Below are 115,343 nucleotides of genomic sequence, written 5' to 3'. Positions count from 1 at the left end.
TCCCTCGAGGCGCTGAGCACCTGGGTGCCGCCGCTGCTCAGCCGTCTGCAGGCCCAGCCGCAGCTGGCCGACGTCAGCAGCGACTGGCAGGACAAAGGCCTGGCCGCCTATATCAAGGTGGATCGCGACAGCGCCAGCCGCCTCGGCATCTCAATGGCCGATGTCGATAACGCGCTGTACAACGCCTTCGGCCAGCGGCTGATCTCCACTATTTACACTCAGGCGAATCAGTATCGCGTGGTGCTCGAGCAGGATACCGAGGCGACGCCGGGCCTGGCGGCGCTGGAGAATATCCGCCTCACCAGCAGCGACGGCGGCATCGTGCCGTTGACCGCCATCGCCACGGTGGAGCAGCGCTTTACCCCGCTGTCGGTGAACCACCTCGATCAGTTCCCGGTGACCACCATCTCGTTTAACGTCCCGGACAACTACTCGCTGGGCGAAGCGGTGGAGGCGATCCTCGCCGCCGAACAGTCGCTGGATTTCCCGACCGATATTCGCACCCAGTTCCAGGGCAGCTCGCTGGCCTTCCAGTCGGCGCTCGGCAGCACCGTCTGGCTGGTGGTCGCCGCGGTGGTGGCGATGTATATCGTGCTGGGGGTGCTGTACGAGAGCTTTATCCACCCGATCACGATTCTCTCCACCCTGCCCACCGCCGGGGTCGGGGCGCTGCTGGCGCTGTGGCTGGCGGGCAGCGAGCTGGACGTGATCGCCATCATCGGCATCATTCTGCTGATCGGCATCGTGAAGAAGAACGCCATCATGATGATCGACTTCGCGCTGGCCGCTGAGCGCGAGCAGGGCATGCCGCCGCGGGAAGCGATCTACCAGGCCTGTCTGCTGCGTTTTCGGCCGATCCTGATGACTACCCTCGCCGCCCTGCTCGGCGCACTGCCGCTGATGCTGAGCACCGGCGTTGGCGCCGAGCTGCGGCGTCCGCTGGGGATCGGCATGGTCGGCGGTCTGATGCTCAGCCAGGTGCTGACCCTGTTCACCACCCCGGTGATCTATCTGCTGTTCGACCGCCTGTCGCTGCACCTGAAGCGCCGCTTCCCGCGTCAGGAAGAGGAGGCGTAAGTGAAGTTTTTCGCCCTCTTCATTTACCGCCCGGTGGCGACGATCCTCATCTCGCTGGCCATCACCCTGTGCGGCATTCTCGGCTTCCGGCTGCTGCCGGTAGCCCCGCTGCCGCAGGTGGACTTCCCGGTGATCATGGTTAGCGCCTCGCTGCCGGGAGCCTCGCCGGAGACCATGGCCTCGTCGGTGGCCACCCCGCTGGAGCGCTCCCTGGGGCGGATTGCCGGGGTCAATGAGATGACCTCCTCCAGCTCGCTGGGCAGTACGCGCATCATTCTTGAGTTTAACTTCGACCGCGATATCAACGGCGCGGCGCGCGACGTTCAGGCGGCGATCAACGCCGCGCAAAGCCTGCTGCCGAGCGGAATGCCCAGCCGGCCGACCTATCGCAAAGCCAATCCGTCAGATGCGCCGATCATGATCCTGACGCTGACCTCGGACACCTACTCCCAGGGTGAGCTGTATGATTTCGCCTCCACCCAGCTGGCGCAGACCATCGCGCAGATCGACGGCGTGGGCGATGTCGACGTCGGCGGCAGCTCCCTGCCGGCGGTGCGCGTCGACCTCAACCCGCAGGCGCTGTTCAACCAGGGCGTGTCGCTGGACGCGGTGCGCACCGCCATCAGCGACGCCAACGTGCGCAAACCGCAGGGGGCGCTGGAGGACAGCGCGCACCGCTGGCAGGTGCAGACCAACGATGAGCTGAAGACCGCCGCCGACTATCAGCCGCTGATCGTCCACTACCAGAATGGCGCCGCGGTGCGGCTGGGAGATGTCGCCACCGTCTCGGATTCGGTGCAGGACGTACGCAACGCCGGGATGACCAACGCCAAACCGGCGATCCTGCTGATGATCCGCAAACTGCCGGAAGCCAATATTATCCAGACGGTGGACAGCATCCGCGCCCGCCTGCCGGAGCTGCAGCAGACCATTCCGGCGGCTATCGACCTGCAGATCGCCCAGGACCGCTCGCCGACCATCCGCGCCTCGCTGGAGGAGGTGGAGCAGACGCTGGTGATTTCGGTGGCGCTGGTGATCCTCGTGGTGTTCCTGTTCCTGCGCTCGGGACGCGCCACGCTGATCCCGGCCGTCGCCGTCCCGGTTTCCTTAATCGGCACCTTCGCCGCGATGTATTTGTGCGGCTTCAGCCTCAATAACCTGTCGCTGATGGCCCTGACCATCGCCACCGGCTTCGTGGTGGATGACGCTATCGTGGTGCTGGAGAATATCTCCCGCCATCTTGAGGCGGGGATGAAACCGCTGCAGGCGGCGCTGCAGGGGAGCCGCGAGGTGGGCTTTACCGTGCTGTCGATGAGCCTGTCGCTGGTGGCGGTGTTCCTGCCGCTGCTGCTGATGGGCGGCCTGCCCGGCCGCCTGCTGCGCGAGTTCGCCGTCACCCTGTCGGTGGCGATCGGCATCTCGCTGGCGGTCTCCCTCACCCTGACGCCGATGATGTGCGGCTGGCTGCTGAAAAGCGGCAAGCCCCACCAGCCGACGCGCAACCGCGGCTTTGGCCGCCTGCTGGTGGCCGTGCAGGGCGGCTATGGTAAATCGTTAAAATGGGTGCTGAAGCACAGCCGGCTGACCGGCCTGGTGGTGCTGGGCACCATCGCCCTCAGCGTTTGGCTCTACATTTCGATCCCGAAAACCTTCTTCCCGGAACAGGACACCGGGGTGCTGATGGGCGGCATTCAGGCCGACCAGAGCATCTCCTTCCAGGCGATGCGCGGCAAGCTGCAGGACTTTATGAAGATCATTCGCGAAGATCCGGCGGTGGATAACGTCACCGGCTTTACCGGCGGCTCGCGGGTCAACAGCGGGATGATGTTTATCACCCTCAAGCCGCGCGACCAGCGCCACGAGACGGCGCAGCAGGTGATCGACCGGCTGCGCAAAAAGCTGGCCAACGAGCCCGGGGCCAACCTGTTTCTGATGGCGGTGCAGGATATCCGCGTCGGCGGCCGGCAGTCGAACGCCAGCTATCAGTACACCCTGCTGTCCGACGACCTGTCGGCGCTGCGCGAGTGGGAGCCGAAGATCCGCAAAGCGCTGGCGGCGCTGCCGGAGCTGGCGGACGTCAACTCGGATCAGCAGGACAATGGCGCCGAAATGGACCTGGTCTATGACCGGGATACCATGTCGCGCCTCGGCATCAGCGTCCAGGACGCCAACAACCTGCTGAACAACGCCTTTGGCCAGCGGCAGATCTCTACCATCTACCAGCCTCTCAACCAGTATAAGGTGGTGATGGAGGTGGATCCGGCCTACACCCAGGACGTCAGCGCCCTGGATAAGATGTTCGTCATTAACAGCGACGGCAAGCCGATCCCGCTGGCCTACTTCGCCAAATGGCAGCCGGCCAATGCCCCGCTGTCGGTGAACCACCAGGGGCTGTCGGCGGCATCCACTATCTCCTTTAACCTGCCCACCGGCCGCTCGCTGTCGGAAGCCAGCGAGGCCATTGACCGCGCGATGACCCAGCTCGGGGTGCCGTCGAGCGTGCGCGGCTCCTTTGCCGGTACCGCTCAGGTGTTCCAGCAGACCATGAACGCTCAGGTGATCCTGATCCTCGCGGCTATCGCCACGGTCTATATCGTGCTGGGGGTGCTATATGAGAGCTATGTGCATCCGTTGACCATCCTCTCGACGCTGCCCTCCGCCGGGGTGGGCGCTCTGCTGGCGCTGGAGATCTTCGATGCCCCGTTCAGCCTAATCGCCCTGATTGGGATTATGTTATTAATTGGCATCGTTAAGAAAAACGCCATCATGATGGTTGATTTTGCCCTGGAGGCGCAGCGCAACGGCAACCTGACGCCGGAAGAGGCGATTTTCCAGGCCTGCCTGCTGCGTTTCCGGCCGATTATGATGACCACCCTCGCCGCGCTGTTCGGCGCCCTGCCGCTGGTGCTCTCCGGGGGCGATGGCTCTGAGCTGCGCCAGCCGCTGGGGATCACCATCGTCGGCGGTCTGGTGATGAGCCAGCTGTTAACGCTCTACACCACGCCGGTGGTCTATCTTTTCTTTGACCGTCTGCGGCTGCGTTTTTCGCGTCACTCCTCTCAACCGGTAAGCGAATAACATGACAGACCTCCCGGCCAGCGTGCGCTGGCAGCTATGGATAGTGGCGTTCGGCTTCTTTATGCAGTCGCTGGACACCACCATCGTTAACACCGCCCTCCCCTCGATGGCCAAAAGCCTCGGGGAGAGTCCGCTGCATATGCATATGATTATCGTCTCCTATGTGTTAACGGTGGCGGTGATGCTGCCGGCCAGCGGCTGGCTGGCCGACCGGGTCGGGGTGCGCAATATCTTCTTCACCGCCATCGTGCTGTTTACCGCCGGATCGCTGTTTTGCGCCCAGGCCAGCACCCTCGACCAGCTGGTGATGGCGCGGGTGCTGCAGGGGGTCGGCGGCGCGATGATGGTGCCGGTCGGCCGCCTGACGGTGATGAAGATCGTCCCGCGCGATCAGTATATGGCGGCGATGACCTTCGTCACCCTGCCGGGCCAGGTCGGTCCGCTGCTCGGCCCGGCGCTGGGCGGGGTGCTGGTGGAGTACGCCTCCTGGCACTGGATCTTCCTCATCAACATCCCGGTGGGGATCGTCGGCGCGATCGCCACCCTCTGTCTGATGCCCAACTACACCATGCAGACCCGGCGCTTCGATCTCTCCGGCTTTCTGCTGCTGGCCGCCGGAATGGCGACCCTGACCCTGGCGCTCGACGGCCAGAAAGGGCTCGGCATTTCCCCTGCCTGGCTGGCGGGGCTGGTGGCCGTCGGCCTCTGCGCCCTGCTGCTCTACCTGTGGCACGCCCGCGGCAACGCCCGGGCGCTGTTTAGCCTTAACCTGTTTCGCAACCGCACCTTCTCTCTCGGCCTCGGCGGCAGCTTCGCGGGACGCATCGGCAGCGGCATGCTGCCGTTTATGACCCCGGTGTTTCTGCAGATCGGCCTCGGCTTCTCCCCCTTTCACGCCGGGCTGATGATGATCCCGATGGTGCTCGGCAGCATGGGCATGAAGCGGATCGTGGTCCAGGTGGTCAACCGCTTTGGCTACCGTCGGGTGCTGGTCGCCAGCACCCTGGGCCTGGCGGCGGTCAGCCTGCTGTTTATGTTTAGCGCCCTGGCCGGCTGGTATTACGCGCTGCCGCTGGTCCTGTTTCTGCAGGGGATGATCAACGCCAGCCGCTTCTCCTCAATGAATACCCTGACGCTGAAAGATCTCCCGGACGATCTGGCCAGCAGCGGCAACAGCCTGCTGTCGATGGTGATGCAGCTGTCGATGAGTATCGGCGTGACCATCGCCGGGCTGCTGCTGGGGCTGTATGGCCAGCAGCATATGAGTCTCGACGCCGCCAGCACCCATCAGGTCTTTCTCTACACCTATCTGAGCATGGCGGCGATCATCGCCCTCCCGGCGCTCATCTTTTCCCGGGTACCGGATGACGTCGGCAGCAATACCGTCCTCCGTCGACGCAACAGGAGTGGATCGTGAAATTATGGCGCCCGGGTATTACCGGCAAGCTGTTCCTCGCTATATTCGCCACCTGCATCGTGCTGCTGATCAGCATGCACTGGGCGGTGCGCATTAGTTTTGAACGCGGGTTTATCGACTATATCAAGCGCGGCAATGAGCAGCGCTTAACCATGCTCAGCGACGCGCTGAGCGAGCAGTATGCCCAGCATGGCAGCTGGGCGTTTCTGCGCAACAATGACCGCTTTATCTTCCAGCTGCTGCGCACCTTCGAACGGGATAACGACGACCGCTCGCCACCGGGGCACGCCATGAAGCCGGACACCGCCCCGAACGGGCCGCCGCCGGATGGCCCCCCTGACGGCCCGCGTCCGAGGCCGGAAATGCCGCCCCACGGCTGGCGCACCATGTTCTGGGTGGTGGATCAGTCGGGGCGCGTGCTGGTGGGGCCGCGTGAGCGCGTCCCGGAGGACGGCACCCAGCGCAGCATCGTGGTCAACGGCGCGGAGGTGGGCAAAGTGATCGCCTCGCCGGTAGAGCGGCTGACGCGCAATACCGACATTAACTTCGACCGGCAGCAAAAGCGCACCAGCTGGCTGATTGTCGCCCTTGCCACCCTGCTTGCCGCGCTGGCCACTTTCCCGTTGGCCCGCGGTCTGCTGGCGCCGGTGAAGCGGCTGGTGGAAGGCACCCATAAGCTGGCGGCAGGCGACTTTTCCACCCGCGTGACGGTGACCGGCGGCGATGAGCTCGGCCGCCTGGCGCAGGATTTTAACCAGCTCGCCAGCACCCTGGAGCGCAACCAGCAGATGCGTCGCGATCTGATGGCCGATATCTCCCATGAGCTGCGTACCCCGCTGGCGGTGCTGCGCGGCGAGCTGGAGGCGATTCAGGACGGGGTCCGGCGCTTTACCCCCGAGTCGATTCCTTCTCTGCAGGCCGAGGTGGCTACCCTCACCAAGCTGGTGGACGACCTCCATCAGCTGTCGATGTCCGACGAGGGGGCGCTGGCCTACCAGAAAACCTCACTGGATATCATCACCCTGCTGGAAGTGGCGGCGGGCGCTTTTCGCGAGCGCTTCGCCAGCCGGCAGCTAAGCATTCAGGTGTCGCTCCCGGAGCAGGCGATGATCTTCGGCGACCGCGACCGCCTGATGCAGCTCTTCAACAATCTGCTGGAGAACAGCCTGCGCTATACCGACAGCGGCGGCAGCCTGCACATTACCGCCCGCCGCAGCGGCCGCATGCTGGTGATTGACTTCGCCGACAGCGCCCCCGGCGTCAGCGATGAGCAGCTGGCCCGCCTGTGCGAACGCTTTTACCGGGCGGAAGGATCGCGCAACCGCGCCAGCGGCGGCTCCGGCCTCGGACTGGCGATTTGCCTCAATATCGTAGCGGCCCACGGCGGCACCCTGCGTGCCGACCATTCGCCTTTTGGCGGGGTTAGCATTAAAGTTGAGTTACCTCTGGAACATGATTTACCGAGAGACGTATGACTGAATTGCCTGTAGATGAAAACACCCCACGCATCCTTATCGTGGAAGATGAACCGAAGCTCGGCCAACTGCTGATTGATTATCTGCAGGCCGCCGGCTATGCGCCTGCGTTGATTAACCACGGCGACAAGGTCCTGCCCTACGTCCGCCAGACGCCGCCGCACCTGATCCTGCTGGATCTGATGCTGCCCGGTACCGACGGTCTGACGCTGTGCCGGGAAATTCGCCGCTTCTCCGATGTTCCGGTGGTGATGGTGACGGCGAAAATCGAAGAGATCGACCGTTTGCTGGGGCTGGAAATAGGCGCCGACGACTATATCTGCAAGCCCTACAGCCCGCGGGAAGTGGTCGCCCGGGTAAAAACCATCCTCCGCCGCTGCAAGCCGCAGCGCGATCTGCAGGCGCTGGACGCCCAGAGCCCGCTGATTGTCGACGAAGGTCGTTTTCAGGCCTCCTGGCGCGACAAGCTGCTGGACCTCACTCCCGCCGAGTTCCGGCTGCTGAAAACCCTCTCCCAGGAGCCGGGCAAAGTGTTCTCCCGCGAACAGCTACTCAACCATCTGTATGACGATTATCGGGTAGTCACCGATCGCACCATCGACAGCCACATCAAGAACCTGCGGCGCAAGCTGGAGGCGCTGGACGCCGAGCAGTCGTTTATCCGCGCGGTGTATGGCGTTGGCTACCGCTGGGAAGCGGACGCCTGCCGGCTGGCGTAGTTAGCCTTTTCCCGGCTCGCGCTGCGCTTCGCCGGGCTACACGTTCACCGCCATCTGCAATCCGTAGCCCGGGTAAGGCGTTTACGCCGCAACCCGGGGAACTCCCTAGAGCCTATCCCACCAGGCGTTATTAACGCTGTCAGTGTGAGTACTGCCCAGGTTCAAAATGGCAAACAAATTAGCCATACTGAAAGATACCTATCTGATATTTACTCCCCTTCGCCGCGGCGCTACAATGCCCGCCCTTAATGTGGGGACACTCCCCAACTCGCCGCACCAGGTGCGGCGAATCTGACCTGTCATCAGAACGAGAACACCATGTTTAAACCAGAACTCCTCTCCCCGGCGGGAACGCTGAAGAATATGCGTTACGCTTTCGCCTATGGCGCCGATGCCGTTTATGCCGGCCAGCCGCGCTACTCGCTGCGCGTGCGTAACAACGAATTCAATCACGAAAATCTGCAGCTCGGCATCAATGAAGCCCACGCGCTGGGTAAAAAATTCTATGTGGTGGTCAACATCGCCCCGCATAACGCCAAGCTGAAAACGTTTATTCACGATCTGAAGCCGGTGGTGGAGATGGGTCCGGACGCGCTGATCATGTCCGATCCGGGTTTAATCATGCTGGTGCGGGAACACTTCCCGGAGATGCCGATCCATCTTTCAGTGCAGGCCAACGCCGTCAACTGGGCGACGGTCAAATTCTGGCAGCAGATGGGGCTGACCCGCGTGATCCTGTCGCGTGAACTGTCGCTGGATGAAATCGAAGAGATTCGCCGCCAGGTGCCGGAGATGGAGATCGAGATTTTCGTCCACGGCGCGCTATGCATGGCCTACTCCGGCCGCTGCCTGCTCTCCGGGTATATTAACAAGCGCGACCCGAACCAGGGGACCTGCACCAACGCCTGCCGCTGGGAATACAACGTGGCGGAAGGCAAAGAGGACGACGTCGGCAACATCGTCCACAAATATGAGCCGATCCCGGTGCAGACCGTGGAGCCTACCCTCGGCATCGGCGCGCCGACCGATAAAGTCTTTATGATTGAGGAAGCCAAACGTCCGGGCGAATACATGACCGCCTTTGAGGACGAACACGGCACCTACATCATGAACTCGAAAGATCTGCGGGCTATAGCCCACGTTGAGCGTCTGACCCAGATGGGCGTTCACTCGCTGAAGATCGAAGGCCGCACCAAATCCTTCTACTACTGCGCGCGCACCGCTCAGGTTTACCGCAAGGCGATCGACGATGCCGCCGCCGGCAAACCGTTCGATACCAGCCTGCTGGAGACCCTGGAGGGGCTGGCCCACCGCGGGTACACCGAAGGCTTCCTGCGCCGCCATACCCATGACGATTATCAGAACTACGAGTACGGCTACTCCGTCTCCGAGCGCCAGCAGTTTGTCGGCGAATTCACCGGAGAGCGTAACGGCCCGCTGGCGGCCGTGGCGGTCAAAAATAAGTTCAGCGTCGGCGACAGCCTTGAGCTGATGACCCCGCAGGGTAACGTCAACTTCACCCTTGAGCATATGGAGAATGGCAAAGGCGAAACCATGCCGGTGGCCCCGGGCGATGGCTATACCGTCTGGTTGCCTGTGCCGGACGACCTGCCCCTGCAGTATGCCCTGCTGATGCGCAACTTTACTGGTCAAACAACCAGAAATCCGCACGGTAACTAGTTAATTTGCGTTATTTTTTCACGATGTAAGGATATTAGAATCGGATCACATACCGTTTCGATCGAAACAGGTATCATCCATTTCGCTGAAAAACATAACCCATAAATGCTAGTTGTACCAGGAACCACCTCCTTAGCCTGCGTAATCTCCCTTACGCGGGCTTATTTTTTTGCCTCTCCTCCGGTCTTCGCTTTCGTCATGCGGTACACTTTATGCAACATTGAGCAATAAAGGTTCCCTTGATGATGTCTACGTTTCCTGCCAGCTTACTGATCCTTAACGGCAAAGGTGCCAATGAACCGCAGCTACGCGAAGCGGTTAACCTGTTACGCGATGAAGGGATTGATATTCACGTCCGCGTGACCTGGGAAAAGGGCGATGCCGCTCGGTTTATCGATGAAGCCCTGCAGCTGAACGTTGAAACGGTGATCGCCGGCGGTGGCGATGGCACCATTAATGAAGTGGCGACCGCGCTGGTGGAGCGCTGCGGCAAGATGGCGCTAGGGATTTTACCGCTGGGCACGGCTAACGACTTTGCCACCAGCGTCGGTATTCCGCAGGACCTGGCCAGCGCCCTCAAGCTGGCGATCGTCGGCCGCGATGTGCCGATAGATATCGCCCGGGTGAATGATAAAACCGGCTTTATTAATATGGCGACCGGCGGGTTCGGCACCCGGATCACCACCGAAACGCCGGAAAAACTCAAGGCCGCGCTCGGCGGTGTCTCTTATTTAATCCACGGTCTGATGCGTATGGATACCCTGAAGCCGGACCGCTGCGAGATCCGCGGGGAGAACTTTCACTGGCAGGGCGATGCGCTGGTCATCGGCATCGGCAACGGTCGCCAGGCCGGCGGCGGCCAGCAGCTATGTCCGGAGGCGTTGATTAACGATGGTCTGCTGCATCTGCGCATTTTCACCGGCGAAGAGCTGATCCCTGCCCTGTTCAGCACCCTGGCGAATCCGGAAAACTCGCCGAATATTGTTGACGGTGTCTCCTCGTGGTTTGAAATAACCGCGCCCCATGAGATGACCTTTAACCTCGACGGCGAGCCGCTCAGCGGCAAAACCTTCCGTATGGAGCTGTTACCGGCGGCCCTGCGCTGCCGGCTGCCGCCCGACTGCCCGCTGCTACGCTGATCAGGCTTCGCAAAGCAAAGACGGCGCCCGGCTGGTATACAGCAGCCGGGTTCGTTGATTGAGCCTCTGAATGTTAAGGTAAAACGGCACCTGCGGCTGCAGGAAAAACCTGGGCAGGATATCGATCCAAACAACGCGCTTACATTAATAGACGATACCCACAACCACAAAAAACCTATAACATCAAATAGTTACCTATTAAAATGGGCGCATCTGCCGTGAGGCAATGCGCCATAAAGCTTAGTATTCCGCCACCTCGCGCGCCATTTCGCGCGTATATTGCCGACTGGCGTTAACCAGCATCTGCGTATAGGCCGTCTGCGCCTGGCCGCTGACCAGCGCATCGACCGTCAGGGTTTCGAGGATCTTCCCGTACTGCATCACCGCCACTTTCTGGCATAAGTGGGCAATAACCCCAAGATCGTGGGTGACCATCAGGTAAGTGAGCTTAGCCTCCCGCTGCAGTTCCGCCAGCAGGTTAAGGATCTCAGCCTGCACCGACACATCCAGCGCCGACGTCGGCTCATCCAGCAGCAGCACCTGAGGCTCAAGAATCAGCGCTCTGGCTATCGCCACGCGCTGCCGCTGCCCGCCGGAGAGCTGATGCGGATAACGCTCGCGAAAGGCGCGGTTGAGGCCAACTTTATCCAGCAGCACATTGATCCGCCGGTCGCGGTCGTTGATACGATGGATCTGCAGCGGCTCTTCGAGGATATCGCCAATGGTGTGACGGGGATGCAGCGATCCGTAGGGGTCCTGAAATACCATCTGCACCTGACGGCAGCGCTCGCGGCTAATTTCATGCCCTAAGGGCTGAGCATCGATGGTCAGTTCCCCCTGCCAGTGGGTAAACAGCCCCGCCAGGCACTTGAGCACCGTCGTTTTACCGGAACCGGACTCTCCTACCAGACCGTAGATCTCGCCGGGCTTAACGTGGAAACTGACGTCATACAGCACCTGGTTACGCTTCTCCCCCTCGCCAAACGCGAGGTTGAGATGTTGAACTTCAATCATTATCCGCTCCTTAATCCGTTAACCAGCTGGCCTGACGCTGCAGCACCGGCAGTATCGGGCGACGATGCTGCATATCCGGCAGCGAGTTAATCAATCCCTGAGTGTAGGGGTGACGGGCGTTATCGAGATCTTTAGCGGCGATGGACTCCACTACCCGTCCGGCGTACATCACCAGCACCCGGTCGCAGAAGCTGCGCACGAGGTTGATATCGTGGCTGATAAAAATCAGCCCCAGCCCGCGCGACTGAACCAGGTCATCCAGCAGGCCCAGCACCTGCAGGCGCACCGACACGTCCAGCGCGGAGGTGGGCTCATCGGCAATGATCAGCTCCGGGTCGGTAATCAGCATCATGGCGATCATGATGCGCTGCCCCTGTCCGCCGGATATTTCATGCGGATAAAGCTGATAAACGCGCTCCGGTTGGCGAATACGCACCACCTCCAGCATCTCCAGCGCCCTGGCTTTCGCCTCATCTTTACGCCCGGGATGATGAGTAAGCCAGGCCTCGGCGATTTGCTTACCCACGCAGACCACCGGATTCAGCGAATATTTCGGATCCTGCATAATCATCGAGATACGTTTGCCGCGTACGCCGCGCATCTGCGCTTCGCTAAGATGCTGCAGATCGAGGTCGGCAAACTGCATCCGGCTGGCGCTGACGCGGGCCTTTTTCGGATGCAGCTGCAGCAGCGCGCGCCCAACGGTGGACTTACCCGAACCGGACTCGCCGACAATAGCCAGCTTCTCATGCCCCAGCTGGAAGGAGACGCCGCGCACGGCGTGGGTCACCGCGCTACCGTTAACAAAGTCGACGCACAAATCGCGCACGTCGAGCAGCGGTGCATTATTCACTACGGGGATCGAGGATGTCACGTAGGCCATCTCCTAAGAAGTTGAACGCTAAGCTATTGATCAAAATCGCCAGCCCCGGAATGGTTACGACCCACCAGCACTCCATCATATAAGTGCGCCCGCTGGAGATCATCGCTCCCCACTCCGGCTCTGGCGGCTGCGCGCCGAGGCCGAGAAAGCCGAGGCCGGCCGCGGTCAGAATGATCCCGGCCATATTCATGGTGATACGGATAATGACCGAGGGCAGACACAGCGGCACGATATGGCGCCAGAGGACGCGGGCCGATGAAGCGCCCTGCAGACGCACGGCGGAGATAAAATCAGCCTGGCGCAGAGAGAGCGTTTCGGCGCGCGCCAGACGGGCAATCGGCGGCCAGGCGGTCAGCGTGATGGCGATAACCACGTGCTCCAGCCCCGGTCCTAAAGCGGCGACAAACGCCAGCGCCAGGACCAGACTCGGGAAGGAGATGAAAATATCGGTGACGCGCATCAGCACCATATCGACTTTACCGCCGAAATAGCCGGCACTGACGCCCAGCAGCAGTCCGAGCGGACCGACAGTCACCGAGACCAGCAGCACGATATAGAGCGTGATGCGGGAGCCGTACACCAGGCGACTAAAGATATCCCGGCCAAACTCATCGGTGCCGAACCAGTGCTGCGCATTCGGCGCGACCAGCGCACTATTCAGGTCCTGTACCAGCGGGTTATAAGGCGCAATCAGCGGCGCGAAAATCGCCACCACCAGCAGCATAAAGATAATTCCTCCGCCGATGGCCGTGAGCGGATTGCGCGCCATTTTGCCGACAAACCCGACGGCCCGCGCCGCCGCGCGTTGCAGCCGCTGACGGCCTTCGCCCGCACCACCCGAAAGCGGCGAATCCAGAGAAACGGTCATGATTTTGTCCTCGGGTCAAAGAATTGATACAGCATGTCGGAGAGCAGGTTGAGCATCACGAAGATCACCCCCACCAGCAGCACGCAGCCCATCACCGCATTCATATCGCCCAGCAGCAAGCTTCCGGTAAGGTAGGAGCCAAACCCCGGCCATGAGAAGACGGTTTCAATCAGCACCGCGCCTTCCAGCAGCGCGCCGTAGGCCAGCGCCACCACCGTCAGCAGTTGCACGAGGATGTTACGAAACGCATGGTTCCAGATAACCTGGCGCTCGGTCAGCCCTTTCACCCGGGCGGTAATAATGAACTCCTGCGACAGCTGGGCCAGCATAAAGCTGCGGGTCATACGGCTGATATAAGCCAGCGAGTGAAAACCCAGCAGCGAGGCGGGAAGAATCAGATGATTAATGGCGTTCCAGAACACCTGGCCGTTGCCGGCCAGCAGCGCATCAACGGTCATCAGCCCGGTGCGGCGCGGCACCACACCATCCAGCCCGAGATCTACCCTCCCGGCGCCGCCTACCCAGCCAAGCCAGGCATAGAACACCAGCAGCCCCATCATCCCGACCCAAAAGATCGGCGTCGAGTAGCCCGCCAGGCTGATAATGCGTACCACATAATCGGAGACGCTATTGCGCTGCGCCGCCGCCAACACGCCCAGCGGAATACCAAGACCCGCGCCGACAATAATCGCCATCGTTGCCAGCTCCATGGTGGCCGGGAAGACGCGGATAATATCGTCCACCACCGGTTTCCCGGTCAGCAGCGCGTTGCCCAGATCGCCGTGCAAAAGGTTGACGAAATAGATGCCAAACTGGGTGGTCAGCGATTTATCAAACCCCAGCTGCTGGTAAACCTGCTGATAGGTACTCTGGTCAGCATCCGGGCCGACAATCGCCAGCACCGGGTCGATGGGCATGACGCGGCCAATGGTAAAGGTCAGCAGCAGCAGGCCGAACAGTGTAATCACCACCTGCAGTAGCCGTTTTGATAAGCGCCGGCCGCGTGAGCCGGGCGCAAGGATTGCGGTACTCATCCTTTCTCTCCTTCGCGGACTTTATAGACGTCACGCAGAAAAGTGGTGGCGGAGGGGTGCGGCTGATACTCCCGTACCTCGTTGCGCACGACGACCGAATCAACCATCTGCGAAAGCGGAATTAAAGCCGGAACCAGCTGGTCGTAGCGTGTCTGGATGGCCTGGTAGTCAGCCACCTGTTTTTGCGGATCGCGTTCCAGCAGGGCCTGGTCAATCATCGTATTCAGTTGCGGGTCGTAAAAACCGGTACGCCAGCCCTGGAAGTTGGTCAGGCGCGCCTTATCGCTGTTATCCGGGTTATAGACCAGCGCGCGCAGGCTGGAATGCGGATGCGGCTCCATCCCGCTGCCGCCGCGACCTACCAGCAGGTCAAATTTACGCTCGCGCATTGCGCCGTAGATCTGGTTACCAGTGCCGGTGATGATTTTGGCGTTAATCCCCGCCTGCATCAGCGTCGACTGCACGGCGATAGCGATGTTAAGAAATGGCTGATCGGAGAGTACCCGCAGCGTGGTATCAAAGCCGTTGGGATATCCCGCTTCCGCCAGCAGCTTTTTCGCCCGCGCCACGTCCAGCCTGTAGCCGGGATCGGGTAGCGTGGACGGCATTCCCGCTTTGATAGGCCGCTGGTGCAGCACGCCGTAGCCCGGCATCAGCGCTTTATTGATACCTTGGTAATCAATCAGATAGCGCACCGCCTCGCGCACTTTCGGATTGGCGAAGTGCGCCTCTTTCATGCTCATCGCCACGTAGTACATGGTGCCGCGCTGCACCGCATCGACGGTCAGCTGCGGGTCGCTGCGCAGGGCGTTGATATCGGAAACCGCCATATTGTTGGCAATATCAAGGTCGCCTTTTTCGATCATCAGGCGCAGAGTTTGCGACTCCTGGAAATGACGCAGTACCACGCGGCTCATTTTCGCCTCGCCGCGCCAGTAGTCAGAGTTGCGCTTCATGCGCAGCACATCTTTCGCCTGCCAGGTTTCGAGGATAAACGGCCCGGAACCGGCTTCATGGGCGGTTAGCCAGCGGTTACCCCAGTCGTTATCCTGCTGGTGGCTTTGCACCGTTTTACTGTCCAGCACTCCGAGGTTGCCCAGCGCCGCCAGCGAGTAAATCACCAGCTGCGGATCGTTATCTTTGGGTAATACGATTTGCACCGTGAAGCGGTCCGGCGCGCTGACCTGGCTGTCGATATTTTTCTTACTGAAGCCATAGGATTTCCATACTGAGGCCTGGGCCAGGTTGAGGTGCAGGATGCGCCGCATTGACCACACGACGTCGGCGGCGGTCAGCGGGTTGCCGGAGTGAAACTTAACGTCATCCCGCAGATGAAAGGTCAGGGTTTTGCCGTCGGGGCTGATATCCCAGGATTTCGCCAGCGCGGGCCTGACGGTGGTGAGCTGCTCAGGGTCAAGCTCCACCAGCGAGTCGTAGAGGTTGACCACGATCCCCACCACTTCGTTACCGGTCATCGCCGCCGGGTCAAGGGTGAGCAGGTTATTCATATTCATGCCGATGATCAGCTGGTCGGGCGGCGTTTTCGCCACCGCCTCCCCGCTCCCCATCGATATGGCGAGCGCGAGAATACACGCTCCCAGTAAGGAGGTTTTTTTCATATCTCTGTTTGCCTGTACTGTAGGGTACATGTTGCCGGATGGCGGCATTTTCGGCTTATCCGGTCTACCGGGCCGCAGGCTCGATAAGCGCAGCGCCATCGGGTATTTATTTTTTTAAATCAGTCGTGGCTAACGGTATTGGCTTCGATATACGCAAAATTAATGTCTTCACCGAGACCCGGACGTTGTGACAAATGCACAAATCCCTGGTCATCCATCGGGTCGACAATGCTGTTGAGATAGGCCGCCGGTTCATCGTAGTCGAGGAACGGATGCAGCAGGCCGCGCTCGTACCAGCGGCAGTTGCGGATCGCGCCCACCACCGCCAGGCTTGCCGCTCCGTTGCCGTGGACTTCGCAATCCATGCCGAAAGATTCCGCCAGCGCCGCCACCTTCATGGTCGGTGTAATCCCCCCCACGCCGTTAGCGCCGGCGCGCAGAATGTCGCAGGCCCCGGCTTTCACCCATTCGGCGCGCATGTGGTGCTTGCCGCCGAAGCTCTCCGGCCCGACGATGGGAATCGACAGGTTTTCCGCCAGCCACGCATAGGAGGACATCGAATCCTCCTCCATCGGCTCTTCAAACCAGGCGAAATTGAGTTTTTCCAGCTCTTTGCCGATCCACAGCGCCTCGGCGCGGCTGTACCAGTGATAGCCATCAATCATCAGGTCAATATCCGGCCCTACGGCTTCGCGCACCGCCGCGCAGGCTTTAATGTCCATTTTGGGATTGGGCGCAAAAGAGATTGGCGGCATCCAGGTGTGCAGTTTGATGGCCTTGTAGCCGCGGGCGACCAGCTTCTCAGCAAAAGCGGCATACTCTTCCGGGGTCGACAGGCCGCCCGGCAGATCGTCGCCGCACATGGTGCTACCGTAAGCCGGGACAGTGTCGCGATAGCCGCCGAGCAGCTTATAAACCGGCATCTTAAGGCTGCGGCCGATCAGGTCCCACAGCGCCTGTTCAACAAACGACAGCGCGCGCTCCGTTAGCTGATGTGCGCTGCCGCGCTGCCAGTGGTTAAGATCCTGCCAGATACGCTCACGCTTAAACGGGTCCTGTCCCACCAGCACTTTGCGAAAAAAAGTATTCACCACGAACGGGCGCACGACTTCCGGAGGCGCAAACGAAAAGCCCTGCGCCCCATCATCAGCGGTGATGGTCAGCATCGCCATTTTGGCCATGCTTTCAACCCCCGGATGGGAGTGCCCGGCGCTGTCGGAAACCCGACGAGTGGGATATTGGAAAACGGTGACATTCACAGATTCAATTTTCATGCTCGGTCCTTATCACGGCCAAATCCGATCGACATAAGCAGATCGGCAAAGCGGTTTTACATTATTGAAAATACGTTTCAATATGTAATCTAAGCACAACTTCGTAGTAGTGCCTCGGACAAACACCGCTAAGCAAGGCCATAAATTTGGGCATTGGCACAACAAGACGTGACTGTTTTCACAAAAGATGAGCGAAATGTGAGGCAGATCGACCAGGACAAAAAAGGGCGTGAGCGCAGAGAAGAGATTAACCGACCAGCTACATCCCGGGAATGTCTGCGCCCACAAATGGCTGACTTATACCACCGCCGCTGGCTCCGCGCTAATCGCTTCCAGCAGTTCAGGTAAGGTTTGATAGCGGCCAGCGGCGGCCTGAAAACGCGCGTGCTGGCTATCTTCTGCAATCACTATCGTGGCAATCCCCGCCGACTGGGCCGCGCAAAAGCCGGTAAAGCTATCCTCAATCACCAGACACTGGCTGGCGTTGAGATTGAGCTTCCGCAGCGTCGTGAGGTACACCGCCGGGTGCGGTTTGCCGCGTGGTTCATCATCCGCGCTGGAGATCGCGTCAAAAAAGTGCCAGAGCGAAAGCTTGTTCAGCACAGCGGCAATAACCTGACGAGATGATGACGTGGCGAGCGCAATCTTATAACCCGCTTCGCGAAAATAGCGTAACGCCTCCTGCACCCCGCGCATCGGTTCGCCTTTCGCGGCAATCAGGCGGGTGATGCGCTGCAGGATGGCGTCTTCAAGCCGCTGCGGAGCGAGATCAAGCTGAAAATAGCGGCACCAGGTGCCGGCAATGTCGTCGAGGCGCTTGCCCTTGGTCAGGGTTTCACATTCAGCAACGCTCGCCGTTGCCCCCCACTGCGCGAGGGCGTCAATCTGCGCCTGACGCCACAGCGCCTCGGAATCAATAATCACGCCATCCATGTCAAAAATAACCGCCTGCATACTCATTCGTTCACCTCATTAAGGCTGGCATGAAGCGCATGCCAGCCGCAGTACCTATGAGAATTCAACCTGCTCGCGGGCGGTTGCTTCCTTGTGGGAGAACCCCGGCTGCTCCACGCGGATAAAGGCGCAGAGGAAAAAGGCCACCACGTACAATCCGGTATAGGCGATCACCACCCCGATGGTGCTGAAGAACGGCAGCAGCACCACGGCAATCGCCGGTGCGAGAAAGTTCGACATCCCCGCCGACAGGTTATAGACCGAAATGGCCGCGCCTTTATGCTTCGGCTCCAGCGCCGGGAACACGGCCGCCAGCGGCACGAAGGCGGCGACAAAGATCCCGAGGGCGATGGCGGGGATCAGCGCCATCGCAAAGCTATGGCCAAAGTGCTGAGGAATGTAGTAAAACGCCAGGCTGGAGAGCGCCATCCCGATGCAGCCGAACCAGCGCACCACCTTCATCCAGCCAAGTTTTTCCCCGAGGATCCCCCACAGCACGTTAGAGAAAATGGTGGTGAAGAAGAAGACTGCCCATACCTGGAGCCATTCTGAAGTGCTGAAGCCCAGCTCATCGACAAACATCATCGGCATAATCACCGCAAAACCGAACAGCGAGAGGGTATTGATAATCCTCACCATGCTCGACAGCAGAATATTGCGGTTGGTATAGAGCAGCGTCGCGGCGCGTCCCAGCTCGGAAAACTTCTCACGGGTGGTGAGATTCTGCATATGCTGCGGCGTTTGAATATGGCGCAGGGAAACCAGGGCAATCACGCCCCCGGTAAGGCAGAAGGCCAGCGCCAGCCACAGGGTGCCCATTTCGCCAATGTGCGGAATGGTAAAGCTCGGAATATAGCTGCCGAAGACCCCGATGCCGATGGAATACACCGCCCAGAACCAGCCGATGGCCGAGCTGGCGTTGTCGCTTTTGACGTTATGGACAATCGCCACGATAAACGAGTAGAGGAACAGCGGATAGGCGAAGCCGCGGATGCCGTAGAAAAGCAGGATCAGCGCATAGTTGGCGTGACCGAGGCCGAAAACGAGGAACAGCACGTGGAATACGCACCACAGCACGAAGCCAATCATCATCGTTTTCAGCGGGGTGATAATTTCCGCCACCACCCCGGAAATCCACGCCGACAGCGCGGCGGCCAGGCCGTAGAGGGTAAAGGCAAAGGAGGCCTCCGCCGGAGAGAAGCCGAGCGCTTTGATATAGTGCGACAGAAAGGCTAATTCAAAACCGTCGCCGGTCATAAATACGGCAATGGCGATGTATCCCCAGAGCAGGTTCAGGGGTAAACCGAGCCACTGTTTATTATTGATAGACATAATGACCTCGTTTTCAGGGTACAGGGTGGCCGCTCCGCGACGTGCAACGAAGCGGCGGTTATGATGAAAATCAGTGCTGTCGATAGTGCAGATCGTTTAAATACAGGGTCTTAAACTGCGCGTAGCGTTGCATCAGGATGTGGTGGCGAATGGGATCCGCACGCCAGGTCTGCCAGACTTCCGGTTTTTCACACACCGCGGCAACCGGTTTGCCCGCAGCCAGGCAGGCCAGCCGCGCCGCGCCCAGCGCGCCGCCGGTCTCTCCGCCTTTGTGGGTCACCACCGGCATAGCGAGAATATCGGCCAGCAGCTGGGCCCAGAACGGACTGCGGGCGCCCCCGCCCACCAGCGAGCACTGCGCGATCGGCGTCCCACTCTCTTTCAATGCCTGCAGGCCGTCGTTGATCCCAAAGCTCACCCCCTCCAGCACCGCGTAGCCGAGCTGCGCGCGCAGGCTGGCATGGGTCATGCCCCAGAAGATGCCGCGCGCGTCAGGATCGTTATGCGGGGTTCGTTCCCCGGAGAGATAGGGCAGGAAGAACGGCGCGTTGGCTTTATCCTCCTCGCTTAGCTCGGCAATCTCCGCCAGCAGCGCCACCTCCGTGGTGCCGGTCAGACGGCAGAACCACTGCAAACAGCTGGCGGCGCTCAGCATGACGCTCATCTGGTGCCACAGGTTCGGCAGCACGTGACAAAACGCATGTACCGCCGACTGCGGCGCCGGACGATAGGCGTCAGTCACCACAAACAGCACCCCGGAGGTGCCGAGCGAAATAAACGCATCCCCCGGCGAGACCGCGCCGACGCCAATGGCGCTGACCGCGTTATCCCCCCCGCCCCCGGCCACCACCACCGAGGCGTTCAGCCCCCAGCGGGCAGCCACCTGCGGGTCAAGGGTGGCGGAAACCTCGCAGCCTTCGACCAGCGTCGGCATTTGGCTGCGTGACAAGCCGCACTTGTCCAGCAGAGCGTCGGACCAGTCGCGCTTCGCCACGTCCAGCCACAGCGTCCCGGCGGCGTCCGACATATCGGAGACTTTCTTCCCGGTCATCCGGTAGCGCAGATAATCCTTGGGCAACAGCACCGTGGCGGTACGCTGAAAGTGCTGCGGCTCATGACGGCGCACCCACAACAGCTTCGGCGCGGTAAAGCCCGGCATCGCCAGGTTGCCCGCCACCTGATGCAGCTCCGGCGCCATCGCCTCCAGCTCGGCGCACTCTGCGGCGCAGCGGGTGTCGTTCCACAGAATGGCTGGACGGATCGCCTGCCCCTCTGCATCCAGCAACACCGCGCCGTGCATCTGCCCGGAGAGGCCAATCGCCTTAATGGCCGGCCAATGCTGGGCGCATTTTTCCCGTAGCGTGGCCATCAGGTACTCCGTCGCCTCCCACCATAGCTCCGGCGCTTGTTCTGACCAGTGCGGATGAGGCCGCTGAATACTCAGCGGCGCGCTATGGCTGGCGATAACCTCATGGTTCTCATCAATGACCAGCGCTTTGACTTCCGATGTGCCGAGATCGATACCCAGATACATAGCCACCTCTTAGTTAATCAGCGTGTAAACGGCGGCGACTTTCTCGCGCATCAGCGCCAGGAAATCCGCGTTGTTGGCGAGATCACCAAACAGGGCTTTATCACGGGCGAAGACAGCCACCGGATCCTGAGCCTCGAACATCTCATGCACCGCCTGCGCATCCAGGATGCCGTCCTGGTACTGATACGGCAGAGTTCCCTTGTGCCACTGCTCCATAAAGACGAAGAACAGCGCCGGCAGCATGGCGGTCGCCTCAGGGCGGACGCCGCGTTGGTAGCACTCATGCAAGGTTGGCGCGATCATCGCCGGAATTTTCGAGAAGCCGTCGGCGGCGACGCGCTGGTTGGTGTCCTGGATATAGGGGTTGGTAAAGCGCTTAAGCACCACATCCCGGTAGGTCGGCAGATCAATGCCGTTATCGCCGAGACACGGAATAACGTCCTCCGTAACGTAGCGGTCGGCAATGGCGTAGATAACATCGGTCAGCGTGCTTTCATGAATATACTGCTGGCCGATTAAGGTTCCCGCCCAGGCAATGCAGCTGTGCGACGCGTTCAGAATACGGATTTTCGCCTCTTCATACGGGATGACCGACTCCACCATCTCCACGCCGACCGCCTCCAGATTCGGGCGGGCATCGCGGAAGTTGTTCTCCACTACCCACTGGATAAAGGTCTCCCCCATCACCGGCGCTTTGTCATCAATTCCGGTTTGCGCTTTGATGCGGGCCGGCAGATCGGCCGCCGGACGCGGGGTGATGCGGTCCACCATGGTGTTCGGACAGGTGGTATTGGCCGCCATCCAGTCAATCACCGCCTGTTTGCCGGTGAGCTGCAGGAACTCGACCATGCCGTCGTGGAAACGCTCGCCGTTATGACGCACGTTATCGCAGTTGAGCAGGGTCAGCGGCCCGGCGTTGTCGGCCATGCGCTTTTCCAGGATCCGCGCGAGGGTGCCGTAAATGGTTTTGCACTCGCCTTGCAGGTCGGCCTGCAGATCGGGGTTGCTGGTTTCCAGCCGATGGCGAGTGTTCAGGTAGTACCCCCCTTCCGTCACGGTAAAGGCGATAACTTTGGTCTGCGGGTTTGCCCCTTCGTTAATCAGCGGCTGTAGCCCGGCCTGCCACGGCAGCAGTTTCTGGATTGAGGTGATCTCTTCATATTCGCGCTCCCCTTCCGGGCTGACGGTCTCGAGGACGTAACGTCCTCCCTGCGCCGCCAGCGCCTGGACCACCTGCTCGGCGTCGTTGCGAATATTCCCCGCCGCGATGCGCCAGCGATTATCCCCGGAAGCAATCAGACGATGCAGATACCACGCCTGATGCGCGCGATGAAAAGAACCCAGACCGATATGAAGCCATGTGAATTGATTGTTCATGTTCTGCTCTCCTTGAGTTGATGGCGCCACTGTAATTGATCATTTGACCAAAATAAGAGCCATAGATCACAAAAGAGCAATTACCCAATTAAATTACAAATGACCAACAAAGAGCAAAAGCTTGCCAGTTATGCCAACCACGGCGAGAATGCGGGTATTCGCCGGGCCAATTGCGTGCCCTGGCCAGCAACTTAGGGCGGGAAACCATGAGTAAAGAAGACGATATCCGGTTGGATCAGAAGGTGCGTGCCGCATGGATGTACTACATCGCCGGCCAGAATCAGAGCGAGATTGCCAGCCAGCTGGGCACCTCCAGACCGGTGGTGCAACGGCTGATCGCCGCCGCGAAAGAAGAAGGGATTGTGTCGATTAATCTGCACCATCCGGTAGCGAACTGCCTCGATTATGCGCAGTTGCTGCAGGAAAAATACCGCTTGATCGAGTGCAATGTGGTCCCCGCCTTTAGCGAAGAAAGCACCCTCGACAGTGTGTCATTTGGCTGCTATCAGCTGATGGCTCGCTATCTGCAGGATGATAAAGAGAAAATCATCGGTCTGGGCTCGGGCCTGACCCTGAAAAAAGCGCTGCAGCGCATCGATTTTGACAGCCTGAATACCCGCTGCGTGGCGCTGATCAGCGCCATGAACGCCGACGGGCAGTGCAATTATTACGATGACGTGCCCCTGCTGCTGACCCGCAAAATTAAGGCCAAGTACTATCAGTGGCCGGCGCCGCGCTACGCCCAAAGCGCGGATGAGTATGAAATGTGGTGCACCAATCGCTTATTCCGCAGCGTCTCCGGCGTCGCCCGCGAGGCGGACGTGATTTTTGTCGGTATTGGTCCGCTGGGCACGCAAAGTCCGATCTTTAAAGACGGCTTTATCAATCAGGCGCAGATGGATGAGCTGACCGCCCGCGGCGGCATCGGGGAGATCCTCGGGCGGTTTATTGATGCGCAAGGCGACGTGGTAGACAGCGAGATCAACCGCATGATCACCAGCTATGATATCCGCCAGAGCCACTGCCCGCGGATTGCCGCTGCCTGTGGAGAACATAAACGACCGGCGATCCTGGCCGCCCTTAAAGGCGGCTGGATCAATGGCCTGGTGACCGATGAGCATACCGCCCGCTGGCTGCTGACGCGGTAACGTTTAACAGCCAGACAGCGACTCAGCTGCTGCTCATCAGTCGCGGGGGAATTTCAATCCGCTGCTGGCTGGCTTCGCCGGCGTCAATAATCGAAAAAACAGCGTCCAGCATCGCCGGCACGTCCTGCTGCACCATGTCGATATCGTGCCCCAGCAGGTAGACAAAAGGATCCCAGTCGAAGCAGCCCATCGGCGGCTGCTCGCTGCCGGTCAGACCCACCTGCGACAGCCAGCGCACAACCCCTTCCAGGGATATCGTCGAGTTAACAAATATCCCCTGCAACAACGTCTTCGCGCTGCCAAACCGCTCCTGCAGGCAGTCCTCAACGTGTCCTTTCGAATAGCCGGGAGCCAGAATATTCGCCTGCGGCACGCTAAGCCCCAGCTCGCGATGCGCATCGTGGAAGCCGCGTAAACGCTCGCTGGTGTTATGGTCGCTGCTGCGCCCGCCGATAAAGGTCAGCGGCGCCAGCTCTCCGCGGCGGCGGGCGCTATTAGCCAGGATCTTATGAGTCAGCGCTTTCGCGCCGCCGTAGTTATCCGAAATCACCGACGGCGAGAGAGAGCCCGGCAGGTCGAGATTGACCGTTGGCACGCCCGCCTGCTGGCATAGCGCGGAAATTTTATCCGGATTGGTCGCCCCGGTCGCGACCACCCAGTCAACCTGCCAGGAGAGCATCGCCTTTACCGCTTCGATCTCCAGTTCCGGACGCCGGCGCGTACAGGTGATAATCGGCAGCAGGCCGCGCTCGCGGGCCATCTCCTCAAAGCGTTCGGCGATGGAACCGAAGTAGCGGTTATCATATTTGGGGATAATCATACCGATGACGTGTGATTTTTTACTGCGCAGCATGCTGGCCTGACGGTTAATCGCATAGCCCTGCTCCTCGGCAATCCGCGTCACCTTTTCCGCAAGCTTGGCGCTGATGCGGCGCTTTTTCCAGTTACCGTTGAGGATAGCGCTCACCGCGCTCGCCGAAACGCCGGAAAGTTCCGCCAGGTCGTAAATCGTTATCTTCTTCATTTTTCCAACTTGCGTCACAAAATCATGTCGCTGTTAATTTCCCCACTTGCTCAATCGATGAAGCGAGAGCAACATAGCTTCATCGATTGAGCATCCTTTTCACGCCAGGAAGTACGCGCGCATACCGCCTCAACATGCCAGCAAGCCTGAATTAAGATGCTGATATTCAATATGTTACCAGGTTTAGTCTATCACCTCGAACGTGATGCCCTCGCGTTCGATAGTTTTAACCAGACACGGCAAAGGATTATAAAATGAAGCACTCTGTCTCCTCTATGAATACTTCCCTCAGCGGTAAAGTCGCCGCGATCACCGGCGCGGCGTCCGGTATCGGCCTCGAGTGCGCGAGGACCCTGCTGGGAGCTGGCGCAAAAGTGGTACTGATCGACCGCGAAGGCGAAAAGCTCAACAAACTGGTCGCCGAACTTGGCGAAAACGCCTTCGCCCTGCAGGTCGACCTGATGCAGGCGGACCAGGTCGATAACCTACTGCAGGGCATTTTGCAGCTTACCGGGCGTCTCGATATCTTCCACGCCAACGCCGGCGCCTATATCGGCGGGCCGGTGGCCGAGGGCGACCCGGACGTCTGGGACCGCGTGCTGCACCTCAATATCAACGCCGCCTTCCGCTGCGTGCGCAGCGTCCTGCCGCATCTGATCGCGCAAAAATCCGGGGATATTATCTTCACCAGCTCGATCGCGGGCGTGGTGCCGGTGATCTGGGAGCCTGTCTATACCGCGTCGAAATTCGCGGTGCAGGCATTTGTGCACACCACTCGTCGCCAGGTGGCGCAGTATGGCGTGCGCGTCGGCGCCGTACTGCCGGGCCCGGTGGTTACCGCTCTGCTGGACGACTGGCCAAAAGCAAAAATGGACGAAGCGCTGGCCAACGGCAGCCTGATGCAGCCGATTGAAGTGGCGGAGTCGGTGCTGTTTATGGTGACGCGTTCGAAAAACGTCACCGTACGCGACATTGTGATCCTGCCGAACAGCGTGGATCTCTGACCCTGGCCAGCCTGTGAGAGGATGTGATGCAAAACGATACGCAAAACATTATTGGCGTGGATGTCGGCTCGGGCAGCGTGCGCGCCGGGGTATTCAATCTGCGGGGCGAGCTCCTCGCCCACGCGACCCGGGAAATAACCCTGTTTCGCAGCGCCGGAAACAAGGTCGAGCAGTCGAGCCGTGAGATCTGGCAGGCGGTGTGCTACTGCATTAAAACGGCGGTGGCCAGCGCCGGCGTTTCGCCGTCGTCGATAGCCGGGATCGGCTTCGATGCCACCTGCTCGCTGGTGGTGATTGGCGATAACGATGCGCCGCTGGCGGTCGGGCCTTCGGACGATGCGGACCGCAACATTATTGTCTGGATGGATCATCGCGCCACCGGGCAGGCGGAAAAGATCAATGCCACGGGCCACCCGGTACTGCGGTACGTTGGCGGCAAAATCTCGCCGGAGATGCAAACGCCGAAAATTTTGTGGCTGAAGGAGAATCGCCCGCACATCTATCAGCAGGCGCGCCACTTCTTCGACCTCGCCGATTACCTCACCTGGCGCTCAACCGGCGATGAAGCCCGCTCGGTCTGCACGGTGACCTGTAAATGGACCTACCTGGCGCATGAACAACGCTGGGATGCCGGTTACTTCCGCCAGATTGGCCTCGAAGAGCTGGCGGATGAAGATTTTTTCCGCATCGGCCAGCGGATTGTCGATCCAGGCACCCCCTGCGGCGAGGGCCTTTGCGCCACGGCGGCAGAGGAGATGGGCCTGCCGATCGGTACGCCGGTGGCGGTGGGGATGATTGACGCCCACGCGGGCGGCATCGGTACCGTCGGCGTGCTTAACGGCGCGGTCAACAATATGGCCTATGTCTTCGGCACTTCTTCCTGCACCATGACCACCACTCAGGAAGCGGTATTCGTCCCGGGCGTCTGGGGCCCTTACTATTCGGCGATGGTGCCGGGCTACTGGCTAAGTGAAGGCGGGCAAAGCGCCGCCGGCGCGGCTATCGACCAGCTGCTGAGCTTCCATCCGGCGGCGGCGGAAGCGCGCGAGCAAGCGAAAGCCGCAGGCGTCCCTCTGCCGGTCTGGCTGGCGGATCGCGTTCTGACGCAGGTTGCTTCCCCTTCTGAAGCGGTAACGCTGGCCGCCGGTCTGCACGTCGTTCCGGAGTTTCTCGGTAATCGCGCGCCGCTTGCCGATCCCCACGCGAAAGCGCTGATTGCCGGGCTGGGGATGGAGCGGGACCTGGATAACCTGACCGCGCTGTACGTTGCCGGGCTATGCGGGATTGGCTATGGTCTGCGACAGATCATTGACGCCCAGCGCGCCTGCGGAATTGAGAGTGAAAATATCGTCATCAGCGGCGGAGCCGGGCAGCATCCGCTGGTGCGTCAGCTGTTGGCCGACGCTTGCGGCGTTAGCATCGTGAGCACCGCCAGCCGCGAGCCGGTGCTGTTAGGTTCCGCCATCCTCGGCGCGGTGGCGGGCAGAGTCGCGGCTTCGCTGCCGGAGGCCATGAAGCAGTTTACTCAGGTGGATGCCACCTATCACAGCGAGACGGCGTTTAGCCCGCTTCATCAGCGCAGGTATGCGGCCTATAAGGCGCTACAACAGGCCGGCAGGCTGATTCGCGAATAACATACCTCCTTATTTTATAACAATAATGCTCCGCTGCTATGCAGCGGAGACACTCATCTGCACTCTGAAATCGAGGTCAACATGTCCGTTAATAACAAACAGTGGTACGGTCTACCGCTCAACCTCATCTGGGGATATGTCGCAATCGCCGTGTTTATGACCGGCGACGGCTTTGAGCTGGCTTTTCTGTCGCACTACATCAAAGCACTCGGATTCACCCCGGCGCAGGCTTCCTTTGCCTTTACTCTCTACGGTCTGGCTGCCGCCCTGTCGGCGTGGGTCTCCGGCGTGGTGGCGGAAATCATTACCCCACGTAAAGCCATGCTGATTGGCTTCGTGCTGTGGTGTGTATTCCACGTACTGTTCCTCGTCTTCGGCCTCGGTCGCGCCAACTATGCGCTGATCCTGCTGTTTTATGGCATCCGCGGCCTGGCCTACCCGCTGTTCCTCTACTCCTTTATCGTCGCCATTATCCACAACGTCCGCAGCGACAGTTCCAGCTCCGCGCTGGGCTGGTTCTGGGCGGTCTACTCGGTGGGTATCGGCGTGTTCGGCAGCTATATTCCGAGCTTTACCATTCCCCACATTGGCGAAATGGGCACCCTGTGGCTGGCGCTGCTCTTTTGCGCCACCGGTGGCATTATTGCGCTGGTGTCGATGCGTCATACCGAAACGCCGCGCCATATGCAGAACCTGACCACTCGTGAAAAATTCGCCGAACTGGGGCGCGCCGCGACACTGCTCTATACCAACCGCAGCATTCTGTTCTCGAGCATTGTGCGCATTATCAACACCCTGTCGCTGTTTGGTTTTGCGGTGATCATGCCGATGATGTTTGTTGATGAGCTGGGATTTACCACCTCGGAATGGCTGCAGGTATGGGCGGCATTCTTCTTCACTACTATCTTTTCGAACGTTTTCTGGGGGATTGTGGCGGAGAAAATGGGCTGGATGAAGGTTATCCGCTGGTTCGGCTGCATCGGGATGGCGCTTTCCAGCCTGGCGTTCTATTACCTGCCCCAGCACTTCGGCCATAATTTTGCCATGGCGCTGGTACCGGCTATTGCCCTGGGGATTTTTGTCGCCGCGTTTGTGCCGATGGCGGCGGTGTTCCCGGCGCTGGAGCCGAACCATAAAGGCGCGGCGATTTCGGTCTATAACCTGTCAGCCGGGCTGTCGAACTTTCTGGCGCCGGCGATTGCCGTGGTACTGCTGCCCTACTTCAGCACTATCGGCGTGGTAATAGCCTATACCGCCTTATATATTCTGGCCTTCTTCCTGTGCCCGTTAATCCGCGTTGAACAGCCTGGCTTTACCAGCGATCAGCATGCGAAACCGTTTACCGCCAACGCGGCAGAGTCTTAATAAACCGCATCTGGTACAAACAATGCGCAATCCGGGCGGTGCCGCCCGGATTTTTGCCTTATGCGATAGTCACTTTGCCATCCAGATAAACATCCTGCACGGCATTGATCAGCTTCACGCCGTCGGCCATCGATTTCTTAAACGCTTTGCGGCCCAGGATCAGCCCCATGCCGCCGGCGCGTTTATTGATCACCGCCGTGCGCACCGCGTCGGCAAGGTCGGTCTCCCCGCCCGCCGCGCCGCCGGAGTTGATCAGCCCGGCGCGGCCCATATAGCAGTTGGCCAGCTGGTAGCGCACCAGATCGATGGGGTTATCGCTGGTCAGTTTGCTGTACACCCGATCGTCGGTATAGCCGAAGTTAACCGCTTTGTAGCCGCCGTTATTCTCCGCCATCTTTTGCTTAACGATATCGGCGCCGATGGTAGCCGCCAGGTGGTTGGCCTGACCGGTCAGGTCAGCGGAAACATGATAGTCGACGCCGTCTTTCTTGAACGCCGAATTGCGCAGATAGGCCCACAGCACGGTGACCAGGCCCAGCTCATGGGCCCGCTCAAAGGCGGCGGAAATCTCTTCTATCTGACGACGCGATTGTTCTGAGCCGAAATAGATCGTCGCTCCCACGGCCACCGCCCCCATATTGAACGCCTGCTCAACGCTGGCGTAGAGGGTCTGGTCGTATTCGGTGGGGTAGCTCAGCGTTTCGTTATGGTTGAGCTTCACCAGGAAAGGGATGCGATGCGCGTAGCGGCGCGACACCGAGGCCAGCACGCCGTAGGTCGACGCCACGCAGTTACAGCCGGCTTCGATCGCCAGCTCGACGATATTTTTCGGATCAAAGTACAGCGGGTTGGCGGCAAAGGAGGCGCCCGCCGAGTGCTCCACGCCCTGGTCAACCGGCAGAATGGAAAGGTAGCCGGTTCCCCCCAGGCGTCCGGTATTGTACAGGGTCTGCATATTGCGTAGCACCGCCGGTGGTCGGTTGTTATCCACCATCACCCGATCAACATAATCTGCGCCAGGCAGATACAGCTGGTCGGACGGAATGGTTATACAACGGTGCTGCAACAGGCTCTCGGCATCTTTGCCCAGCAACTGCGTAATATCAGTCATAGCAATCTCCCGTAAGGCCGGCCGAAGCCGGCGTGCATTATCCCAACCCAATTTTTTTGGGCAGGTTAAGCCTGGTACCGACTTAGGCTATTTTCCAGCCGGGGGGCCATTTTTTCAGGAGATTCTGCTGTCCCGTTGCGCTGCCATTTACCACCAGGCGTGGAAATGGTGCACCGGCCCGATACCGTGGCCCACCTCCAGAGAGTCGGCCTGCGCCAGAGCCGCCGACAGCCAGGCCTTCGCCTCGATAACGGTGGCCGCCCAGTCCGCGTGACGCGGGCGCAGCGCCGCCAGCGCGGCGGAGAGCGTACAGCCGGTGCCGTGGGTATTTTTGGTCTGCACTCGCGGCGCGGTGAACCGCTGTTCCCCTTCGCGGGTGAAGAGCCAGTCCGGGCTTTCGGCATCGTCGAGATGGCCGCCCTTCATCAATACCGCGCCGCAGCCCAGCGCCAGCAGCGCCCGCCCCTGCTCCAGCATTTCCCGTTCGTTACGCGCATGGGGGGCATCGAGTAGCGCGGCCGCTTCCGGCAGGTTCGGGGTGATCAATGACACCTGCGGCAACAATCGTTGACGCAGGGTCTCCACCGCCGAAGCCGACAGCAGCGGATCGCCGCTTTTCGCCAGCATGACCGTATCCAGCACCACGTTGGCCACCCGGTAGCGCGCCAGCCGCTCGGCCACGGCTTCCACAATATCGGTCTCCGCCAGCATGCCGATTTTGGTGGTATCGATACGCACATCGCTGAACACCGAGTCGAGCTGCGCGGCCACAAAATCCGGTTCGATGCGATAGACCGACTGTACGCCGCGGGTATTCTGCGCCACCAGGGCGGTGATCGCCGAGCAGCCATAGGCCCCCAGCGCGGAGAAGGTTTTCAGATCGGCCTGGATACCGGCCCCGCCGCTGGGATCGGTGCCGGCGATGGTCAGGGCGTTGATGCGTTTCATCCCTGCACCTCCTGATACAGCGCGTCGAGAAACGCCGGAATAAAGCTGCCTGGGCCTCCCTGACGGGCGGCGATCTCCCCGGCCTGCTTCATCAGCCCGCAGGCGGCGGCCACGTTTTCCAGCCGGTCTCCCGGCAGCGCCGCGCTCGCCGCCACCACCGCCGACAGCGCGCAGCCGGTGCCCACCACCCGGGTCATCAGCGGATTGCCCCCCGCCACGCTGAGCACCCGCTCGCCGTCGGTGACGTAATCCACCTCGCCAGTGACCGCCACCACGGTAGCCAGCCGACGAGCCAGCGCCTGGGCCGCCGGCAGCGCCGCGGCGGCCGTATCGGTGGTATCCACCCCGCGCCCGCCGGCGCTCATCCCGGCCAGCGCCAGAATTTCAGAGGCATTGCCGCGAATGGCCGCCGGCTGGAAGGCCAGCAGCTCGTGACAAAAGGCCGTGCGCACGGTCAGGGCGCCGACCGCCACCGGATCCAGCGTCCAGGGCTTGCCGGCCTGACGGGCGTGCTCCACCGCGGCGCGCATCGCCACGGCGCGATCTTCGGTCAGGGTACCGACGTTAATTAACAGCGCATCGGCGATAGCGGCAAACTGCGCCGCTTCGCGGGGATCGATCACCATCGCCGGCGAGGCGCCGACGGCCAGCAGAACGTTGGCGGTAAAGGTCTGCACCACGTCATTAGTCATGCAGTGCACAAGGGGGGAATGGGCGCGCAGCAGATGGCGCAGGTGCGCGACAGGCGCGGGATTCAACAGCTCAGGCATAGTTTGCTCCCGCCAGACGAGGTAGAAGCAATGACCCTGCGGTCTCTGACTTCCCTACGCTGGCATTATCCAGATCAGGTGGTACGGGTATTTCTCAGCCTTCAACGAAGAAGGGCACCCCGAGTCAAAATAGTGAAATTGTTAAGCGTTGTGGAATTTACCGCAACTCACCGGTTCATACAACAAGCCTTTAGCCCTGGATACGACACCTTCGCGGCCATCATGCTCATCAGGCAACCGGACGGGATTGCATTCCGCTGCTGGCGGGCAGAAAATAATGACATCATGCGCTATTTAGCCTACCGAGGATATACGCCATGGCCGTTTATCACCATGCGCTGGTACTGATTAACAGCAGTCAGGACGGCGTCCCGCTGCTCCAGCATGCCGCCAGAATGGCAGAAGAGAACGGCATGCGCATCACCATCGCCCACATCAGCACCGATTACCGGGCGCTGAACTATGTTTCCGACAGCCTGCGCGACGATCGGGTCTCGCAGGAGGTGATCCAGGCCAAAGCCCTGCTCAACGAGCTGGCCTGCACCGTCTCCCTGCCGGTGGATACCCTCTCGCTGGTGACCACCCGCCGGTTTGAAGACGTGGAAACCTGCGTTCGGCAGCGGCAGATCGATTTAATTATTGCCGGGCACCATAACCGGCTGCTGGGCGTCCTCTCCTCACACTCGCTGGAGTACATCAACCACTTAAACCTGGACGTACTGATCAAGCACCTGCCCTAGCGCAAGGCGGCCTGCAGCAGGGAAAAACAGTCTTCAATAAGCGGGGGCAGCGCCTGCGGGCCGCGCATCAGGGCCACTGTGCGGGCGAGCGCCGGCTGCTGCAGGTGGGCGACCCTGAGCGCCGGGTCCTGCAGATGGGTGGTGTACAGCGCCGGCAGAATCGCCACCGCTAAGCGCGAGCGCACCAGACCATACAGGGTTTCGATATAGTCCACCTGGTAGCGGGTGGTCAGCGTCAGGCGATGGCTCTCCACTAATGCCGCCACCAGCCGCTGGATATTGCCCTTCGAGAACACAGCAATATCCCGCCCCACCAGCTGTTTCCACGGCAGATGCGCCTGCGCGGCCAGCGGATCGTCGCGGTGCAGCACCGCCACGAAGGGATCTTCGCGCAGCGGATAGACCAGCAGTTCTGCGGGCAGTGAGCTGTCGATCGCCCCGATGCCGAAATCAATCTCGCCGCGCTGCAGCGCCTGGATAAGCGCATCGTTGGTCTGATCGTGAAATTCAATGCGCAGACGCGGAAAGGCCTCAGCCAGGGTCTGCGGCAGTAGCGGAAACAGCAGCGAACTGACCGACGGCACCAGACCGATACGCACCGTCCCGTCGCCGCCCGCCTCGACAATCTGCTGCATATCGGAAAAGGCCGCCTGCGCCACGCTGAGGATCCGCTGGGCGTGGGGTAAAATCGCCGCCCCCAGTTCAGTCAGAGTGACCGTCGCAGCGGTACGGTTGACCAGCTTACCGCCGAGTACCGTTTCAATCTGCCGCAGGGCGCTGCTCAGCGCCGGCTGGCTAATCGCCAGCCGACTGGCGGTATCGGTAAAATGGCGCAGCTGGGCCAGGGTGACGAAATACTGAAGCTGTTTAAGAGAGAGCGCGGGCAGCCGCTGCCAGGGTTCGTTCATCATCGGGTTCGCTACGGTGGTCCTGCACAATAACCCGAGCTTATCGGGTGATAAATTTATTCATCTGGGCAAACGTTTGCTGTGCCCCTAGAGTATCCGCATTATCCTTGTGCCGGAGTGGTTATGTCCAGCAATGCTCAAGTCCGCCGTCGCGCCGTGCAGGCCGCGCGCGGTGAATCCCCGTTTGATCTGCTGCTGATCGATGCGCAGATCGTCGATATGGCCACGGGCGAAATTCGCCCCGCTGACGTCGGTATCGTCGGCGAGATGATCGCCAGCGTCCATCCGCGCGGCAGTCGCGAAGACGCCCATGAAGTGCGTTCCCTGGCCGGTGGCTACCTGTCCCCCGGCCTGATGGACACCCACGTGCACCTCGAAAGCTCGCACCTGCCACCGGAGCGCTATGCGGAAATCGTCCTCACCCAGGGCACCACCGCGGTGTTCTGGGATCCGCATGAGCTGGCCAACGTCCTCGGCGTCGCTGGCGTGCGCTATGCGGTGGACGCCAGCCGCCATCTGCCGCTGCAGGTGATGGTCGCCGCGCCGTCCAGCGTTCCCTCCACGCCGGGTCTCGAAATGTCCGGCGCCGATTTTGCCGGCGCGGAGATGGAGACCATGCTCGGCTGGCCGGAAGTGCGCGGCGTGGCGGAGGTGATGGATATGCACGGCGTGCTGCACGGTAGCGAGCGGATGCAGGAGATTGTCCAGGCCGGTCTCAACAGCGGCAAACTGATTGAAGGCCACGCCCGCGGCCTGAGCGGCGCTGACCTGCAGGCCTACCTCGCCGCCGGCGTCACCTCCGATCACGAACTTACCTCGGCGGACGACGCGCTGGAAAAACTGCGCGCCGGGCTGACGATCGAGATCCGCGGCTCGCACCCCTATCTGCTGCCAGATATCGTCGCGGCGTTAAAAACGCTGCCGCACCTCTCCTCGCAGATCACCGTCTGCACCGATGACGTGCAGCCGGATATGCTGCTGGAGAAAGGCGGCATCATCGCCCTGCTTAACCTGCTGATCGAGCACGGTTTACCGGCGGTCGATGCGCTGCGATTCGCCACCCTCAACGCCGCTATTCGCCTGCAGCGCCACGATCTCGGGCTGATTGCCGCCGGGCGGCGCGCCGATCTGGTGGTGTTTGATTCCCTGGAGAAACTGGTGGCCCGCGAAGTCTACATAGGCGGTAAGCTGCTGGCCCGCGCGGGCAACCTGCTGACACCGATCGCGCCCGCCGCGGGCGTCACGCCGCCGCGCGATACTTTGCAGATCGCCCCCCTCCGCGCCGATGACTTTATTCTGCGCGTCCAGGGCATTCGTCACGGCATCGCCCGCCTGCGCCATATCCGCGGCGCGCGCTTCACCCAGTGGGGCGAAGTGGAAGTGCAGGTTCGTGACGGGATAGTCCAGCTGCCCGCCGGCTTCAGTCTGATCTGGGTCAAGCACCGCCACGGCCGCCATCAGGCGACGCCGCAAATCGCCCTGCTTGAAGGCTGGGGTGAGCTGCGCGGCGCCATCGCCACCAGCTACTCCCACGACTCGCATAATCTGGTGGTGCTCGGGCGCGACGCTAATGATATGGCGCTGGCGGCCAACCAGCTTATCGCCTCTGGCGGCGGGATGGCGCTGGCGCAACAGGGCGAGATCCTCGCCCATGTGGCGATGCCGATTGCCGGCATGCTGTCGGATCTCCCGGCCGCGGAACTGGCGCGTCAGTTCCGCGAGCTGCGCGATCTGAGCAGCCAAGTCGCCGACTGGGAGCCGCCGTACCGGGTGTTCAAGGCCATTGAAGGCACCTGCCTTGCCTGTAACGCCGGGCCGCATTTAACCGATTTGGGTCTGACCGACGGCGGCAGCCGCCAGATAGTCGACCCGTTGATAGCCTGCCGGGAGATCCCGGAGCCAACCGATCACAACAATAATCCTCAGGGAGCCTGAGCATGGCCGATAACACACTTCACTCTTCCGCCCGCGCTAACTGGCTGGAGCGCCGCTTTGCGCTGCGCTCGCGCGGCGGCACGCTACGCACCGAATGCCTGGCCGGGATCACCGGTTTCCTCGCCGCCGCCTATTTACTGGTGGTCATCCCGGGGCTGCTGGCGATCGGCGGGATGGATAAAGGCGCCGCCACCACCGGCACCATTCTGGTCTTCGTCGTCGGCTCGCTGCTGATGGCGTTTTATGCCAACCTGCCGTTTATCGTCGGCCCGGGCATTGGCGGCTCGGTGCTGGTGGGGGTGACGCTGGCCGGTAGCGAAGGGATTGGCTGGCAGACTGGCCTCGGAATTGCCTGCTGGTCGGGGATCCTCTTCTTCCTGCTGACCCGCTTTGGCCTGCGCGAAGTGGTCACCCGCTCGGTGCCGCAGTCGATCAAGCTGGGATTGACGGCCTCCATCGGCCTGTTTGTCGCCGTCCTCGGTTTTCGCAATGCCGGGCTGGTGCTGGCCAATGCGAAAACCAACGCCCTGATGCTCGGCGACTTTCTCGCCCCCGGCGCGCTGGTGGCGCTGTGCGGCCTGTTCCTGGCGATAGCCCTGCAGGCGCGTAAGGTTCCGGGCGCCATTTTGTGGGCCATTCTGTGCGCTACCCTGGTGGGTATCCCGTTCGGCGTGACTAAACTGCCGACGCATTTTATCGATGCCCCCCACTCGCTGGCGCCGGTGCTGGGACAGGTTGACCTGCTGGGGGCGCTAAACATCGCCTTCCTGCCGTTCCTGTTCGTCTTTTTCGCATCTGAGTTTTTCTCCACCATGGGGACAACGCTGGCGGTGGGCGGCGAGGCGGGTCTGCTGGATGAAGAAGGCAACATGCCGCAGATTAATCGCCCGTTCATGGTCGATTCGATTGCCGCCGCGCTCGGCCCGTGGGTGGGCATTCCGGCGGCTACGGCGCTGATTGAATCTTCGGCGGCAGCGGAAGCGGGCGGCAAAACCGGCCTCACCGCCCTGTCGGCGGCGGTAATGTTCCTGCTGATGCTGCTGTTCACGCCGGTGGCGTTGATGATCCCGAAAGAAGCCACCGCCCCGGCGCTGATCCTGATTGGCCTGAACATGTTCAGCGGCCTGCGCAAAGTGGATCTTGCCAACTTCACCGACGGGCTGCCGGTGCTGATGATGGTGATGATCACCCTTATCGCCAACAGCTTTGGCACCGGGATTGCCGGCGGGCTGCTGTTTTACATTGTGATCAAGGCTATCGCCGGTAAGTGGCGGGAGATCCCGATTGGCCTGTGGGTATTGGCCGTCCCGCTGGTGTATTACTTCGCGACCTTAGTCAGGCATTAAGCCCTTCACAATGTGATTTCACCTCTTCATATAACAAACGCACCGCGGCAGAGAGTTGTTTGCGGTGCGGACAAATCAGATTCAACGGCACTACATCCCCCTGATAACGCGGCAGCAGGCGCCGCAGGCGCCCCGCCCGCAGATCGTCGCTGACGTCGAGCATCGATTTATAGGCAATGCCCTCCCCGGCGATCGCCAGCCGACGGATCACCTCGGCGTCGTCGCTCATCACCGTGCCGGAAACCTTCTGCTGCTGAACCACGCCGTCGAGGCTCAGCGACCAGCGGTCGAACGGACGGCCGCGCAAAATGTAGATCAACGCATTGTGCTGGCTGAGTTCCTCGAGGGTCTGCGGTTCGCCATGGCGGGCGATCCACTCAGGCGAGGCCACCAGCACCCGACGATTTTCCGGCGCCACCGGCAGCGAGATAAACGAGGCATCGTCGTTATTGCCATAGCGAAACGCAACGTCCACCGGATCTTTAAACACGTCGGTCAGCTGATCGGAAAAGAGCAGCCGCAGGCGCAGCGCCGGGTGGCGTTGGCGGAAATCGCGGAACAGGGTCAGGAGCAGATTACGCCCGAGGTCCGACGGCACGGCAATTTGCAACATGCCGCGAACTTCATCGTCCGGGGTTTGGATCTTCTGCAGACCGGCCTCGAGAGTATCGAGCATCTGGGTGGCGTAGGGCAGCCAGGTCTCCCCCTCCGGCGTCAGGCGCAGGCTGCGGGTCGAACGGGCAAACAGGCGAATATTGAGGATCGTCTCCAGACGCTTAATCGCCGCGCTGACCTGCGCCGGCTGCTGCCCGGCCTCGCGCGCCGCGTCGCTAAAACTGCCCAGCGCCGCGGCGCGGACAAATAAGGTCAGATCTTCCAGCCTGAACATGCCGATTCTCCCCTGCTTCAGATTGCTCCCAAAATACGCATCACCGTCGCTGCAACGCAAGCGGCACAAGACTTGCGCCGCGTTTTGCTTACACTTTTTAAAAATCCAGTGCTTGCCATTTCAGCAACGCATCAGGAATGATACGAGGCTGCTATTTTGAGTCCAGGTAATATTGAGGAAACTATGCGTAAAACAAAAATGATGCTTCTGGGCGTACTTCTTGCCACCGCTGGCGCCAGCTGGACGGCTACTGCCGCGGGGATCGATCAGTATGCGCTGAAAGAGTTCACCGCCGATTTCACCCAGTTTCACATCGGCGACACCGTTCCGGCGATGTATCTCACCCCGGAATACAACATTAAACAGTGGCAGCAGCGTAACCTGCCTGCGCCGGACGCCGGCAGCCACTGGACCTATATGGGCGGTAACTACGTGCTGATCACCGATACCGAAGGCAAAATCCTCAAAGTGTACGATGGCGAGATCTTCTATCATCGCTGATCCGCGCAATCTCCACGTCCGCCCCGGCGAGCCAGCGGACTCTCCGGCGCTGCGCCAGATCTTCCTGCGGGCGCGCAGTTTATCGTGGACCTGGCTTCCCGCCGCGGCGTGGCGGCTGGAGGATTTCGATGCCGCCACCGCGGATGAACAGCTGTGGGTCGCGGAATGTGACGGCCAGCCGGTGGGCTTTGCCGCCGTATGGACCGCCTATAATTTCCTTCACCATCTGTTTGTCGACCCCGACTGGCAGGGCAAACATATCGGCAGCGCGCTGCTGGCGCAGGTCGAACGGACCTTTACCGCCAGCGGAACGCTGAAGTGCCTGATGGAAAATAAAAACGCCCTGCGCTTCTACCAGCGTCATGGCTGGACCATCGAAGCACAGGGCGCGTCGCCCGAGGGCAGATACTGGCTAATGCGCTCGCCGCGGCCTTAAACGGCGCGGAAGGCAATCTCACCCGGGATCACTTCTCCCTGCCAGTACATCTGGGCCGCCACCCGGCCCGCCAGCTGGCGGTAGATGTCGGTAAATTCGCTGTCCGAACGCGCCACCACCGTCGGCGTGCCGTTATCCAGATCTTCCCGCAGCGTAATATGCAGCGGCAGCTGGCCCAGCAGCTGGGTGTGGTATTTCTCGGCCAGTTTTTGCGCGCCGCCGGTGCCGAAGATAGGCTCGTGGTGCCCGCAGTTGCTGCAGATATGCATGCTCATGTTTTCCACGATCCCCAGCACCGGCACTTCCACTTTCTCGAACATCACGATGCCTTTTTTGGCGTCGATCAGCGCGATGTCCTGCGGCGTGGTGACCACCACCGCGCCGGTCACCGGGATGTTCTGCGCCAGGGTCAGCTGGATGTCGCCGGTGCCCGGCGGCATATCCAGCACCAGGTAGTCGAGGTCCGGCCACAGCGTCTCCTGCAGCATCTGCATCAGCGCCTTGCTGGCCATCGGCCCACGCCAGACCATGGCGTTGTCGTCGGTCACCAGGTAACCGATGGAGTTGGTTGCCAGACCATATTTCATGATCGGCGCCATATGAGTGCCGTCCGGCGAGGTCGGGCGGCTGTCTTCCGCACCCAGCATGGTCGGAATCGACGGACCATAGATATCGGCATCCAGAATGCCCACCTTCGCCCCTTCCGCCGCCAGGGCCAGCGCCAGGTTTACGGCAGTAGAAGATTTACCGACGCCGCCTTTGCCGGAGCTGATGGCGATAATGTTTTTCACGCCGTTGACCCCGGGCTGGTTTTTCACCCGCTTGAGGGTTGCGATGCTGTGGGTCAGCTTCCAGTCGATGGCCTTCGCGCCGGTGATGCGCAGCAGTTCGGCGCTGCACTGCTCTTTCAGCGCTTCGAAGGCGCTGCTCCAGACGAACGGCATTTGCAGTTCAATATGGACGGTATCGTCCAGCCAGGCGACATGGTGCAGCGCCTTAAGGGCGGTGAGATTATGCTTCAGGGTTGGGTGCTGGAAATTGGCCAGCGTCCCGGCGACCATCGCACGTAGGCGCTCAGGGGATTTGGCCTGGGATTGCGAATTCATCCCGACTCCTTTGTTGTTTTGAGATGCTTTCAGTAATCACAGAGTTTATCACAGGTAACGATTATCCATATATGGGCAGCCATTTATGGCGCACCCACAGCCCTTTTGGTAATATCAGAAGCCCTTTTTACAACAGAAGATGTAATGCTCACTATGACTCAAGTCGCGAAGAAAATTCTGGTAACGTGCGCCCTACCGTACGCCAACGGCTCCATCCACCTCGGCCACATGCTGGAGCACATCCAGGCTGATGTCTGGGTCCGTTACCAGCGAATGCGCGGCCACGAGGTCAACTTCATCTGCGCCGACGACGCCCACGGCACGCCGATCATGCTCAAAGCGCAGCAGCTCGGTATCACACCGGAGCAGATGATTGGCGAAATGAGTCAGGAGCATCAGACCGATTTCGCCGGCTTCGACATCAGCTATGATAACTATCACTCGACGCACAGCGACGAGAACCGCGAGCTGTCGGAGCTTATCTACACCCGCCTGAAAGAGAACGGTTTTATTAAAAACCGCACCATCTCTCAGCTCTACGATCCGGAAAAAGGCATGTTCCTGCCGGACCGTTTTGTGAAAGGCACCTGTCCGAAGTGCAAATCTCCGGACCAGTATGGCGATAACTGCGAAGTGTGCGGCGCGACCTACAGCCCCACCGAACTTATCGACCCGAAATCGGTGGTTTCCGGCGCCACGCCGGTGATGCGTGACTCCGAGCACTTTTTCTTCGACCTGCCGTCGTTCAGCGAAATGCTGCAGGCGTGGACCCGCAGCGGCGCCCTGCAGGAGCAGGTCGCGAACAAGATGCAGGAGTGGTTCGAATCCGGCCTGCAGCAGTGGGACATCTCCCGCGATGCGCCGTACTTCGGCTTCGAAATTCCCAACGCGCCGGGCAAATATTTCTACGTCTGGCTGGACGCGCCGATCGGCTACATGGGCTCCTTCAAGAACCTGTGCGACAAGCGCGGCGACACCACCAGCTTCGACGAATACTGGAAGAAAGACTCCACGGCCGAGCTGTATCACTTTATCGGCAAAGACATTGTCTACTTCCACAGCCTGTTCTGGCCGGCGATGCTGGAAGGCAGCAACTTCCGTAAGCCGACTAACCTGTTCGTACACGGCTACGTGACGGTTAACGGCGCCAAGATGTCCAAGTCGCGCGGCACCTTTATCAAGGCCAGCACCTGGTTAAATCATTTCGATGCCGACAGCCTGCGCTACTACTACACCGCCAAGCTCTCTTCACGCATCGATGACATCGACCTGAACCTGGAAGATTTCGTGCAGCGCGTGAACGCCGACATCGTCAACAAGGTGGTTAACCTCGCCTCGCGCAACGCCGGCTTTATCAGCAAGCGTTTCGACGGCGTGCTGGCCGCGGAGCTGGCCGACCCGGCGCTGTATAAAACCTTCACCGACGCGGCGGAAAGCATCGGCGAAGCATGGGACAGCCGCGAGTTCGGTAAAGCCATCCGCGAAATCATGGCCCTCGCCGACGTGGCTAACCGCTATGTCGACGAGCAGGCGCCGTGGGTGGTGGCGAAACAGGAAGGCCGCGACGCCGACCTGCAGGCCATCTGCACCATGGGCCTGAATATGTTCCGCGTGCTGATGACCTGGCTGAAGCCGGTCCTGCCGCAGCTGGCCGCGCGTGCGGAAGCGTTCCTCAACAGCGAACTGAGCTGGGACGCCATTCAGCAGCCGCTGCTGGCGCATAAGGTGAATCCGTTCAAGGCGCTGTACAACCGCATCGAGATGAAACAGGTGGAAGCCCTGGTGGAAGCCTCTAAAGAAGAGGTGAAAGCCACCGCGGCGCCGGTCACCGGTCCGCTGGCGGACGATCCGATTCAGGAGACCATCACCTTTGACGATTTCGCCAAAGTCGATCTGCGCGTGGCGCTGATTGAAAACGCGGAATTCGTCGAGGGCTCCGACAAGCTGCTGCGCCTGACGCTGGATCTCGGCGGCGAAAAACGCAATGTCTTCTCCGGCATCCGCTCCGCTTACCCGGATCCGCAGCCGCTGATTGGCCGCCTGACGGTGATGGTCGCCAACCTGGCGCCGCGCAAAATGCGCTTCGGCATCTCCGAGGGCATGGTGATGGCCGCCGGCCCTGGCGGGAAGGATATCTTCCTGTTAAGCCCTGACGACGGCGCCAAGCCGGGTCAGCAGGTGAAATAACAAAAAAGCCGGAGAGTATCTCCGGCTTTTTTTTGCCCGGCGGCGCTATGCTAGCACGCGCCCGGGGGCAGTCGTTGTAGGCCGGGTCAGGCGAAGCCGCCACCCGGCAAAAAATCATGCCTTCGGGTTATGCACCCGCTGGGTCAGTCCGCGCAGGAAATTGCGCAGAAACTGGTCGCCGCACTCGCGGTAGTTTTTGTGGTCAGGCGAGCGCATCATGGCGGTGATCTCCGGCACCGACACCCGGTATTTCTGCTCGCTCATAATCGCCTGGATATCGTCCGTTTTCAGCGAGAAGGCGATCCGCAGCTTTTTCAGCACCGTGTTGTTATTCACCCGACGCTCCAGCGCCAGCTCCGGGGCCGAATCATCTTTGCCGCGCTTGTCATAGATAAGGCCGTTCAGGAAACCCGACAGGATAATGTCCGGGCAGCGAACAAAGCCCTCTTCATCCTCTTTCGTCGTCCAGGTGTCGAAGCTGGCGGCGGTGGATTCCATAGCGGAGAGCGCGAGAATGCGCACCATATCGTTATTATTGACTTTCAGGGTGTAGCGCAGGCTACGAAGAATATCATTACTGAGCATGAGGGCCTTTTACTGTCGATGATGCAATGGGGCGCAGTGTACCAGCTTTACAGGCCAATCGCCTCTTTCAGGCTTTTTAAATAGCGTCGGCTCACCGGCACCGTTTGCCCGGCGCGCATCAGCAGCTCCGCCTGACCATTCTCCTCCAGGCGAATCTCCTTCAGGTGCGCCATATTCACCAGATACTGGCGATGGCAGCGCAGCAACGGCGTGCGGCTCTCAAGGGTGCGCAGGGTCAGTTCGGTAAAGCCCTCTTTTCCCTCGCGGTCGGTCACGTAGATGCCGCTCATCCGGCTGCTGACGAAGGCCACATCCTCCATCTGCAGCAGCCAGATACGACTGTGGCCGGTACAGGGAATGTATTTCAGCGTCTGCTGAGCATCATCCAGCAGCGACACATCCTGCAGATTACGCTCCTGGCGCAGGCGGGCGAGGGTTTTCTCCAGCCGGGCAGCTTCAATCGGCTTCAGCAGATAGTCAAAGGCATGCTCCTCAAAGGCTTTCACCGCGTATTCATCAAAGGCGGTGAGAAACACGATATAGGGGCGGTGCTCCGGGTCGAGCATCCCGACCATCTCCAGACCGCTGATGCGCGGCATCTGGATGTCGAGAAACAGCACGTCGGGACGCAGCTTATGCACCGCGCCAATGGCCTCCACCGCGTTGCCGCACTCGCCGACGATCTCGATATCGCGCTGTGTCTCCAGCAAAATGCGCAGGTTTTCCCGCGCCAGCGGCTCATCATCGACGATCAATACTCTCAGCATGCATTCTCCTCCAGGGGCAGACGTAGGGTGACACGGGTAAAGCGCTCCGGCTCGCAGGTGACGCTGATGCCGCAGTCGGCGCCAAAACGCGCCCGCAGCCGCCTGTCCACCAGATTCATCCCCAGCCCGCTGGCCTGGGGGTTGGCCCGGTACAGCCCGGCGTTATCTTCGATATCCAGCTGCAGCCAGCGATCGTCCTGGCTGGCGCGGATGGTAATTTCGCCGACGCCAAGATGTTGCGATGTACCATGCTTAATGGCGTTCTCCACGATCGGCTGCAGGGTAAAGGCCGGCAGCTGGTGATGCGCCAGCCCTTCCGGCACCGCCATCTGGATCTGCAGGTTAGCCTGAAAGCGAGCCTTCTCAATCTGCAGATAGGCGTTAACATGCTCGATCTCATCGGCAAGAGTGACAATTTCCGTCGGCCGTTTCAGGTTCTTGCGAAAGAAGGTCGATAGATACTGCACCAGCTGGCCGGCCTGATCGCTGTCGCGGCGGATCACCGCCTTCAGCGTGTTAAGCGCGTTAAACAGGAAGTGCGGGTTGACCTGGGCGTGCAGGAGCTTGATTTCGGATTGCGTCAGCAGCGCCTTCTGCCGCTCGTACTGTCCGGCGAGGATCTGCGCCGACAGCAGCTGGGCAATCCCCTCCCCGAGGGTGCGGTTGATCGAACTGAACAGGCGATTTTTCGCCTCATACAGTTTAATGGTGCCTATCACCCGTTGGTTCTCGCCGCGCAGGGGGATCACCAGCGTCGACCCCAGCTTACAGTGCGGATGAATCGAGCAGCGGTAAGGCACCTCGTTGCCGTCGGCGTAGACCACCTCCCCGGTCTCAATCGCCCGTTGCGTATACGAGGAGGAAATAGGCTTGCCCGGCAGATGGTGGTCGTCGCCGATGCCGGTAAACGCCAGCAGCTTGTCGCGATCGGTGATCGCCACCGCGCCGATGTCCAGCTCCTGGATCAGCACCTGGGCCACCTTCATGCTATTCTCTTCGTTGAATCCCTGACGCAGGATCCCCTCGGTGGACGCCGCCACCTTCAGCGCCGTGGCGGAAAAGGCGGAGGTGTACTTCTCAAACATCGCCCGTTTATCCAGCAGAATGCGCATAAACAGCGCCGCTCCGACGGTATTGGTGACCATCATCGGCGCGGCAATGCTCTGCACCAGATGCAGGGCGTCCTGGAACGGGCGGGCAATCAGCAGAATGATCATCATCTGCACCAGCTCGGCCACGAAGGTGATCGCCCCGGCGGTCAGCGGGCTAAAGACTTTGTCCGGCCGGCCGCGTTTGACCAGCACGCTGTGCACCAGACCGCCCAGCAGCCCCTCAACGATGGTGGAGACCATGCAGCTTAAGGCGGTCATTCCCCCCAGCGAGTAGCGGTGCAGGCCGCCGGTGAGCCCTACCAGCCCGCCGACCACCGGCCCGCCGAGCAGGCCGCCCATCACGGCGCCGATGGCGCGGGTGTTGGCGATGGAGTCTTCGATATGCAGACCGAAATAGGTCCCCATAATGCAGAAAATGGAGAAGGTGACGTAGCACAGCAGCTTGTGCGGCAGGCGAACGGTGACTTGCATCAGGGGGATAAACAGTCGGGTTTTGCTCATCAACCACGCGATGACCAAAAATACGCACATCTGCTGAAGCAGCAGCAACACCAGATCAAACTCGTACATACCCGCAAACCACACATGCCTGAAAGCGCGTACCATACCCTGCCTGGCGAAAACTTTCTTTGAAGCCCTGCATAAAAATGAAAAATTACGGCCAGGATCACTCTTTTTTGCGGCGCGTTGCGCAGCAAACGCGGCAAAAAGCCCGGCGCGGCGCGCTAAACCGCAATTAATGTTTCATTAACACCTGCGCTTCACCGTATAATCCCCCTGTTAACATCAGGAGCCTATTATGAAGCCAGCGAAAATCGCGGTCGTCACTCTCTTCTTACTTATGGCCATCGGCGGGATCAGCGGCGTAATGCTGGCCGGCTATTCCTTTATTGTGCGTGGCGGTGTCGGCTGATCCAGCGGGTCAGACGCTCAAACGCGCGGTCGACGATAATCGCCGCCAGGGCCACCAGCAGCGCCCCCTGAACAATATAGGCGGTATTAAAGCCGCTCAGGCCGATGATGATCGGCGTCCCGAGCGTACTGGCCCCAACCGTCGAGGCAATGGTCGCGGTACCAATATTGACGATGACCGAGGTGCGGATCCCCGCCAGGATCACCGGGGCCGCCAGCGGTAGCTCCACCTTATACAGACGCTGCCAGCCGGTCATTCCCATCCCTTCAGCCACACCTGACACCCCCGGCGGTATCGAACCCAGCCCGGCCAGCGTCCCCTGCAGCACCGGCAGTATGCCATACAACGCGAGGGCTATCAGCGCCGGCAGCCAGCCAAAGCCCAGCACCGGCACCGCCATCGCCAGCACCGCCACCGGCGGAAAGGTCTGCCCGATAGCGGCGATGGTCTCCACCAGCGGACGAAACGCGCCGCCGGCGGGCCGGGTGACCGCCACCCCAGCCCCCAGCCCGATTGCCGTTGCCGCGAGGCTGGACGCCACCACCAGCCAGCCGTGATCGAGAGTGAGCGCCCAGAAGCTCTCCTGCTGGTAGACCGGCCGCGGCAGCTCCGGGAACAGCCGACTGAACAGCGGCGCGCTGTAGGGCAGCCCTGCCAGCAGGCCGATAAACAGCGCGATAAGCCACCACAGCGGCTCACGAAGCGCCTTCATGGCTCATCTCCTGACGCAGCAGATCGGCAAAATGCAGCGTACCGCAGGGCCTGCCTTCGGCATCGACCACCGGCAGCGTCTCGCAGCGCCGGGCGACAAACTGCGACAGCGCTTCCCGCAGGGTCATGGTGACGGTCAGCCCCTCGCCCGCCAGCCGTTCGTCGGGACGCAAATAGTCCCCCACCTCGCGCAGCGACAGCAGGCGCACGCCCAGCTCGCTACGACCAAAAAAGGTCTGTACAAAGCTATTTTTCGGTCGCAGGAGCATCTCCAGCGGCGCCCCCTGCTGGACCACCTCGCCCCCGTCCATCAGCACCAGGTGGTCCGCCAGACGCAGCGCTTCGTCAATATCATGGGTCACCAGCACAATCGTCCGTCCCAGCAGACGGTGGATGCGCAGCATCTCCTGCTGCAGCGCCTCGCGGGTCACCGGGTCGAGGGCGCCGAAGGGCTCATCCATCAACAGCACCTCCGGATCTGCCGCCAGCGCCCGCGCCACCCCCACCCGCTGCTGCTGGCCGCCGGAGAGCTGATGCGGGTAACGGTCGCGCAGCGTCGCCTCCAGCCCCAGCAGCGCCATCAGCTCGTCGATCCGGTCGGCGATCCTTGCCTGCGGCCATCTTTGCAGCTGCGGCACGGTGGCGATATTCTGCGCCACCGTCCAGTGGGGAAACAGGCCGATGGACTGGATGGCATAGCCCATCCGCCGCCGCAGGGTCAGGACCGGCTGCTGGCGAATGTCCTCGCCGGCAAAGCGAATAGTGCCCCGGTCCGGCTCCAGCAGACGGTTGATCATCTTCAGCGTCGTCGACTTGCCCGAGCCGGAAGTCCCCACCAGCACCGAGAAAGCGCCTTCGCGCAGCTCCAGGGTCAGGTCCTTCACCGCCGGGTGGCCGGCAAACACTTTGCTGACCCCTTGAAATTCAATCATTGGCCTCTCCTTTTAGCCAGGCGCCCCACAGGGCGAACAGGGCATCCACCACCACCGCCAGGGCAATGGTCGGCACCACGCCCAGCAGCACCAGATCCAGCGCACTGCTCAGCAGCCCCTGAAAAACCAGCGCGCCAAAGCCGCCGGCGCCGATCAGCGCGGCCACTACCGCCATGCCGACGGTTTGCACGCTGACCACCCGCAGGCTGCGCAGCAGTACCGGCATCGCCAGCGGAAGCTGCACCTGACGAAAGCGCTGCCCGGCGCTCATGCCCATTGCCGTCGCGCTTTCCAGGGCATCCTGCGGTACCTGCTGCAGGCCGGTCACCACCCCGCGCACCAGCGGCAGTAGCGCATAGAGAGTGAGAGCGATCAGGGCTGGCGCCACGCCGGTCCCGGAGACGCCCAGCTCGCCCAGCGTCGGGAAATAACGCGCCAGACCGGCAAGCGGCGCAATCAGCAGGCCAAAAAGCGCTACCGACGGAATAGTCTGGATCACATTGAGCGCGGTGAAAGCTGGCGCCTGCCAGCGCGGACGCCGCCACAGCCATACCCCCAGCGGCAGGCCAATCAGCAGGCCCGGCAGCAGGGTGCCGAACAGCAGAAGCAGATGCTGGCGCAGGGCGTCATCAAATACCTCCTGACGGTTGGCATACTCCTTCAGCAAGGAGAGCTGATCGAGCGCCCCGATAGCGAGCAGGATGATGGGCAACAGCCAGACTTGCGCATTGAGCAGCCAGCGCCAGAGCGGCCGGACGGTAAGATGACGGATGGCCTCGCTGGCCAGCAGCAGACAAAGCGCCAGCGACAACCACAGGCCGCTGCCGGGCGAGGTGCGCGCCAGCGGCGAGCCGTGGCGGGAGAGCTCAAGCGCCGCCTGGCCGCTGCCCCAGATAAGCAGCGGGAAGAGCAGTTCGGCCAGCAGCAGGTGAAGAAGCGGCGCGGCCCTGCCCGGCAGCCAGCAAAGCAGCATCCCGGCAAGGGCCGCCGCCAGCTGAACGCCGGCGAGCCAGGGCATTACCTGCCACAGCCCGCGCCCTTCGCCGGAGAGTAAGCGATTCGGCGCGTAAGTAATAAACGGCAGCGCCAGCGTAACCAGCAGCAGACCTGTCAGCAGCAGGCCGACGCGATGAGTACAGCGAATGGTCACCGGTGGCTTACTTCAGCAGGCCTTTCTGCTGCAGATAATCTGCCGCCACGCGCTTCGCATCCTGGCCCTCCACCGCAATGCGGGCGTTCAGCTGCTGCAGCGTTTTTTCATCGAGGCTGGCGAAGACCGGCTGCAGCCAGTCGGCGATCTGCGGGTAGGCCTTGAGCACCGCCTCGCGCACCACCGGCGTCGGGGCATATATCGGCTGCACGCCCTGCGGGTCGCTCAGCGTCTGTAACCCCAGGGCCGCCACCGGGCCATCGGTGCCGTAGGCCATCGCCGCGTTAACGCCGGAGGTCTGTTGCGCCGCCGCTTTGATGGTCACCGCCGTATCGCCCCCGGCCAGCGACAGCAGCTGGTTCTGGTTGAGGTTGAAGCCATACGCTTTTTCAAACGCCGGCAGCGCGTCCGGGCGCTCAATAAATTCCGCCGAAGCCGCCAGCTTAAATTCGCCGCCCTGCTTCAGGTAGCGACTGAGGTCGGCCAGCGAGGTCAGCTTATTTTTCTCCGCCAGGTCCTGGCGCACGGCGATAGTCCAGGTGTTGTTGGCCGGCGCCGGGGTGAGCCATACCAGCTGATGTTTCTCCTGATCGAGGCGCTTCACCTTCTCATAGCCCTGTTGGGCATTCTTCCACGCCGGGTCGTTTTCATCTTTGAAGAAGAAGGCGCCATTGCCGGTATATTCCGGGTAGATATCCAGCTCGCCGGCGACAATCGCCCCGCGCACCACCGGCGTGGTGCCGAGCTGGATTTTATTAATCGTTTTTACGCCGTGGCTTTCCAGCACCTGCTGGATCATATTGCCCAGCAGCGCGCCTTCGGTATCAATTTTCGAGCCGACCTTCACCGGCTCCGCCGCCTGCAGCGGTAAACTTATCAGGGCGGCCAGCGCCAGCGCGCCGGACCATTTCATTGCCATCTTCATCCCGCTTCCCTCAGTTCTTTTGCGCTTCGCTTACAGAAGCTTAAGAGAAAAGCGTAGCCCATTTGCCAGCGATGCGAAAAAGAAAAGGCCGATTAATCGGCCTTTAAAGCGTGACGTTGGACTTAAGAGCGATGCCTTACAGCAGCTCAAATTCGCTCTGCTTCACGCGGGCGGAGTCCACGCCGATAAAGACATTGAATTTGCCCGGCTCAGCAACGTATTTCATTTGCTGATTCCAGAACTTCAGCGCGTCGACGTCGATTGGGAAGCTAACGGTTTGCGTTTCGCCCGGTTTGAGGGTGACCTTTTTAAAGCCGCGCAGCATTTTCACCGGCCGGCTCATGGAGGCGGTGACGTCCTGCAGGTAGAGCTGGATCACCGTCGCCCCTTCGCGATTGCCGGTGTTGGTCACCTGCACGCTGGCGGTCACGCTGCCATCGCGCGGCATGGTGGCCGACGACATGTTGACATCGGAGACGCTAAAGGTGGTGTAGCTCAGGCCGTAACCAAACGGATACAGCGGGCCATTGGCTTCATCGAAGTAACGCGAGGTGTACTTGTTCGGCTTCTCCGGATTATACGGCCGGCCGGTATTCAGGTGGCTGTAGTAGGTTGGGATCTGCCCCACCGAGCGCGGGAAAGACATCGGCAGCTTGCCCGACGGGTTGTAGTCGCCAAACAGCACGTCGGCGATGGCGTGGCCGCCTTCGGTGCCAGCAAACCAGGTCTCCAGCAGCGCATCGGCTTGCTGATCCTCTTTCACCAGCGCCAGCGGACGCCCGTTCATCAGCACCAGCACCAGCGGTTTGCCGGTGGCTTTAAGAGCGGCAATCAGATTGCGCTGGCTCTGCGGCAGGGTGATATCGGTCCGGCTGGAGGCCTCATGCGCCATGCCCTGCGCCTCGCCCACCACGGCGACCACCACATCGGATTGCTTCGCCGCCGCGACCGCTTCGTCGATCATTTCCTGCGGCGAGCGTGGGTCAACCTGCACCGCGTTCTCATACAAATTGAGGAAATCGACAATGCCTTTGTCATCGGTAACGTTCGCCCCTTTGGCGTAAATCACTTTGCCGTTATCGCCCAGCGCTTCTTTGATGCCGGTCAGGACGGTCACCGACTGCTCGGCCACTCCGGCCGCGGACCAGCTGCCCATCATGTCGCGCTTGCTGTCCGCCAGCGCGCCCACCACCGCGATAGTGCCGGATTTTTTCAGCGGCAGCGTATCAAGACGGTTCTTCAGCAGCACCAGGCTCTCGCGAGCCACTTCGCGCGCCTCTTTACGATGCAGACGACTTTCCGCATTGGTGTCCTGCGGGTCAGAATCTTTCGGTCCCAGGTGGCTGTAGGGATCGTTGAACAGTCCCATATCATATTTCACGTTGAGCACGTGTCGGGTGGCATCATCCAGCTCGGCCATGGTCACCTTGCCGGACTTCACCAGCCCCGGCAGGTACTTACTGTAATACTCGTCGCTCATGCTCATGTTGATGCCGGACTTCAGCGCTACGCGCACCGCGTCTTCCGGGTCGGAGGCCACGCCGTGCTTAATCAACTCTTTGATGGCGCCGTGGTCGGAAACGGTGATGCCTTTAAAGCCCCACTGGTCGCGCAGGACGTCTTTCAGCAGCCAAGAATCAGAGGTCGCCGGGGTGCCGTTCAGCGAGTTCAGGGCTACCATCACCGCGCCGCTGCCGGCATCAAGCCCGGCTTTATACGGCGGCATATAGTCGTTGAACAGGCGCTGCGGGCTCATGTCGACCGTATTGTACTCTTTCCCGCCCTCTACCGCGCCGTAGGCGGCGAAATGCTTGACGCTGGTCATCACCGAATAGCGGTCCGCCGGGCTCTTGCCCTGCATCGACTCCACCATCGCCTGGCCCATCATCGTGGTCAGATAGGTGTCTTCCCCGAACCCTTCGGAAGCGCGTCCCCAGCGCGGGTCGCGGGAGACGTCGACCATCGGCGCCCAGGTCATGTTCAAGCCGTCATCGGCGGCTTCATAAGCTGACACGCGGCCCACGGTCTTCACCGCATCAAGGTTAAACGACGAGGCCAGGCCGAGGCTTATCGGAAACACGGTGCGCTGACCGTGCAGCACATCGTAGGCAAAGAACAGCGGGATCTTCAGGCGACTAAGCTGCATCACCTGATCCTGCATTACACGGATATCCGGGCGGGTAACGGTGTTAAAAATCGCCCCCACCTGACCGTTCTTGATCATTTCACGGATCGCCTCTTTCGGGTTATCCGGGCCAACGCTTATCAGACGCAGCTGGCCGATTTTCTCGTCCACCGTCATTTTTTTCAGCAGGTCGGTGACAAAGGCATCCCGCGCCTGCGGGGTCAGGGGGTGGTTACCAAACAGTTCATCCGCCAGCGCGGGTTGCAGCGCCAGACTCACGGCGACGCCTACAGTGCAGAGCCATTTCATTGTTATCTCGCTTTATCTCAGACGGGGACTCGGTAAAACATAATAAAAACCGCAGTTTGCCATATATATAAACAACGCGCCCGCAGAATGCTAAGGTTCTTCTCTGATTTTTGCGAAACATTCATGCATCAAATTGTCATACAAAGCGCTATGCTTATCCTCGATATTTCGCGCACCACCACAAGGAGTGGAACATGTCATCTGCACCCACTGACACCCATAAAACGTTTCTGGCTGACCTGGCGCGCCTGGTTGGCCCTTCGCATCTGCTGACCGACCCGGCAAAAACCCAGCGCTACCGCAAAGGCTTCCGCTCCGGTCAGGGCGAGGCCCTGGCGGTTGTCTTTCCCGGTACCCTGCTGGAGCTCTGGCGCGTGCTCAACGCCTGCGTAGACGCCGATAAAATAATTCTGATGCAGGCGGCCAACACCGGCCTGACCGAAGGTTCGACCCCCAACGGCAATGATTACGATCGCGAGATCGTGATTATCAGCACCCTGCGCCTGGACAAACTGCATCTGCTGGACAAAGGCGAGCAGGTGCTGGCCTGGCCCGGCACCACCCTCTATTCGCTGGAAAAAGCGCTCAAACCGCTGGGACGCGAACCGCACTCGGTGATCGGTTCGTCATGCATCGGCGCATCGGTCATCGGTGGGATCTGCAACAACTCCGGCGGCTCGCTGGTGCAGCGCGGGCCGGCCTACACTGAGATGTCGCTGTTCGCGCAGATTGACGCCGACGGCAAGCTGAAGCTGGTCAATCATCTGGGCATCGATCTCGGCAGCACGCCGGAGCAGATCCTCAGCCGCCTCGATGACGAACGGATTAGCGATAGCGATGTGCTGCACGACGGCCGCCACGCCCACGATCACGACTATGTCACCCGCGTGCGCGATGTCGATGCCGACACCCCGGCGCGCTATAACGCCGACCCGGACCGCCTGTTCGAATCCTCCGGCTGCGCCGGCAAGCTGGCGGTTTTCGCCGTGCGTCTCGATACTTTCCCGGCGGAAAAGCGCCAGCAGGTGTTTTACATTGGCACCAACCAGCCACAGGTATTGACCGAGATCCGCCGTCATATCCTCGCTGAGTTCCAGCATCTGCCGGTGGCGGGGGAATATATGCACCGCGATATTTACGATATCGCCGAGAAGTATGGCAAAGACACCTTCCTGATGATCGACAAGCTCGGCACCGACAAAATGCCGTTCTTCTTCACCATGAAGGGGCGCACCGACGCGATGCTGGAGAAAGTCTCGCTGTTTAAGCCGCACTTTACCGACCGCTTTATGCAGAAGCTCGGCCACGTCTTTCCGGCGCATTTACCGGAGCGGATGAAAACCTGGCGTGATAAATATGAACATCATCTGCTGCTGAAGATGGCTGGCGACGGCATCGAAGAAGCGCAGCGTTGGCTGACGGAGTACTTCCAGCAGGCCGAGGGGGATTTCTTCGCCTGTACGCCGGAGGAAGGCAGCAAGGCGTTCCTCCATCGCTTTGCCGCCGCCGGCGCGGCGATCCGCTATCAGGCGGTGCATGCCGACGAAGTCGAAGATATTCTGGCGCTGGATATCGCCCTGCGCCGTAACGATACCGAGTGGTTCGAACATCTGCCGCCCGAAATCGACAGCCAGCTGGTGCATAAGCTCTACTATGGCCACTTTATGTGCCATGTGTTCCATCAGGATTACATCGTCAGGAAAGGGGTCGACGCCCACGCGCTGAAGGAAAAAATGCTGGAGTTACTGAAAGCGCGCGGCGCCCAGTACCCGGCGGAGCATAACGTGGGTCATCTATATGAGGCCCCGGAGAGCCTGCAGCAGTTCTATCGCCAGAACGATCCCACCAACAGCATGAACCCGGGGATTGGTAAAACCAGCAAGCAGAAATACTGGGGTGAAGCGGCCCCAACGCCAGCCTCTCCGGCGGATCCGCAATAATCGACGGCAGGACTATTCAGCCTGGCGCTTCTGTATTACGCTGCACGCCGGAGAATGTTTCTCCGGCAGATTCAGGAGCGCCGCCATGCCCGCAGAGGCCCCGTTACTCGACAGTGATTTAGAAATTCGCGAAGCGCTGCCCGACGATGCGCACGCCATCGCCGCGCTGTATGTCTGGCACGTGCTTAATGGCCGCGCCTCCTTCGAAGAGATCCCCCCCACCGTTGACGAAATGCGTAAACGGATCCAGACCGTGCGCGACAACGGGCTGCCGTGGCTGGTAGCGCTGTGGCGCGGGGCTATCGTCGGCTACTGCTATGCCACCTTCTATCGCCCGCGTCCGGCCTATCGCTACACCCTCGAGGAATCGATATACGTGGAATCCGGAATGGGCGGACGCGGCATCGGCAGCGCGCTGCTGTCCAGGCTAATCGCTGAGTGCGAGAAAGGCCCGTGGCGGCAGATGCTGGCGATCATCGGCGATGGCCATAACAATGCCGGCTCGCTGGCGATCCATAAAAAGTTCGGCTTTACCGTGGCGGGTCAGCTGCGCAGCGTCGGCTACAAGATGGGCGACTGGCGGGATACGTTGATTATGCAGCGCGCGCTGGGTGACGGCGACTGGACGCTGCCGGAGTGATATCCGGCGTCAAATCCCCGGCTCGCGGCGTAAACGCCTTAGCCGGGCTACCGTTCAGCGCGGTTCCGGAGAGGCGTCAGCCGCCATCCGCCACAAACACCGGCACTCGACCTGATTGCCCGGCGGCGCTGCGCTTGCCGGGCCTGCGAAGGGGGCAAACCCGGTGCCAAATCACGTAGCCCGGATAAGGCGCAATGCGCCGCCATCCGGGAGACATGCAGATTAATCGTTCTGCGCGGTCTGCGCGCCGCCTTTCAGCATCGCCTCCGCCATCTGCGCTTCGCGCTGCTTTTTATAGCTCAGCGCCGAGGCGGGTACCGGCATTACCTTCCCGGTTTCAATCCAGGTCCGCAAGCGGCTGGCGTCAGCGAAGTGGGTATATTTGCCGAAGGCATCCATCACCACCAGCGCCACCGGACGTTGGTTAATCACCGTGCGCATAATCAGGCAGTGGCCGGCAGCGTTGGTGAAGCCGGTTTTGGTCAGCTGAATGTTCCAGTTATCGCGATACACCAGATGGTTGGTGTTGCGGAACGGCAGGCTGTAGGCCGGATGGGCGAAGGTGGCGGTCTCTTCTTTGGTGGTGCTCAGCTGGCCGATCAGCGGATACTGCTCGCTGGCGATCAGCAGTTTGGTCAGATCGCGGGCGGTGGAGACGTTATGCACCGACAGGCCGGTGGGCTCCACGTAGCGGGTATGGGTCATGCCCAGCGCCTGGGCTTTGGCGTTCATCGCGCGAATAAAAGCGTCGTAGCCGCCCGGATAGTGATGCGCCAGGCTGGCGGCCGCGCGGTTCTCGGAAGACATCAGCGCCAGCAGCAGCATATCGCGGCGACTAATCTGGCTGTTGAGGCGCACGCGGGAGTAGATCCCCTTCATTTCCGGCGTATGGCTGATATCCACCGTCAGCATCTCATCCAGCGGCAGATGGGCATCGAGCACCACCATGGCGGTCATCACTTTGGTGATCGACGCCATCGGGCGCACCAGATCAGGCTGGCTGGCATAAATGATTTTTTTCGTGGCCAGATCGACGATCATGGCGCTGCCGGAGGCAATTTCCGGCTGCGAGGCGGTCACCGCCGTCGGGGTTTTTGCTAACGCCTGGGGCGCAAAAGGCACAGCCAGCAGCAAGGTCAGGCTGAGCAAAGAGACTCGAAATTTCGGCATCATGGGCATTCTGAAAAGTATTTTTGCACGTTATGGAACGTACGCCGCGAGGTAAAGTGGGCAACTTCGCTGGCAAACGCCATCATACCGCGCCGTAAGGCCCTGTGCCTAATAAGAATCGTGAAGAAATGCTGCATTGCCGACATAAAATACATATTTGCCGGCAATGCATATTTACCCGTGCCGCCCGATCAGAAGAGTCGGTAGCCATACCCCCAGAGCACCACGGTGATGGCCAGCAGCACTTCCAGCACCAGTACCCCAATAGCTAGCGTCGAGCTGGCAAAGCTTAACCCCTCTTCCCGATTAATGCTCAGGAAGGTCGGAATGCCGAGATACAGCAGATACCCGGTATAGAACAGCGCAATAGTACCGACCAGCGCGCACAGCCAGACCAGCGGATAGAGCGCCACAATCCCGCTCAGAAACAGCGGGGTGGCGACGTAGCCGGCAAACACCATGCAGCGTTTCAGGGAAGGCTGCTGCGGATACTGCCTCGCCATCCACCAGATGACCCGCCCCATGATCGCCACCCCGGCAAGCATCACGGCGTAAAACAGCACCGCCAGCGCCAGTCCGGTCAGCATCGACAGTTTAATCACGGTGCCATCGCCGAAGTTCCAGCCCAGCTGCGTGGTGCCGATAAAGGCGCAGACTACCGGAACCGCCGCCATCAGCAGCACATGATGCGTATAGTGATGAGAAATGGTTTCATTCTCGCTCTTAATCACGCTCATTTCCCGGTTGGGATGAGCGAAGAGCCCCCAGACATGGTTCATAGCGTCCCCCTTGTCACGGCTTCGTACTGCACTGATCCAAGTATAATTCACCCTGTAGATTATTTTATGTACAGCACAGAAAATTCTGCGTCGCCGCGTTTTGGTCAGCAGGGTGTATGATTAAGAGGTGATGAGGTAAGGAGAAAAGCTTTTTATGGATATCAATCACCTGATTTCCCAGTATGGCTACGCGGCGCTGATCGTCGGCAGCATGGCGGAAGGTGAGACCATTACCCTGCTGGGCGGCGTCGCGGCGCATCAGGGGCTACTGAAATTTCCCCTGGTGGTGATCGCCGTCGCCCTCGGCGGGATGATTGGCGATCAGCTGCTCTATCTGGTCGGTCGCCGCTTCGGGGGACGCATCCTGCGCCGTTTCGCCAGTCAGAAAGCGCGGATCCGTAAAGCGCAGCGTATGATCCAGCACCGGCCGTGGCTGTTTGTCATCGGCACCCGCTTTATGTATGGCTTCCGGGTAATCGGCCCCCTGCTGATCGGCGCCAGCCGCCTGCCGCCGCGCATTTTCCTGCCGCTGAATATTGTCGGAGCGCTGGTGTGGGCCCTGCTGTTTACCACCATTGGCTATCTCGGCGGCGAGGTGGTTGGCCCGTGGCTGCATCATCTGGACGCCCATCTGAAGCACTGGATCTGGCTGATCCTCGCGGTGGTGGTGGTGGTGGCCGCCCACTGGTGGCTCAGGCGGCGCGAGAGTAAGAAGAAAGACTAAGCGGCGCGCCCGCGGGCGCACCGTGGTTGGCGGTTACTTCACCGTCTGGTGGTAGCCGCCGCCGAGGGCCGAGGTCAGCTGAATGCTAGCGTCAATCCACTGGCCGTGCAGGCGCAATGCGGTGATCCGTTCCTGCAGCGCCGGGAGCTTCGCCATACTGACTCTGGAGCCAGGTAAGATCCCCGCCGCCATTCGGGCCTGCGCCAGATCTACTACCCGCTGAGCGTCTTTTTCAACCTGCTGCTGCTGCTGGCTTTTGGCCATTAATGTTTCGACCTGGCTGGCGGTTTTCGCCACCTGGTTAACGGCATCCACCACCGCTTTGTTGTACTGGGCGATCGACAGGCTATTCTGCGCGCTGGCGATATCCAGGTTGGCGTTAAGGCGGCCGCTGTCAAAGATCGGCAGCGTCAACCCGGCAGTAACGCCCATCTGCTGCGCCGAATGGCGGAAAAGATCGCTTAAGTGCAGGGCATCCTGCTGCAGGAACGCCATCAGATTGATGTCCGGATAAAATGCCGCTTTCGCCGCGTCCACTTCGCTCAGGGACGCCTCAATATACCAGTGGGCGACCTGCAGATCCGGGCGGCGCGCCAGCAGCTCATAGCCGAGGGTATCTGGCAGCTGCGCGCTGACCGTTGGCAGGCTGGCGGGTTTGAGGTTTAGCGACTGGCTCTGGCTGTTGGTCAGGGCCATCAGCCGCGCTTCAATCTCTTTCATCGTGCCCGTCACGTCCGCCAGCTGCTGGTCGGTTTTGCTGACGTTAATATCGTTCTCCGCCCCTTCGGCGGAGTTAGTGATCCCGCGCTGATACAGGGCCTTGTCGACCGTCACGATATTATTTTGCTCGTTTTTCACCTGCTGCAGCACCGCTTTGATCGCCGCTTCCGTCTGCCACTGCCAGTACAGACGCGCCACGCTGCCGGAGAGCAGCTCACGGGTCTGGGCCTGTTCAGCAACCTGGGCTTTCAGCTCGCCGATATGCGCTTTCACCAGCGCACGGTTTTTTCCCCACAGATCGAGATCCCAACCGGCGGTCAGGCCAAAGGTACCGTTGGTGTACCACGGGCCGGTATTGCCGTCGGTGTCGGTAGCAAACGGTCCCATCAGGCCTTCGGCCGACATGCGCTGGCGTTCAATATCGGCGGAGAAATCCATCTCCGGGCCAAGATTCGCCTGCGACATTCGCGCCTGCGCTTCGGCAAGCCTGATGCGCTGTTCGGCAATCTGCATATCCGGCGCGTTGGCCAACGCTCGCTGAATCAGATTATTAAGCTGTGGGTCATGGTAATCTTTCCACCAGTCAGTCTGCGGCCAGCCATTTTTCACGGCGGCAGGGAGATCCATGGAAACATGGGAGGCTGGAATTTGCTGCTGCGGCGGATTAGCAACCTTATGAGATGGCGCGCAGCCAGCCAGCGCGATGGCCAGGGGCAATGCCGCCAGCACGCTTTTATTTAATATCAATTTCATTGGACAGGTCAGATAACTTAATCAGGTTGGTTATCATAAGTTAATTGAATTAAACGCGTTTAGTAAAGCGTGTGACTAAATTATTAGCTTGCTAAAAATAAACAACCTTATCAATTCAGGGGGGTGAATATGAGCCAGCATCTTTTAACGAGCCGCACTTCTTTACCACCCTGCCCGCTCTGGATGAAGAGAAAGAACGTCCGATGATCTTTTTACTGCGCGCGCGTAAACCGGCTAATCTCCCGCCCGGCGATGGCCGGGCGGGCATTCTTTAGGCTTTCAGGCTGGCGCCGCGGCTGGCAATCACCTCTTTATACCAGCTAAAGCTCTTCTTCTTACTGCGCGCCAGGGTGCCGGTACCGTCATCATGGCGGTCGACATAGATAAAGCCGTAGCGCTTCGACAGCTCCGCTTTTGAGGCGCTCACCAGGTCAATCGGTCCCCAGCTGGTAAAGCCCATCAGCTCAACGCCATCGTCAATGGCTTCCCGCGCCTGCACCAGGTGGTCGTTCAGGTAACTGATGCGGTAGTCATCGTTAATGCTGCCGTCGGCTTCCACCTTATCTTTGGCGCCCAGACCGTTTTCCACGATAAACAGCGGCTTCTGGTAGCGATCCCACAGCACGTTCAGCAGTGTGCGCAGGCCCAGCGGATCTATCTGCCAGCCCCACTCCGAGCTCGCCAGGTGCGGGTTCGGCACCATGCTGAGAATATTGCCGCGCGCCTGCTGGTTCAGCGCCTCGTCGGCGGTGACGCAGCCGGTCATGTAGTAGCTGAAGGAGATAAAGTCGACGGTGGTTTTTAGCGCTTCACGATCGGCGTCGGTGATGGTGAGCGTGATGCCGTTGTCACGGAAATAGCGCTGCATATAGCCCGGGTACGCGCCGCGCGCCTGTACGTCGCCGAAGAACTGCCAGCTGCGGTTCTCCTGCAGCGTCTCGAACACATCCTCCGGTTTGCAGCTCAGGGGATACATCAGCCCGCCGAGCAGCATATTGCCGATTTTGCCCTCAGGCACCAGCTCATGACAGGCTTTGACCGCCAGCGCGCTGGCCACCAGCTGGTGGTGAATCGCCTGATACACCTCGCCTTTGCTGCTGCCGGCCGGCAGGCCGACCCCGGTCATCGGGGCATGTAGCGACATATTGATTTCGTTAAAGGTCAGCCACAGTTTGACCTTATTTTTATAGCGGCTGAACACCGTCCGGGCGTAGCGCTCAAAGAAGCCAATCACCTCCCGGCTGCCCCAGCCGCCGTAGTTTTTTACCAGCGCCCATGGCATTTCATAATGCGACAGCGTCACCAGCGGGGTGATGTTGTGCTTCGCCATCTCGTCGAACAGCTTGTCGTAGAACGCGAGGCCGGCTTCGTTCGGCTCGGCGTCGTCGCCGTTGGGGTAGATGCGGGTCCAGGCGATGGAGACTCGCAGGCAGTTAAAACCCATCTCGGCAAACAGGGCGATATCTTCCGGATAGCGATGGTAAAAATCGATCGCCACATCTTTTATGCCGCTGTCGCCGGGTACGCGCTCGACCACTTCGCCGAACACGCCATGCGGCTGCACATCGGAGGTGGATAAGCCTTTGCCATCTTCCAGATAAGCACCTTCCACCTGATTGGCCGCGGTCGCGCCGCCCCACAAAAAATCCGCCGGGAATGTTTTCATCTCTTTCTCCTGTGATTAATGGCTGACTGACAACAGCGGCTGACCGGCTTCGACGGCGCTGGACGCCACCGTGTCAATCTCCCGGTAGTCGTCGCTGTTGCTGATAATGATCGGGGTCGCCAGGTCGTAGCCGGCGTCCAGAATCGCCTGGCGATCAAACTCAATCAGCAGATCGCCGGCCTGTACCCTGTCGCCCTCTTTCACATGCGCGGTAAAGGGCACGCCGTCGAGTTTGACCGTGTCGATGCCGACGTGGATCAGCAGCTCAATGCCGCTGTCGCTTTGCAGGCCGATGGCGTGTTTAGTCTGAAACAGGGAGGCCACTTCGCCCGGGAACGGGGCAATCACTTGGCCCACCGCCGGGATAATGGCGACACCTTTACCCAGCAGGCCGCTGGCGAAGGTGCTGTCCGGCACCTGCTCGAGGGCGATAACGCTGCCGCTCATCGGCGCCAGAATATCGTTTGCCGAGGCCGGGGCTACCGTCACGGCGCCTGGTGCAGCGCTGGCGCGCGGCAGGCCGGCGAAGAAGGTCAGCACGCAGGCGAGCACGAAAGCCACGCCGGTGCCGATAAGCCCGCCCCAGACGCTGGCGTCAATCCCGCCGGGCGGGATCATTTGCGCCGGGAAAAAGATGTTTGGCAGGCCAAACGAGTAGGCATAACTGTTGCTAAAGGCAGTGATCGCCCCGCCAATCGCTCCGGCGATACAGCCGAAGATAAACGGACGGCGCAGCGGCAGAGTCACGCCATAAATAGCCGGCTCGGTGATGCCGAACAGCCCGGCGGAGAAGGCGGAACCGGCCAGCACCCGCTGACGCGCATCGCGGGTGGCGAGGAAAATACCGAGCACGGCGCCCACCTGGGCAATCACCGCCGGGAGGATAATAGGCAGCATGGAGTCGTGACCAAGCACCGTCATGTTATTGATCATCAATGGCACCAGCCCCCAGTGCAGGCCGAAAATAACGCACACCTGCCACATGGCGCCCAGTACCGCGCCCGCCAGCCATGGCGCAAACGCATAAATGAACTGGTAGCCGTTGGCCAGCAGATGGCTCAGCCAGGTGGCGACCGGACCAATCACCAGGAAGGTAAGCGGGACCACCACCGCCAGGCAGATGGCCGGGCTGAAGAAGTTTTTCATCGATGACGGCAACAGCGCGTTGCTCTTGCGCTCCAGCCAGCAGCAGACCCATGAGGCGAGAATAATCGGGATCACTGACGAGCTGTAGTTGATAAAGGTCACCGGAATGCCGAGAAAGTGCTCCACCGCCGCGCCCGGCGCCTGGCTGGCCTCAAAGGCCTGAATCATCAGCGGGTGGGTTAACGCCCCGCCAATCACCATCGAGATAAACGGGTTGCCGCCAAACTTCTTCCCGGCGGTATAGCCAAGAAACAGCGGGAAGAAAAAGAACAGCGCGTCGCTGGCAGCAAACCAGATTTTATAAGTCCCCTGCTCCGGCGTAAGCCAGCCGCAGGTCACCGCCAGCGCCAGCAGGCCTTTCAGCAGACCGGTTGCCGCCATCACGCCGATAAACGGTGTAAAAATGCCGGAGATGATGTCGATAAGCTGGCTTAACACCGATCCTTTGGCCGCTTTTTCCTCGGCAACCGGTTCGCTGTCATCGCTTAACCCCGCCTCCTGGCGCACCGCCAGCCAGACGTCGTGAACGTGGTTGCCAATCACCACCTGAAACTGGCCGCCGCTCTCCACCACCATAATCACGCCCGGATTGGCCTTCAGCCCTTCGGCATCGGCTTTGCCGTTATCCTTCAGTTTAAAACGCAGACGTGTCGCACAGTGAACCAGACTCACAATGTTCTCTTTGCCGCCGACGCGGTTGAGAATATCCTGCGCGAGTGCTTTATATTCCATGCTCTTTTCCTTACTGCCGCTGCCCGCAGACAACCGGCGACTGAGTAGTAAAAAATAAAAAAACCTGAGAACCACGCCGGTGGGCGTCGCGCTCAGGTTTTGCCTGCATCATGCAGTAACAATCCAGTTTTGTTGGGGAGAATTAACGCCCCTCTTTTCTTACCCGTTCGATATGAATGGCAAGAAACATAATTTCTTCGGTGGTCAGCGACCGCTGATACTGCTTTTGCAGATGCGTCGCCACCGTTTCCGCACACTTCCACGCTTTGGCGTAGTTATCTTTCACCGCGCTGTGCAGCGAGACGTCGTCATCTTCCACCACCGTGCGCGTCAGCATCCGCTGGGCGAAAAACTTCAGGTGGGTGACGAAACGCTGATAACTCAGCGACTCTTCATCGTAGTTAAGCTGCAGCTGATACTTCACCAGCTGCAGGATCTCCTGCATCACCCGGGTCACGTGCATGACCTCCGGCATTTCGCTGTTGAGCTGCGCCGTCACTAGATGCAGGGCGATAAATCCGGCTTCGTCCTCCGCCAACTCCACGCCGAGCCTTTTGGCAATGATGGCCCTTGCCTCCTGGCCCAGCGCGAACTCCTTCGGATACAGCCGCTTAATCTCCCACAGCAGCACGTTACGCAGTGCGATGCCCTTTTTCTGCCGCTCGATAGCAAAATGACAGTGATCCGTTAACGTGATGTACAAACTTTCCTGTAACTTGCCCAGCCGTCCGCGTGCCAGGTCGATAATGCGATCGCAGGTGGTCATCACTTCTAACGGTATCTGACTGAGAAGCTCGCCTAAGCGGCCGACCAGCTCATCGCTTTGTAAAGCGAAAACTTTTTCAATTTTACTGTCGTCCAGCACGTCGCCCGGGCGTTTCTGAAAGGCCAGCCCTCGCCCCATCACCACCTGTTCGCGCCGGTGCTCGTCGAGAACCACCACCACATTGTTATTGAGTACTTTGGCGATTTGCATATAGACCCCAGAAACAAAAAAACCTGACCCCCGACGAAACGCCAGGTGATCAGGTTTTGCCTGCCGCAGCAGTTGCAATCCAACACCCGCACTTTAACAACTTCTGCTGCGCGCTCAACCTGACAAGTGAAAAAACGTGATTAAGATCGCGACTATCAGAAGGTCACGACGGTTTTCCACTCCACTACCCACGCATCCTGGGTCTGCGCGACGCCGCCCGGACGGTGCCAGTACTGCAGGCCCGGCTGCAGCTCCAGCCAGGAGACCGGGCGGAAGCGATAATAGAGCTCACCGTTCAGCGAATGACCGGCCACCGGCTGGTAAGCCGGATCGTTATAGTCGGTGGCGCCGCTTATCTGATTCATATAGCGCTGATTACGTGCGTAGTGGCTGCTCATGTCGATCCACGTCAGGCCGAAGCCAATCCAGTCCTCCGGGCGGGCGTCAAACAGACCGCGGTAGCGCATGGAGGCGGCGACGGCGGAGTGGATATAGTTGCTGCGCTGGTCGCTGAGGCTGCCGCTCAGTGAGACGCTCATCCCCCGCAGCGGGTCGTCGGCGTGGCGGGTGATCTGCTGGTTCAGGCCGGCGTACATAAACCAGGTGCTATCGTGCTCGGCGTAACCTTGCGGATCGGTCGCCCCGGCGCCGCCGGATTTACCGCTGTAGAGGTCGCTCTGCGGCGCGTTAGTCCAGACCACGCCAAGGTTATAGGCTCCCGGCAGGCCATTAATCAGCGGACGGGTTTCGATCTCCATCGGCAGTAAGATGCCTTTGCTACCCTTCGTCGACCAGCTCCACGCGTGGCTGCGCGCGGTAGCCTGCGGGTTTTGCTCCATCACCCCGCCTTTCAGGGTGACCGTCGGCGTCAGCTTGTACTCCAGGGTGGTGCCCCAGGTGTGAATGTTCCAGTTATTCCAGGTCAGCGAGTTGGCCGATTTCCCACCGCACTGGGTCAGCAGCTGAAAATCGCAGGGAATGATCTGGTCGAAGGTTTGCACCTTGTTCATCATGCCGATGCGCCAGGTCAGGCGGCGGTCGTCAAAGCTGCGGGCAAAGGTGAGCCAGCCAAGGCGGGTAATCGACCCGCCGCCCCAGCTCTCCTGCGATAGATCGTTGAAACTCACCCGCGGATCCTGCAGCCGTTTCGTGGTGAGGTTATCATCATGGTTGCGGTTGACGATATTGCCCTCAAGCCGCGCGTCCGGTATGCCGGTCCAGCGCTCCAGATCCTGGGTAAAGGTCAATGACACCTGGTCAATATAGGCCAGATGTTTATCATGGTTATAGCCGCCGCCGGCGTTGTAGGCCATCTCGTTAAGATAGCCGAGATTATAATGAAAGCCGTTTTCTTCAAGGATCGGACGAATGCCTAGCATATCGCCCAGCAGCCCTTGCTGCCCGGCTTCAAACCCCAGCGCGCTGCCGTTCCACGCCGGGATGTCCGCGGCGCTCACGGCAGGCGCCATGGCCGCCAGCATAGCGCCGATCAAAAGCTGATTTATTTTTTTGTTATGCATTGTGATATCCACCGTGACTGAATAAAAACAAAGGGGATCCCCAGGCTATTTATTTACCCGTTTTCTTTTTTTAAAAATGAATGGCAAAAAGCGTCCGTCGGTAATAAAACCGCGACAATGCCAGAGAAATCGTTATTCACATCTCATTGTTTTACATCATCATTTTATCCACCCTGAATTTTTACCAAAAAAAAACCTAAGCACTTTGCGCCACGAATGACGAAAGTGCTTAGGTTTTGCCTGAGTTCAGTAGCAATCCTGAATTGATTGACCGCACATTATCACTTTATTCAACCCATGCCTATCATCAATAGGCATGCAAGTAATAATATGTGAAGCGAATAACAGTATGGCGGTTAATAGCGGCCGATCGCCGCCGCTATTTCAGCAGACGTTTGCAGGGCGCGGATTTCATTAAACAGGGTCAGCGCCTCGGTATATTCCTTGCGTAAATAGCCTAACCACTGCTTAATTCTTGCCACATGATACAGGCCGGTATCACCCTGCTTTTCCAGGCGGGTATATTTTTGCAACAGCTGGACCACCTGCGGCCACGGCATGCGCGGTTCGTTGTATTTGATCACCCGGCTGAGGTTCGGCACATTGAGCGCCCCGCGGCCAATCATCACCGAATCGCAGCCGGTGACAGCCATACAATCCTGGGCGCTTTGCCAGTCCCAGATTTCACCGTTGGCGACCACCGGGATAGTCAGGCGCTGGCGGATCTCGCCGATCGCCTGCCAGTTGATGCGTTCGGCTTTGTAGCCATCTTCTTTGGTACGGCCGTGAACCACCAGTTCGCTGGCCCCCGCCTGCTGCACCGCGTCGGCGATTTCAAAGCGCCGTTCACCGCTGTCCCAGCCAAGACGAACTTTCACCGTCACCGGCAGATGCTCGGGAACCGCCTCTCGCATGGCTTTCGCGCCGCGATAGATCAACTCTGGATCTTTCAGCAGCGTTGCCCCGCCGCCGCTGCCGTTTACCAGCTTCGACGGACAGCCGCAGTTTAAATCCACCCCCCATGAACCCAGCGCCACCGCGCGGGCGGCATTTTCCGCCAGCCACTCGGGATATTGTCCCAGCAGCTGGACCCGTACGCGGGTTCCGGACGGCGTGCGGCTCTGGTGATGCAGTTCCGGGCATAGCCTGTAGAACGATTTTACCGGCAGCAGTTGATCCACCACGCGCAGAAATTCGGTGATACAGAGATCGTAATCGTTAACCTCGGTCAGCAGCTCGCGCACCAGCGAATCGAGCACGCCTTCCATCGGCGCCAGTAGAACACGCATATCGTTACCCGAAAAAAAAGAGGCGCTATGGTAGCGCCTCCGGGCGCTGGTTGAAAGCGCTCAATGCGTCGGACCAGACGCACGCCGTACCCCGCACGCTCGATGCGGCAAAGCGGCGAGATAATCTCTATGCTTTACAGGGGACTGCGGCGTCCCATTCGCCTTTATTTGCCGCGCCTCATCCAGCAAGGTAGCGTGGGGAGCGATCCCGCCTGAGCCGCAAGGTGTCGGGCCCTGACGGGTGAGACTAGGTTCCCGTAAGCTATCAGCGCTATGCATAGAATTCATGATGTGATCGGTAGCACATTTTAGGGATTAATTGTATGATGAATGCACTTCATCAAGGGTTATTACCATGAGTAAATCGCTGACTATTATCTGGCAGTACCTGCGGGCTTTCGTCCTGATTTACGCCTGCCTGTACGCCGGAATTTTTATCGCCGGGCTGCTGCCTATCACTATCCCCGGCAGCATCATCGGCATGCTGATCCTCTTCGTGCTGCTGGCGCTGCAAATTATGCCGCCGCAATGGGTCAACCCCGGCTGCAATATCCTGATCCGCTATATGGCGCTGCTGTTCGTGCCGATCGGCGTTGGGGTGATGCAGTACTGGGATCTGCTGCGCGCCCAGCTGGGGCCTGTCGTTATCTCCTGCGCCATCAGTACGCTGGTGGTGTTTGTAGTGGTGAGCTGGAGCTCCCATTTGGTGCATGGCGAACGTAAAGTGATTGGCCAAAAAGGAAAAGAAGAATGATGCATGAAATCTGGTGGTCGCTACCGCTAACCCTGATCGTCTTTTTTCTCGCCCGCAAACTGGCGGCCCGCTTTAAGTTCCCGCTGCTCAACCCGCTGCTGGTGGCGATGGTGGTGATTATTCCATTTCTTCTGCTGACCGGGATCTCCTATGAGCGTTATTTTGCCGGCAGCAAAGTCCTGAACGATCTGCTGCAGCCGGCGGTAGTGGCCCTTGCGTTCCCGCTGTATGAACAGCTGCACCAGATCCGCGCCCGCTGGAAATCTATCATTACCATCTGCTTTATCGGCAGCTGCGTGGCGATGATCACCGGCACCACCGTCGCTCTGCTGATGGGCGCCACGCCGCAAATCGCCGCCTCTATTCTGCCTAAGTCAGTCACTACGCCGATTGCTATGGCGGTTAGCGGCAGCATCGGCGGCATTCCGGCCATCAGCGCCGTGTGCGTAATTTTTGTCGGCATCCTCGGCGCGGTATTTGGGCATACGTTGCTTAACCTGATGCGCATTCGCACCAAAGCGTCGCGCGGCCTGTCAATGGGCACCGCCTCGCACGCCCTCGGCACCGCCCGCTGCGCCGAGCTGGACTATCAGGAAGGCGCGTTTAGCTCACTGGCGCTGGTGCTATGCGGGATCATCACCTCGTTGATGGCGCCGTTCTTATTTCCGCTGATCCTCGCAGTGGTAGGTTAATAGTGATTTAAATCACATTTTTTAATGCAACGAATCAGAGTTGCATAAAGAATGAGATATTCATCACATATGGAACCGCTGGCCGCCCGTACACTGGCTTCCCATTACACTGTTATGAGGCAACGCTATGCACTCACGTTTTCAAGCTGCTTTGACGACTCTGGCAGCAGATCTGCAGGCGGCCATCGCCCCGATGCTCGCCGACCCGCATTTCCCGGCGCTGCTCGAAGCCGATCAGGTGGCGACGCTGCAGCATGCGACAGGTCTGGACGAAGACGCGCTGGCTTTTGCGCTACTGCCGCTTGCCGCTGCCTGCGCGCGCCCCGACCTTTCTCATTTTAACGTCGGGGCTATCGCCCGCGGCGTCAGCGGCCGCTGGTACTTTGGCGGCAACATGGAGTTTCTCGGCGCTACCATGCAGCAGACCGTTCACGCGGAACAGAGCGCCATCAGCCACGCCTGGCTGCGCGGCGAGACCTCCCTGCGCGCTATCACGGTGAACTACACGCCGTGCGGTCATTGCCGTCAGTTTATGAACGAACTGAACAGCGGGCTGGCGCTGCGCATTCATCTGCCGGGTCGCGAAGCGCATGCTCTGGAGCACTATCTGCCGGACGCCTTTGGCCCGAAAGACCTCGAGATCAAAACCCTGCTGATGGATGAACAGGACCATGGCTACCCGGTGAGCGGCGATGCCCTGACCCAGGCAGCTATTCAGGCCGCCAACCGCTGCCATGCGCCCTACAGCCACTCGCCTTCCGGCGTGGCGCTGGAGCTGAAAGACGGTACCATTTTCAGCGGTAGCTATGCGGAAAACGCAGCGTTCAACCCGACGCTGCCGCCGCTGCAGGGGGCGCTGAATCTCCTGAGCCTCAACGGCTATGATTATCCCGCTATCCAGCGGGCAATCCTGGCGGAGAAAGCCGACGCGGCGCTGATCCAGTGGGATGCCACCGTCGCCACCCTGAAGGCGCTGGGCTGCCACAATATTGAGCGCGTCCTGTTAGGTTGATCAGCCTGAGCAGATTGCCGGACGGCGTCTTCGGCTTATCCGGCCGACCTTTTATACCGTTAGGTGTCGGGTGGCGCTACGCTTACCCGACCTACGGTTCGCGCCATGGCGAGCTGAAGATCCCTATGCCGGGTGTCGGCTCACGCCCTACCCGGCCTGCGTTCGGCGATCTGTCTATATTGCTGAAAATCCCCGCAATCAAACGCGGGTTTCTTGCGCTTACCCGGCGGGTAAAGTAGCCTGAAGACTCCGTTGTCTATTATTGAGCCAAGTTCATGTTAAAGCGTGCGTTCTACAGCCTGTTAGTCCTGCTCGGCCTGCTGCTGTTGACCGTGCTGGGCCTTGACCGCTGGATGAGCTGGAAAACCGCGCCCTATATCTATGATGAACTGCAGGACCTGCCCTACCGTCAGGTCGGTGTGGTGCTGGGCACCGCCAAATATTACCGCACCGGCGTCATCAATCAGTATTACCGTTACCGCATCCAGGGTGCGCTGAACGCCTACAACAGCGGCAAGGTCAACTATCTCCTGCTGAGCGGCGATAATGCTCTGCAAAGCTACAATGAACCGATGACCATGCGTCGGGACCTGATTAAAGGCGGCGTCGATCCCGCGGATATCGTACTGGACTATGCCGGTTTCCGTACCCTCGACTCGATCGTCCGTACCCGGAAAGTGTTCGACACCAACGACTTCATTATCATCACCCAGCGCTTCCACTGCGAACGGGCGCTGTTTATCGCCCTGCATATGGGGATCCAGGCCCAGTGCTACGCGGTGCCGTCGCCGAAGGATATGTGGAGCGTGCGGCTGCGCGAGTTCGGCGCCCGCTTTGGCGCGCTGGCGGACCTCTATATCTTCAAACGGGAACCGCGCTTTCTCGGCCCTCTCATCCCGATTCCGGCGCAGCAGCATGACGTGCCGGATGACGCCCAATCCTACCCGGCCGTCACCCCGGAGCAGCTGCTGGAGCTGCAGAAAGAAAAGTAGCCTCCATCAACGCATTCGTTTCAGATAAAAAAAAACCCGCGCCAGGCGCGGGTTTTTGATGCGTTCAATCTTATTTCTTACGGGCGTATTTCAGGGAGTCCAGCGCCACGGCGAAGATAATAATCGCCCCCTTAATAATGTACTGCCAGTAAGGGTTGACGCCGATATAGGTCAGGCCGTAGTTGATGACGGTGAAGATAATCACCCCGGTCACCACGCCAAACACCGTCCCTACCCCGCCGCTGAACGATACGCCGCCCACCACACAGGCGGCGATGGCGTCCAGTTCATACATAAAGCCGAGGTTATTGGTCGCCGAACCGATACGTCCGGCTTCCAGCAGGCCGCCGAAGGCGTAGAACACGCCGGAGAGGGCATAGATCATCAGCAGGTTTAACGCTACGTTAACCCCGGAGACCTTCGCCGCTTCCGGGTTACCGCCGATAGCGAAAATGTTTTTGCCAAAGCGCGTCTTGTTCCACAGGATCCAGACAAAGAAGACGGCAATCAGCGCGTAGAAGGTAATGTAGGACAGGCGGAAGGAGCCCAGCGCCACAAACCCCTGCGCGAAATGGGAGAAGTGGCTGTCGAAGCCGGAGATCGGCGACGCGCCCACGAAGTCGTAGTACAGCGAGTTAATGCCGTACACGATGATCATGGTGCCGAGAGTGGTAATAAACGGCGTCACGTTCAGGTAGGCAATGACGATCCCGTTAATCAGGCCGATGACCGCCCCGATGGCGCACACCAGCAGGATCACCAGCGGGATCGGCATGGTCGCCATATCCGGGAATACCTTATTGGCATTATCCACCGCCTGCAGCATGGTGGCGGCAATTACCGCCGCCAGACCCACCTGACGGCCGGCGGAGAGGTCGGTCCCCTGCGTGACGATAAGTCCGGCCACGCCGAGGGCAATTATAATACGCACCGAGGACTGGGTCAGAATATTACTCAGGTTGAGCAGACTTAAAAATGTCGGATCCTGGAAAATAATAATGGCCAGCAGGACCAGAAGGACAACATATATCCCACCCTCTTTCAGGTAAGTGAGAAAACTCTTTTTATTTAACGCACTCATGTGAAGCCCCTGATCTTAAAGGTGCAATGACGCAAGACGCAGTATTTCGTTTTGCGTGGTGGTTTTAGTCTCAACAATGCCCGCGACCAGGCCGTTGCTCATCACCAGAATGCGGTCGGTAATCCCCAGCAGTTCCGGCATTTCGGAAGAAATAATAATGATCCCTTTGTCTTTTTTAGCCAGTTCGGCAATCAGCTGATAGATTTCAAACTTGGCGCCGACGTCGATACCGCGCGTTGGCTCATCCAGCATCAGGATCTCCGGCTGGGTCAGCAGCCAGCGGCCTATAATGACCTTTTGCTGGTTACCACCGGAAAGCGAGCCAATCTGCGTATGCTGACCGGGGGTTTTGACGCGCATCGAGTCAATAACCCATTGGGTATCGCTCTTCATTCGCGAGTTATCCAGCAAGCCGACGCTGTTTTTATATTTCTTAATATTGGAGATCAGCGAGTTAAACCCGATATCCAGATAGGCGTAAATCCCGGTAGAGCGCCGCTCCTCGGTCACCAGCGCAAAACCGTGGTTTATCGCCTCGTTGGCGCTGTGGTTGTTGATCTTCTTGCCGTGCAGCGTGATGGTGCCGCTGGCCTTCTCACGGATGCCGAACAGGGTCTCCACGATGTCGGTGCGTTTAGCGCCCACCAGGCCGGCGATACCGAGAATTTCGCCCTTATGCAGGTCAAAGGAGACATCGCGAATGGAGGGCTGGCGCAGCGAGGTGAGATTGCGCACCTGGAGGATCACTTCGCCCGGAGTGTTTTCGCGATCCGGAAAACGCTGGTTAAGCGAACGCCCGACCATCATGGCGATGATCTTATCCATATCCAGCCCTTCCAGCGGCTGGGTGGCGATCCACTGGCCGTCGCGCAGGATGGTTATTTCATCGCACAACTGGAAAATTTCTTCCATTTTATGCGAGATATAGACGATACCGCAGCCGCGATCTTTCAGCTTACGGATGATCTTAAACAGATGGTTGACCTCTTTTTCCGTCAGAGATGACGTCGGCTCATCCATGATGACGATTTTGGCGTCATAGGAAAACGCCTTCGCGATCTCAATCATCTGCATCTGAGATACCGATAAGGTACCGACGCGGGCGCGCGGATCGATATCAATATCCAGCTCATCAAAAATGGCCTTGGTATCCCGGTACATTTTGTCCTGATCGACAAACATGCCTTTAGTTGGATAGCGCCCGAGCCACATGTTATCCATGACCGAACGCTGTAATACCAGGTTTAATTCCTGATGCACCATCGAAATACCGTTTTCCAGGGCTTCTTTCGCCGAATGGAAATCGATCTCTTTTCCCTGAAAAAGAATGCTACCGGAATCTTTTTGATAGATCCCAAAAAGGCATTTTAATAATGTCGATTTACCGGCGCCGTTCTCACCCATTAACGCATGAATGGAGTGCGGACGAACCTTCAGGTTGACATTATCAAGAGCCTTGACGCCAGGAAACGATTTGTTGATGTTGCTCATCTCCAACAAATATTCGCCTGACCGTTCGCTATTATTGCTGACCATAGTTATACCTGGCTGCGTTCATGCAAGCCCCGTCCGGCGCACTAGCGCCAGCAGGAGTCTGGTTCTGTATCAGGAATAATCGGGCGTGGATAACCCACGCCCGCAACTCACATCACGATTATTTGCCGGTAAACTGGCTCAGGTTGTCTTTATCGACGCCCACGTAGGGGACGCGAACAATCTTGTTGTCAATTTTCCAGTTGGTGCCTGCCGCGGCGTCTTTCCCGTCGGCAAGGTTTTTCGCCAGCTCGAAGGTCGCTTTCGCCTGGTTATTGGCATCGTTCAGCACGGTACCGGCCATCGCGCCGGATTTCACCAGCGCCAGGGCTTCCGGCAGGGCATCAACGCCGAACACCGGAATGCTGCTCTTGTTGTGCGCTTTCAGCGCTTCAACCGCGCCCATCGCCATGGCGTCGTTGTTAGCGATCACCACTTCAATCTTGTTGGCATTCGGGCCGGAGAGCCAGGCGTCCATTTTGTCTTTCGCCTGGGCGGTATCCCACATCGCGGTATCCAGCTGCAGCTGCTGGGTCTTCAGACCTTTATCATTCAGCTCTTTAATAACGTAAGTGGTACGCGCTTCCGCATCCGGATGGCCCGGCTCGCCTTTCAGCAGAACGTACTGGATCTGACCGTCTTTATTCAGATCCCAGTTCGGGTTGGCTTTCCAGTGCTTGGCGATCAGATCGCCCTGAATAATCCCCGACTCTTTCGAGTCGGTACCGACGTAATAAGCCTTGTCATAACTATCCAGCGCTTTGCGGGAAGGCTCTTTGTTGAAGAACACCACCGGAATATTCTGCCCGCGCGCCTTTTCAATCACCGTACCTGCGGCGGCCGGGTCAACCAGGTTAATCGCCAGCGCCTTCACGCCTTTCGCCAGCAGCACGTCAATCTGATCGTTTTGTTTCGACTGGTCGTTCTGCGAATCATTCATCAATAGCTGGACGTCTGGCGCGGATTTGCCATCTTTTTCAATCGCCTTACGCACTACCGACATAAAGTTGTCGTCATATTTATAAATCGTCACGCCGATACGGGTATCTGCTGCGTGTGCGGCGGCGCCAAATAACAGACCAGCCATTACAGCAGACAGGGTAAACACCTTCTTATTCATGGAATCTCCGGTTTTATTATGCAGGGTCATTATTGTGAGAAAATGCAGGCGGGATTTGTTGCATTAGTGTTACCGCACAACGCATTTCACGACGAAAATTCGGTCTTCCGTGTCGGGTAACGCTCCAGAAAAATACGACTGTAAAACTCGTTTAACGCCTTGTTCCTACTAAATAAAGTGAGGAATATCCATCACCTCGTGGTTCAGACTGGTAAACGCTGCCATCATAATAAGGCGAATGTTAATATACTGTGAATTTACTCACAAATTGAAAGCGGTTACATCCCGCGATCGCGTCAGTTAGTGATCGGCCCCACAGTTTGCCGCTGGGCAACGGAATGACGGCGCACCAGCGTCGGCATAAAGCAGTGCGTCGCCTCGCGATCCAGCTTGCCGGCCGCCCCCAGCAGCGCCAGCTCGGTGGCCAGCTTTGCCATCGACATTACCGGATAGCGCACGGTGGTGAGCTGAGGATCGGTGTAACGGGAAATAGGAATATCATCAAAGCCAATCAGCGACAGATGCTGCGGCACGACAATGCCGTTGTCCTTCAGCGTCGTCAGCGCGCCGGCCGCCATGCTGTCGTTATAGGCAAACACCGCGGTGAGGCCGAGATTGCGCCCCAGCAGTTCGACCATCGCCGCTTCACCGCCCTGCATATCCGGGGAGCCGGAACCGATCCAGCTGTCCGGGGCGATGATGCCTTGCTCCTGCAGCGCTTTGCTCCACCCTTCCCGGCGCATATCGTCATCTTCAATGCCGTGGTTTGAGGAGAGATAGCCGATGCGCTGGTGACCATGATTGAGGAGCATACGGGTGGCCATCAGCGCGCCGCTGACGTTGTCGAGCCCTACGCAGCGATGGGCATACCCCGGCACGATGCGGTTGATCAGCACCATCCCCGGGATATGTTGCATAAAGTCGCTCAGTTCATCATCGCTCAGCGCTTTCGAGTGGACGATCAGCGCCGAGCAGCGCTGACGGATCAGCACCTCGATGGCGTGACGTTCTTTTTCCGCCTCGTGATAGCTGTTGCCGATCAGCACATATTTCTGATGCTGCTGAGCAACGGTATCCACTGCTTTCACCAGCGCGCCGAAGAAGGCGTCGGAGACGTCCATCACCACCACGCCGATGGTATCGCTGACCTGGGTGGCCAGCGCCTGGGCGTTGGCGTTGGGCCGGTAGCCCAGTTGGGTCACCGCTTTCATCACCACGTCGCGCGTATCCGGACTCACCAGCGCGCTGTTATTCAGCACCCGCGACACGGTGGCCACGGAAACGCCCGCCTGGCGGGCGACATCACGAATGGTGATCATACTCAGCGACCTTAAGAGAATTACAGCACGTCACATTCACCTCCTGTGCTTAGCAAGGAGGCTATTCTGGCAGCGACCCACGGTCCGCTGCGTGAGTGAGGTCACACGGCTGGAAACGTTTACATCCGTTTTGTTAATGATTGTGATCGAGATCGTTATCTGGATGTGTCTTTCAATGATGTGCCTGACGCACGCAGGGTTAACTGACGCCACAGCCATTCCACCGGCCCCTGGCGGAAGCGGCGCAGCCAGAGCGATGAGACAAGGAGGTTAACGGCCCAGATGGGGGGGACAAAGGCCAGCAGCTGCAGACGATCGAAGCGCATAAACAGCCCAAGATGATAAAACAGGGTGGTGCAGATCAGGGTCTGCAGCAGGTAGTTGGTCAGCGCCATGCGTCCGACGCAGGCGATAGCGCCCACCAGGCGGAAACGGCAGAGCTGCGGCCAGTAGCCCCAGGCCAGCGCGGCATAGCCGATAGCCTGCAGCGGGGCGCTAAGTTCGCGCGGCGCCTGCAGTAAAAACGCGCACCAGCGATAGTCCCAGGCCAGATACCACTGGGCGAATATTGCCGGCAGATTGACCGCCATGCCGGCCGCCACCAGCAGCGCGCCGGTACGCCGGTAGTGACGCAGGCTAAACTGCCCCTTCAGCCAGCCGCTGCGCATCAGCGCCGCGCCCATCAGCATCATCCCAGCCAGCTGCCAGCCATACTGCGCGCCCAGCGCCAGCAGATTGTCAGATAGCATATCCGCCCGGTTGCTGACCGCCTCCATGCCACCGTGCAGCTTCCAGTACTGCTCATACTGCAGGTTCGCCGCGTCCGGCGCCCACGAGCGATTCGCCGCGGTCCCGGAGATCAGCCCCAACAGGACCAGCACCGCAATGCCGGTGAGGTAGAGCACCACCCCGGTGTTGAACAGCGATTTGACATGGTGCGCCTCACGCACCATGCGCCAGCTCACCAGCCCCACCAGGGCATAGGCCAGCAGAATATCGCCATCCCAGAAAAAAAGACCGTGAATGAAACCGAGCAGCGCCAGCAGCGTCAGCCGCGACTGGATCCAGCGCTTCCCTCGCGGAAGCAATAGCTGAAGACCGGCGCCAAACAGCAGCGCGAACAGGGTGAGAAACTTCACCTGCGCCAGCAGGTCGAGGAGCGCCCAGGTCCAGGCATCGCTAAGGGACGCGCTTCCTGACCAGGCGGGATTGAGATAAGCGGCCTTCGGCAAGCCGAAGGCGCTGATATTGAGAAGCAGGATACCGAGGATGGCGACGCCGCGGACAAAGTCCAGCGTGACATTTCTCTCCATGCACCCTGCTCCGTTTTAGTCGTGGTGACGTACTGCGCGCAGGAATTCCTGGCGGGTATTCTGGCTGGATTTAAACAGGCCGCCGAGAGAGGTGGTGGTGGTGGCGCTGGTCGCGTCGCGAATGCCGCGCGCCTTCACGCAATAATGCACCGCGTCAATGGATACCGCCACGTTGTTGGTGCCGAGCAGCGTCTGCAGCGCGATCAGGATCTGCTGCGTCAGACGCTCCTGGACCTGCGGACGTTGGGCGAAGAACTGCACGATGCGGTTGATTTTCGACAGGCCGATCACCGAATCTTTCGGGATATAGGCTACCGTCGCTTTACCATCGATGGTAACGAAATGGTGTTCGCAGGTGCTGGTCAGGGTGATATCGCGCACGGTGACCATTTCATCGACCTTCATTTTGTTTTCAATGACGGTGATTTTCGGGAAGCGAGAATAATCCAGCCCGGAGAAGATCTCATCGACATACATTTTGGCGATGCGATGCGGGGTCTCCATCAGACTGTCATCACTCAGATCCAGATTCAGCAGTTGCATAATCTCGGTCATATGACCGGTAATCAAACGCTTGCGTGTTTCGTTATCAATTTCTTGTACTGGCGCACGCATCGGCGTCTCCAGCCCACGAGCGACCAGCGCTTCATGAACGAGGACGGCTTCTTTACTCAGTGATGACATTTATGTTTCTCCTGCAGGTGTGGCGCTCTTTGCTTTTTCTGGGGGCAAAGTTTGTATTCATTGTGCGTGAGGTGGCGCACAGAATCCAGTAGCCGTAACGATAATTATTGAAATTGGCGCTGCCTTTTATTAGGGAGCGAAGCCATGCCTCAGGCGCGACGCCAAATCCTTATCGCCGTATCCGGAATGTTCCAACCGCTGTACGCATTCATAAGCGCCGTCGCTACACCGGCATGTTGGCTATAAGTTGCATTAATGATGCAGTAAGTTCTCAAAAGGAGAAAGTGAAAGTTGCTCACCGGCTAATGAAATATCTGTATTATGAACGTTTACGCGCACATCCCTTCCGAGGAGCCTTGCATGGAACTGCTTGAAGAGCATCGCTGTTTTGACGGCCAGCAACAACGCTGGCGTCATCACTCCCCTGTCCTGAACTGCGCCATGACGTTCAGCATTTTTTTACCGCCTGAGCGCGAAACGCCGCCGCCGGTGCTGTACTGGCTGTCGGGGCTGACCTGTAACGATGAGAACTTTACCACCAAGGCGGGCGCCCAGCGCATTGCCGCCGAGCTGGGCATCGCGCTGGTGATGCCGGATACCAGCCCGCGCGGTGACGAGGCGGCCAACGACGACGGTTACGATCTCGGACAAGGCGCCGGCTTCTACCTGAACGCCACCGAGGCGCCCTGGGCGGCGCACTACCGAATGTACGATTACCTGCGTGACGAACTGCCCGCGCTTATTCGTAGCGAGTTTAGCGTCGGCGAACGCTGCGCCGTCAGCGGCCACTCGATGGGCGGCCACGGCGCGCTCATTATGGCGCTCAAAAATCCCGGCCGCTACGCCAGCGTCTCCGCCTTCGCGCCGATCGTCAATCCCTCCCAGGTCCCGTGGGGCAAGAAAGCGTTTACCGCCTATCTCGGCGCGGATGAATCGGCATGGCACTCCTGGGACAGCTGCGCGCTGATGCAGGCCAGCCGGCCAGAGGACGCCGTGCCGACGCTTATCGATCAGGGCGACAACGATCCATTCCTTGCCGGACAGCTGCAGCCGGCGGTACTGGCGGAGGTCGCGCGGCAGAAGGCCTGGCCGTTAACGCTGCGCATCCAGCCCGGTTACGACCACAGCTATTACTTCATTGCCTCGTTTATTGAAGACCATCTGCGCTTCCATGCGCAGCATCTCTTTGGCTAAACGCCAATGCGCCGCGAAGCTGCTTCGCGGCGCATGTTCAGGCCTACAGGACGCGTTTTAGCGCCGGCAATCAGAAGCGATAATCCACCGCCATAAAGTAGCGACGGCCTTCTTCGGTATAGCTGTAGTCGTCCCGGCTCAAATCTTTATCACCCACGTTCTGCACCCCGGAGCGCAGTTTCACGTTTTTGGTCACCTGCCATGCCGCGCCAACGTCAAACAGGGTGTAGCCGCCCGGCGTTTTGCCGGTGGCGCTCACCGCGCGCTGCTGGCCGGTATAGTTGGCCGTCACGTAGAAGGACCAATCGTCCAGCGGTTTCCAGTCGAGCGTGCCGTTGGCGGTATGGAACGGCAGCGTCTGCAGCGGTTTGTCGCCGCCATTGCTCAGATCGCGACCATCGTTGTAGGTGTAGTTCACCGTCAGCTTCCACTCATCGCCAAACGGGATCTTCACCTCCGTCTCCACCCCTTTGATGCGGGCTTTGTTGACGTTGAAATAGCGGAAGATCGGCACGCGCTTGCCGTTGACGGTTTTCCAGCCGACAAAGTTCGGGTAGCCCGGCGCTTCGCTGGCGCTGGAGGTGCGCAGAACATCGATCATGTCGTCGACATTATTCTGGAAGGTGGTGATGCTGCCTTCGACATTTTCAAGCCAGCCCTCTTCCCCGCGGTAGTAGAGACCGAGCTCGAAGCTTTCGCTGGTTTCCGGTTTCAGATCCGGGTTACCGACGATGCTGCACGAGCCGCGACAGGAGTTGGTGGTCCAGTCGGGGTTAAGCTGCAGCAGCGACGGGGCTTTAAACGCCGTCGCCCAGCCGCCTTTGACGGTGACGGTATCGGTGGCGTTATACACCAGATAGGCGCGCGGGCTCCAGTGATCGCCATAGGTCTGATGGTCGTCCATACGAATGCCGGTGGTCAGCGCCAGCGGCTCGATGATGCGCCATTCGTCTTCGATAAACAGGGCGTACTGGCTAGCCGACGTTGACTGGCCGCCGCTGCTCAGGTTGACCGGATCTTTCAGTTTGTCGTGGCGCCATTCGCCGCCGAAGGTCACCAGCTGGTTAATCATGCCCAGCGGCAGGACATACTTGCCGTCGATGGCATTGCTTTCCGAGGTAATAGTCCCGCTCTGCCCTGGATTTTTGTTATCCACCTTTTCGCCGTAGAACTTGAGCTCGCTATTGCCGATATCCCAGCGGCCGTTATGGCTCAGAGAGTAGTTCTCCCGCTCAAGGCGGTTGCGGTCAAGGGAATCGGAATCGCGATCCTGACGGTCAAAGCCGTAGCCTGCGGTAAAATCGTGGTTTTCGTTCGGCGTCCAGGCGAATTCAACATTGCCATCGCGGCTGGTGAAGCCCTCGATGCGCGGCGTCTCGCCGGTGGCATTACTGGATGACTGCGGATCGTCCTTGGCGCGTTTTGCCAGGCTGCCGTAGGCCTTCATTCCAAGTACGCCGTCGATCAGCGGGCCGCTGGTGAAGAACTGGCCGTTATAGGTATCCCCGCGATCGCGGTGCTCCTGAATAGTGGTATCAGCACTCAGCGTCCCGGTCCATTTCTGGCCGATTTTTTTGGTAATAATGTTGACCACCCCACCGAGCGCATCGGAGCCGTAGAGGGAGGACATCGGGCCGCGCACCACTTCGATACGCTCAATAGCATCCACCGGGATCCAGTTAAGGTCGAAGTCATTGTGGCGGAAGACGGCGTTCCGCGAGTTAACGCGCTTGCCGTCGACCAGGATCAGGGTATAGCTGCTGCTCAGACCGCGGATGCTAACGCCCTTGCGGTTATCCCCTTCGTTGGTGAGCTGGACCCCAGGCACATCGCGCAGCACGTCTTTCAGGTTCTGAACAGGCTTGCGTTGTAAATCCTGTTGGGTGATGACGCTGATGCTCGCCGGCGCGTCTTTGACATTCTGTTCAGTGGCCGAGGCGGTCACCACCAGCGTTTCTTCATTCACATCGGCCAGAGCCGGAAACGCCAACGATACGACGGACGCAGACAATCCCGCCCGGATAAAAGGGTTTAACCTGAACATTCCAAATCTCCATGAGGTGTACAACCAAACAAACAACAAGGTGCTGCTCACACGCGCTGGCGACTTGCCGCTCTGTCGGCGGCATGCTCGCGCTGTTTTCTCGTCGATGTGGCTGGTCGCCCGGTGTCAGTCTGTACAAGCGGCAGAGACGGGGAGTGGCTTCATCCGTAATGGGCGAAAATGATAAAGATAATGATTACGATTATCAATATAATTATGAAGAATTGTGACAAGCTGTAACCGCACAAACATAAAAAAAGCCCTCTGTTCAGAGGGCTTGCGGGTGATGACAAATCTGTCTTCGTTATTGTGCTCACATGTCTGCCGGTTGGCGGCTTTCGCCTTACCCTGCCTACGAAACATAGCAATATCAATCAGTTATGCGATTATCTGTAGGCCCGCGCAAGCGCAGCGCCGCCGGGCAATCCCTGAAGATTGCACTTTGCCAGCAATATAAAGCCCTCTTCACAGAGGGCTTTTATCGCACAATCGCGAAGATTAACGCTTAAAGCGGTCCGGGAAGGTCATTTCGCTGTAGCGAACAAAGCGGGTGCCTTTCGCCAGCTTGTAACCAAACCAGATGACGAGGAACAGCGGAATACCGATGTAGGTCGCCGCCACGCCGCCCCAGTCAATGGTGTCCTTGAGGAACGCTTCGTAGTTCTGTCCGAGGGTGATGATCAGGCACAGCACGAAGGCGAAGATCGGCCCCAGCGGGAAGAACCCGGAACGATACGGCAGATTATTAATATCGTTACCCTGCAGGACGTAGCCGCGACGGAAACGATAGTGGCTGATCGCAATACCCAGCCAGGCGATAAAGCCCGTCATCCCGGAGGTGTTCAGCAGCCACAGGTACACCGTCTGGTTGCCAAACATGGAAGTCAGGAAGCACAGCGCCGCGATCACGGTGGTCGCGTACAGCGCATTACGCGGCACGCCGCCACGCGACAGCTTCGAGAAAATGCGCGGCGCTTTACCGTCGCAGGCCAGGGTGTACAGCATACGCGTGGAGGCGTACATCCCGGAGTTACCCGCCGACAGCACGGCAGTCAGGATAACGGCGTTCATGATTGCCGCCGCCGACAGCAAACCAGCATGCTGGAACACCAGGGTGAACGGGCTGACGGAGATATCCTTCACATCGTTGCGCAGCAGACTCGGATCGGTATACGGAATGATCAGGCTGATAATCAGGATCGCGAAGACGTAAAACAGCAGGATACGCCAGAAGACCTGGCGCACCGCGCGCGGAATGTTCTTCTCCGGATTTTCAGATTCACCGGCAGCGATGCCGATAAGCTCGGTGCCCTGGAACGAGAAGCCGACAATCATCGCCACGCCAATCATCGCCGAGAAACCGCCGGCGAACGGCGCATCCGCGATCCCCCAGTTGCTCCAGCCGGCTGGCTGCGCCCCTTTGAAGATGCCGACAATCATCATCACGCCGACGATGATAAAGATAATGACGGTGGCTACCTTTATCAGCGAGAACCAGTATTCCGCCTCGCCAAAGCCGCGCACCGAGATCCAGTTCAGCAGGAACATGATGCCGAGGAATAAGGCGCTCCAGATCCAGCCCGGAGTGTCGGGGAACCAGTAGCTCATCACCAGCTGTGAGGCCACGAGGTCAACGGCGATCGTCACCGCCCAGTTGTACCAGTAGTTCCAGCCCAGCGCGAAGCCGAAGCCTTCTTCAACATAATTCTGCCCGTAGGTGGCGAAGGAACCGGATACCGGCATAAACGCCGCCAGCTCGCCGAGGCTGGTCATCAGGAAATAGACCATCAAACCGATCAGAATATAAGACAGCAGCGCCCCGCCGGGACCTGCTTGCGAAATGGTTGCGCCAGAGGCAACAAAAAGACCCGTACCGATGGAACCGCCGATGGCGATCATGGTCAAGTGGCGCGCCTTCAGTTCACGACGTAGCGTGGGCGCTTCTGTGGTTTTAGTTTCCGAAACCATGTGATAATGCTATCCATCCAAAAAATGAGGCGCGATTGTAGCAGACGATCGGGGTTCCATCCGGTACAAATGCAAAGTTATAAGAGAGCTTCATGATCGCCCGCAAATTATTAGTAAAGCACTAACCTGCGGAATTGCCAGCGAATTCCCCCCGTAATCAGGCGATAAAACCGGGCTGCTACACCTGGCAATAGTGCAGAAAACGTTGTAATGCTTTAGAAATATGCTTCTGCCGGTGATGGATCCGCCACAGCGTGCGCGTCAGCCGGGGCAATGGCACTTTCAGCTCCGCCAGCGTGCCCGAGGCAAGCTGTTCGGCAATCACCCGCCGCGATAGACAGCTGATGCCCAGGCCATGCCTGACCGCGTGCTTGATCGCCTCTGAATTACCCAGCTCCATGCCCAGATGAAACGCCGGCAGATGCGACAGCAGAACGTAATCGACAATCTCCCGGGTGCCGGAGCCATGCTCGCGCAGGATCCACGGCGCCTCAGCCAGTTGCTGCAGGGTCACCTCCCCCGCCAGCAGCGGTGAGTTGGGCGCGGCAAACACCACCAGTTCATCCTCCAGCCACGGCTCGGCAATAATATCGGCGGCATGGCACGGCCCCTCAATCAGGCCGAAATCCACCCGCAGGTCGGCGACGGCGTTGATGACGTCCAGGCTGTTGCCGACGCTCAGCTCGACCGGCAGATCCGGGAAGTCATGACGATAGCGGGCAATAATCTCCGGCATAATATAGTTGCCGATGGTGCTGCTGGCGTAGACTCGGATCGCCCCGTTATCGCCGCGAAACAGCTGCTCGATCTCCAGGGCCCGCTCCAGCAGCGCCAGCGCACGCGGGTACAGCAGCCGTCCATGCTCATTCACCACCAGTCGTTTACCGACGCGGTCAAACAGCTGCACGCCGAGCTGCCCTTCCAGATCGGTCAGCGCGGCGCTGACCGCGGATTGCGAAAGCGCCAGCATCTGTGACGCCTGAGTGGTCGACCCACTCTTGTGGACTTCGGCGAACACTTCCAGCTGCCGCAGCGTAATATGCATAACCCACCCGTTTAGTAATCCAACCTGAATAACCTTCCTTACTATGGTGACACAAATCGAGGCGGCTGACGGAAGGAAAATCCGCTTATATCACAAAATCATCGTCTTGCCGGCGAGACCGCCCCGCTTCTGCCTAACCCGCTCTCGCCCCGTTGTAACCGGCGAAGCGGCCATTAACCACTTATTACGATTGATTATAAACATATAATCAATTTTATATTTAATCCCGCACGGCGTAACCTTTAGGCAGACAAAGGAGAAGGTTATGACAGCACTCACTTTACCCACCAAACATCGTTCCCTGTGGCATTTTGTCCCAGGCCTGGCGCTGACTGCCGCTCTGACCGGCGCCGCCCTGTGGGCCGGTAGTTTCCCGGCCATCGCCGGCGCAGGCTTTAGCGCCCTGACCCTCGCTATCCTGTTCGGGATGGTCGTCGGCAACACGGTCTACCCGAAAATCTGGCAGCCCTGCGACGGCGGGGTGATCTTCGCCAAGCAGCATCTGCTGCGCCTGGGGATCATCCTCTACGGCTTTCGCCTGACGTTCGCCCAGATTGCCGACGTCGGCGTGAGCGGTATTTTGATTGACGTTCTGACGCTCTCCAGTACCTTTTTTATCGCCTGCTTCCTTGGCCAGAAAGTGTTTGGTCTCGATAAACACACCAGCTGGCTGATCGGCGCCGGCAGCAGCATCTGCGGCGCGGCGGCCGTGCTCGCCACCGAGCCGGTGGTCAAAGCCGAAGCCAGTAAAGTGACGGTTGCCGTCGCCACAGTGGTTATCTTCGGTACCATCGCCATCTTCCTCTACCCGGCGATGTACCCGCTGCTGGCGCACTGGTTTACCCCGGAGACCTACGGGATCTATATGGGCTCCACCATGCATGAAGTGGCGCAGGTTGTTGCCGCCGGCCATGCGGTCAGCCCGGACGCGGAGAACGCGGCGGTTATCGCCAAAATGCTGCGCGTCATGATGCTGGCTCCGTTCCTGCTGTTCCTGGCGGCGCGTGTTAAACAGCTGACCCCGGCAGGCAACGGCGAGAAAAGCAAAATCACCATTCCGTGGTTCGCCATTATGTTCATCCTGGTGGCGGTGTTTAACTCCTTCCATCTGCTGCCGAAAGCCGTGGTGGATATGCTGGTGACGCTGGATACCGTCCTGCTGGCGATGGCAATGGCCGCCCTCGGGGTCACCACCCACGTCAGCGCGCTGAAAAAAGCCGGGGCGAAACCGCTGCTGATGGCGCTGATGCTGTTCGTCTGGTTGATTGTCGGCGGCGGGGTCATTAACGTCGCTATCCACAGCCTGATGGCATAAAGCACTACATCTTTCTCCAGTTAAGCCGCTATCATTACCCACCCCCCAGCGGCTTTAACTGGAGTTTTTTTATGAAATACGTAGGAGCGCACGTGAGCGCCTCAGGTGGACTGGCCAATGCCGCCATTCGCGCCGCCGAAATCGAAGCAACCGCCTTCGCCCTCTTCACCAAGAACCAGCGCCAGTGGCGCGCCGCGCCGCTCAGCGACGAGACCATCGCCGAATTCAAAGCCGCCTGTGAAAAGTATCACTTTGGCCCGGGGCAGATCCTGCCGCACGACAGCTACCTGATTAACCTTGGCCACCCGGTGGAAGAAGCGCTGGAAAAATCCCGTGATGCCTTCATTGATGAAATGACCCGCTGCCAGCAGCTGGGGCTGACGCTGCTCAACTTCCACCCCGGCAGCCATCTGCAGCAGATCCCGGAGGAGGAGTGCCTGGCGCGCATCGCCGAATCGATCAATATCGCGCTGGCGAAGACCGAAGGCGTTACTGCGGTGATCGAAAACACCGCTGGCCAGGGCAGCAACCTCGGCTTTAAGTTCGAGCACCTCGCGGCCATCATCGACGGCGTGGAAGATAAATCCCGCGTCGGCGTCTGCATTGATACCTGCCATGCTTTCGCCGCCGGCTACGACCTGCGCAGCGCCGAAGCCTGCGAAAAAACCTTCGCCGCCTTCGAACGCATCGTCGGTTTTCAGTATCTGCGCGGCATGCATCTCAACGATGCCAAGAGCGCCTTCGGCAGCCGGGTCGACCGTCACCACAGCCTGGGGGAAGGCAACATCGGCCACGATTGCTTCAGCTGGATCATGCAGGACAGCCGCTTCGACGGTATTCCGCTGATTCTTGAAACCATCAACCCGGATATCTGGGCGGAAGAGATTGCCTGGCTGCGGGCGCAGCAGATTGCCGAAGTGGCGTAAATAGAGACAAAAAAAGGGCCGAACAATCGGCCCTTTTTTATTGCGGTAGGATTATGCCGCTTTTTCAACTTCCGCTGTTTGCGCCTCAGGGCGTTTCAGCACGGCGTAGGCAAGGCCCGCCACCAGCGTTCCGGCAACAATCGCCAGCAGGTAGCCCAGCACCGGCGTAATCGCCCCCGGGATCAGCAGAACAAACAGCCCGCCGTGCGGCGCCATCAGTTTCGCGCCGACCGCCATGGAGATAGCGCCGGTTACCGCGCCACCGACGATACAGCACGGCAGAACGCGCATCGGGTCACGGGCGGCAAAAGGAATCGCCCCTTCCGAGATAAAGCACAGGCCAAGAACCAGCGCGGCTTTACCCCCTTCCCGCTGCCCTTTGTCGAACTTATTGCGCGCTACCAGCGTCGCGATACCCATCGCCAGCGGTGGCACCATACCGGCCGCCATGATCGCCGCCATCGGCGCATAGGTCTGGGTACTCAGCAGGCCAACGCCAAAGGCATAGGCCGCTTTGTTTACCGGCCCGCCCATATCGGTACACATCATCGCGCCGAGGATCGCGCCCAGCAGAACCGCGTTGGCGGTGCCCATGGTTTGCAGCCAATGGGTCAGCCAGGCGAGGATACCGGCTACCGGTTTACCGATCAGATAGATCATTGCCAAACCCACGATCAGGCTGGAGACCAGCGGAATGATCAGGATTGGCTTCAGGGCTTCCATACTCTGCGGCAGTTTCAGCTTCGTGCTGATGGCTTTCGCCACATAACCGGCAAGGAAACCAGCGATGATCCCGCCGATAAAGCCGGAGCCGCCGCTAACCGCCAGCATACCGCCGATAAGGCCCGGGGTCAGACCCGGACGGTCGGCAATGGAGAAGGCGATAAAGCCTGCCAGTACCGGCACCATCAGCGCGAAGGCCGAGCCGCCGCCGATCTGCATCAGCGCCGCCGCCAGGGTGTCTTTCACTTCAAACGCTTTGATCCCGAAGGCAAAGGAGAGCGCGATACACAGGCCCCCGGCCACTACCATCGGCAGCATATAGGAGACGCCGGTCAGCAGGTGGCGATAGGCGCCCGCCGACTCTTTTTTCCCTTCAGCAGCCGCCTGAGGTTTGCCGGATGGCTGGTACGGTTTGGCTTCCGCCACCGCTTTATCCAGCTCCTGGGCGGTTTTCTTCAGCGCCAGACCGGTGGTGGTGCGGTACATCGGCTTGCCGGCGAATTTCGCCAGGTCCACCTCGATATCGGCAGCGACGATCACCAGATCCGCCTCGGCCACCTCTTCCGGGGTGATGGCATTGCCCGCCCCAACGGAGCCGCGGGTCTCCACCTTCACCCACCAGCCGCGTTTTTTGGCTTCGGTTTCGATGGCTTCTGCCGCCATAAAGGTGTGGGCGACGCCGGTCGGACAGGCGGTGACCGCGACAATGCGTTTCTGCCCCTGAGCGGCGGCCGGAACGGCTACCGCCGCTGGCGCAACGTAGGGCTTAGCGTGGTCTTTCGCTTCTCCCAGGAACAGCTCCGGATGGGCGACAGCACGGTTAATATCGCCCAGGTAAACGTTTTTACCATTCAGCGCGCTATCGGCCGGCAGCGCGGTTCCCAGCACGATGGCCAGTTCGGCGTCATTCGGGTTATCAATCAGCTCAAGGTGCGCTTTCGGCGCCGCGGCACCCAGCAGGGTTTTCGCCATGTAGGCGCGCGCCTGTCCGAGTCCGGCATCAATAATCAGCAGCGTTTTCATTATGCCTCTCCTGCTGTCAATTAAAGGGTTGTAAGTCGACGCGCGCCATCATCGCGGCCAACTGGGTACGGTCGGTAATTCCTACATTGCTCTGGCTGACGGCCAGGGCAGCGACGGCGGTCGCCAGGCGCAGGGTATGCTCGCTGGATTCACGCATCAGCAGGCCGTAAATCAGGCCGCCGACCATCGAATCGCCGGCGCCAACGGTGCTGACCACTTCCACTGAAGGTGGTTTAGCAATCCACTCCCCAGAGGCGTTGACCCACAGCGCGCCCTCTTCGCCCAGGGAGATCACCACGTGGGCAATACCCTGCTCGCGCAGCGCATGGGCGGCGTCGATAACATCTTTCATCTCCGGCAGCTTGCGGCCAGCCCAGATTTCCAGTTCGCGACGGTTCGGTTTCACCAGCCACGGCGCCGCTTTTAGTCCGGCAACCAGCGCTTCGCGGCTGCTGTCGAAAATAATGCATGGGCACTGGCTGCGCAGACGGGTCATCCAGTCGGTGAAGGCTTCCGGGCTAACGCCGGACGGCAGGCTGCCGCTGACGCAGACCATATCGAACTGCCCGAGCCAGCTCAGGGAGTCGTTGACAAAGCGTTCCCAGTCGCCCGGGGTGACTTCAAAGCCGGAGAAGTTGAAATCGGTCACTTCGCCATCTTTTTCCGTCAGCTTAACGTTGATACGGGTCCGGCCCTGCACCACCTGGAAACGGTTGGCGATCCCCAGCTCGCTGAACAGCTGCTGAAAGCCGTCCTGGTTGTCTTTACCCAGGAAGCCGCCGACGGTGACATCAATGCCGAGATCTTTCAGCACTTTCGCCACATTAATGCCTTTCCCGGCGGCGTGCAGGCCGGTGGTGCGTACCAGGTTCACTTCGCCGCGTTCAATCTCCGGGGTGAATCCCACCAGGTCGTATGCCGGGTTTAACGTAATCGTTGCTACACGTCTGCTCATTTATGCGCCCTCCCCAAGGCCTGCGGCGATCGCTTCGCCAATCGCATCCAGCGCTTGTTGCGCATCCTCACCCTGCGCGGTAAAACGCAGACGGTGACCTTTTTTCACACCCAGCGCCACAACCTTCATCAGGCTGCGACCGTTAGCCGGCTTGCCGGAACCGTCGAGATTGGTAACGGTGATGTCGCTGGAAAATTGTTTAATGGTGTTGACCAGCATGGTGCCCGGACGGGCATGCAGGCCGTGTTCATTGCGCACCACGAATTCGGCGCTCAGCACATCTTCGGCAATGGCGTCGTCGCTGGTCAGCAGCGCCAGCACGGTGGCGGCGTCGGCTTTCAGCAAATGTTCAGCTTTCTTGTCCAGCAGCAGCTTGCTCAGACGGTTCAGCACTGCGGTCGGCTGCTCATCGGCCATCGCCACCGTGACCAGCAGGGAAACCGGCTGCTCGTCGCGGGTAAAGGCGTTAGCCGCGCGGCTGACCGCCACGGCGCTGCGCAAATTGCCTTCCGCACTGTCGTTCAGCCAGACGCCCTGACCGAGGTTCAGCGGCGTATCGTTAATGACGTGGCTAACGAAGGCGGCATCGACAGCGCCAACTTCTTTCAGACGCGCCGCGTTCAGCGCCTGCAGGGTCAGCAGATCGCTGGCCGCGACGTCGAGACTGAGGGTCTCGTTATCCAGCTTCAGCGCTTCGCTCTGCTTCTCTCCCATCAGCAGCGCACGCAGCTCTTCCGCGGTGGTGGCGGACTGCAGCTGCGCGGCGACCGCGTCATCGCTCAGCACGTGGGTCAGCTGACGCAGCAGGCCGAGGTGTTCATCTGAGCTGGCGGCAATCCCGATCGCCACATAGGCGGTCTGCCCTTCACCCCAGGTGACGCCCTGCGGGAACTGAAACACCTGAACGCCAGTCTTCAGCACCTGGTCACGCGTATCCGTCGTGCCGTGCGGGATCGCGATCCCGTTGCCGAGGAAGGTCGAGGTCTGCTGCTCGCGAGCCAGCATGCCGTTCACGTAGCCATCGGCCACGTTGCCGGCGCTGACCAGCGCGGCGGCGACCTGACGGATGGCCTCTTCTTTATTACCGGCCTGCTGGCCGGGATGAATATCCTGCACAGATAACTGGAACATGGTTCTCCTCTCCTGCTGAATTGAATCGTTTCAGCTAACTTGAGAAAAAAGGCGCCATCTGACGGGGAACGGATTGCCGAATGACGCTGAAACGTTTCAAGAATTTTGTACCTTTCTTGCTCAACGCGCAAGGTACGTCAGCGACTTGATCGCAGAACTTAGAGGTACTGCACACTTTTGCTGAAGCTTTAGCTATCGACCGCCTCGAACGTCAGCTTTTTGCTGAACTCTATATTTTGAAACGCCTTTTTAATTATTCGTGCCATACTACTGTTTATTTTTAGCCAGCAGGCGTAAACTCCGCGCCGTCTCCTGAAACTACAGAAAACCAAACCCATGGAAAACCGTAGCGCCGCTCTCCCCCGACGCGGGTTCGATGTCACCTCTTCCGCCTTCTTAATCGTCGCCTTTCTGACGGGCATTGCCGGGGCGCTGCAAACCCCGACCCTGAGCCTGTTTCTGACCAACGAAGTGCACGTCCGCCCGGCGATGGTCGGTTTCTTTTTTACCGGCAGCGCGGTTATTGGCATTCTGGTCAGTCAGTTCCTCGCCGGCCGCTCCGACCGTCAGGGCGACCGCAAGCAGCTGATTGTCGTCTGCTGTCTGCTGGGGGTGCTGGCCTGCGTACTCTTTGCCTGGAACCGCAACTATTTCATTTTGCTGTTCATCGGCGTTTTTCTCAGCAGCTTTGGATCGACCGCCAACCCGCAGATGTTTGCCCTCGCGCGGGAGCATGCCGACAGGACCGGCCGCGAAGCGGTGATGTTCAGCTCCATTTTACGTGCCCAGGTCTCCCTGGCATGGGTGATTGGTCCCCCGCTGGCCTACGCCCTGGCGATGGGATTTGGTTTTACCGCGATGTATCTCAGCGCCGCGGCGGCGTTTATCGTCTGCGGGATCATGGTCTGGCTATTCTTGCCCAGCATGCGTAAAGCAAAGCCGGTAGCGACCGGCCGGCTGGAAGCTCCGCGCACGCATCGCCGCGATGCGCTGCTGCTGTTCAGCATCTGCACCCTGATGTGGGGTACTAACAGCCTGTACATCATTAACATGCCGCTGTTTATCATTGACGAGCTGCATCTGCCGGAGAAGCTGGCGGGGCTGATGATGGGCACCGCCGCCGGACTGGAAATTCCGACCATGCTGATTGCCGGTTACTACGCCCGGCGTTTCGGCAAACGCTTTCTGATGCGTCTTTCTGCAGTGGCCGGGGTGCTGTTTTACGTCGGCATGCTGACGGTGCATACGCCAGCGCTGCTGCTGGCGATGCAGGTGCTGAACGCCATCTATATCGGGATCCTCGCCGGGATCGGCATGCTCTATTTCCAGGACCTGATGCCGGGGCAGGCGGGCGCGGCCACCACCCTCTATACCAATACTACCCGCGTCGGCTGGATCATTGCCGGTTCACTGGCGGGGGTAGTGGCGGAGATCTGGAGCTATCACGCGGTGTTCTGGATTGCGCTGGCGATGGGCGTTGTCACTCAGGCCTGCCTGTGGCGGATAAGAGACGTGTAAGCACATTGGTTTCCATCCTTCTCATCTGCTGCGTTGAGCTCAGGGCGCGGTGGCCAGCTCAAGCTCCAGCAGCCAGGTGATCGCTTCATCGCGGTGGGTGAGGCACATCTCCGGCGAGGGCTGCAGGCTGGCGCACACCTTCGGGCGCAGAGGGGAGCCGAAAATAAGACATAAATTGCGCTCGGAAAGCTGGATACAACGGGTGTTAGCCGGCTTGCCCTGCGGCATGCCGGGGATCGGCGATGATATAGAGGGGGCGATGCAACATGCGCCACAATCAGTACGACATTCCACAACCCGACTCCCAAACGCTCATTTTGCGCCACAGCCTAAACGTTTTGCCAGAAGATAGCAAAACTCGCGAAATCCGCTTGCCTGAACGCCCGGGCGCGAGTAGTTTTACGCGATATTTTTGACTCGTTAAGTGACAGGATTACTGCAATGCCAAGAGCGAATGAAATTAAAAAAGGTATGGTGCTGAATTACAACGGCAAGCTGCTGATTGTGAAAAATATTGATATTCAGTCACCCAGCGCCCGCGGTGCTGCGACACTATATAAAATGCGCTTCTCCGATGTGCGCACCGGCCTGAAAGTAGAAGAGCGCTTCAAAGGCGACGATATCGTCGATACCGTCACCCTGACCCGCCGTTTCGTCGACTTCTCCTACGTCGATGGCAACGAATACGTGTTCATGGATAAAGAAGACTATACCCCTTACACCTTTACCAAAGAGCAGATTGAAGAAGAGCTGCAGTTTATTCCGGAAGGTGGGATGCCAGACATGCAGGTGCTGACCTGGGACGGCCAGCTGCTGGCGCTGGAGCTGCCGCAGACCGTTGACCTGGAAATTATCGAAACCGCGCCGGGTATTAAAGGTGCGTCCGCCAGCTCCCGCACCAAGCCAGCCACCATGAGCACCGGCCTGGTGATTCAGGTGCCGGAATACCTGACCACCGGTGAGAAAATCCGCATTCATATCGAAGAGTGCCGCTATATGGGCCGCGCGGATTAATCATCGGTAACGCCCCGACAGTAAAAAAGGACAGCGCTGGCTGTCCTTTTTATTATACCCATTGCCGCGATTACAGCAGTTCAGGGTATTTGGTCATTTTCAGCGCCAGCTCGACGCCGCGCACTTCCGCCATCCCCTTGAGACGGCCAATCGCCGAATAGCCTGGGTTGGTTTTCTTGCGCAGATCGTCGAGCATCTGATGACCATGATCCGGACGAAATGGGATCGGGCGCAGATCGCCGGCCTGTTTACGCCGCTGCTCTTCACGCAGGATAGCATCCACCACCGCCACCATATTGACGTCGCCGCTAAGGTGCGCCGCCTCGTGGAAGGTTTTTGGGTTTGCTTCACGGCAGGTAGAGCGCAGATGGGTAAAATGGATGCGATCGCCAAAGGTCTCCACCATCTTCACCAGATCGTTATCGGCGCGAACGCCATACGATCCGGTACACATGGTGAAGCCATTATTAATGCTGTCCACCGTCTCCTTCAGCCACTGCATATCTTCGATGGTCGACACGATACGCGGCAGGCCAAGGATCGGCCGCGGCGGATCGTCCGGATGCACAGCCAGGCGGATCCCTACCTCTTCGCATACCGGCACGATGGCGCGCAGGAAATAGGCCATATTTTCACGCAGCTGCGCTTTATCAATGTGGTCGTACTCCGCCAGACGCGCGCGGAACTGGTCAAGGGTGTAGCCCTCTTCCGCTCCCGGCAGGCCGGCGATGATATTGCGAGTCAGTTTATCGATATCTGCTTCGCTCATCGCCTTGAAATAGGCCTCAGCCTGACGCTGCTCTTCTTCACTGTAATCCGCTTCCGCTCCCGGGCGTTTAAGGATATGCAGCTCAAAGGCGGCGAAAGCGATCTGATCGAAACGCAGCGCCCGGGAGCCGTCCGGCAGCTCATATTCCAGATCGGTGCGCGTCCAGTCGAGGATCGGCATAAAGTTGTAGCACACGGTATCGATGCCGCAGGCCGCGAGGTTGCGGATGCTCTGCTGATAGTTGGCAATCCAGGTCGCATACTGCCCGCTGTGGGTTTTAATATCCTCGTGGACGGGAATGCTTTCGACGACCGACCAGGTCAACCCTTTTGCCGCTAACAGCGCCTGACGCGCTTTAATCTCGTCGACCGGCCATACCTGACCGTTTGCAATATGGTGCAGCGCAGTGACGACGCCGGTCGCCCCCGCCTGCCGTACATCATCAAGCGATACCGGATCGTTCGGCCCATACCACCGCCAGGTTTGCTCCATCGCTATGTCCTCACAAAAGTTGTTATACCAATAATGGCGACACTCATGACGACTACCATACATGTTTCTCACCTGGCTGCAAACAGTGCTGGCCTATTGATTGATCCAGCTCACAGTCAGCGGATAATTTCGGCTTACCAATTTAACTTCCTGTCATATAACTTTAGACTGGCATTGTTAATAAGCAGTTAAACAGGTGTGGGAAGAATGACAACAATTGCAACCGCTACGCTACCGAAGAACGTGCAATACCCTCAATACGATCGCAGCCAGCTCCGCTCGCGTATTGTCCATTTCGGCTTTGGCGCGTTTCACCGCGCGCACCAGGCGCTGCTCACCGATCGCGTGCTGAATAACGTCGGCGGCGACTGGGGGATCTGTGAAATCAGTCTGTTCAGCGGCGACACGCTGATGAGCCAGCTTCGCGAACAGGACCATCTGTTTACCGTGCTGGAAAAAGGCGCCGACGGCAACCAGCCCATTGTGATCGGCGCGGTGCACGAATGTCTGAACGCCAGGCTCGATTCGCTGGCGGCGATTATCGAAAAATTTTGCGAGCCGCAGGTAGCGATTGTCTCGCTGACCATTACGGAAAAAGGCTACTGCATCGATCCGGCGACCGGGAAACTGGATCCGACGCATCCGCGCATTATTCACGATCTGGAGAATCCGACGCTGCCGCAGTCAGCTCCCGGTATTTTAGTTGAAGCGCTGGCCCGCCGCCGGGAACGAGGCCTTCCGCCCTTTACCGTGCTCTCCTGCGATAATATCCCCGACAACGGTCACGTGGTAAAAAATGCCGTCCTCGGCATGGCGGAAAAACGCAGCCCGGCGCTGGCGGACTGGATCGCCGACAACGTCAGCTTCCCGGGCACCATGGTGGATCGTATTGTTCCTGCGGCCACACCGGAGTCACTGGCGGAAATCGCCACCGTGCTGGGGGTCGACGATCCCTGCGCCATCAGTTGCGAACCCTTCATTCAGTGGGTGGTCGAAGATCACTTTGTCGCCGGGCGACCCGCCTGGGAGACGGCGGGCGTGCAGATGACCGATGACGTGTTGCCCTGGGAGCAAATGAAGCTGCGGATGCTCAACGGCAGCCACTCTTTCCTCGCCTGGCTTGGCTATCTGGCAGGGCATGCGCACATTAGCGACTGCATGCGGGATGAGGTCTTCCGCCGCGCCGCCCGCCAGCTGATGCTTGACGAACAGGCTCCGACGCTGACCATTACCGGCGTTGATCTGCTGGCCTATGCCGACAGTCTCATCGCCCGCTTCAGCAATCCGGCGCTCAAACACCGCACCTGGCAAATCGCCATGGACGGTAGCCAGAAGCTGCCCCAGCGCATGCTCGATGGCATCCGCGTACATCTGGCGCGCGACAGCCGTTGGCCGCTGCTGGCTCTCGGCGTGGCCGGCTGGATGCGCTACGTCAGCGGCACGGACGACGCCGGTCAGACGATCGACGTGCGCGATCCGCTGGTCGACAAGATCCGGCAGCGGGTGGCGCAGAGCGATGAGCAGCAGCGCGTCGACGCCCTGCTGGGGCTGGAGGAAATATTTGGCCGCGACCTGCCGCACAACGCCCAGTTTGTCGCCGGGATCCGCGCCGCCTGGCAACAGCTGGCGACGCACGGCGCCCGCGAGGCCGTCGCCCGCGCGCTGAATTCTTAACAATATTTGCGCTTATGCGGACAGAATTCTCTTCTGTCCGCCTCAGGACTTCTCTTTTCCCCCTTTTTTCGTCAGGATAGGCGTAACTGTTACAACATTACATTTATCCTGGAGAAAAGAGTGACCAGAACCAATTTGATCACCGGCTTTCTCGGCAGCGGTAAGACGACCTCGATTCTTCATCTGCTGGCGCAGAAGCCTGCGGATGAAAAATGGGCCGTACTGGTTAACGAGTTTGGCGAAGTCGGGATAGACGGCGCGCTGCTGGCCGACAGCGGCGCCCTGCTCAAAGAGATCCCCGGCGGCTGCATGTGCTGCGTCAATGGCCTGCCGATGCAGGTTGGGCTGAACACCCTGCTGCGCCAGGGCAAACCCGATCGCCTGCTGATCGAACCCACCGGTTTGGGCCACCCAAAGCAGATCCTCGATATCCTCACCGCGGCGGTGTATGAGCCCTGGATCGATCTGCGCGCCACGCTGTGCATCCTCGATCCCCGCCAGCTGCTGGATGAAAGAGCCGTCAGCAACGACAACTTCCGCGATCAGCTGGCCGCGGCGGACATCATTGTGGCGAATAAAAGTGATCGGGAAACCCCCGAAAGCGCCCGGGCGCTGGCCGACTGGTGGCAGCGCTGGGGCGGCGAGCGTCGCAAGGTGTCGGCAATCCAGGGCAATATCGATCTGACCCTGCTCGATGAGCCACGACGGAACACCGCCCCGCTGCCGGCGAGCGCGGAGCACGCCCACCGCCATCCCCCCACTTCCGGCCTCGCCGCGCTCAGCCTGGCGGAACACCAGCGCTGGCGCCGACATCTCAACAATGGCCAGGGCTATCAGGGCTGCGGCTGGATCTTCGACGCGGAGACGGTTTTTGACACCATCGGCCTGCTCGAATGGGCCAGGCTGGCGCCAGTGGGGCGCGTTAAAGGCGTGATGCGCATTGCCGAGGGGGCGGTACGAATCAACCGTCAGGGGGAGGATCTCCATATCGAGACCCTCAGCGTCGCTCCGCCCGATAGTCGGATCGAGCTTATTTCCGCGAATGAAGCCGACTGGAACGCACTCCAGACCTCGTTGTTGAGGCTTCGTTTAAGTTAAGGCGGCTAAGGTTGCCGCCGACTGTCACAAAATCGCAATGGCTATGATGAAAAACCGAATTCCTTTAATCCTGCTGCTTAACATCGCGGGTGTAGCGCTATTTTGCTCCTGGTATCTGCCAGCCAACCATGGCGCGTGGTTGCCGGTCGACTCCGCGATCTTCCATTTCTTTAACCATGGCGTCAGCGTCAGCCATGCTTATGCCTGGCTGCTGGCGATCATCAACAATCGCGCCTTCGACGCCTGTTCGCTGCTGGCGATGGGCTGCCTGATGCTGAGCTATTGGCTAAAGGCGCCGACTGCAGGCCGTCGTCAGATCGCCATCATGGGCCTGGTGATGCTGCTGGCGGCGGTGATCATCAACCAGCTCGCACAACACCTGATGCCGGTACAGCGCGCCAGCCCGTCGCTGTTTTTTAGCGATATTACCCGCGTCAGCGACGTCGTTAACTTCCCCACTAAGGATGCGTCGAAGGACAGCTTCCCTGGCGATCATGGGATGATGCTGCTGATCTTCGCCAGCTTTATGTGGCGCTATTTTGGCCGTCGCGCGCTGGGCGTCGCGCTGATTATCTTTGTGGTCTTTGCTTTCCCGCGGGTAATGATTGGCGCCCACTGGTTTAGCGATATTGCCGTCGGCTCCCTGACCGCCGTGCTGATCGGCGCGCCCTGGGTATTGATGACCCCGCTGAGCGATAAATTGATCGCCTTTTTCGATCGCTACTTACCCAGCAGAATATCGGCCAAATAATGTCTCCGGCAGCCGCAAGAGTCATTAACTATAAGGGGACCTTTTGGGTCCCTTTTTACATTTTCCCTTTTTTTCAACATGACGTTCATCTTCTTGTCACATTAATCCCGTGACAAATGAAGGAATTGTCTGTTTTTTGCCCGATATTGCCGTAATTTTGGCCTTTCCCGATGATTCACTTTTTGTCACCAAAATACTTATAAGAAATCGCGCAAAACCGCTCGCCATGCGGCGTTTGATAGGGTAATCTCGTTCTCGTTTTGCCTTTTCCGCAGCATTAATTCAGGGCATGAATAAAATTGTGCGTGACTGCACAAATTTAAGCTTAAGGAATTGTCTCATTGCGGATGGGTATTTAGGCTCTAACACGTTTGGCATTTTTTATAACGACATTGTCGTTAAGGACAACAAGGGAAAATAAACAGCATGGTCAAATCTCAGCCGATTTTGAGATATATCTTGCGGGTAGCCCCCGCGATTGCAGTAGCGGTTCTGCTTTCCGCGTGTAGTTCAACAAGTACCGCCAGGAATATGCATTCTGAGACGCATGCTGTGGGTAGTGGCGATTTATCATCACTGCAAGCCTCTCAGGATGAATTTGAAACGATGGTCCGTAACCTGGACGTAAAGTCCCGTTTAATGGATCAGTATGCCAGCTGGAAAGGCGTGCGTTACCGCCTCGGCGGCAGCACCCGCAAGGGTATCGACTGCTCAGCGTTTGTGCAGCGCACCTTCCGCGAACAATTTGGTCTGGAACTGCCGCGTTCAACCTCTGAACAGCAGGAAACCGGAAAATCGATTTCCCGTGCCCAACTGCGTACAGGCGATCTGGTTCTGTTTCGCGCCGGCTCTACCGGCCGCCATGTCGGGATCTACCTCGGCAACAACCAGTTTGTTCACGCCTCCACCAGCAGCGGGGTGACTATCTCCAGCATGGATGAGCCATACTGGAAAAAGCGCTACAATGAAGCGCGTCGAGTCCTGAGCCGCTCGTAAACTGTCCTCCACCGCCGCCGGTTATCCCTTGGCTGGCTGCGGGATAAAAAACACTGCCCCAGGCAGTGTTTTTTTTTGCCACCTGGTTCTCAACGTCGCAAAATAAGCTATGTCTTTTAAGTGGGAATGAGAAAAACGACGACCGACACTCCGTTGATGCGCTTCAATAATACGGAAAGAATCTGGCTATGCTTACTCGCTACTTTTCGCCCCAGCGTAAAACCTGGTTAACCAGCCTGAGCGTGGGGATCATCGTCGCGCTGTTGGCCGGGAGCATTCAGTTTATGGTGATCTACCATAACCGGGCCGAGCGTTTCGACGCCATTATCAACAATGTTAATACCTATCTGAAAAGCTATTTTCACGACCTGCGCCAGACCATTGACGGCCTGCAGCCGCTGGTGGACCAGCCCTGCGAGAATATTGACTCCGGGCTTACCTCCCACGCCGCGTTCAGCCCCAACGTCCGCGCTTTCCTGCTGGTCAAAAACGGCATCGCCTTTTGCTCATCGGCTACGGGAGCCATGAATACGCCCCTCAGCCAGCTGATCCCGGCCATCGATATCAGCAAACCCGTTGCTATGGCGATTTTACCAGGCACGCCGATGATGCCGAAGAGCGCGGCGCTGGCGCTGTGGGTAGGTAAACCCGGCGATCAAAACAGCGGCATTTTCGTGTCGATTAACGCTAATCTCACACCGTATATCCTCTATTCCGCACGGCAAAACGATTTCAGCGGCATTGCGCTGGCCATCGATCACACCGCTATCTCCACCTTCAGTAATCGGCTGGTGGATCCGCAAACGCTGCATAACGTGCCGATCCGCCAGGCACAGATCGAGGGCTTACCGCTGAAGGTCTACCTGTATGCCAACAGCTGGCTGGCGGAAAATACGCAGTTTGCTCTGCTGCTCGGGGTCGTCTGCGGCCTGCTGGCGGGGCTGCTCTGCTATTACGTGCTGACGATCAAATCGGATCCGCGAAAATCTATTCTGTTGGGGATCAAAAATAACCAGTTCTACATCGTTTATCAGCCGGTGGTTAATGCACAGACTCTACGTATCAGCGGCGTGGAGGTCCTAATGCGCTGGCGCCATCCGGTGGTTGGTGAAATTCCGCCCGACGTTTTTATTAACCTGGCCGAAACCCAGCAGATGATCGTGCCGCTAACCCATCACCTGCTCGCGCTGATCGCCAGCGACGCTGCGGTGTTGAAGCGTATTCTGCCGCGCGGCGTGAAGCTGGGGTTGAATATTTCCCCTGCCCATCTGCAGGCCGACAGCTTCCGTGACGATATGCTGCGCTTCGCCGCCGCGCTGCCCGCCGACCACTTTCACGTGGTGCTGGAGGTAACCGAGCGGGCGATGATTGATAAAGAAAAATCGATGGCTAACTTCGCCTGGCTCCACCGCCAGGGATTCGAAATCGCGATTGATGATTTCGGCACCGGGCATAGCGCGCTGATCTATCTCGAACGGTATAACTTCGATTATCTGAAGATCGATCGCGGTTTTGTGCAGGCGATTGGTACTGAAACAGTAACCTCGCCGGTGCTGGATGCGGTACTGACCCTCAGCCGCCGGCTGAAATTAATGACCGTCGCCGAAGGGGTGGAGACCCAGGAACAGGCGGAGTGGCTTCGCGGCCAGGGCGTTCATTTCCTGCAGGGGTACTGGATCAGCCGACCGCTGTCGCTGGCCGGGCTGGTGGCTGCGCACGATGAACCCGCGAACTATTTCACAACGCGCTAAGTCTCACTTATGATGCGGGAACGGATGTCGGCCATGGGGGCCGGCCATGACAGGGTATTCTGCCGCCTATGTATGCGCGCCTCTTTCTGATTCTGCTGGCTCTGTTTAGCCTGGACGCTAAGGCGCAAACCATTCAGGAAAGCGTAGCCTTCGCGATTATCGGCGAACCGAAATACGCCGCCGGTTTCAGTCATTTTGATTACGTCAATCCCAGGGCGCCGAAAGGCGGCACCCTCACCCTGGCGGCGATCGGCACCTTTGATAACTTCAACCGTTATGCGCTGCGCGGCAACCCCGCGGTACGCACGGAGGCGCTCTACGATACCCTGTTCACCACCTCGGATGATGAGCCCGGCAGCTACTACCCGCTGATTGCCGAGCGGGCGCGCTATGCCGAGGACTATTCCTGGATGGAGATCGCGCTCAACCCGCGCGCCCGCTTCCATGACGGCACGCCGATCACCGCCCGCGATGTGGCGTTTACCTTCAACAAGTTTATGACCGAAGGGGTGCCGCAGTTTCGCCTGTTTTATAAAGGCACCACCGTGAAGGCCATCGCGCCGTTGACCGTGCGTATTGACCTCGGCCAGCCCGGCAAAGAGAACATGCTGAGTCTGCTGAGCCTGCCGGTGATGCCCGAGGCGTTCTGGCGCCAGCACAAACTCAGCGACCCGCTGTCGAAGCCGCCGCTGGCCAGCGGGCCATACCGCATCAGCGCCTGGCGAATGGGGCAATATATTACCTATTCCCGGGTCGCCGACTACTGGGCGGCCGACCTGCCGGTCAACCGCGGTCGCTGGAATTTCGATACGCTGCGCTATGACTATTATCTCGACGACAATGTCGCTTTCGAAGCCTTTAAAGCGGGAGCCGTCGATCGCCGGGAAGAGACCGTCGCCAAAAACTGGGCTACCCGCTACGTCGGTCGCAACTTCAGCCGCGGCTACATCATTAAAGATGAGCATACCAATACCTCGGCGCAGGATACCCAGTGGCTGGCGTTCAATATTCAGCGCCCGATTTTTGCCGATCGCCGGGTGCGGCAGGCCATTACCCTGGCGTTCGATTTCGAATGGATGAACAAGGCGCTGTTTTACAGCGCCTATCAGCGCGCCAACAGCTATTTCCAGAACACCGAATATGCCGCCCGCAGCCTGCCCGACGCAGCCGAGCTGGCCCTGCTGACGCCGATGAAAAACGAACTGCCCTCGGAGCTCTTCAGCCAGGTTTACCAGCCGCCGGTCTCCCGCGGCGATGGCTTCGATCGCGCCAACTTACTCAAAGCCGACGCCCTGCTCAATGCGGCGGGCTGGACGGTGAAGAACCAGCGCCGGGTCAACGCCGCCACCGGTAAGCCGCTGCGCTTTGAGCTACTGCTGCCGGCCGGGGGCAATGACCGCTGGGTGCTGCCGTTTCAGCACAACCTACAGCGTCTGGGGATCGTCATGGATATTCGTCAGGTTGATAATTCGCAGTACAGCAACCGCCGCCGCAGCCGGGATTACGACATGATGCCAAGCCTGTGGCGCGCCATGCCCTGGCCGGGGACCGACCTGCAAATCTCCTGGGCGTCCGACTATATTCACTCCAGCTACAACGCGCCGGGGGTGCAAAGCCCGGTAGTGGATAAGCTGATTGCGCAGATCCTGCAGTGGCAGGGCAATAAGCAGAAACTGATCCCTCTCGGTCGGGCGCTGGATCGTGTGCTGACCTGGAATAACTACATGTTGCCGATGTGGTATATGGCGCAGGACCGCACCGCGTGGTGGAATAAGTTCTCTTTCCCCGCGACCCGCCCCATCTATTCGTCCGGCCTCGATACCTGGTGGTACGACGTGAACAAAGCGGCCACCCTCCCCGCGGACAGACGCTAAGGACATCCCATGGGCAGCTACCTGATCCGCCGTTTGCTGTTAGTCATCCCCACCCTGTGGGCCATCATCACCATTAACTTTTTTATTGTCCAGATCGCGCCTGGCGGCCCGGTCGATCAGGCCATCGCCGCCATCGAGTTTAATCAGCGCGGCGGGATGCCGGGGGCTGGCGACGGCGGGATGGGCGCCAGCCATGCCCGCACCGGCGCAGGCAATATCAGCGAGGGTCACTATCGCGGCGGGCGCGGCCTCGACCCGGAAGTCATCGCCGAGATCACCCACCGCTACGGCTTCGATAAACCGCTGCACGAACGCTATCTGAAGATGCTGGGCGATTATCTGCGCTTTGATTTCGGCGACAGCCTGTTTCGCAGCGCCTCCGTGCTGCAGCTGATTAAAGACAGCCTGCCGGTCTCGGTGAGCCTCGGGCTGTGGAGCACGCTGATTATCTATCTGGTCTCCATTCCGCTGGGCATCCGCAAAGCGGTCAGCAACGGCAGCCGCTTTGATATCTGGAGCAGTACACTGATTATCATTGGCTATGCGATCCCTGCCTTTCTGTTCGCCATCCTGCTGATCGTGATTTTTGCCGGCGGCAGCTATTTCGACCTCTTCCCGCTGCGCGGTCTGGTCTCGCCAAATTTCGACACCCTCCCCTGGTATCAGAAGATCCTCGACTACCTGTGGCACATCACCCTGCCGGTGCTGGCGACGGTAATTGGCGGCTTTGCCGCGCTGACTATGCTGACCAAAAACAGCTTCCTCGACGAGATCCGCAAACAGTATGTGGTCACCGCCCGCGCCAAAGGCGTTGGTGAGAAACAGATCCTCTGGGGACACGTGTTCCGTAACGCCATGCTGCTGGTAATCGCCGGCTTCCCGGCCACCTTTATCAGTATGTTCTTTACCGGCTCGTTGCTGATCGAAGTGATGTTCTCGCTAAACGGCCTGGGTCTGCTGGGCTATGAAGCGACGGTCTCCCGCGACTATCCGGTGATGTTTGGCACGCTCTATATTTTCACTCTGATTGGCCTGCTGCTGAATATCGTCAGCGATATCAGCTATACGCTGGTCGACCCGCGCATTGATTTTGAGGGCCGCTAATGTCTTTCTTCAGTCCCGTTAATCAGGCCCGCTGGGCGCGCTTTCGCCACAACCGTCGCGGCTACTGGTCGCTGTGGCTGTTTTTAATTCTCTTCCTTTGCAGCCTGGGCGCCGAGCTGCTGGCCAACGACCGCCCGCTGCTGGTGCAGTACCGGGGCCAGCTGTACGTCCCGGTGTTAAAAAACTACACCGAGCAAACCTTCGGCGGCGCGTTCGCCACCGCCGCCGACTATCAGGATCCCTGGCTGCAGCAGCAGCTGGCGACTCACGGCTGGGCGCTATGGCCGCCAGTGCGCTTCGGCGCGACGACAATTAATTTTGCCAGCACGGTTCCCTTTCCATCGCCGCCCTCGGCCAGCAACTGGCTCGGCACCGACGCCAACGGCGGCGATGTGCTGGCGCGGATCCTCTATGGGACACGCATCTCGGTGCTCTTCGGTCTGCTGCTGACGCTGTTCTCCAGCGTGCTGGGGGTGCTGGCCGGAGCGATACAGGGTTACTACGGCGGTAAAATCGACCTGTGGGGGCAGCGCTTTATCGAAGTCTGGTCCGGCATGCCAACGCTGTTCCTGATCATCCTGCTCTCCAGCGTCGTGCAGCCGGGCTTCTGGTGGCTGTTGGCAATCACCGTTCTCTTTGGCTGGATGACGCTGGTGGGCGTGGTGCGCGCGGAATTTCTCCGCACTCGCAACTACGACTATGTTCGGGCGGCGCAGGCGTTAGGGGTTAGCGACCGGCAGATCATCCTGCGGCATATGTTGCCCAACGCGATGGTGGCGACCCTCACCTTCCTGCCCTTTATCCTGTGCAGCTCCATTACCACCCTGACGTCGCTGGATTTTCTCGGCTTCGGCCTGCCGCTCGGCTCGCCCTCCCTCGGCGAGCTGCTGCTGCAGGGCAAAAACAACCTGCAGGCGCCCTGGCTGGGCATTGCCGCATTTCTCTCCGTCGCCGTGCTGCTGACGCTACTGATTTTTATCGGTGAAGCGGTTCGCGACGCCTTTGACCCGAGTAAGGCGGTGTAATATGACCCACCCGCTATTAGCTATCGACAATCTCTCTATTGCCTTTCGCCAGCAGGGCGAGACGCAGACCGTGGTGCATAATCTGTCGCTCGAGGTGGCGGTCGGCGAAACGCTGGCCCTGGTGGGCGAATCCGGCTCAGGTAAGAGCATCTCCGCCCTGTCGGTGCTGCGGCTGCTCCCTACCCCGCCGGCCAGCTACCCCAGCGGTGACATCCGTTTTCATGGCCAGTCGCTGCTGCATGCGGATGAGGCGACCCTGCGCGGCGTGCGCGGCAACCGGATCGCGATGATCTTTCAGGAACCGATGGTATCGCTCAATCCTCTGCACACCCTGGAAAAACAGCTCTACGAGGTGCTGTCGTTACACCGGGGAATGCGCAAACAGGCGGCGCGCGGGGAGATCCTCGACTGCCTGGAGCGCGTCGGGATCCGTCAGGCGCCGCGGCGGCTGGCGGACTATCCGCATCAGCTCTCCGGTGGCGAGCGCCAGCGGGTGATGATCGCCATGGCGCTGCTGACTCGCCCGGAGCTGCTGATCGCCGACGAGCCGACTACCGCCCTGGACGTATCGGTGCAGGCGCAAATTCTGCAACTGCTGCGCGAGCTGAAGCAGGAGCTGAACATGGGGCTGCTGTTTATCACTCATAACCTGAGCATCGTCCGCCAGCTGGCTGACCGGGTGGCGGTTATGCAGAACGGCCGCTGCGTGGAACACAATGACTGTCGGGCGCTGTTCAGCGCGCCAGCGCATCCCTACACCCAACGCCTGCTGGATAGCGAGCCGGACGGGGAGCCGGTGCCGCTGGCCGCCGATGCCCCGGTGCTGCTGCAGGCGGACGATTTAAAGGTGGCGTTTCCCGTTCGCAAAGGGATCCTGCGTCGGGTGGTCGATCATCATCGGGTGGTCAACAGCCTCAGCTTTCAGCTGCGCGCCGGCGAGACGCTGGGCCTGGTGGGGGAATCGGGTTCCGGTAAAAGCACCACCGGCCTGGCCCTGCTGCGCCTGATCCCGTCCGGGGGCAAGATAACCTTCGCCGGCCAGCCGATTCAGGGGCGTAACCGCCGACAGCTGCTACCGCTGCGCCGACAGATGCAGGTGGTTTTTCAGGATCCGAACTCGTCGCTCAATCCGCGCCTCACGGCGCAGCAGATCATTGAGGAAGGCTTGCGCGTCCACCAGCCGACGCTGACGGCGGCCGAACGCGAACAGGCGGTGATCCTTGCCATGCAGGAGGTCGGCCTCGACCCGGCCAGCCGCCAGCGCTATCCGGCGGCGTTCTCCGGTGGCCAGCGACAGCGTATCGCCATCGCCAGAGCGTTGATCGTCAAACCGCAGCTGATCGTCCTCGATGAACCGACCTCATCGCTGGACAAAACCGTTCAGGCGCAGATCCTGAACCTGCTGAAAGCCTTACAGCGAAAGCATCAGCTGGCCTATATTTTTATCAGCCATGATTTAGGCGTGGTGCGGGCGCTGTGTCACCAGGTGATGGTGCTGCGTCAGGGAGAGGTGGTCGAACAGGGCGAGTGCAAGTCCGTCTTCAGCGCACCCCGGCATGAGTATACCCGCCAGCTGCTGGCGCTAAGCTGACGGTCAGAAAGGATTATTGCCGGAGAAGGGCTCGGCGATGGCCACGCCAAAGTTTTTCAGACGACAGGTGGCGGCAAACTCATCCTGCAGGTTAACGAACAGGCAGGGTTCGCCTTCGCACTCCAGCACGGAACAGTCGACTTCGATGTCGCTTAACGCCTGGCTGAGCTTATGCATCACCGGCCAGGCTTTCTCACCGTCCGGGCTCAGCAATTTCAGGGCAACGAGACTGTTCTCGTTCTGCGCGCCGTTTTGCGGAATCGGTTCAACTCTGGAACCCGCAAAACCGGCCAGCCAGCGATAGCTCTGCGGCAGACGGTGTACGATAGAGAGTTGTTGTGTATTCACTTGGTTTCCCCGGAAGCAAAAGGCTTCACAATAAATTTACATCAATATTAACACACTGTTGACAAATAGTCCTGCCTTGAGGCAGAAAACGTTTACAGCGGCGGCGGACCAGGGTTAAGCGCTTATAATCCAGCGCTTTATTTTTTATACCTGGCGAGCCAATTGGCGCTATATGTACCCGTTTCTGTGATCCAAAACAACTTTTTTATCGCAACAATGCGACTTTTTACACTAATTGATTTTACATAAAAGAAACAAATCGCAGAACCCTGAAGCCCATTGCGGTTGACATGCATCAAGAAAGGGGCGATTTCGCCCCTGAAAATGTGACCTAGCGTGCGATTTTTCGCCGCCGGGATGCGTAAAGCGAGAAGAAAATAGAGCAGGTTGCGCAGAAGGCAATAGAGATCAGCATCGGCCAGGCGGTGGTAAACGTCGCCATCGACAGCAGCGCGCCGATAATCGCCCCGATACCGAAACGGAAAGTCCCCGCCAGCGACGAAGCAGTGCCCGCCATATGCGGAAACTCATCGAGGATCACCGCCATGGCGTTAGACGACACCATGGATACGCAGCCGACAAAGGCCGCTACGCCGATCACCAGTGACCAGAAGCCGACATCCAGCAGCGCGCAGACCACCATCCACACCGCCATGGCAAACTGGATCCACAGCCCGGCGCGGAACATACGCAACGCCCCTACCCGCCGCACAAACCGGCTGTTGAACATGGTCATCAGAAACAGAAAAACGATGTTCAGCGCAAAATAGTAGCCAAAGTGCTGAGGCGCGACGTGGTTTATATTGATGTAGACAAAGGGACCGGCGCTAAGGAAAGAGAACATGCCCGCGAAGCTAAAGCCGCTCGCCAGCATATAGCTCAGTACCCGCTTGTGGCGGAACAGCGTGGCAAAGTTACCCAGCGTGGTGCGCAGATGGAACGGCTGACGCCTTTCAGCCGGCAGCGTTTCGCGGATAAACAGGCCGATCATCAGCGAGGCCAGCAGGGCCACCAGGGCGAGGATCCAAAAGATGGCATGCCAGCTGAACCAGACCAACACCGCCCCGCCGACCATCGGCGCCACCAGCGGCGCAATGGTCGTGACCAGCATGACAAACGACATCATGCGCGAAAACTCATCTTTCGGATAGATGTCGCGCATCAGGGCGTTAATCACCACGCTGGCCGCCGCGGCTGCCAGACCGTGGAAGAAACGCATGACAATCAGCATATCGACGGTTTGCGACAGGGCGCAGGCTACCGCCGCCGCCGCGAAGACCAGCGTTCCGCCGAGGATCACCGGCTTGCGGCCAAGGCTGTCCGCCATCGGGCCGTACAGCAGCTGACCCAGCGCAAAGCCGAGGATATAGGTGCTGAGCGTCATCTGCGCGCTGCCGTCCGGGACGTTATACTGGGCGGCGATCACCGGCAGGGCCGGAAGATACATATCAATAGACAGCGGCATCAGCATGGCCAGCAGGCCAAGGATAAACACAATCCCCAGTGAAGAATTCTGCTTCAGCGTCACGTTTTACTCCGTGGCTGCGGGGCGCCCACGCTGGCGATTTCCGCTTCCGTCAGCGGACGATATTCACCCGGCGCCAGCGATTCATCCAGCAGGATGTCGCCGATGCGTTCCCGATGCAGGCCAACCACGTGGTTGCCCACGGCGGCGAACATGCGTTTCACCTGATGGTAGCGGCCTTCGCTGATGGTGAGGCGCACTTCGGTCGGAGTGATAACTTCCAGCAACGCCGGTTTGGTGAGATCTTTTTCGTTATGCAGCTGGACGCCTTTGGCGAACAGCTCCGCGGTCCCTTCCGCCAGCGGGCTTTCCAGCGCCACCAGATAGGTTTTTTCACAGTGGTGGCGCGGCGAGGTAATGCGATGCGACCACTGGCCGTCATCGGTCATCAGCACCAGCCCGGTGGTGTCGATATCCAGCCGTCCGGCGGCGTGCAGCTTATGCGCCACCGGCTCGTCGAGGAAATAAAGGATAGTCGGATGATCGGGATCGTCGGTGGAACAGACGTACCCTTGCGGCTTGTTGAGCATAAAGTAACGCGGGCCATTCTGCTGGGTCAGCGTATTTCCGTCATACTCCACCTCGTGCTCCGGCTGGAGCTTAAAAGAGGCATCTTTCACAATGTCGCCGTCCACGGTAACGCGGCTGCCGCGAATTTCACGCCCGGCAATAGCCCGGCTGACGCCCAGCTGCTGAGCGATAAACTTATCAAGTCGCATGAGATTTTTTTAGCCTGTCATAGTGCTGGAGCGGGCAAATCGCCCGAAAAAGAAGAATTTCACCGGCTAGTATAACGGGCTCTTAACACCACTCAAGGGAAAAGATTCATGGCATACTATTCGCCAGTTAATTAGCCCCGTGAATTCATGACTTTTACATTACGTCCTTACCAACAAGAAGCCGTCGATGCCACCCTCGCCTGGTTCCGTCGCCATACCGAGCCGGCGGCGATTGTCCTGCCCACCGGCGCGGGCAAAAGTCTGGTGATCGCCGAGCTTGCCAGGCTGGCGCGCGGCCGCGTGCTGGTGCTGGCCCATGTCAAAGAGCTGGTGGCGCAGAACCATGCCAAATACTGCGCCCTTGGACTCGAGGCGGATATCTTCGCCGCCGGTCTGCAGCGAAAAGAGAGCCACGGCAAAGTGGTGTTCGGCAGCGTGCAGTCGGTGGCGCGCAATCTCGACCAGTTTCGCAGCGAATTTTCGCTACTCATCGTCGATGAATGCCACCGCATCAGCGATGATGACGACAGCCAGTATCAGCAGATCATCGGTCACCTGCGGCAGGTCAATCCGCAGATCCGGCTGCTCGGCCTGACGGCCACGCCGTTCCGCCTTGGCAAGGGCTGGATCTATCAGTTCCATTATCATGGGATGGTGCGCGGCGATGAAAAGGCCCTGTTCCGCGACTGCATCTATGAGCTACCGCTGCGCTATATGATTAAACACGGCTATCTGACGCCGCCGGAGCGCCTCGATATGCCGGTGGTGCAGTACGATTTCAGTCGCCTGCAGGCGCAAAGCAACGGCCTGTTCAGCGAAGCCGATCTTAACCATGAGCTGAAAAAACAACAGCGTATCACGCCGCATATTGTCAGCCAGATCGTGGAGTTCGCCGAAAACCGCAAAGGGGTGATGATCTTTGCCGCCACCGTGGAACACGCCCGGGAAGTGACCGGCCTGCTGCCGGTAGGCCAGGCGGCGCTGATCACCGGCGAAACGCCTGGGCCGGAGCGGGATCGCATCATCGAGGCCTTTAAAGCGCAGGCGTATCGCTATCTGGTGAACGTCGCGGTGCTGACCACCGGCTTTGACGCCCCGCACGTCGACCTGATCGCCATCCTCCGCCCCACCGAGTCGGTGAGTCTTTACCAACAGATCGTTGGCCGCGGTCTGCGCCTGGCGCCGGGGAAAACCGACTGTCTGATCCTAGACTACGCCGGCAATCCGCATGACCTGTATGCCCCGGAAGTGGGGACGCCGAAGGGCAAAAGCGACAACGTGCCGGTGCAGGTCTTCTGCCCGGCCTGCGGCTTCGCCAATACCTTCTGGGGCAAAACCACCGCCGACGGCACCTTGATTGAACACTTTGGCCGCCGCTGCCAGGGGTGGTTCGAAGATGACGACGGCCACCGCGAACAGTGCGACTTCCGCTTTCGCTTTAAAAACTGCCCGCAGTGTAATGCGGAAAACGACATCGCCGCCCGCCGCTGCCGGGAGTGCGACACTATACTGGTTGACCCGGACGATATGCTGAAGGCGGCGCTGAAGCTGAAGGACGCGCTGGTGCTGCGCTGCAGCGGCATGGCCCTGCAGCACGGCGGCGACGAGAAGGGCCCGTGGCTGAAAATCACCTACTACGATGAAGACGGGGCGGATGTCAGTGAGCGCTTCCGTCTGCAGACCCCCGCCCAGCGCACCGCCTTCGAACAACTGTTTATTCGCCCGCATACCCGCACCCCCGGGGTGCCGCTGCGCTGGATAACGCCGGCGGATATCGTGACCCAGCAGGCGCTGCTGCGCCATCCGGACTTTGTCGTCGCCCGCATGAAGGGGCAGTACTGGCAGGTGCGGGAAAAAGTGTTCGATTATCAGGGGCGTTTTCGTCGCGCCAACGAGCTGCGTTAATTACCGGAAAGCTGAGGTTTTGATTGCCCGGGTGTCGTTTGGCGGCTATAATGCCGCCCGCTTTTGCATTCGCAAAGCAGATAATCCGCCTGTTGCTGGGTCGCCTGTAGCAGGCTTTATATATAGAGAGACATCAATGTTTACTATCAACGCAGAAGTACGTAAAGAGCAGGGTAAGGGTGCGAGCCGCCGCCTGCGCGCAGCTAACAAGTTCCCGGCAATCATCTACGGTGGCGAAGCTGCTCCGGTTGCTATCGAACTGGACCACGACAAAGTATGGAACATGCAGGACAAAGCTGAGTTTTACAGCGAAGTTCTGACCGTCGTTGTTGATGGCAAAGAAGAAAAAGTCAAAGTTCAGGCTGTTCAGCGCCACGCGTTCAAGCCGAAACTGACTCACATCGACTTCGTTCGCGCGTAATCGTCGATAGCAAGTTGTATGGCAAGCGCCCCGGGGTCTCAGGCTCCGGGGCGTTTTGTTATCTGCGCTGCCAAAGCTCCGGCGCCTCGTGCACGATGTCGCTAAGCATCCGATGCTTATTCATTCCGGGCAGCCAGAGCATCACCATGGTGACGTTCAGCCCCTGACTGCCGACCTCCGTCGCGATTTCACTGACTCCCTGCCACTCGCCTGGCCGCAAATGGTCCGGTAAAAACCCCCAGCCCCTCCCCTGCTCCAGCGCATGGCGCAACAGGGTAATTTCATTCATATACAGCGTATGGCCGGAAATCTGCAGCCGGCGGGCGATTTGATCGTCACTGCGCCGGTGCATCACTAACTGCGGCGTCAACGAAAGATTCAATAGCGTCAGCGGCCGCGGAGCGTCGCGGAACAGGCTGTCCGCCGCGTAGAAACGCAGATCCACGGTGCCGAGCGCCCGCCACTCCATTTCGCTCCCCAGCGTGCGGTTGTTAGCCTGACAAATCGCCATCTCCGCCACGCCATCGCTCAGCGCCTGCTCGGCTTCGCGACGCGAGGCGCTCCAGCAGCTCAGGCGGATCTGCCGTCGGGCCAGGTTATCGGCCAGCGCACAGAGAAATTCACGCGGCACGAAGGGATCGTACACCAGACGCAGCGCCTGCCCGGCGGTTTGCGGCAGCGTTTGCGCAAAAGACTCGAAAGCCTGCGCCTGACGCAACAGCAGATGCGCCTGGCGAAACAGCTGCTCGCCCTCGGCAGTTAGCGTCAGGCTACGTCCTTCACGGCTGAACAGCCGGTAGCCCAGCGCATCTTCTAGATAGTCCAGCAGATCGCGCAGCGTGGTCCGGTCTTTAGCTAAACGAATGGCCGCCTGCGACAGGCTGCCGGTCTCAGCAATCGTCGCGAAGGCTTCAATCTGTGCGAATGAATACTGTAGGGTTTTCATCCTTTTTCTCCCTTAAGGGGGAAAATCCCCCATGTGCTGATTTTAGCCGGCGCGCGCCGATTTATATACTGCGCAGCGAATCTATGGCAAACGAGGAAATGACAATGATAAGAAAACCACTGGCCCTGGCGTTAATATTGGCGGCGCTGCCGGCGGCGGCAATGGCGCAACACTGCGGCAGCCTGACGCTGGATGTCTGCCCAACGCCTTACGATCAAACGCTACCCGCGGCCAAAGACATGCTCAGCTGGGATCAGACTTCACGCGTGATTGGCTTTCGCAATGACTATCGCAACTATGCCGGCGATGTCTTCCGCCACGGCGCCTCGACGCCGCTGGAGCGCGCTGAAAAACAACTGACCGATGCCCGCTATACGCTCAACGGCCACACCTGGAATTTGCAGGATTACCTGAAGCGCGAGAACGTCAGCGGTATGCTGGTGCTGAAAGATGGTAAAGTCGCCTGGAAATATCTCGCCGAAGGTAATACCGACACCACCCTGTGGACCTCGCGCTCGGTAGGCAAATCGGTGGTCTCGACGCTGGTCGGTATCGCCATTCAACAGGGTAAAATCCACTCCCTTGATGACCTGATTACCGTTTATGAACCCGAACTGAAAGGCACCGCCTGGAACGGCGTAACGCTGAAGCAGTTGATTCAACACACCAGCGGGGTGGAATGGAATGAAGACTACACCGACCCGCAGTCGCATTTCGCCCGCCTGACCCAGTGTGAAGCGCACCCGGGCGCCTATGCCTGCGTGCGTAAAATCGTCACCGGCCTGGCGCGTCAACACCCGGCGGGCGAGCAGTGGTCCTACTCTTCCGGCGGCGCCTGGCTGCTTGGGGATATCCTGGAGCGCGCCACCGGCATGTCGCTGGCCGCCTGGCTTGAACAGGCTCTATGGCAGCCGGCCGGGATGGCCCACGACGGCGTGTGGCATGCTTATCAGCAAGGGAAGCACGACGTCGGCGCCCACGGCTTTAACGCCACCCTTGAAGACTGGGGCCGCTTTGGTGAATTCGTCGCCCGTGACGGTCGGTTAAGCAATGGCAAACAGCTGGTGCCGACTGGCTGGTTCGATCAAGCCGCCAGCTGGACCAAGGCGCTAAACTCGGTCTCGGCAGCGCATCCGGAGGGTATTTACGGCTATCAGTGGTGGAATAACGCGATTCCGGCGAATGCGCAAAACGTCCAGCCGACGCCGCAGGAAGGGCTTAAAGGGTCGCTGTGGGCGCTGGGGATCTACGGCCAGGTGATCATGGTGAACCGCGCGGAACACCTGGTGATCGTCCAGTGGTCGGCCTGGCCGCAGGCGGAACCTTCCTTCAACGCTCAGCCGTTGGAAGCGGCGCTGATGTACAGCGCCATTGCCCGCGAGCTGCGTTAACTCCCCGCTCCTTGCCGCTCAGCCGGCGAGGAGCGTGTCGGCATTCAGCGCCAGGTGTTGCAGCAGGATAATGGTTTTAGCATCCATGATCTCGCCATCGCGAATGGCCTGCAGCGCCCGCGTCAGCGGCCACTCCAGTACTTCAATGTCCTCACCTTCCGCCGCCAGTCCGCCGCCGTCACCCCGACGGTCATCGGCCTGATATTCGGCGATAAAAAAGTAGAGTTTTTCGGTGACGGAGCCGGGGCTCATAAAGACGGTGAAGACGGGTTCGACACGGGTCACACGAAAGCCGGTCTCCTCTTCCGCTTCGGCAACGATCCGCGCCTCCGGCGAGGCGTTATCCAACAGCCCGGCAGCCGCCTCAATGAGATATCCGTCGTGGCCATGAGTAAATACCGGAAAACGGAACTGACGGGTCAGGACCACCGTCCGCTTTTCCCGGTTGTAGAGTAAAATGACTGCGCCGTTGCCCCGGTCATAAGCCTCGCGGCTCTGCTCCTGCCAGCGACCGTCCCGACGCAGCAGTTCGAAGGTATATTTTTTCAACGTGTACCAGTTATCCGAGAGCAGCGTCTCGCGAACGTGGCGGACGTGCGGTGCATGTGTTTGCATGTTATTTCCCCTTTGAGGTGACAGCAGGCACCATAACATGCATAATCGTGCACAAACAAGATCATTCGATGAAGGAAAACCGATGCTCGCCAGTCAGAGAAAACAGCAGATCCTCCAGATCCTCACCGAGGAAAAACAGGTGATGTCCGGGGAGCTAAGCCAGCGGTTTAACGTCTCCGAGGACTCCATTCGCCGCGATCTGCGCGAGCTGGCAGCGGAGGGAAAACTGCAGCGGGTCCATGGCGGGGCATTGCCGGTATCCGCCGCCATTGCGCCAATTGAAACGCGCAAAAGCGTGCAGATCGCCTCCAAGCAGGCGGTCGCCCGCGCCGCCGCCGCCCTGATCCAGCCGGGACAGGTGGTGATTGTCGATGGCGGCACCACCACCGCGGCGATGATCGGCTTTTTACCCGCCGACCTCAGCTGCACGGTGGTCACCCACAGCCCGGGCATCGCCGTGGCGCTGGTGGACCACCCGCGAATCGAGGTGATCCTGCTCGGCGGCAGAGTATTTAAACATTCGGTTGTCGCCGTCGGCGCCGAGACGCTGGCGGGAATGGCGCGGATCAACGCCGATCTGTTCTTTATGGGGGTGACCGGCGTCCACCCGCGGGCGGGTTTCACCACCGGTGATTACGAAGAGGCAGGCATCAAGCGCGCGCTGACGGCCAGGGCGGCAGAAACCGTGGTAATGGCCTCCCGGGAAAAGCTCAACGCCGCGTCGGCCTTTGCCATCGGCGAGCTGAGCCTCGCCAGTACGCTGATTGTCGATGGAGAACCCGACGCCGCGCTGCGCCAACAGTTGGTGCAGAGCGGCGTGGAGATCGTCCCCGTTCAGCGGTAGCGCCGCCGTGGCGCAGGGCTTAATTGCCGCCTGACGTCCGGCGCTGCAGCTGGTCGCGCAGATTCGGCGGGGTACCCTTAATGGTCAGGGTATCAGTGGCGGGATCCCAGAATACGCGTTCGCCCAGCAGCATGGCGTCGAAGTTAATGGTCAATCCGCCGCCGCTGCCGGCAAACTTGGTCAGCTGACGTAAGGTGCTGCGATCCGCCGGGAAGCTCTCTTCCAGCTCATAGCCCTGCTCAGCGGTGAATTCCTGGAAGCTCTTTTCGCTGACGCCGGCGAGCTCTTTGGACAGCGACTCCAGCTCAATCTCTTCCCCAGCCTGCAGCTGTTCGTTGCAGTAGGCGTAGACCTGCTGGCGCACGTTCTGTCGCTCGGATTTATCAAGCTGGGCATCGGCGGCGAAGTCATCCACCGCCTGCAGCAGGCCGCGGTTCTGCGCTTTGGCGTTAAGCCCTTCGCTGGCGCCGAGGAAATCCATAAAGAAATCGGCCACTTTGCGCCCTACCCGCCCTTTCAGGAAGGTCAGATAGCGGGTCGACTCCGGGTTGGTTTCCCATTCGGTGAGATCGATGCGCGCGACGATATCGGCATGGTTAATATCCAGATAATGGGTCGAGCGGATATCCAGCTCTTCGTTGACGCGCATACTGCTCAGGTTATTGAGTACCGCCACCAGCAGATACTCGACCGCAAGGTAACGATACTGGCAGAAGAGGACAATGCCTCCTTCGGCGAACGGGTATTTCGCCAGCTCATCGCGCAGGCGACCGGTCGCCGCGCGGCTAAACGCCAGAAACTCTTCTTCCCCCTGACGCTGCAGGCGCAGCGCCTGGGCCAGTTCGCTCTCTTCATTGAACAAGCCATAGGCTTTGCTTTTGGCGCTATAGACCCGGTGCAGTTCAGCCATCATCTCGACGACCGTCGCGTTCGGCTCCAGCAGTGACTCGCGCAGCACCAGCTCCAGATTTTGTTCATCACGTTTGATTAACTGATGCAGGGCAATCTGGTCGATATCCAGACTCATGTTAAACTCTCCTTTTAGACCGGGCGGTATTCAACCACCGCCGGGTGGCCGACGCAACTGGCGCCACACATTTCGACGTCGTTAACGTCGATTGATGCGCTTTTGCGCCGCGGCGAAAAAATGCGGAAAAAAAGCTGCTGCTACGGTAATATGTTGCCCTTTCACGAACAAACAGATTTTGAGTTTATGCCGCAAATTTCCCGCTATAGCGATCAACAGGTCGAACAGTTGCTCAGCGAGCTGACGAACGTCCTGGAATCACACAAAGCCCCGGTGGACCTTTCACTGATGGTGTTAGGCAATATGGTGACCAACCTGATCAACAGTAGCGTCGCGCCGGCGCAGCGTCAGGCCATCGCCCGTTCTTTCGCGCAGGCTTTGCAATCTTCGATTAACGACGATCCAGCGCATTAAGGATAACAGCAACAGTATATGGTGACTCTACGTCAGCCCTACCGAGAAAAAGTCTCCCAGATGGTTAGCTGGGGGCACTGGTTCGCCCTGTTCAACATGTTGTTGGCCATGGTGCTCGGCAGCCGCTACCTTTTTGTCGCCGACTGGCCGACGACGCTTGCCGGACGACTGTTTTCGTACGTCAGTCTCGTCGGGCATTTCAGCTTTCTGGTGTTTACCAGCTATGTGCTGATCCTCTTTCCGTTGACCTTTATCGTGGTCTCGCAGCGCCTGATGCGCTTCCTGTCGGTGATCCTTGCCACCGCCGGGATGACGCTGCTGCTGATAGACAGCGAGGTTTTTACCCGCTTCCATCTGCACTTAAACCCGGTCGTCTGGGAGCTGGTCATCAACCCTGACCAGAATGAGATGGCGCGCGACTGGCAGCTGATGTTTATCAGCGTCCCGGTCATCTTCTTGATTGAAATGCTCTTCGCCACCTGGAGCTGGCAAAAGCTGCGCAGCCTGACGCGCCGCCGCCATTACGCCCGCCCGGTCGCCTGGTTCTTCTTTTTGTCGTTCGTCAGCAGCCACCTGGTCTATATCTGGGCGGACGCCAATTTCTATCGCCCGATCACTATGCAGCGGGCGAATCTGCCGCTCTCCTATCCGATGACCGCCCGTCGTTTCCTTGAGAAACATGGCCTGCTCGACGCCCAGGATTATCAGCGTCGTCTGGTGGAGCAAGGGGCGCCGGAGGCGGTATCGGTCCAGTATCCGCTTAGCAACCTGCGCTACCGTGACCTCGGCGCGGGCTACAACGTGCTGCTGATCACCGTCGACAACCTGAACTACTCGCGGTTTGAAAAGACCATGCCGGCGCTGGCGGCATTTGCCAAAGAAAACGTTAACTTTACCCAGCATATGAGCTCGGGCAATACCGCCGACAGCGGCCTGTTTGGCTTGTTCTACGGTATTTCGCCTGGCTATATGGACGGTGTCCTCTCGGCGCGTATTCCCGCCGCGCTGATTACTGCCCTCAACCAGCAAGGCTACCAGCTGGGCCTCTTCTCCTCCGATGGGTTTAGCAGCCCGCTGTATCGCCAGGCGCTGCTCTCCGATTTCTCGCTGCCGAGCGCGAAGACCCAGAGCGACGAGCAGACGGCCAATCAGTGGATCGGCTGGCTGGACCGTTACGCGCAGGATGAGAATCGCTGGTTCTCGTGGATCTCGCTCAATGGCACCACTCTCGACGACACGCAGCAGCAGGGCTTTGTCCGCCGCTACAGCAAGGCGGCAGGCGACGTTGATGCCCAGATCGATCGGGTGCTGACTGCGCTGCGCGAAGCCGGCAAACTCGATAATACGGTGGTAATTATTACCGGCGGCCACGGCAAGCCGCTGAATGCGAAACACGACGCGTTCGACTGGTCGCGCGAGCAGCTGCAGGTGCCGCTGGTTATTCACTGGCCGGGCACGCCGGCGCAGGAGATTGCCACCCTGACCGATAACAAAGATGTGATGACTACGCTGATGCAGCGCCTGCTTCACGTTTCGACGCCGGCCAATGAGTACTCGCAGGGAGAAGATCTGTTCAGCGCCGCGCGGCGTCGTAACT

The 115,343-nt window shown here is 59.4% G+C and carries 97 protein-coding genes, 2 pseudogenes and 1 riboswitch (2 of these 100 running past the window's edge); of the genes and pseudogenes, 46 read left to right on the top strand and 53 right to left on the bottom strand.

Annotation, left to right across the window (positions count from 1 at the left end):
• The 7 genes from AB1E37_RS07990 to yegS form a co-directional block, all read left to right on the top strand.
• Positions 1–1,077, top strand: partial view of an MdtB/MuxB family multidrug efflux RND transporter permease subunit gene (locus AB1E37_RS07990; protein ID WP_004149055.1) — the 3' portion only. The gene continues 2,046 nt to the left of window position 1, outside the view; 1,077 of the gene's 3,123 nt are visible here — the last part of the coding sequence; its start codon lies beyond the left edge, outside the window; its stop codon occupies positions 1,075–1,077.
• Complete coding sequence (mdtC, locus tag AB1E37_RS07985) at positions 1,078–4,155, top strand: multidrug efflux RND transporter permease subunit MdtC (protein ID WP_002912617.1); 3,078 nt, start codon at positions 1,078–1,080, stop codon at positions 4,153–4,155.
• Between the two features lies 1 nt (position 4,156).
• Positions 4,157–5,572 (top strand): MFS transporter, encoded by a 1,416-nt coding sequence (locus AB1E37_RS07980; RefSeq protein ID WP_004151136.1) that lies wholly within the window; start codon positions 4,157–4,159, stop codon positions 5,570–5,572.
• Positions 5,569–7,047 (top strand): two-component system sensor histidine kinase BaeS, encoded by a 1,479-nt coding sequence (gene baeS / locus AB1E37_RS07975; RefSeq protein ID WP_032447731.1) that lies wholly within the window; start codon positions 5,569–5,571, stop codon positions 7,045–7,047. Before AB1E37_RS07980 ends, baeS begins: the two co-directional genes overlap by 4 nt.
• Positions 7,044–7,766: a two-component system response regulator BaeR gene (gene baeR, locus AB1E37_RS07970; protein ID WP_004175198.1), complete on the top strand. Its 723-nt coding sequence runs from the start codon at positions 7,044–7,046 to the stop codon at positions 7,764–7,766. The genes baeS and baeR overlap by 4 nt, the downstream gene beginning before the upstream one ends.
• Positions 7,767–8,084: 318 nt before the next feature.
• Complete coding sequence (gene yegQ, locus AB1E37_RS07965; RefSeq protein ID WP_032447732.1) at positions 8,085–9,446, top strand: tRNA 5-hydroxyuridine modification protein YegQ; 1,362 nt, start codon at positions 8,085–8,087, stop codon at positions 9,444–9,446.
• Positions 9,447–9,688: 242 nt separating this feature from the next.
• Positions 9,689–10,585, top strand: coding sequence for a lipid kinase YegS (gene yegS, locus AB1E37_RS07960; RefSeq protein ID WP_074184757.1), 897 nt, complete (start codon positions 9,689–9,691; stop codon positions 10,583–10,585).
• A gap of 240 nt (positions 10,586–10,825) precedes the next feature.
• Here the strand turns inward: yegS and AB1E37_RS07955 are convergent, their stop codons facing one another.
• From AB1E37_RS07955 to dalD, 10 genes are all read right to left on the bottom strand, one after another.
• Entirely contained in the window at positions 10,826–11,599 is a 774-nt protein-coding gene (locus tag AB1E37_RS07955; protein ID WP_004180550.1) for an ABC transporter ATP-binding protein, read from the bottom strand.
• Positions 11,600–11,609: 10 nt separating this feature from the next.
• Positions 11,610–12,473 (bottom strand): ABC transporter ATP-binding protein, encoded by an 864-nt coding sequence (locus tag AB1E37_RS07950; protein ID WP_004180551.1) that lies wholly within the window; start codon positions 12,471–12,473, stop codon positions 11,610–11,612.
• Positions 12,445–13,350: an ABC transporter permease gene (locus AB1E37_RS07945; protein ID WP_004175146.1), complete on the bottom strand. Its 906-nt coding sequence runs from the start codon at positions 13,348–13,350 to the stop codon at positions 12,445–12,447. Before AB1E37_RS07945 ends, AB1E37_RS07950 begins: the two co-directional genes overlap by 29 nt.
• A complete protein-coding gene (locus AB1E37_RS07940) occupies positions 13,347–14,384 on the bottom strand; it encodes an ABC transporter permease (RefSeq protein ID WP_032447733.1) in 1,038 nt (345 codons plus the stop codon). The genes AB1E37_RS07945 and AB1E37_RS07940 overlap by 4 nt, the downstream gene beginning before the upstream one ends.
• On the bottom strand, positions 14,381–16,003 hold the full coding sequence (locus AB1E37_RS07935; RefSeq protein WP_032447734.1) for an ABC transporter substrate-binding protein: 1,623 nt from the start codon (positions 16,001–16,003) through the stop codon (positions 14,381–14,383). The genes AB1E37_RS07940 and AB1E37_RS07935 overlap by 4 nt, the downstream gene beginning before the upstream one ends.
• 119 nt (positions 16,004–16,122) lie before the next feature.
• Positions 16,123–17,277 (bottom strand): mandelate racemase family protein, encoded by a 1,155-nt coding sequence (locus AB1E37_RS07930; RefSeq protein WP_032447736.1) that lies wholly within the window; start codon positions 17,275–17,277, stop codon positions 16,123–16,125.
• 297 nt (positions 17,278–17,574) lie between these two features.
• Positions 17,575–18,237, bottom strand: coding sequence for an HAD family phosphatase (locus AB1E37_RS07925; protein WP_032447737.1), 663 nt, complete (start codon positions 18,235–18,237; stop codon positions 17,575–17,577).
• A 48-nt stretch (positions 18,238–18,285) separates the two neighbouring features.
• Positions 18,286–19,563 (bottom strand): D-arabinitol transporter, encoded by a 1,278-nt coding sequence (gene dalT / locus AB1E37_RS07920; protein WP_004175125.1) that lies wholly within the window; start codon positions 19,561–19,563, stop codon positions 18,286–18,288.
• A gap of 70 nt (positions 19,564–19,633) precedes the next feature.
• Positions 19,634–21,097: a xylulokinase gene (gene xylB / locus AB1E37_RS07915; protein WP_032447739.1), complete on the bottom strand. Its 1,464-nt coding sequence runs from the start codon at positions 21,095–21,097 to the stop codon at positions 19,634–19,636.
• Between the two features lie 9 nt (positions 21,098–21,106).
• Positions 21,107–22,474, bottom strand: coding sequence for a D-arabinitol 4-dehydrogenase (gene dalD / locus AB1E37_RS07910; RefSeq protein ID WP_032447741.1), 1,368 nt, complete (start codon positions 22,472–22,474; stop codon positions 21,107–21,109).
• A 206-nt stretch (positions 22,475–22,680) separates the two neighbouring features.
• Between dalD and AB1E37_RS07905 the strand changes: the two genes are divergently transcribed.
• On the top strand, positions 22,681–23,622 hold the full coding sequence (locus AB1E37_RS07905; RefSeq protein WP_004144198.1) for a sugar-binding transcriptional regulator: 942 nt from the start codon (positions 22,681–22,683) through the stop codon (positions 23,620–23,622).
• Positions 23,623–23,644: 22 nt separating this feature from the next.
• On the opposite strand, the gene AB1E37_RS07900 is transcribed toward AB1E37_RS07905, so the two are convergent.
• Positions 23,645–24,646, bottom strand: coding sequence for a LacI family DNA-binding transcriptional regulator (locus tag AB1E37_RS07900; RefSeq protein ID WP_004180590.1), 1,002 nt, complete (start codon positions 24,644–24,646; stop codon positions 23,645–23,647).
• Between the two features lie 254 nt (positions 24,647–24,900).
• Between AB1E37_RS07900 and AB1E37_RS07895 the strand changes: the two genes are divergently transcribed.
• The 3 genes from AB1E37_RS07895 to AB1E37_RS07885 all read left to right on the top strand — a co-directional run bounded on the left by AB1E37_RS07895 (position 24,901) and on the right by AB1E37_RS07885 (position 28,649).
• Positions 24,901–25,650 (top strand): SDR family oxidoreductase, encoded by a 750-nt coding sequence (locus AB1E37_RS07895; protein WP_004175119.1) that lies wholly within the window; start codon positions 24,901–24,903, stop codon positions 25,648–25,650.
• 26 nt (positions 25,651–25,676) lie between these two features.
• Positions 25,677–27,284 (top strand): FGGY-family carbohydrate kinase, encoded by a 1,608-nt coding sequence (locus AB1E37_RS07890; protein ID WP_085855912.1) that lies wholly within the window; start codon positions 25,677–25,679, stop codon positions 27,282–27,284.
• 81 nt (positions 27,285–27,365) lie between these two features.
• Positions 27,366–28,649, top strand: a complete 1,284-nt coding sequence (locus AB1E37_RS07885) for an RbtT/DalT/CsbX family MFS transporter (protein WP_004175116.1) — start codon at positions 27,366–27,368, stop codon at positions 28,647–28,649.
• Positions 28,650–28,707: 58 nt separating this feature from the next.
• Here the strand turns inward: AB1E37_RS07885 and fbaB are convergent, their stop codons facing one another.
• The 3 genes from fbaB to thiM all read right to left on the bottom strand — a co-directional run bounded on the left by fbaB (position 28,708) and on the right by thiM (position 31,478).
• Positions 28,708–29,760 carry a class I fructose-bisphosphate aldolase gene (fbaB, locus tag AB1E37_RS07880; RefSeq protein ID WP_002912704.1) on the bottom strand — a complete coding sequence of 351 codons (1,053 nt, stop codon included), beginning with the start codon at positions 29,758–29,760 and terminating at the stop codon, positions 28,708–28,710.
• A 147-nt stretch (positions 29,761–29,907) separates the two neighbouring features.
• On the bottom strand, positions 29,908–30,708 hold the full coding sequence (gene thiD / locus AB1E37_RS07875; RefSeq protein WP_002912707.1) for a bifunctional hydroxymethylpyrimidine kinase/phosphomethylpyrimidine kinase: 801 nt from the start codon (positions 30,706–30,708) through the stop codon (positions 29,908–29,910).
• The gene (gene thiM, locus AB1E37_RS07870) at positions 30,705–31,478 is read right to left on the bottom strand and encodes a hydroxyethylthiazole kinase (protein ID WP_004175113.1); all 774 of its coding nucleotides are present in this window, start codon (positions 31,476–31,478) and stop codon (positions 30,705–30,707) included. Before thiM ends, thiD begins: the two co-directional genes overlap by 4 nt.
• A gap of 34 nt (positions 31,479–31,512) precedes the next feature.
• Positions 31,513–31,610: riboswitch (TPP riboswitch) on the bottom strand.
• 185 nt (positions 31,611–31,795) lie between these two features.
• Here thiM and AB1E37_RS07865 point away from each other — a divergent pair.
• Positions 31,796–32,218: a universal stress protein gene (locus tag AB1E37_RS07865; protein WP_004151130.1), complete on the top strand. Its 423-nt coding sequence runs from the start codon at positions 31,796–31,798 to the stop codon at positions 32,216–32,218.
• On the opposite strand, the gene AB1E37_RS07860 is transcribed toward AB1E37_RS07865, so the two are convergent.
• Complete coding sequence (locus tag AB1E37_RS07860) at positions 32,215–33,129, bottom strand: LysR family transcriptional regulator (RefSeq protein ID WP_004175111.1); 915 nt, start codon at positions 33,127–33,129, stop codon at positions 32,215–32,217. The two genes, AB1E37_RS07865 and AB1E37_RS07860, sit on opposite strands and share 4 nt — an antisense overlap.
• A 120-nt stretch (positions 33,130–33,249) precedes the next feature.
• On the opposite strand from AB1E37_RS07860, the gene AB1E37_RS07855 reads away from it, so the two are divergent.
• Together AB1E37_RS07855 and AB1E37_RS07850 are read left to right on the top strand one after the other, a co-directional pair.
• Entirely contained in the window at positions 33,250–35,061 is a 1,812-nt protein-coding gene (locus AB1E37_RS07855) for an adenine deaminase (protein ID WP_032447743.1), read from the top strand.
• A gap of 2 nt (positions 35,062–35,063) precedes the next feature.
• Positions 35,064–36,407, top strand: coding sequence for an NCS2 family permease (locus AB1E37_RS07850; protein ID WP_002912743.1), 1,344 nt, complete (start codon positions 35,064–35,066; stop codon positions 36,405–36,407).
• Here AB1E37_RS07850 and AB1E37_RS07845 read toward each other — a convergent pair.
• Positions 36,397–37,296 (bottom strand): LysR family transcriptional regulator, encoded by a 900-nt coding sequence (locus tag AB1E37_RS07845; RefSeq protein ID WP_004149074.1) that lies wholly within the window; start codon positions 37,294–37,296, stop codon positions 36,397–36,399. The genes AB1E37_RS07850 and AB1E37_RS07845 overlap by 11 nt on opposite strands.
• Before the next feature lie 183 nt (positions 37,297–37,479).
• Between AB1E37_RS07845 and AB1E37_RS07840 the strand changes: the two genes are divergently transcribed.
• Positions 37,480–37,797 carry an RcnB family protein gene (locus AB1E37_RS07840; RefSeq protein ID WP_002912749.1) on the top strand — a complete coding sequence of 106 codons (318 nt, stop codon included), beginning with the start codon at positions 37,480–37,482 and terminating at the stop codon, positions 37,795–37,797.
• On the top strand, positions 37,772–38,233 hold the full coding sequence (locus AB1E37_RS07835; RefSeq protein WP_032447744.1) for a GNAT family N-acetyltransferase: 462 nt from the start codon (positions 37,772–37,774) through the stop codon (positions 38,231–38,233). The genes AB1E37_RS07840 and AB1E37_RS07835 overlap by 26 nt, the downstream gene beginning before the upstream one ends.
• On the opposite strand, the gene apbC is transcribed toward AB1E37_RS07835, so the two are convergent.
• Positions 38,230–39,339 carry an iron-sulfur cluster carrier protein ApbC gene (gene apbC, locus AB1E37_RS07830; RefSeq protein ID WP_032411958.1) on the bottom strand — a complete coding sequence of 370 codons (1,110 nt, stop codon included), beginning with the start codon at positions 39,337–39,339 and terminating at the stop codon, positions 38,230–38,232. The two genes, AB1E37_RS07835 and apbC, sit on opposite strands and share 4 nt — an antisense overlap.
• Before the next feature lie 153 nt (positions 39,340–39,492).
• Here apbC and metG point away from each other — a divergent pair, with 153 nt between their 5' ends.
• On the top strand, positions 39,493–41,526 hold the full coding sequence (gene metG, locus AB1E37_RS07825) for a methionine--tRNA ligase (protein ID WP_002912753.1): 2,034 nt from the start codon (positions 39,493–39,495) through the stop codon (positions 41,524–41,526).
• A gap of 114 nt (positions 41,527–41,640) precedes the next feature.
• Here metG and AB1E37_RS07820 read toward each other — a convergent pair whose 3' ends face one another.
• Genes AB1E37_RS07820 through AB1E37_RS07810 form a run of 3 tightly spaced genes read right to left on the bottom strand, consistent with a single transcriptional unit; the run spans position 41,641 to position 44,560 of the window.
• Positions 41,641–42,111: a DUF1456 family protein gene (locus AB1E37_RS07820; protein ID WP_002912756.1), complete on the bottom strand. Its 471-nt coding sequence runs from the start codon at positions 42,109–42,111 to the stop codon at positions 41,641–41,643.
• A gap of 47 nt (positions 42,112–42,158) precedes the next feature.
• Entirely contained in the window at positions 42,159–42,878 is a 720-nt protein-coding gene (btsR, locus tag AB1E37_RS07815; protein ID WP_004144215.1) for a two-component system response regulator BtsR, read from the bottom strand.
• A complete protein-coding gene (locus AB1E37_RS07810; RefSeq protein WP_002912760.1) occupies positions 42,872–44,560 on the bottom strand; it encodes a sensor histidine kinase in 1,689 nt (562 codons plus the stop codon). The genes btsR and AB1E37_RS07810 overlap by 7 nt, the downstream gene beginning before the upstream one ends.
• 229 nt (positions 44,561–44,789) lie before the next feature.
• Between AB1E37_RS07810 and AB1E37_RS07805 the strand changes: the two genes are divergently transcribed.
• Positions 44,790–44,903: a protein YohO gene (locus AB1E37_RS07805; RefSeq protein WP_002912762.1), complete on the top strand. Its 114-nt coding sequence runs from the start codon at positions 44,790–44,792 to the stop codon at positions 44,901–44,903.
• Here the strand turns inward: AB1E37_RS07805 and AB1E37_RS07800 are convergent.
• The 5 genes from AB1E37_RS07800 to bglX form a co-directional block, all read right to left on the bottom strand.
• Entirely contained in the window at positions 44,878–45,615 is a 738-nt protein-coding gene (locus tag AB1E37_RS07800; protein WP_004180609.1) for an ABC transporter permease, read from the bottom strand. The two genes, AB1E37_RS07805 and AB1E37_RS07800, sit on opposite strands and share 26 nt — an antisense overlap.
• A complete protein-coding gene (locus AB1E37_RS07795; protein WP_014907199.1) occupies positions 45,599–46,546 on the bottom strand; it encodes an ABC transporter ATP-binding protein in 948 nt (315 codons plus the stop codon). The genes AB1E37_RS07800 and AB1E37_RS07795 overlap by 17 nt, the downstream gene beginning before the upstream one ends.
• A complete protein-coding gene (locus AB1E37_RS07790) occupies positions 46,539–47,696 on the bottom strand; it encodes an ABC transporter permease (protein ID WP_004144224.1) in 1,158 nt (385 codons plus the stop codon). Before AB1E37_RS07790 ends, AB1E37_RS07795 begins: the two co-directional genes overlap by 8 nt.
• A 7-nt stretch (positions 47,697–47,703) precedes the next feature.
• Positions 47,704–48,621, bottom strand: a complete 918-nt coding sequence (locus AB1E37_RS07785) for an ABC transporter substrate-binding protein (protein WP_004144225.1) — start codon at positions 48,619–48,621, stop codon at positions 47,704–47,706.
• A gap of 136 nt (positions 48,622–48,757) precedes the next feature.
• Positions 48,758–51,055: a beta-glucosidase BglX gene (gene bglX, locus AB1E37_RS07780; RefSeq protein WP_032447746.1), complete on the bottom strand. Its 2,298-nt coding sequence runs from the start codon at positions 51,053–51,055 to the stop codon at positions 48,758–48,760.
• 194 nt (positions 51,056–51,249) lie between these two features.
• Between bglX and dld the strand changes: the two genes are divergently transcribed.
• Together dld and AB1E37_RS07770 are read left to right on the top strand one after the other, a co-directional pair.
• Complete coding sequence (gene dld / locus AB1E37_RS07775; RefSeq protein ID WP_002912827.1) at positions 51,250–52,995, top strand: D-lactate dehydrogenase; 1,746 nt, start codon at positions 51,250–51,252, stop codon at positions 52,993–52,995.
• Positions 52,996–53,080: 85 nt separating this feature from the next.
• Complete coding sequence (locus AB1E37_RS07770) at positions 53,081–53,635, top strand: GNAT family N-acetyltransferase (protein ID WP_002912829.1); 555 nt, start codon at positions 53,081–53,083, stop codon at positions 53,633–53,635.
• Positions 53,636–53,857: 222 nt separating this feature from the next.
• Here AB1E37_RS07770 and pbpG read toward each other — a convergent pair whose 3' ends face one another.
• Complete coding sequence (pbpG, locus tag AB1E37_RS07765; protein WP_004180615.1) at positions 53,858–54,808, bottom strand: D-alanyl-D-alanine endopeptidase; 951 nt, start codon at positions 54,806–54,808, stop codon at positions 53,858–53,860.
• A gap of 188 nt (positions 54,809–54,996) precedes the next feature.
• A complete protein-coding gene (locus tag AB1E37_RS07760) occupies positions 54,997–55,584 on the bottom strand; it encodes a Yip1 family protein (protein WP_004144230.1) in 588 nt (195 codons plus the stop codon).
• Positions 55,585–55,738: 154 nt separating this feature from the next.
• Here AB1E37_RS07760 and AB1E37_RS07755 point away from each other — a divergent pair, with 154 nt between their 5' ends.
• Entirely contained in the window at positions 55,739–56,308 is a 570-nt protein-coding gene (locus AB1E37_RS07755; protein WP_002912833.1) for a DedA family protein, read from the top strand.
• A gap of 33 nt (positions 56,309–56,341) precedes the next feature.
• Here the strand turns inward: AB1E37_RS07755 and mdtQ are convergent, their stop codons facing one another.
• Positions 56,342–57,781 carry a multidrug resistance outer membrane protein MdtQ gene (gene mdtQ / locus AB1E37_RS07750; protein ID WP_032447747.1) on the bottom strand — a complete coding sequence of 480 codons (1,440 nt, stop codon included), beginning with the start codon at positions 57,779–57,781 and terminating at the stop codon, positions 56,342–56,344.
• Between the two features lie 173 nt (positions 57,782–57,954).
• Here mdtQ and AB1E37_RS07745 point away from each other — a divergent pair.
• Positions 57,955–58,056: pseudogene (locus AB1E37_RS07745) on the top strand (SAM-dependent methyltransferase); the annotation flags it as partial.
• On the opposite strand, the gene AB1E37_RS07740 reads toward AB1E37_RS07745, so the two are convergent.
• From AB1E37_RS07740 to dusC, 5 genes and pseudogenes are all read right to left on the bottom strand, one after another.
• Positions 58,053–59,447: a glycoside hydrolase family 1 protein gene (locus AB1E37_RS07740; RefSeq protein WP_032447749.1), complete on the bottom strand. Its 1,395-nt coding sequence runs from the start codon at positions 59,445–59,447 to the stop codon at positions 58,053–58,055. The pseudogene AB1E37_RS07745 and the gene AB1E37_RS07740 overlap by 4 nt on opposite strands.
• A gap of 15 nt (positions 59,448–59,462) precedes the next feature.
• A pseudogene (bglF, locus tag AB1E37_RS07735) lies at positions 59,463–61,437 on the bottom strand (PTS beta-glucoside transporter subunit IIABC).
• A gap of 30 nt (positions 61,438–61,467) precedes the next feature.
• Positions 61,468–62,301 carry a transcriptional antiterminator BglG gene (gene bglG, locus AB1E37_RS07730; protein ID WP_002912842.1) on the bottom strand — a complete coding sequence of 278 codons (834 nt, stop codon included), beginning with the start codon at positions 62,299–62,301 and terminating at the stop codon, positions 61,468–61,470.
• 155 nt (positions 62,302–62,456) lie between these two features.
• Positions 62,457–63,821 (bottom strand): carbohydrate porin, encoded by a 1,365-nt coding sequence (locus AB1E37_RS07725; RefSeq protein WP_004189044.1) that lies wholly within the window; start codon positions 63,819–63,821, stop codon positions 62,457–62,459.
• 356 nt (positions 63,822–64,177) lie between these two features.
• Positions 64,178–65,110: a tRNA dihydrouridine(16) synthase DusC gene (gene dusC, locus AB1E37_RS07720; RefSeq protein WP_002912862.1), complete on the bottom strand. Its 933-nt coding sequence runs from the start codon at positions 65,108–65,110 to the stop codon at positions 64,178–64,180.
• A 355-nt stretch (positions 65,111–65,465) separates the two neighbouring features.
• On the opposite strand from dusC, the gene AB1E37_RS07715 reads away from it, so the two are divergent.
• The 4 genes from AB1E37_RS07715 to sanA all read left to right on the top strand — a co-directional run bounded on the left by AB1E37_RS07715 (position 65,466) and on the right by sanA (position 68,560).
• Positions 65,466–65,864: a CidA/LrgA family protein gene (locus AB1E37_RS07715; RefSeq protein ID WP_002912865.1), complete on the top strand. Its 399-nt coding sequence runs from the start codon at positions 65,466–65,468 to the stop codon at positions 65,862–65,864.
• Positions 65,861–66,556: a CidB/LrgB family autolysis modulator gene (locus AB1E37_RS07710; RefSeq protein ID WP_002912867.1), complete on the top strand. Its 696-nt coding sequence runs from the start codon at positions 65,861–65,863 to the stop codon at positions 66,554–66,556. Before AB1E37_RS07715 ends, AB1E37_RS07710 begins: the two co-directional genes overlap by 4 nt.
• A gap of 127 nt (positions 66,557–66,683) precedes the next feature.
• Entirely contained in the window at positions 66,684–67,568 is an 885-nt protein-coding gene (gene cdd, locus AB1E37_RS07705) for a cytidine deaminase (RefSeq protein WP_004200488.1), read from the top strand.
• 275 nt (positions 67,569–67,843) lie between these two features.
• On the top strand, positions 67,844–68,560 hold the full coding sequence (gene sanA, locus AB1E37_RS07700; protein WP_002912870.1) for an outer membrane permeability protein SanA: 717 nt from the start codon (positions 67,844–67,846) through the stop codon (positions 68,558–68,560).
• 70 nt (positions 68,561–68,630) lie between these two features.
• Here the strand turns inward: sanA and mglC are convergent, their stop codons facing one another.
• The 6 genes from mglC to folE all read right to left on the bottom strand — a co-directional run bounded on the left by mglC (position 68,631) and on the right by folE (position 75,610).
• Positions 68,631–69,641, bottom strand: coding sequence for a galactose/methyl galactoside ABC transporter permease MglC (mglC, locus tag AB1E37_RS07695; protein WP_002912871.1), 1,011 nt, complete (start codon positions 69,639–69,641; stop codon positions 68,631–68,633).
• Positions 69,642–69,656: 15 nt separating this feature from the next.
• Positions 69,657–71,177, bottom strand: coding sequence for a galactose/methyl galactoside ABC transporter ATP-binding protein MglA (mglA, locus tag AB1E37_RS07690; protein WP_002912876.1), 1,521 nt, complete (start codon positions 71,175–71,177; stop codon positions 69,657–69,659).
• Positions 71,178–71,295: 118 nt separating this feature from the next.
• Positions 71,296–72,294: a galactose/glucose ABC transporter substrate-binding protein MglB gene (mglB, locus tag AB1E37_RS07685; protein WP_002912878.1), complete on the bottom strand. Its 999-nt coding sequence runs from the start codon at positions 72,292–72,294 to the stop codon at positions 71,296–71,298.
• A 296-nt stretch (positions 72,295–72,590) separates the two neighbouring features.
• Positions 72,591–73,613: an HTH-type transcriptional regulator GalS gene (gene galS, locus AB1E37_RS07680; RefSeq protein WP_002912919.1), complete on the bottom strand. Its 1,023-nt coding sequence runs from the start codon at positions 73,611–73,613 to the stop codon at positions 72,591–72,593.
• 155 nt (positions 73,614–73,768) lie between these two features.
• Positions 73,769–74,926, bottom strand: a complete 1,158-nt coding sequence (gene yeiB / locus AB1E37_RS07675; RefSeq protein WP_002912921.1) for a DUF418 domain-containing protein YeiB — start codon at positions 74,924–74,926, stop codon at positions 73,769–73,771.
• Between the two features lie 15 nt (positions 74,927–74,941).
• Positions 74,942–75,610, bottom strand: a complete 669-nt coding sequence (folE, locus tag AB1E37_RS07670) for a GTP cyclohydrolase I FolE (protein WP_004184878.1) — start codon at positions 75,608–75,610, stop codon at positions 74,942–74,944.
• 360 nt (positions 75,611–75,970) lie between these two features.
• Here folE and fghA point away from each other — a divergent pair, with 360 nt between their 5' ends.
• Positions 75,971–76,804, top strand: coding sequence for an S-formylglutathione hydrolase (fghA, locus tag AB1E37_RS07665; protein ID WP_004151123.1), 834 nt, complete (start codon positions 75,971–75,973; stop codon positions 76,802–76,804).
• 70 nt (positions 76,805–76,874) lie between these two features.
• Here fghA and cirA read toward each other — a convergent pair whose 3' ends face one another.
• From cirA to yieE, 3 genes are all read right to left on the bottom strand, one after another.
• The gene (gene cirA / locus AB1E37_RS07660; protein ID WP_002912926.1) at positions 76,875–78,848 is read right to left on the bottom strand and encodes a catecholate siderophore receptor CirA; all 1,974 of its coding nucleotides are present in this window, start codon (positions 78,846–78,848) and stop codon (positions 76,875–76,877) included.
• Positions 78,849–79,346: 498 nt separating this feature from the next.
• A complete protein-coding gene (locus AB1E37_RS07655) occupies positions 79,347–80,816 on the bottom strand; it encodes an amino acid permease (protein ID WP_002912929.1) in 1,470 nt (489 codons plus the stop codon).
• 178 nt (positions 80,817–80,994) lie between these two features.
• Positions 80,995–81,861, bottom strand: a complete 867-nt coding sequence (yieE, locus tag AB1E37_RS07650; RefSeq protein ID WP_002912932.1) for a DNA-binding transcriptional regulator YeiE — start codon at positions 81,859–81,861, stop codon at positions 80,995–80,997.
• A 265-nt stretch (positions 81,862–82,126) separates the two neighbouring features.
• Here yieE and AB1E37_RS07645 point away from each other — a divergent pair, with 265 nt between their 5' ends.
• On the top strand, positions 82,127–83,176 hold the full coding sequence (locus AB1E37_RS07645) for a YeiH family protein (RefSeq protein WP_002912935.1): 1,050 nt from the start codon (positions 82,127–82,129) through the stop codon (positions 83,174–83,176).
• Between the two features lie 71 nt (positions 83,177–83,247).
• Positions 83,248–84,102, top strand: coding sequence for a deoxyribonuclease IV (gene nfo / locus AB1E37_RS07640; protein ID WP_002912937.1), 855 nt, complete (start codon positions 83,248–83,250; stop codon positions 84,100–84,102).
• Positions 84,103–84,153: 51 nt separating this feature from the next.
• On the opposite strand, the gene fruA is transcribed toward nfo, so the two are convergent.
• The 3 genes from fruA to fruB are packed head-to-tail and all read right to left on the bottom strand — an operon-like array spanning position 84,154 to position 87,934.
• Positions 84,154–85,848 (bottom strand): PTS fructose transporter subunit IIBC, encoded by a 1,695-nt coding sequence (gene fruA, locus AB1E37_RS07635; RefSeq protein WP_002912939.1) that lies wholly within the window; start codon positions 85,846–85,848, stop codon positions 84,154–84,156.
• Positions 85,849–85,864: 16 nt separating this feature from the next.
• Complete coding sequence (fruK, locus tag AB1E37_RS07630; protein WP_002912941.1) at positions 85,865–86,803, bottom strand: 1-phosphofructokinase; 939 nt, start codon at positions 86,801–86,803, stop codon at positions 85,865–85,867.
• Positions 86,804–87,934 carry a fused PTS fructose transporter subunit IIA/HPr protein gene (gene fruB, locus AB1E37_RS07625; RefSeq protein WP_002912947.1) on the bottom strand — a complete coding sequence of 377 codons (1,131 nt, stop codon included), beginning with the start codon at positions 87,932–87,934 and terminating at the stop codon, positions 86,804–86,806.
• A gap of 336 nt (positions 87,935–88,270) precedes the next feature.
• Between fruB and setB the strand changes: the two genes are divergently transcribed.
• On the top strand, positions 88,271–89,452 hold the full coding sequence (setB, locus tag AB1E37_RS07620; RefSeq protein ID WP_032415259.1) for a sugar efflux transporter SetB: 1,182 nt from the start codon (positions 88,271–88,273) through the stop codon (positions 89,450–89,452).
• Positions 89,453–89,491: 39 nt separating this feature from the next.
• On the opposite strand, the gene AB1E37_RS07615 is transcribed toward setB, so the two are convergent.
• Positions 89,492–89,746 (bottom strand): YkgJ family cysteine cluster protein, encoded by a 255-nt coding sequence (locus AB1E37_RS07615; RefSeq protein ID WP_004175066.1) that lies wholly within the window; start codon positions 89,744–89,746, stop codon positions 89,492–89,494.
• A gap of 147 nt (positions 89,747–89,893) precedes the next feature.
• Here AB1E37_RS07615 and yeiP point away from each other — a divergent pair, with 147 nt between their 5' ends.
• Entirely contained in the window at positions 89,894–90,466 is a 573-nt protein-coding gene (gene yeiP / locus AB1E37_RS07610) for an elongation factor P-like protein YeiP (RefSeq protein WP_002912951.1), read from the top strand.
• 70 nt (positions 90,467–90,536) lie between these two features.
• On the opposite strand, the gene uxuA is transcribed toward yeiP, so the two are convergent.
• A complete protein-coding gene (gene uxuA, locus AB1E37_RS07605) occupies positions 90,537–91,727 on the bottom strand; it encodes a mannonate dehydratase (RefSeq protein WP_032447752.1) in 1,191 nt (396 codons plus the stop codon).
• A gap of 207 nt (positions 91,728–91,934) precedes the next feature.
• On the opposite strand from uxuA, the gene AB1E37_RS07600 reads away from it, so the two are divergent.
• From AB1E37_RS07600 to yejF, 9 genes are all read left to right on the top strand, one after another.
• Positions 91,935–93,401, top strand: a complete 1,467-nt coding sequence (locus AB1E37_RS07600; protein WP_015958742.1) for a mannitol dehydrogenase family protein — start codon at positions 91,935–91,937, stop codon at positions 93,399–93,401.
• A gap of 120 nt (positions 93,402–93,521) precedes the next feature.
• Positions 93,522–94,499, top strand: coding sequence for a GTP-binding protein (locus AB1E37_RS07595; RefSeq protein WP_015958743.1), 978 nt, complete (start codon positions 93,522–93,524; stop codon positions 94,497–94,499).
• 37 nt (positions 94,500–94,536) lie between these two features.
• Positions 94,537–95,250, top strand: a complete 714-nt coding sequence (locus AB1E37_RS07590; protein ID WP_002912965.1) for a phosphatase PAP2 family protein — start codon at positions 94,537–94,539, stop codon at positions 95,248–95,250.
• Between the two features lie 426 nt (positions 95,251–95,676).
• Positions 95,677–96,246: a bifunctional murein DD-endopeptidase/murein LD-carboxypeptidase gene (gene mepS / locus AB1E37_RS07585; RefSeq protein ID WP_002912967.1), complete on the top strand. Its 570-nt coding sequence runs from the start codon at positions 95,677–95,679 to the stop codon at positions 96,244–96,246.
• A 188-nt stretch (positions 96,247–96,434) separates the two neighbouring features.
• Entirely contained in the window at positions 96,435–97,997 is a 1,563-nt protein-coding gene (locus tag AB1E37_RS07580; protein ID WP_004180649.1) for a cyclic di-GMP phosphodiesterase, read from the top strand.
• 68 nt (positions 97,998–98,065) lie between these two features.
• A complete protein-coding gene (locus AB1E37_RS07575) occupies positions 98,066–99,871 on the top strand; it encodes an extracellular solute-binding protein (RefSeq protein ID WP_016946897.1) in 1,806 nt (601 codons plus the stop codon).
• 9 nt (positions 99,872–99,880) lie between these two features.
• A complete protein-coding gene (locus tag AB1E37_RS07570) occupies positions 99,881–100,975 on the top strand; it encodes a microcin C ABC transporter permease YejB (protein WP_004200501.1) in 1,095 nt (364 codons plus the stop codon).
• Positions 100,975–102,000, top strand: a complete 1,026-nt coding sequence (locus tag AB1E37_RS07565; RefSeq protein ID WP_002912972.1) for a microcin C ABC transporter permease — start codon at positions 100,975–100,977, stop codon at positions 101,998–102,000. Before AB1E37_RS07570 ends, AB1E37_RS07565 begins: the two co-directional genes overlap by 1 nt.
• Position 102,001: 1 nt before the next feature.
• Complete coding sequence (gene yejF, locus AB1E37_RS07560) at positions 102,002–103,591, top strand: microcin C ABC transporter ATP-binding protein YejF (protein WP_004151118.1); 1,590 nt, start codon at positions 102,002–102,004, stop codon at positions 103,589–103,591.
• 3 nt (positions 103,592–103,594) lie between these two features.
• Here yejF and AB1E37_RS07555 read toward each other — a convergent pair whose 3' ends face one another.
• From AB1E37_RS07555 to rsuA, 3 genes are all read right to left on the bottom strand, one after another.
• Positions 103,595–103,939, bottom strand: a complete 345-nt coding sequence (locus tag AB1E37_RS07555; protein ID WP_002912974.1) for a YejG family protein — start codon at positions 103,937–103,939, stop codon at positions 103,595–103,597.
• A 331-nt stretch (positions 103,940–104,270) separates the two neighbouring features.
• On the bottom strand, positions 104,271–105,467 hold the full coding sequence (locus AB1E37_RS07550; RefSeq protein ID WP_002912975.1) for a Bcr/CflA family multidrug efflux MFS transporter: 1,197 nt from the start codon (positions 105,465–105,467) through the stop codon (positions 104,271–104,273).
• A complete protein-coding gene (rsuA, locus tag AB1E37_RS07545) occupies positions 105,464–106,183 on the bottom strand; it encodes a 16S rRNA pseudouridine(516) synthase RsuA (RefSeq protein ID WP_002912977.1) in 720 nt (239 codons plus the stop codon). Before rsuA ends, AB1E37_RS07550 begins: the two co-directional genes overlap by 4 nt.
• Positions 106,184–106,330: 147 nt before the next feature.
• Here rsuA and AB1E37_RS07540 point away from each other — a divergent pair, with 147 nt between their 5' ends.
• Both AB1E37_RS07540 and rplY read left to right on the top strand, forming a co-directional pair.
• Positions 106,331–108,088, top strand: a complete 1,758-nt coding sequence (locus AB1E37_RS07540; RefSeq protein WP_004144263.1) for a DEAD/DEAH box helicase — start codon at positions 106,331–106,333, stop codon at positions 108,086–108,088.
• A 136-nt stretch (positions 108,089–108,224) separates the two neighbouring features.
• Positions 108,225–108,509: a 50S ribosomal protein L25 gene (rplY, locus tag AB1E37_RS07535; RefSeq protein WP_002912979.1), complete on the top strand. Its 285-nt coding sequence runs from the start codon at positions 108,225–108,227 to the stop codon at positions 108,507–108,509.
• A gap of 58 nt (positions 108,510–108,567) precedes the next feature.
• Here the strand turns inward: rplY and AB1E37_RS07530 are convergent, their stop codons facing one another.
• A complete protein-coding gene (locus AB1E37_RS07530; RefSeq protein ID WP_032432364.1) occupies positions 108,568–109,455 on the bottom strand; it encodes a LysR family transcriptional regulator in 888 nt (295 codons plus the stop codon).
• A gap of 104 nt (positions 109,456–109,559) precedes the next feature.
• Here AB1E37_RS07530 and AB1E37_RS07525 point away from each other — a divergent pair, with 104 nt between their 5' ends.
• The gene (locus AB1E37_RS07525; RefSeq protein ID WP_032447755.1) at positions 109,560–110,846 is read left to right on the top strand and encodes a serine hydrolase; all 1,287 of its coding nucleotides are present in this window, start codon (positions 109,560–109,562) and stop codon (positions 110,844–110,846) included.
• 18 nt (positions 110,847–110,864) lie between these two features.
• Here AB1E37_RS07525 and AB1E37_RS07520 read toward each other — a convergent pair whose 3' ends face one another.
• Complete coding sequence (locus tag AB1E37_RS07520; RefSeq protein WP_004144265.1) at positions 110,865–111,461, bottom strand: NUDIX domain-containing protein; 597 nt, start codon at positions 111,459–111,461, stop codon at positions 110,865–110,867.
• An 82-nt stretch (positions 111,462–111,543) separates the two neighbouring features.
• On the opposite strand from AB1E37_RS07520, the gene AB1E37_RS07515 reads away from it, so the two are divergent.
• Positions 111,544–112,305: a DeoR/GlpR family DNA-binding transcription regulator gene (locus tag AB1E37_RS07515; protein WP_002912986.1), complete on the top strand. Its 762-nt coding sequence runs from the start codon at positions 111,544–111,546 to the stop codon at positions 112,303–112,305.
• 19 nt (positions 112,306–112,324) lie between these two features.
• Here AB1E37_RS07515 and yejK read toward each other — a convergent pair whose 3' ends face one another.
• Entirely contained in the window at positions 112,325–113,332 is a 1,008-nt protein-coding gene (gene yejK / locus AB1E37_RS07510; RefSeq protein ID WP_004144267.1) for a nucleoid-associated protein YejK, read from the bottom strand.
• A 186-nt stretch (positions 113,333–113,518) separates the two neighbouring features.
• On the opposite strand from yejK, the gene AB1E37_RS07505 reads away from it, so the two are divergent.
• A complete protein-coding gene (locus AB1E37_RS07505) occupies positions 113,519–113,746 on the top strand; it encodes a YejL family protein (protein ID WP_004195346.1) in 228 nt (75 codons plus the stop codon).
• Between the two features lie 18 nt (positions 113,747–113,764).
• Positions 113,765–115,343, top strand: partial view of an LPS biosynthesis-modulating metalloenzyme YejM gene (yejM, locus tag AB1E37_RS07500; protein ID WP_002912990.1) — the 5' portion only. Its footprint extends 182 nt past the window's final position; 1,579 of the gene's 1,761 nt are visible here — the first part of the coding sequence; the start codon lies at positions 113,765–113,767; its stop codon lies off the right edge, out of view.

It is taken from the genome of Klebsiella sp. Shm-1, from assembly GCF_040804525.1.
Classification (GTDB): domain Bacteria; phylum Pseudomonadota; class Gammaproteobacteria; order Enterobacterales; family Enterobacteriaceae; genus Klebsiella; species Klebsiella pneumoniae.
This window is presented reverse-complemented; position numbering and strand designations above follow the sequence as displayed.

What these genes read in the sequence shown, in the direction of transcription:
- AB1E37_RS07980 (WP_004151136.1), top strand. Translation starts at nt 4,157, where the DNA reads ATGACAGACCTCCCGGCCAGCGTGCGCTGGCAGCTATGGATAGTGGCG.
- baeR (WP_004175198.1), top strand. Translation starts at nt 7,044, where the DNA reads ATGACTGAATTGCCTGTAGATGAAAACACCCCACGCATCCTTATCGTG.
- yegQ (WP_032447732.1), top strand. Translation starts at nt 8,085, where the DNA reads ATGTTTAAACCAGAACTCCTCTCCCCGGCGGGAACGCTGAAGAATATG.
- yegS (WP_074184757.1), top strand. Translation starts at nt 9,689, where the DNA reads ATGATGTCTACGTTTCCTGCCAGCTTACTGATCCTTAACGGCAAAGGT.
- AB1E37_RS07955 (WP_004180550.1), bottom strand. Translation starts at nt 11,599, where the DNA reads ATGATTGAAGTTCAACATCTCAACCTCGCGTTTGGCGAGGGGGAGAAG.
- AB1E37_RS07945 (WP_004175146.1), bottom strand. Translation starts at nt 13,350, where the DNA reads ATGACCGTTTCTCTGGATTCGCCGCTTTCGGGTGGTGCGGGCGAAGGC.
- AB1E37_RS07940 (WP_032447733.1), bottom strand. Translation starts at nt 14,384, where the DNA reads ATGAGTACCGCAATCCTTGCGCCCGGCTCACGCGGCCGGCGCTTATCA.
- AB1E37_RS07935 (WP_032447734.1), bottom strand. Translation starts at nt 16,003, where the DNA reads ATGAAAAAAACCTCCTTACTGGGAGCGTGTATTCTCGCGCTCGCCATA.
- AB1E37_RS07930 (WP_032447736.1), bottom strand. Translation starts at nt 17,277, where the DNA reads ATGAAAATTGAATCTGTGAATGTCACCGTTTTCCAATATCCCACTCGT.
- AB1E37_RS07925 (WP_032447737.1), bottom strand. Translation starts at nt 18,237, where the DNA reads ATGAGTATGCAGGCGGTTATTTTTGACATGGATGGCGTGATTATTGAT.
- dalT (WP_004175125.1), bottom strand. Translation starts at nt 19,563, where the DNA reads ATGTCTATCAATAATAAACAGTGGCTCGGTTTACCCCTGAACCTGCTC.
- xylB (WP_032447739.1), bottom strand. Translation starts at nt 21,097, where the DNA reads ATGTATCTGGGTATCGATCTCGGCACATCGGAAGTCAAAGCGCTGGTC.
- dalD (WP_032447741.1), bottom strand. Translation starts at nt 22,474, where the DNA reads ATGAACAATCAATTCACATGGCTTCATATCGGTCTGGGTTCTTTTCAT.
- AB1E37_RS07905 (WP_004144198.1), top strand. Translation starts at nt 22,681, where the DNA reads ATGAGTAAAGAAGACGATATCCGGTTGGATCAGAAGGTGCGTGCCGCA.
- AB1E37_RS07900 (WP_004180590.1), bottom strand. Translation starts at nt 24,646, where the DNA reads ATGAAGAAGATAACGATTTACGACCTGGCGGAACTTTCCGGCGTTTCG.
- AB1E37_RS07895 (WP_004175119.1), top strand. Translation starts at nt 24,901, where the DNA reads ATGAAGCACTCTGTCTCCTCTATGAATACTTCCCTCAGCGGTAAAGTC.
- AB1E37_RS07890 (WP_085855912.1), top strand. Translation starts at nt 25,677, where the DNA reads ATGCAAAACGATACGCAAAACATTATTGGCGTGGATGTCGGCTCGGGC.
- AB1E37_RS07885 (WP_004175116.1), top strand. Translation starts at nt 27,366, where the DNA reads ATGTCCGTTAATAACAAACAGTGGTACGGTCTACCGCTCAACCTCATC.
- fbaB (WP_002912704.1), bottom strand. Translation starts at nt 29,760, where the DNA reads ATGACTGATATTACGCAGTTGCTGGGCAAAGATGCCGAGAGCCTGTTG.
- thiD (WP_002912707.1), bottom strand. Translation starts at nt 30,708, where the DNA reads ATGAAACGCATCAACGCCCTGACCATCGCCGGCACCGATCCCAGCGGC.
- thiM (WP_004175113.1), bottom strand. Translation starts at nt 31,478, where the DNA reads ATGCCTGAGCTGTTGAATCCCGCGCCTGTCGCGCACCTGCGCCATCTG.
- AB1E37_RS07865 (WP_004151130.1), top strand. Translation starts at nt 31,796, where the DNA reads ATGGCCGTTTATCACCATGCGCTGGTACTGATTAACAGCAGTCAGGAC.
- AB1E37_RS07860 (WP_004175111.1), bottom strand. Translation starts at nt 33,129, where the DNA reads ATGATGAACGAACCCTGGCAGCGGCTGCCCGCGCTCTCTCTTAAACAG.
- AB1E37_RS07855 (WP_032447743.1), top strand. Translation starts at nt 33,250, where the DNA reads ATGTCCAGCAATGCTCAAGTCCGCCGTCGCGCCGTGCAGGCCGCGCGC.
- AB1E37_RS07850 (WP_002912743.1), top strand. Translation starts at nt 35,064, where the DNA reads ATGGCCGATAACACACTTCACTCTTCCGCCCGCGCTAACTGGCTGGAG.
- AB1E37_RS07845 (WP_004149074.1), bottom strand. Translation starts at nt 37,296, where the DNA reads ATGTTCAGGCTGGAAGATCTGACCTTATTTGTCCGCGCCGCGGCGCTG.
- AB1E37_RS07840 (WP_002912749.1), top strand. Translation starts at nt 37,480, where the DNA reads ATGCGTAAAACAAAAATGATGCTTCTGGGCGTACTTCTTGCCACCGCT.
- AB1E37_RS07835 (WP_032447744.1), top strand. Translation starts at nt 37,772, where the DNA reads ATGGCGAGATCTTCTATCATCGCTGATCCGCGCAATCTCCACGTCCGC.
- apbC (WP_032411958.1), bottom strand. Translation starts at nt 39,339, where the DNA reads ATGAATTCGCAATCCCAGGCCAAATCCCCTGAGCGCCTACGTGCGATG.
- metG (WP_002912753.1), top strand. Translation starts at nt 39,493, where the DNA reads ATGACTCAAGTCGCGAAGAAAATTCTGGTAACGTGCGCCCTACCGTAC.
- AB1E37_RS07820 (WP_002912756.1), bottom strand. Translation starts at nt 42,111, where the DNA reads ATGCTCAGTAATGATATTCTTCGTAGCCTGCGCTACACCCTGAAAGTC.
- btsR (WP_004144215.1), bottom strand. Translation starts at nt 42,878, where the DNA reads ATGCTGAGAGTATTGATCGTCGATGATGAGCCGCTGGCGCGGGAAAAC.
- AB1E37_RS07810 (WP_002912760.1), bottom strand. Translation starts at nt 44,560, where the DNA reads ATGTACGAGTTTGATCTGGTGTTGCTGCTGCTTCAGCAGATGTGCGTA.
- AB1E37_RS07805 (WP_002912762.1), top strand. Translation starts at nt 44,790, where the DNA reads ATGAAGCCAGCGAAAATCGCGGTCGTCACTCTCTTCTTACTTATGGCC.
- AB1E37_RS07800 (WP_004180609.1), bottom strand. Translation starts at nt 45,615, where the DNA reads ATGAAGGCGCTTCGTGAGCCGCTGTGGTGGCTTATCGCGCTGTTTATC.
- AB1E37_RS07795 (WP_014907199.1), bottom strand. Translation starts at nt 46,546, where the DNA reads ATGATTGAATTTCAAGGGGTCAGCAAAGTGTTTGCCGGCCACCCGGCG.
- AB1E37_RS07785 (WP_004144225.1), bottom strand. Translation starts at nt 48,621, where the DNA reads ATGAAGATGGCAATGAAATGGTCCGGCGCGCTGGCGCTGGCCGCCCTG.
- bglX (WP_032447746.1), bottom strand. Translation starts at nt 51,055, where the DNA reads ATGAAATGGCTCTGCACTGTAGGCGTCGCCGTGAGTCTGGCGCTGCAA.
- dld (WP_002912827.1), top strand. Translation starts at nt 51,250, where the DNA reads ATGTCATCTGCACCCACTGACACCCATAAAACGTTTCTGGCTGACCTG.
- AB1E37_RS07770 (WP_002912829.1), top strand. Translation starts at nt 53,081, where the DNA reads ATGCCCGCAGAGGCCCCGTTACTCGACAGTGATTTAGAAATTCGCGAA.
- pbpG (WP_004180615.1), bottom strand. Translation starts at nt 54,808, where the DNA reads ATGATGCCGAAATTTCGAGTCTCTTTGCTCAGCCTGACCTTGCTGCTG.
- AB1E37_RS07760 (WP_004144230.1), bottom strand. Translation starts at nt 55,584, where the DNA reads ATGAACCATGTCTGGGGGCTCTTCGCTCATCCCAACCGGGAAATGAGC.
- AB1E37_RS07755 (WP_002912833.1), top strand. Translation starts at nt 55,739, where the DNA reads ATGGATATCAATCACCTGATTTCCCAGTATGGCTACGCGGCGCTGATC.
- mdtQ (WP_032447747.1), bottom strand. Translation starts at nt 57,781, where the DNA reads ATGAAATTGATATTAAATAAAAGCGTGCTGGCGGCATTGCCCCTGGCC.
- AB1E37_RS07740 (WP_032447749.1), bottom strand. Translation starts at nt 59,447, where the DNA reads ATGAAAACATTCCCGGCGGATTTTTTGTGGGGCGGCGCGACCGCGGCC.
- bglG (WP_002912842.1), bottom strand. Translation starts at nt 62,301, where the DNA reads ATGCAAATCGCCAAAGTACTCAATAACAATGTGGTGGTGGTTCTCGAC.
- AB1E37_RS07725 (WP_004189044.1), bottom strand. Translation starts at nt 63,821, where the DNA reads ATGCATAACAAAAAAATAAATCAGCTTTTGATCGGCGCTATGCTGGCG.
- dusC (WP_002912862.1), bottom strand. Translation starts at nt 65,110, where the DNA reads ATGCGTGTTCTACTGGCGCCGATGGAAGGCGTGCTCGATTCGCTGGTG.
- AB1E37_RS07715 (WP_002912865.1), top strand. Translation starts at nt 65,466, where the DNA reads ATGAGTAAATCGCTGACTATTATCTGGCAGTACCTGCGGGCTTTCGTC.
- AB1E37_RS07710 (WP_002912867.1), top strand. Translation starts at nt 65,861, where the DNA reads ATGATGCATGAAATCTGGTGGTCGCTACCGCTAACCCTGATCGTCTTT.
- cdd (WP_004200488.1), top strand. Translation starts at nt 66,684, where the DNA reads ATGCACTCACGTTTTCAAGCTGCTTTGACGACTCTGGCAGCAGATCTG.
- sanA (WP_002912870.1), top strand. Translation starts at nt 67,844, where the DNA reads ATGTTAAAGCGTGCGTTCTACAGCCTGTTAGTCCTGCTCGGCCTGCTG.
- mglC (WP_002912871.1), bottom strand. Translation starts at nt 69,641, where the DNA reads ATGAGTGCGTTAAATAAAAAGAGTTTTCTCACTTACCTGAAAGAGGGT.
- mglA (WP_002912876.1), bottom strand. Translation starts at nt 71,177, where the DNA reads ATGGTCAGCAATAATAGCGAACGGTCAGGCGAATATTTGTTGGAGATG.
- mglB (WP_002912878.1), bottom strand. Translation starts at nt 72,294, where the DNA reads ATGAATAAGAAGGTGTTTACCCTGTCTGCTGTAATGGCTGGTCTGTTA.
- galS (WP_002912919.1), bottom strand. Translation starts at nt 73,613, where the DNA reads ATGATCACCATTCGTGATGTCGCCCGCCAGGCGGGCGTTTCCGTGGCC.
- yeiB (WP_002912921.1), bottom strand. Translation starts at nt 74,926, where the DNA reads ATGGAGAGAAATGTCACGCTGGACTTTGTCCGCGGCGTCGCCATCCTC.
- folE (WP_004184878.1), bottom strand. Translation starts at nt 75,610, where the DNA reads ATGTCATCACTGAGTAAAGAAGCCGTCCTCGTTCATGAAGCGCTGGTC.
- fghA (WP_004151123.1), top strand. Translation starts at nt 75,971, where the DNA reads ATGGAACTGCTTGAAGAGCATCGCTGTTTTGACGGCCAGCAACAACGC.
- cirA (WP_002912926.1), bottom strand. Translation starts at nt 78,848, where the DNA reads ATGTTCAGGTTAAACCCTTTTATCCGGGCGGGATTGTCTGCGTCCGTC.
- AB1E37_RS07655 (WP_002912929.1), bottom strand. Translation starts at nt 80,816, where the DNA reads ATGGTTTCGGAAACTAAAACCACAGAAGCGCCCACGCTACGTCGTGAA.
- yieE (WP_002912932.1), bottom strand. Translation starts at nt 81,861, where the DNA reads ATGCATATTACGCTGCGGCAGCTGGAAGTGTTCGCCGAAGTCCACAAG.
- AB1E37_RS07645 (WP_002912935.1), top strand. Translation starts at nt 82,127, where the DNA reads ATGACAGCACTCACTTTACCCACCAAACATCGTTCCCTGTGGCATTTT.
- nfo (WP_002912937.1), top strand. Translation starts at nt 83,248, where the DNA reads ATGAAATACGTAGGAGCGCACGTGAGCGCCTCAGGTGGACTGGCCAAT.
- fruA (WP_002912939.1), bottom strand. Translation starts at nt 85,848, where the DNA reads ATGAAAACGCTGCTGATTATTGATGCCGGACTCGGACAGGCGCGCGCC.
- fruK (WP_002912941.1), bottom strand. Translation starts at nt 86,803, where the DNA reads ATGAGCAGACGTGTAGCAACGATTACGTTAAACCCGGCATACGACCTG.
- fruB (WP_002912947.1), bottom strand. Translation starts at nt 87,934, where the DNA reads ATGTTCCAGTTATCTGTGCAGGATATTCATCCCGGCCAGCAGGCCGGT.
- setB (WP_032415259.1), top strand. Translation starts at nt 88,271, where the DNA reads ATGGAAAACCGTAGCGCCGCTCTCCCCCGACGCGGGTTCGATGTCACC.
- yeiP (WP_002912951.1), top strand. Translation starts at nt 89,894, where the DNA reads ATGCCAAGAGCGAATGAAATTAAAAAAGGTATGGTGCTGAATTACAAC.
- uxuA (WP_032447752.1), bottom strand. Translation starts at nt 91,727, where the DNA reads ATGGAGCAAACCTGGCGGTGGTATGGGCCGAACGATCCGGTATCGCTT.
- AB1E37_RS07600 (WP_015958742.1), top strand. Translation starts at nt 91,935, where the DNA reads ATGACAACAATTGCAACCGCTACGCTACCGAAGAACGTGCAATACCCT.
- AB1E37_RS07590 (WP_002912965.1), top strand. Translation starts at nt 94,537, where the DNA reads ATGGCTATGATGAAAAACCGAATTCCTTTAATCCTGCTGCTTAACATC.
- mepS (WP_002912967.1), top strand. Translation starts at nt 95,677, where the DNA reads ATGGTCAAATCTCAGCCGATTTTGAGATATATCTTGCGGGTAGCCCCC.
- AB1E37_RS07580 (WP_004180649.1), top strand. Translation starts at nt 96,435, where the DNA reads ATGCTTACTCGCTACTTTTCGCCCCAGCGTAAAACCTGGTTAACCAGC.
- AB1E37_RS07575 (WP_016946897.1), top strand. Translation starts at nt 98,066, where the DNA reads ATGTATGCGCGCCTCTTTCTGATTCTGCTGGCTCTGTTTAGCCTGGAC.
- AB1E37_RS07570 (WP_004200501.1), top strand. Translation starts at nt 99,881, where the DNA reads ATGGGCAGCTACCTGATCCGCCGTTTGCTGTTAGTCATCCCCACCCTG.
- AB1E37_RS07565 (WP_002912972.1), top strand. Translation starts at nt 100,975, where the DNA reads ATGTCTTTCTTCAGTCCCGTTAATCAGGCCCGCTGGGCGCGCTTTCGC.
- yejF (WP_004151118.1), top strand. Translation starts at nt 102,002, where the DNA reads ATGACCCACCCGCTATTAGCTATCGACAATCTCTCTATTGCCTTTCGC.
- rsuA (WP_002912977.1), bottom strand. Translation starts at nt 106,183, where the DNA reads ATGCGACTTGATAAGTTTATCGCTCAGCAGCTGGGCGTCAGCCGGGCT.
- AB1E37_RS07540 (WP_004144263.1), top strand. Translation starts at nt 106,331, where the DNA reads ATGACTTTTACATTACGTCCTTACCAACAAGAAGCCGTCGATGCCACC.
- rplY (WP_002912979.1), top strand. Translation starts at nt 108,225, where the DNA reads ATGTTTACTATCAACGCAGAAGTACGTAAAGAGCAGGGTAAGGGTGCG.
- AB1E37_RS07530 (WP_032432364.1), bottom strand. Translation starts at nt 109,455, where the DNA reads ATGAAAACCCTACAGTATTCATTCGCACAGATTGAAGCCTTCGCGACG.
- AB1E37_RS07525 (WP_032447755.1), top strand. Translation starts at nt 109,560, where the DNA reads ATGATAAGAAAACCACTGGCCCTGGCGTTAATATTGGCGGCGCTGCCG.
- AB1E37_RS07520 (WP_004144265.1), bottom strand. Translation starts at nt 111,461, where the DNA reads ATGCAAACACATGCACCGCACGTCCGCCACGTTCGCGAGACGCTGCTC.
- AB1E37_RS07515 (WP_002912986.1), top strand. Translation starts at nt 111,544, where the DNA reads ATGCTCGCCAGTCAGAGAAAACAGCAGATCCTCCAGATCCTCACCGAG.
- yejK (WP_004144267.1), bottom strand. Translation starts at nt 113,332, where the DNA reads ATGAGTCTGGATATCGACCAGATTGCCCTGCATCAGTTAATCAAACGT.
- AB1E37_RS07505 (WP_004195346.1), top strand. Translation starts at nt 113,519, where the DNA reads ATGCCGCAAATTTCCCGCTATAGCGATCAACAGGTCGAACAGTTGCTC.